We start from the raw sequence: 104,142 nt of genomic DNA, 5'->3' as shown, positions 1-104,142 counted from the left end.
CCTTGCGGGTAGCCCACAGGCTGGCCGCAAGGCGCTTTTTATCGCAGGGCCGTCCCAATAAAAGCCATGCCGTCTTCGCGGGCGGCGTCAGGCCATGCAGTGGGCGCTGCATGGGGCCCTCATAGATCTGGAAAGTCCCATCATGTTCGAACAACAATTCGTCAATGCCTTGTCGCTGGGCTGTGTGTATGCACTGTTCGCGCTGGGCTTCACGCTGATCTTCGGCGTGCTCGGGGTGATCAACCTGGCGCATGGCGCCGTCTTCATGATTGGCGCCTACGCGGCACTGTTCGTGGTTCAGCAATTCGGCCTGCCCTTGTGGGCGGCGCTGATGGTCGCGTTCTTTGTGGCCGGCTTCACCGGGGTCATCATCGATTACCTGGTCCTCAAGCCGCTGCGCAAGCGCAACGCACCCCACTTGATCCCCATGATCGCCACGATTGGCGTGGGCATCATCATGAATAACGGCGCCCAGAGCATCTTTGGCGCCAGCAACCTGCGCTTTCCGCACGGTACCGTGCCCGAGGAAGTGATCGAGGTCGCCGGCCTGCATCTGACCGTGATCGAGCTGGGCATCATCTTCCTGTCGTTCGCGTTGATGGCCGTGCTGATGTACGTGATGCGCCGCACGCAGTTCGGCCGCGCGCTGCGCGCCATCGCCGAATCGCCCAAGGCCGCGTGGCTGCTTGGCATCAACGTTGAAAAGCTGTTCGTCACGACCTCGTTCGCCGCCGCCGCCCTGGGTGGCGTGGCCGGCGTGCTGATCGGCCTGTATTCGAACGCGCTGTTCCCGCTGATGGGCCAGCCGATGCTGCACAAGGGCATCGCGGTCATCATCCTGGGCGGCATGGGCGACATACGCGGCGCCATGCTGGGCGGTCTGTTCCTGGGATTCGCCGAGGTGCTGTCGGTGGCCTACATCGGCTCCACCATGCGCGACGCGGTGGCTTTCGGCCTGCTGTTCCTGATCCTGCTGGTGCGCCCGCAAGGTCTGTTCGGCAAAGTGGTTCAACGCAAGGCTTAAAGAATGAGCGGATTCGAAAACTTCTGGGCCATTTACGGCAACCTGGTGCTTACGCTGGGCACCAACGCATTGCTGGCCCTCTCCATCTGGCTGACCCTGGCCTGCGGCATGCTGGCCATGGCCAACGCCGCCTTCATGGGCATCGGGGCGTACACCGCCGCGCTGCTCACCATGAACTACGACGCGCCGTTCTCGGTTGCGCTGGCCGGGGGCATGGCCGCGCCCGCGCTGGTGGCGGCGTTGATCGGTTTGCCAACCTTGCGCCTGTCCGGGGTCTACCTGGCCATGGCCACGCTGGGCTTTGGCGAAGTGGTGCGCGTCACCATCCTGAACACCGAATCCATCACCGGCGGCGCGCTGGGGCTGAACGGCATCCCGCAGCTGACGCAGTGGTGGCATGTGGTGCTGGCGGTCGTCATCGTGCTGTTCGTGCTGTGGCGCGTGCGCGCCTCCAAGATCGGACGCTCGTTCGACGCCATTCGTGGCGACGAAACGGCGGCCGGCTTGATGGGCATCGACGTGCGCGCCAACAAGATGCTGGCCTTCGTGGCCGGCGCGATGATCGCGGGTCTGGCTGGCGCCCTGAACGCGCACCTGACCTTCTTCATCGGTCCCAATGAATACGGTTTCGACCGTGGCGTTGAAATCCTGACCATGGCCATCCTGGGCGGCATCGGCGGTTTGGCCGGTCCCGTGCTGGGCAGCTTCATCATTACCGTGTTGCCCGAGCTGCTGCGCGGTTTTGCGGATCTGCGCCTGGTCGCCAACGGAGTGATTCTGGTGGTGATTGTGTTGTTCCTGCCGCAGGGCATCTGGGATCCGGCGCGCTTCAAGCGCTGGATGCGTCAAGGCCGGGGCGGCCAGGGGGGCAAGCGCCATGCTTGAGCTTTCTTCCGTCTCCAAGAGCTTCGGCGGCCTGCATGTGCTGCATGACGTCAACCTGTCGGTGCCCGAGGGTTCCATCTTCGGCTTGATCGGCCCGAACGGCGCCGGCAAGACCACGGTGTTCAACCTGATCACCGGCCTGTTGCCGCCCAGCGGCGGCACCATCACGTTCAACGGCCAAAGCGTCCTGTCCAAGAAGCCGCACAGCATCACGCGCATGGGCATCGCCCGCACGTTCCAGAACATTCGTCTCTTCAAAGAGATGACGTTGCTGGAAAACGTGGTGGTCGGCGCCTATCGGCACATGAACTACGGCTTTCCCAGCTTGCTGCTGGGCCTGCCGGGTTACCGCGAACACGAAAAACGTGCCCGCGAGCGCGCGCACGAATTGCTGACGTGGATGCGCCTGGATCACAAGGCAAACGATCTGGCCGACAACCTGTCCTACGGCGAACAGCGCCGCCTGGAGCTGGCGCGCGCGCTGGCCACCGAGCCCAAGCTGCTGCTGCTGGACGAGCCGGTCGCGGGCATGAATACCGGCGAACGCGCCGAGCTCATGCGCGAGATCCTGGCCATTCGGGATCGCGGCTACACCATCCTGATGATCGAACACGACATGCGCTTCGTCATGGGCCTGTGCGAACGCATCGCGGTGCTGAACTTTGGCAAGATCATCGCTTGCGGCGGCCCCGACGAAATCCGCAACAACGAGCAGGTCATCGAGGCCTATCTGGGCCGCGAAGACGACGAAGACACCGAACAAGTGGAGGCCGCCAAATGAGTCGCCGGGCTGCTCCCAAGATGAATACCGTAGCGCGTTGCGCGGAGGCTGCACAATGAGCGCAATGCTTGAAGTCCGCGGACTCGAAGTCAACTACGGCCACATCGAAGCCGTGCGCGGCATCGACCTGGACCTGAACGCCAACGAGATCACCGCCCTGGTCGGCGCCAACGGCGCCGGCAAGTCCACCACGCTGCTGGCGCTGTCGGGCCTGTTGCCCAAGGCGCGCGGCCGCGTCCTGTTCGAAGGCGAAGACATCACCAACCTGGCGCCGCACCAACTGGTGGCGCGCGGGATCGTGCAGGTGCCGGAAGGCCGCGCCATCCTGACCACCATGACGGTGCTGGAAAACCTGGAGTTGGGCGCGTATCGCCGTGGCCTGAAGAACGTGGCTTCCGACCTGGAATACGTGTTCAACCTGTTTCCGCGCCTGAAGGAACGGATCACGGGCATCGCCGGCAACCTGTCGGGTGGCGAACAACAGATGCTGGCGATTGGCCGGGCCCTGATGGCCAAGCCGCGCCTGCTGCTGCTGGACGAGCCGTCCATGGGCCTGGCGCCGATCGTCGTGCAGGAAATTTTCCGTTCCCTGCGCGCCATCAACGGCGATGGGCTGACCCTGTTCCTGGTGGAGCAGAACGTGCGTCAGGCGCTGAAGATCGCGCAAAGCGGGTATGTGCTGGAAAACGGCGCCATGGCGCTGACCGGCACGGGCCGCGAACTGCTGGGCCACCCGCGCGTGCTGGAAGCCTACCTGGGCGCCTGAGCGCGCCGGGCTCTGGCCGGCCCGGGCGCCGGCGATTTGTCCCCGGATTTTTCTGTGCGCTGGCTGCAACGTTGCTTGCGGCCAGCCGCCACCTGACTTCTTTTCGCTTGCCCAATCTTTGAGCAGCCGTGTTAGAATTTCAGGCTTTCCCTCATTTTGGCTATTGCACGGGCGGGTAATAACGCTTAGGCGGGACGTCGATAAAGGCAAAACCCCGAACCGAATCCTTGGGTTGCGGTTCATCAGGTTTTTGCCCAGTTGGGGAAAGAACACTGGCTAGACGTTCTAGTCAGCAAGAACTTTTTATTCTTAGGAACCATCATGAAGACCTTTGTGGCCAAGCCGCATGAAGTCCAACGTGACTGGTTTGTGATCGACGCCAAGGGCAAAGTCCTCGGTCGTGTGGCCAGCGAAGTCGCACGTCGTCTGCGTGGCAAGCACAAACCTGAATTCACGCCGCACGTTGATACTGGCGATTACATCGTCATCATCAACGCTTCCGATATCGTCGTTACCGGTACCAAGGCGAAGGACAAGAAGTACTTCCGCCACACCACGTACCCGGGCGGTATCCGCGAAACGAACTTCGAGAAAATGCAAGAGCGTTTTCCCGGTCGCGCCATTCAGAAGGCCGTCAAGGGCATGCTGCCCAAGGGTCCTCTGGGCTACGCCATGATCAAGAAGCTGAAGGTCTATGCTGGTGCCGAGCACCCGCACACCGCCCAGCAGCCCAAGACGCTGGATATCTAAGGAAACGCCATGATCGGTAACTGGAATTACGGAACCGGCCGTCGCAAAACTTCGGTGGCTCGCGTTTTCATCAAGAAGGGCACGGGTAAGATCGTTGTCAACGGCAAGCCCGTTGACGATTTCTTCGCCCGCGAAACTGGTCGCATGATCGTGCGCCAACCGCTGGAACTGACCGGCCACCTGGAATCGTTTGACATCAAAGTCAACGTCCACGGCGGCGGCGAAACCGGCCAGGCTGGCGCAGTCCGTCACGGCATCACGCGTGCCCTGATCGACTATGACGCGACCCTGAAGCCCGCACTGTCGCAAGCTGGCTTTGTGACCCGCGATGCCCGTGAAGTCGAACGTAAGAAGGTCGGCTTCCGCAAGGCACGTCGTCGCAAGCAGTTCAGCAAGCGTTAATGTTGCTGCAAAAAACCCGCTTCGGCGGGTTTTTTGTTTATGGGCATTGATGGCGGATGGGTGTCCGATTTGTCCCGCCCGCCTTCTGCAACGCGGAACTCCGCGCCGCCTTTTTCGGTCGGATGAGTCCAGATCGTTCCACGCGATGCTCGCGTCGGCGCAACCCTGTATTCTCCGGGCGATACAATCTGTTTTCGTCCTACGAAGAGTTCATACCTATCATGGCCCAAGCATCGAATACCCGTATCAAGGTTGGTATTGTCGGCGGCACCGGATACACCGGCGTCGAGCTGCTGCGCTTGCTGTCGCAGCATCCCAATGTGGAATTGACCGCCATCACGTCCCGCAAGGAAGACGGCTTGCCGGTCGCTGATATGTATCCGAACCTGCGCGGTCGCGTGAATCTGGCCTTCTCCGCACCGGAAAAGGCGTCGCTAACCGAATGCGACGTGGTGTTCTTCGCGACCCCGCACGGGGTGGCGATGGCGCAAGCGCAAGAGCTGCTGGCCGCCGGAACCCGCATCATCGATCTGGCGGCGGACTTCCGCCTGCAGGACATCCCGACGTTCGAACGTTGGTACAAAATCCCCCACACGTGCCCCGAAATTCTGGCTGAAGCCCAGTACGGCCTGGTTGAGCTGAACCGCGAAGCCATCGCCAAGGCGCGCGTGATCGGCAACCCCGGCTGCTACCCGACCACCGTGCTGCTGGGCCTGGCCCCGTTGCTGGAAGGCGGCAAGGCCCTGGTCGACACGCAATCCCTGATCGCCGACTGCAAGTCGGGCGTGTCGGGCGCCGGGCGCAAGGCCGAGGTTGGCTCGCTGTTCTCCGAAGCGTCCGATAACTTCAAGGCGTACGGCGTGTCGGGCCACCGTCACCACCCGGAAATTTCGTCGCAGCTCGAAAAGATCTCCGGCGGCAAGGTCGGTCTGACCTTCGTGCCGCATCTGGTGCCGATGATCCGTGGCATGTTCTCGACGTTGTACGCGCGCATCCTGCCCGAAGCGCGCGACACGGACTTCCAGGCCCTGTTCGAAGAGCGTTACGCCAACGAGCCTTTTGTTGACGTCATGCCCGCCGGCAGCCTGCCCGAGACCCGGTCGGTGCGCGCGTCCAACAACCTGCGCATCGCCCTTAGCCGCCCCGACAACGGTGACCTGCTGATCGTCATGGTCGTGCAGGACAACCTGGTCAAGGGCGCTGCCGGCCAGGCCGTGCAGAACATGAACCTGATGTTCGGGTTTACCGAATCCACGGGCCTGGATCAGGTGGCAATCCTGCCTTGAGGCTTTGCACGGGCCGGCGGCGCAAGTGGCCGGCCCTGCGCGCTTTATGCCCGTCGACGCCCCGTCCTCCCACTCGCCATCCCGCCCTGCAGGCGGGATGCTGCGCATCGTTGCCGGGCTGCTGATCGGCGTGCTGCTGGGAGGCACCGTCGGTTACGGCTATGCGCTGCGGCAGGCTCGTCCGCCGGACGCCTTGGTGATCAGTACACAACAGGCCGAGGCGCAGGCAGAGGCCATGCGCCAGCAAAACGCGCAGCTGCGCTACACGCAAAGCCAGCTGGATACGGCGGACGGCGAACTCGTCATTGAGCGGTCGGCCCGTCAAGAGCTTGAAACGCAGTTGCGCGTCGCCCAGGCCGAGGTCGGGCGGGTGCGCGACCAGTTGGCGTTCTACGAACAATTATTGCCTGCGGGCCCGGAAGGGTCGGTGGATATCCGGGGCGTGCAGATCGACCGTGAAGGCGGCGGCCTGCGCTACAAAGTGTTGTTGATGCGCAGCGGCCGCAATGGCGGCACGCCGTTTGCGGGCGCGTTGCGGTTTCAAGCCACGGGCGTGCTCAAGGGCGAAACCGTTACCGTCGACCTGGCGCCGATGCAGGTCAAGGCCGAGACCGGCCCGGTAACGACTACAGGCGAAACCACCACGGCCGCCTCGCTGGCGTTGCAGTTCGATCAGTACCAACGCAGCCAGGGCATCCTGGCCGTACCCGAGGGATTTGTCCCCGAAAGCGTGACCGTCAGCGTCCTGGAAGGCGAAACCGTCCGCGCGTCGCGAAGTGTCAAACTGGAACTTTGAGTCTAGTCAAGCCCTGCGCTATAGTGACACTATGCGAGCGCCGTTGCCGCTCACCGAAATATGGCCGACCCGGCCAGGAGTGAACCATGAATGCAGTAACCGAAACCGTCGATCTTCAGGCCGCCCCGCCTGTGCGCTTGGTCTTTACCGACTCGGCTGCCGCCAAAGTGAAGGATTTGCTGGCCGAAGAAGGCAACCCTGACCTGAAGCTGCGCGTCTTTGTCCAAGGTGGCGGCTGTTCGGGTTTCCAGTACGGCTTCACGTTTGACGAAGTCGTCAACGAAGACGACACCGTGCTGGACAAGGCCGGCGTCCAACTGCTGGTTGACCCGATGAGCTTCCAATACCTGGTCGGTGCCGAAATCGACTACAAGGAAGACCTGGAAGGCGCGCAATTCGTCATCCGCAATCCCAACGCCAGCACCACGTGCGGCTGCGGTTCCTCGTTCTCGGTGTAATAACCCTGGCAGGAAAGTAAAAGCCCTTCGGCACGCCGAAGGGCTTTTTGCATTGCAGTGATTGGGCGATCAGGCCGGATACAGCGCCCCCAGAATACGCGGCCCGCGTGCACCTGTCACGGCGGGATGCCCGGCCGGCCGCCGCTGCACGAACGCCTGCGCCAGCCACGCAAAGGCCAATGCCTCGACCTGTTGTGCCGGCACGCCCAGCGCGTCGGTTGGCTGTACGGGCCGTTGCAGGCAGTACGCCAGCTCTTGCATCAGGCCCGCGTTGCGCGCGCCTCCTCCGCATACGAAGACGTCCTGCGTGCCCGCCGCCGCGGCATCGATGGCGTTTGCCACGGTGCGGGCGGTCAGGCGTTGCAGCGTGGCCTGCACGTCCTGGGGCGCGGGCTTGGGGCCGTCAAAGGCCGCCAGACGATCATCAAGCCATTGCAGGTTGAACAGGTCGCGCCCGGTGGACTTGGGCGCGGGCAGCGCAAACCACGGTTCGCTGGCGATCAACTGTTCCAGCAGCGGCGCCACCACCTGGCCGGTGGCGGCCCAGCGGCCGTCTGCGTCGTACGGCTGGCCCAGGTGACGCTGGCACCAGGCGTCCAGAAACACGTTCGCGGGGCCGGTATCGAAGCCACGCACGGGCTGGCCCGGAACAAGCAGGGTGACGTTGGCGATACCGCCCAGGTTGAGGACGGCACGGCCATGCGGCGCGCCGAAGATCGCCGCGTGAAAGGGGGGTACCAACGGCGCGCCCTGGCCCCCGGCGGCCACATCGCGGCTGCGAAAATCCGCTACGACGTCGATCCCGGTCAGTTCAGCAAGCAGCGCGGGCGCATTCAATTGCACCGTATATCCGCTATCGGGTCGGTGCCTGACGGTCTGGCCGTGCGAGCCGATGGCGATCACGTCGGTGGCATCCGCTGCGGCGTCCTGAAGCAGGGCGGAAACCGCTTGCGCATACAAGCGGGCAAGCGCATTGGCGGCCAAGGCGGCGCGAGCCAGCTCATCGTTGCCGGAAACGTTCAGCGCCAAGAGCTCGCGCCGCAGGTTTTCCGGCATGGGCAGGCTGGCGCTGGCCAGCACCTGCGGGGCCTGGGACTCGCCCAGGCGCACCAGCACGCCGTCCACGCCGTCGACGCTTGTGCCGGACATCAAGCCGATATAAAGCCCCTGGTGTGCGGGCGATGCGGTTGAAGTGGAGTTCACGGGCGCCTCGATAAAAAGAAAAAGGCGGCCGGCAGAGTTTGCGCGGGCCGCCTTTCTGGACGTTTGCGGATCTGGCCGCCTAGCGGCTGGCCACGTTGGTCAACGCGTCGGGCAGCGTCTGCTGGAATTGCGTCAGCAGCTGGATCTGTTGCTTGTAGGGCGCCACGGCATTGTTGAATGCACGGACTTCCGCCGGTTCCAGGGCACGAGCAACGGGCAGGTCCACCGCCAGCGGGTCGATCGGCTGGTTGTCCACGCGGAACTCGTAGTGCAGGTGCGGGCCGGTGGCCCAGCCGGTAGAACCGACATAGCCCAGCAGTTGCCCCTGCGAGATCTTGGCGCCCTTGGTGATGCCCTCGGCGATGCGGCTCTGGTGCGCGTACAGCGTCGAATACTTGCCGTGGTGCTTCACGATGACGACGTTGCCGTAACCGTTCTGCCAGCCCGAGAACTCGACCGTGCCATCCGCCGTGGAGTGGATCGGCGTGCCCGAAGGCGCCGCGTAGTCCACGCCCTTGTGACCCGTCCACGTTTTGTGGATGGGATGCATGCGCATGCCGAAGGTCGAGCTGATACGGCTGAACTTCAACGCGGTGCGCAGGAACGCGCCACGCAGGCTGGTGCCGTCGAAGTCGTAGTACGAACCGGATTTTTCGTCAGGGCTGAACCAGACAGCGTTGTAGGTCTTGCCGCCGTTGATGAATTCCAGAGCCAGCACGCGGCCCGCGCCGGCATAGCGGCCGTCGTGCGAGCGGACTTCGTAGACCACACGGAACTGGTCGCCTTGGCGCAGGTCTCGCAGGAAGTCGATCTTGGCGCTGAGGATGTCGGCCATCTGCATGGTGACCGAGTCCGGAATGCCGGCGGAGTCGGTCGCGCCAAAGAGCGACGACTTGATCGTGCCCACGGCAACGCGCGTCTGGCGCTCGGTGCTTTCGGTGACTTCCTCGGCCTTGTAGGTGTCGCCGGCAGGGGCGACGTGCAGCATGCGCGTGACGACCTGGCCGTCGGTCTCGTTGCCCGGCGTATGGATGTAACGCAGCCAGATCAGGTTGCCCTGTTCGTCCGTGGCGGCTTGCACCGAGCGGCCCGGGTACAGCTTGTAGATGCTGCGGGCGCTGGGGTCATGCGTCAGGAACGTTTGCAGGCTGGGCGCGTCCAGCTCCAGGCGCTGCAACACCGCGGCCAGCGTGTCGCCGGAGCGAATGCGGGTTTCGCTGATGTACGGCGCGGCGCTGGGCGTGCTGACTTCGACCTGCTCGGCAGTCAGCGGCAGAACGCTCTGGATGATGCGGGACGGGGGGAGTTCGGAGCGGTCGGGTTGCTGCACCATGCCCAGGGCGGCGGCGCCGGCAAACAGACCAATAGCGGTGACGAGAACAGTGCGACGGAAAAGTCCCGAGCGATGCGGCTTGGGCTCAACGGGCGCAAACAGGGCAGCAACTTTGCGCTTGATGCTACTCGCCAGTTCGTGGAGGCCACGATTCATCGTGAAGATACCCTCTCAGGTGGCATGAGCTCGCAGGGTGCGTGACACGAACGGCCCCCGCGCGCCACGATATCCGGGGCAAGGGCTGGCGCGGGGCGCATCTTGTGAACAACGGGTGGTAGACCGAACCACAACTGCGTATATATGGCAGTTGCGTATGATTGGGCGGTATCCTAGCTGATTCGGCTAGAATTTTCGATAGTTTTCGTCACTTTTTACACCTTTTTGTCGGCTGAAGCCGCTTTGGTCCCCCTGCCATGTCTCCCTCTGAAGCCCCTATCACTCCTGAAGTCGAAGCTGATCTGCGTATAGCCAAGCGCGGTTGCGACGAACTGCTGGTTGAATCCGAATTCGCGCGCAAGCTGGCAAAAAGCCGCGCCACTGGTGTGCCGCTGCGCATCAAATTGGGGCTGGACCCCACCGCGCCCGACATCCATCTGGGCCACACGGTGGTGCTGAACAAGATGCGCCAGTTGCAGGACCTTGGCCACAACGTCATCTTCCTGATCGGCGATTTCACCTCGACCATCGGCGACCCCAGCGGCCGCAACAGCACCCGCCCGCCGCTCACGCGAGAGCAGATCGAGTCCAACGCCAAGACGTATTACGCGCAGGCCAGCCTGGTGCTGGACCCGGCGCGTACCGAGATCCGCTACAACTCCGAATGGTGCGATCCGCTGGGTGCTCGGGGCATGATCCAGCTGGCGTCCCGTTATACGGTTGCCCGCATGATGGAACGCGAGGATTTCACCAAGCGCTTCAAGGGTGGCATCCCGATTTCGGTGCACGAATTCCTGTATCCGCTGATGCAGGGCTATGACTCCGTGGCGCTGAAGTCCGATCTGGAGCTGGGGGGCACCGATCAGAAATTCAACTTGCTGGTCGGGCGCGAGCTGCAAAAGGAATATGGCCAGGAGCCCCAGTGCATTTTGACGATGCCGCTGCTGGTCGGTACCGACGGCGTCGAGAAAATGTCCAAGTCCAAGGGCAACTACATCGGCATTTCAGAGTCGCCCGATTCGATGTTCGGCAAGCTGATGTCCATTTCGGACACGCTGATGTGGCGCTACTTCGAACTGCTGTCGTTCCGCTCGCTGGAAGACATCGCCGCCCTCAAGCAAGAGACGGATGGCGGGCGCAACCCGCGTGATGCCAAAGTCATGCTGGCTCAGGAAATCATCACGCGCTTTCATTCGGCCAAGGCGGCGGACGACGCGCTGGCCTCGTTCGAGGCGCGCTTCCGTGACGGCGCCATCCCCGAAGACATGCCCGAAGTGAATATCGGCGGCGCGCCCGTCGGCATCCTGAAGCTGCTGCGCGAGGCCGGCCTGGTCGCGTCCGGTTCCGAGGCGCAGCGCAATGTCGAGCAGGGCGGGGTGCGCGTCAATGGCGATCGGGTGGAAGATAAATCGTTGCAATTGCCGGCGGGCACCTACGTGGTGCAAGTGGGCAAGCGCAAGTTCGCGCGTGTTAACTTGAACCCATGATTGCGAAGTTTTGATACGCTGAGGGTACGGACGAAGGCTGGTACGCCTTTGCGGCATTTCAAGGAGCACGACATGAAACTTTCGAGTTTGTCTTTTTCCGATCACGAGTCGATTCCCGAGCGTTATGCGTTCGGCAAAGTCGATGCGCAATCGCACGTCGCGCTGGCAGACAACCACAACCCGCAGTTTTCGTGGGACGACGTCCCGGCGGGAACGCAGTCGTTTGCGTTGATCTGCCATGATCCGGACGTGCCGTCGCAGCCCGATGACGTCAACCAGGAAGGCCGCGAAGTGCCCGCCGACCTGCCCCGCGTTGATTTCTTCCATTGGGTGCTGGTGGACCTGCCGGCGGATCTTCGCGAAATCGACGAAGGCGCGTTCTCCAATGGGATCACGCCGCGCGGAAAGGGCGGCCCGCTGGCGCCGATGGACGCCCGCCAGGGCATCAACTCGTATTCGTCCTGGTTCGCCAACGACCACGACATGAGCGGCGACTACTTCGGCTACGACGGCCCGTGCCCGCCCTGGAACGATTCCATCGTCCACCGCTACGTGTTCACGCTGTATGCGCTGGACGTCCAGAGCCTGAACCTGAACGGTTCATTCACCGGCGAAGACGCGCTGCGCGCCATGCAAAAGCACGTGCTGGCGCAGGCTTCGGTCACGGGCACCTACACGCTGAACCCGCGGCTGGCGCCTAAACAGATCGGCGCAACGTCAGCGACCTGACGCCGTTGCAAAAACCAAAAGGGCCGCCGTTGAGTGCGGCCCTTTTTTTATGCGGCGCCTTGCATGAATCTTCTTCAAGTCGGTATGAGCGCGATTTCCCGCCGTCAGCCTGTGCCGTGGTTTTCGCGCCCGTCGGCCGAAAATTGCCTGCCTTCGGCGCATTTTGGCGGCAATTGATTCTGGTTGACGCGGTAAACTACGCAAATTCTTCGGGTTTACCCACCCGACACTGCTTTCTCCTCTCTTACCGCCTCAGGAATCCCCCGTCATGTTTGACCGCAACCTTACCTTGTCCAAGGCTGACCCGGACGTTTGGGCCGCCATCCAGAAGGAAGACGTTCGCCAAGAGCAGCACATCGAGCTGATCGCTTCGGAGAACTACGCCAGCCCGGCCGTCATGGAAGCCCAAGGCACGCAGCTCACGAACAAGTACGCCGAAGGCTACCCGGGCAAGCGTTACTACGGCGGTTGCGAATACGTGGATGTGGTCGAGCAACTGGCTATCGACCGCCTGAAGCAGATTTTTGGCGCTGAAGCCGCCAACGTACAACCGAACTCGGGCTCGCAAGCGAACCAGGGCGTGTACATGGCCGTGCTCAAGCCGGGCGACACCGTGCTGGGCATGAGCCTGGCTGAAGGCGGCCACCTGACGCACGGCGCGTCGGTCAACGCTTCCGGCAAGCTGTACAACTTCATCTCGTACGGCCTGGACGAAAACGAAGTCCTGAACTACGCGCAAGTCGAGCAGCTGGCCAAGGAACACAAGCCCAAGCTGATCGTGGCCGGCGCGTCGGCATACGCCCTGCACATCGACTTCGAACGCATGGCCCGCATCGCCCGCGAAAACGGCGCGCTGTTCATGGTCGACATCGCCCACTACGCGGGTCTGGTCGCCGGCGGCGCCTATCCCAATCCGGTTCCCCATGCCGACTTCGTCACGTCGACCACGCACAAGTCGCTGCGCGGCCCGCGCGGCGGCGTCATCATGATGAAGGCCGAGCACGAGAAGATCGTCAATTCGGCCATCTTCCCCGGCATTCAAGGCGGCCCGCTGATGCACGTCATCGCCGGCAAGGCCGTGGCTTTCAAGGAAGCGCTGGAGCCCGGCTTCAAGGACTACGCGCAACAAGTGGTCAAGAACGCCAAGGTGCTGGCCGACACGCTGGTCAAGCGCGGATTGCGCATCGTGTCCGGCCGTACGGAAAGCCACGTCATGTTGGTTGACCTGCGCTCCAAGGGCATCACCGGCAAGGAAGCGGAAGCCGTGCTGGGCCAGGCCCACATCACGGTCAACAAGAACGCCATTCCGAACGACCCGGAAAAGCCCTTCGTGACCAGCGGCATCCGCCTGGGCACCCCGGCCATGACCACGCGCGGTTTCACTGAAGCCGACGCCGAACTCACCGCCAACCTGATCGCCGACGTGCTGGACAACCCGCGCGACGAAGCCAACATCGCCGCCGTGCGTGCCCGCGTCAACGAGTTGACCTCGCGCCTGCCCGTGTACGGCAAGCGTTAAGCCATACGCGGTAAACAGTCAGCCTGCGCGGTTCGCCGCGCGGGCGACGGATTAAGGGACGGCCCCGCAAGGCGCCGTCCCTTTGCTTTGCGCGGCACTGCGGTATCCTCGCGCCATTCAGCGAAAATATTAGGGACAAATTAATCCCTGTCGGCGCTTCCCATGGGCGCGTCGTTACAATATGCTCAAATTTTGCCATTCGTGCCTATAGGGAACACACATGCGGTGTCCATTTTGCGGCAATGCCGAAACGCAGGTCGTCGACAGCCGGGTGTCGGAAGAGGGCGACGCCATCCGTCGCCGCCGCCGTTGCCTGTCCTGTGACAAGCGATTCACCACCTACGAGCGGGTGGAACTTGCCATGCCTTCCATCGTGAAGCGCAATGGCAGCCGCAGCGACTACGATCCCGTCAAGCTGCGCGCCAGCCTGAGCCTGGCCCTGCGCAAGCGACCCGTCAGTACTGAAGACGTGGACGCCGCGGTCGCACGCATCGAAGAGCAATTGCTGGCCAGCGGGCTACGCGAAGTGCCGTCGGAACATATCGGCGAGCTGGTCATGAACGAGCTGCGCAAGCTGGATAAGGTGGCGTACGTTCGCTTTGCCTCGGTCTACAAAAGCTTCGAGGACATCGGCGAATTCGTCGAGGCCATCCGTGAAATGCAGGGGCCACTGCTGCCCGGCAAGTTGCGCAAGGAATAAGTCGACGTTCGCAGAGGCCGGCGTTGTCGGGCGGTGCCGATATGGCGGTGAAACAGCGGCGCTTCGGCGCCGCTATTGCATGGGCGCCGAACGCGCCAGGCTGGGGGATTGGGGCTGAAATTTGCGCCAAACGCGGCGCATGTGCTGGGCAGATCCGAACCCGGATTTTTCGGCCACGCGCTCCAGGTCCAGCCGGGTTTCACGCAGCAAGTCGCGCGCCAGCGCCACCCGGATCTGGTACAGGTAATCCATCGGTGTGCAGCCGGCATGCTCACGGAACAGCCGGGTAAGGTGCCGAGGGCTGGTGTACGCCTGGTCCGCCAACGATTGCGCGGACCATGGCGCGGCGGGATCGCGAATCACCGCGTCCTGCACGAGGTGCACGGTGGGGTGCATGTGGCTGCGGTGTTCCAGCCATGGCGACAGCGCGGTATCGGTGCCCGCGCGGCGCTGGTAGACGACCATCTCGCGCGCGACCTCGCTGGCCACGCGCGGCCCGCAGTGACGCGCGACCATATGCAGCGCCAGGTCGATGCCGGCGGTGATGCCCGCGCTGCTGACCAGGTTGCCGTCTTCGATGAAGATGCGGTTGTCATGCACGCGGGCGCTGGGATCAATACTGCTCAGTTGCGCCAGGCATGAGTGGTGGGTGGTGCAGTCGCGCTGGCGGGTCAGCCCCGCCGAGGCCGCAAACAGCGCGCCCGCGCACACCGTCATCAGCGTGAAGCCGTCGGCGGGATGGCGGACGGCCAGCCACTTGATGATGGCGTGCGCGTCGGGGTCCTCCAGACGGGTATGTTGGCCGACCACGCCCGAAATAATGACCATCGCATTGGCTGGCAGCGTCGCCGGCAGTGGCCGGATGCGGGCCAGATGCAAGCCCGTAATCCCACTTTCCACTTCCGGTGAGGGTCCGCAAAAGTGCTGTTCGAACGTACCCGGGCACAGCTTGTTGGCCACGCGGAACGCTTCCGCCGGCCCCGCCAGGTCCAAGAGAACAATGCCGCGCGGTAGAACGAAATACACCGGAATCATGGGTGCCCGGCCTCGTTTCAGCCCGCCAGCGCGTCCGCTGCCCGCGCAATGCGCGCGAAGCGGCCGTTCAGTACCAGTTCGGTATGGTCGCGAATCTCGGCCGGGCTGTAATGCTTGCCCGAAGGGCTTTGCATCGCGAAGGTCAGCGTGGCGTCCGTCGGAAACACCACTTTGAAACCCGCATCGCTGGCGTGGCGCGAGGTGGTTTCGCAGCATTGTTCAGTGCGGATGCCGCTGACGATGACGCCTTCCACCCCGTTTTCACGCAACCAATCGTGCAGCGTTGCGCCGTTGGCATCAACCGCAAACAGCGACGAATGCACGGTTTTGTGGAAAACGGCCGTGGGCGAAACGCGGAGCTCGGCAAGCGTTTTGACTTGTCCCGAAGCCAGCGAGAAGGGGTTGGAGGCGTCGTCCGACGGGCTTTTGTGAAACACCTGCAGCACCGGAATGTCTTTGGCGCGCGCCGAATCGATCAGGCCCTGGAGCTGCGTCACGAACGCGGGGTACTCGGTTTCGTCCCAAAACGGACGTTGCCGAAAAGACTCTTGGACGTCGATGACGATCAGTGCTTGTTTCATGGTCCGGCCTCCAGGCCTAGGGTTTTTGAGGGGGTAGCGGTATTCTGCGACGCCTTGCGGCGCCCGGCGAGCCATTCCCGGGCCCGTTATCGGCCCAAAACGGACATTCCTGTTGCGAGGTCCCTGCCAGCAGCTTACCCCTATCCGCGGCCTGCCGGAACGACCGCATGCGCGTCGCCGGACATACAATTCCGCCATGACACACCCAAGCGAATCCGACGATATTTCCTGGATGCGCCGCGCCCTGGCGCTGGCCGAAAGCGTGCTTTACACCACCGCGCCGAACCCGCGCGTAGGCTGCGTCATCGTGCGCGATGGGCAAGTGCTGGGAGAGGGCGCCACGCAGCCTCCTGGCGGCCCTCATGCCGAAATCGGCGCGTTGCGTGACGCCAAGGCGCGTGGCCACGACGTAACAGGCGCCACGATCTACGTCACGCTTGAGCCCTGCAGCCATTTCGGGCGCACACCGCCTTGTGTTGACGCCGTGCTGGCGGCCCGGCCGGCGCGCGTGGTCGTCGCCATCGGCGACCCCAACCCGCTGGTCAACGGGCAGGGGCTGGCGCGCTTGCGCACCGCCGGCATCCACGTGACGACGGGGGTGTGCGAGCAAGAAGCGCTTGCGCTGAATGCCGGTTTTATTTCGCGCATGAGCCGCGGCTTGCCCTGGGTTTGGATGAAGATGGCGGCGTCGCTGGATGGGCGCAGCGCGCTGCATAACGGAATGTCCCAATGGATTACCGGGCCGCAAGCCCGGGCGGATGGCCACCGGTGGCGCGCGCGCAGCTGCGTCGTGCTGACCGGGATGGGCACCGTGTTGAAAGACAATCCGCTGCTGAACGTGCGCGACGTCGACACACCGCGCCAGCCGCGCAAAGCCGTCGTTGATGGCCAATTTGCCATTCCCGAAGATGCCCGCCTGTTCGATGGGGGGCCAGTGATTCTGTTCACCGCGCGCGAAGATGCCGCCAAGGCCTCACGGCTGGCCGACAAGAACGCGCGCGTCATCCTCATGCCGGGGGCCGTGCCGGGTCGCGTGGACCTTGGCGGCATGATGCGCTGGTTCGCGCAAGCAGAGTTCAACGAAGTGCACGTCGAGGCCGGTGCCGGCCTGAGCGGCGCGTTGGTTGGCGCGGGCTGCGTCGACGAATTGCTGTTGTATCTGGCGCCTGTCTTGCTTGGCGATGCGGCGGGCATGGTCCGTTTGCCCATGCTTGAGCACTTGGATGCCGCGCACCGCTACGAATTTATCGATAGCGTCATGGTGGGCGCGGACCTGCGTTTGCGTGCTCGCGTGCAAGCCACTTGGCGCGAGCTGATGCAGCGCGTGGCGTTGCCGACGTCGGTTTGATGCGGTCTTGGTTTGAACATCGTCGCACGTTCAAGGCAAGGTGCTAGCACTCGTCACAGGCGGCTGCCAATCGCGTTTTTCGCGACGCATTGACGATGCTTTGCGTCGTGTTCGGCACGGCAATTGCGGCAAAGTTTGCGACTGTTTGCTCGCTCCTTTGCTTGCTGAAAACCCGCATTACGATTTTGATCATTACGCCAAATGAATTGCCACAAAACCGTCAATTGGCTTTAGCATAGACACATGACTTGGCGCTTCCTGCCTGCGGCCATCACCGCAAAGTGCTATGCGCCCACGTCACCACGGATTCCCGTGCCGCAGTATCGGCGCTGTTTCATAACCGACCGGCACGCTGCTGAATGAAGCGCAACGCGCTCTTCAGAACGTTCGCCGCCATCGCATGGCGGACGCATCGAGCTACTGCTCGAATCATAAGAATCCACCGGGATATCGCTCATCCCTTCAAATCATTGCCGTCCATTTCATGTGCGGTCGCACCACGCATGGCTGCCATAGCAATATGCTGAAGATGAGCGAGTTAACTTATTCACGTAAGTTGCATTCCCTGACGGAACTTGCGTCAGGCGCTTGCAGCCTAACTGGAAAGGGTCCGACCGTGCTTCATGGTTGATGTGTGGCGAAAGCAACATAACAACTGGCCGAAAACGCCAAACGCGAGATTGACTGGTAAAGCGTCGGCACTTAGGCACAATGGGGACACGTAGGCGTAGTGAATTTTTCGCGTGTTGTAGGAGGTTTCCGTGCAAAACATCGTCGAAGGCTTCAAGTCGCAGTATGCAAGAGAGCAGGAGTCAGAGCTTTCTCTTGAGGAGTATCTGAACCTCGCCAAACGTGATCCCATGGCGTATGCCAGCCCCGCTGAGCGCATGCTGGCGGCGATCGGCGAACCCGAAGTCGTGGATACGCGCAACGACCCACGTCTTTCCCGTTTGTTTTCCAACCGGACCATCCGGCGCTATCCGGCGTTTCAGGAGTTCTACGGCATGGAGGACGTGATCGGTCAGATCGTCGCGTTCTTCAAACACGCCGCGCAAGGGCTGGAAGAGCGCAAGCAAATCCTTTATCTGCTGGGCCCCGTCGGTGGCGGTAAGTCATCCATCGCCGAACGTCTGAAGGCCCTGATGGAAAGCTATCCCATCTATGCCCTGAAGGGTTCCCCCGTCAATGAATCGCCGCTGGGCTTGTTCCATCCGGAACGCTTTGGCGACACGCTTGAAAAGGAATACGGCATTCCGCGCCGGTACCTGACGGGCATCATGTCGCCGTGGGCGGTCAAGCGGCTGAAGGAGTTCGACGGCGACATCTCGCAATTCCGTGTCGTGCGCTTGAACCCGTCGGTGTTGCGTCAAGTGGCCATCGCCAAGACCGAACCGGGCGACGAAAACAACCAGGACATTTCCTCGCTGGTCGGCAAGGTCGACATCCGCAAGCTGGATCGACATTCGCAAGACGACCCGGACGCTTACAGCTACTCCGGCGGCTTGTGCCTGGCGAACCAGGGGCTGCTGGAATTCGTGGAAATGTTCAAGGCCCCGATCAAGATGCTGCACCCGCTGCTGACGGCCACGCAGGAAGGCAACTTCAAGGGCACCGAAGGCTTTTCCGCGATTCCGTTCAACGGCACGATCCTGGCGCACTCGAACGAATCGGAATGGCAGACCTTCCGCAACAACAAGCACAACGAAGCGTTCCTTGATCGTATCTATATCGTCAAGGTGCCGTACTGCTTGCAGGTGTCTGAAGAAGTCCGCATCTACGAAAAGCTGTTGCATCACAGCTCGTTGTCGGCCGCACCTTGCGCGCCGGGAACGCTGGATATGATGGCCCAGTTCTCCGTGCTGACGCGTCTGAAGGAACCTGAAAACTCCAGCATCTATTCCAAGTTGCGCGTCTATGACGGCGAAAGCCTGAAAGACGTGGACCCTAAGGCCAAGGCGCTCCAAGAGTACAAGGACTACGCGGGCACCGATGAAGGCATGAATGGGGTGTCGACGCGTTTCGCGTACAAGATCCTGTCCAGCGTCTTCAACTACGACCAGACCGAGGTAGCGGCCAACCCCGTGCATCTGATGTATGTGCTTGAGCAACGCATCGGGCGCGAAGACTATCCGGAAGAAATTCGTCGCCGCTATCTTGAATTCATCAAGGGGTTCCTGGCGCCGCGTTATGCGGAATTCATCGGCAAGGAAATCCAGACCGCCTATCTTGAGTCGTATTCGGAGTATGGCCAGAACATCTTTGACCGCTACGTCACGTTTGCCGACTGCTGGATTCAGGACGAAGAATTCCGTGATCCGGAAACGGGCGAAAGCTTCGATCGCAGCGCGTTGAACGACGAGCTGGAAAAGATCGAGAAGCCGGCAGGTATTGCGAACCCGAAGGACTTCCGCAACGAGATCGTGAACTTCGTGCTGCGGGCGCGCGCCAATAACAATGGCCGCAACCCGACCTGGACCAGCTATGAAAAGCTGCGCGAAGTGATCGAGAAGAAGATGTTCTCGAATACGGAAGATCTGCTGCCGGTGATTTCGTTCAACGCCAAGGCTTCGGCCGAGGACAAAACGAAACACCAGAGCTTTGTGGATCGCATGGTGGAAAAGGGCTACACGGAAAAGCAGGTCAGGCTGCTGTGCGAGTGGTACCTCCGAGTGAGGAAGTCTTCCTGAGCGAGGTGAATCATGAATTCACTGATCGATCGCCGTCTTAACGGGCGCAATAAAAGCGCCGTCAACCGCGAGCGTTTTTTGCGGCGCTACAAGGACCAGATCCGCAAGGCGGTTCACGGGATGATCCGTGACCGCTCCATTCAGGATATGGATCAAGGCGGAGAGATCAACCTGCCCGCCCGGGATATTTCCGAGCCGACTTTCCGGCACGGATCGGGCGGTGACCGCGAAATGGTCCACCCTGGCAATCGCGAGTTTGCCAAGGGTGACACCATCGACCGGCCGCAGGGAGGCCAAGGCGAGGGCGGATCCGAGCCGGGCGAAGGGGAATCGGTCGACCAATTCACCTTCAGCCTGTCACGGGCCGAGTTTCTGAATCTGTTCTTCGAGGACCTGGAACTGCCGCATCTGGCGCGCAACCAGTTGGGCGAAGTCAGCCAAAAGAAGTGGCAGCGCGCGGGCTACACCACGACCGGTTCGCCCAGCATGTTGAGCATCAGCCGTACGCTCAAGTCATCGCTGGCCCGTCGGGTTTCACTGAACGTAAAGGCCCGTGCCGACCTCGAAGACGCGGAAAAGGCCTTGGCCGATGCACGCGCGGCGGGTGCGCCCGCCGCGACGATCCGCACGCTGGAGCAGGACGTCGAAGATTGCCGCGAGCGCCTCGCCCGTGTGCCGTTCCTTGATGACCTTGACCTGCGCTACCGCAATCGCGTGTCCGTGGCCATCCCGATGGCGCGCGCGGTCATGTTCTGCCTGATGGACGTGTCCGGTTCCATGGACGAAGGCAAGAAGGACCTGGCCAAGCGCTTCTTCACGCTGCTGTATCTGTTCCTGTCGCGCAAGTACGAACACGTGGACCTGGTTTTCATCCGCCACACCGACAACGCCGAGGAAGTCGATGAGCAGACCTTCTTCTACGACCCCAAGAGCGGCGGCACCATTGTGTTGTCGGCATTGGAACTGATGCGCGAAATTCTGGAAAAGCGCTATCCGCCTTCGGCGTGGAACGTGTACGCGGCGCAAGCCAGTGACGGCGATTCGTTTGGCGCCGACGCCGGTAAAAGCGCGCGCTTCCTGGCGGAACACTTGCTGCCGTCGACACGGTATTTCGCCTATATCGAAATTCCCGACTCGCAAGAGGCTCGCAAGAGCAGCCTGTGGGCCGAGTATGAACAGAAGCTGGAGCCGCATTTCGTTATGCGGCGCATCTGCGATCGCGGCGAAATCTTTCCCGTGTTCCATGACCTGTTCAAGAAGGAAACCGCATGAATGCCATCGTGGGTGCTCTCGTGGAGCCGAAATCGGCCGGCGGGGCTCGGCCGATTTCCCAAGGTTCCGAATGGACGTTCGAACTGATCCAGTCCTATGACGACGCGATTTCCAAGGTCGCGGCCGAGTACGGCCTGGATACGTATCCGAACCAGATCGAGGTGATTACCTCGGAACAAATGCTGGACGCCTATGCGTCGGCCGGCCTGCCCATCGGCTATCCGCACTGGTCGTACGGCAAGGAATTCATCCGCAACGAGCAATACTATCGGCGCGGCATGCAGGGCCTGGCTTACGAAATCGTCATCAACTCCAACCCCTGCATCTCGTACCTCATGGAAGAAAACTCCATGACGATGCAGGCGCTGGTGATTGCGCACGCCTGCTACGGTCACAACTCGTTCTTCAAGGGCAATTACCTGTTCCGGCAATGGACCGACGCCGATGGCGTGCTGGACTATCTGGTGTTCGCGCGCAAGTATGTGATGTCGTGTGAAGACCGCTACGGCATTGACGCCGTCGAGGCGCTGCTGGATTCCTGCCACGCGCTGTCCCACCACGGGGTTGATCGCTACAAGCGTCCGGCGCCCATGTCGCTGAAGGAAGAGGCCGCGCGCCAAGCCGAGCGCAAGGAACATGCGCGGCTGCAATACAACGACCTGTGGCGCACCTTGCCTCGCTTGGAAACGGACAAGGACACGCGCACGGAAACGCCCGCGTTCCCCCCCGAGCCCGAAGAGAACTTGCTGTACTTCATTGAGAAGTACTCGCCCAAGCTGGCGCCGTGGCAGAAAGAGCTGGTGCGTATCGTGCGCAAGATCGCCCAGTACTTCTACCCGCAGACGCAGACCAAGGTCATGAACGAAGGGTGGGCCACGTTCTGGCACTACACGATCCTGAACCGCTTGCATGAAAAAGGACTGGTCAACGACGGCTTCATGATGGAGTTTCTGCAAAGCCATACCAACGTGGTCAGCCAGCGCGGCTTTGATGAGCGCGGTTATGGCGGCATCAACCCGTACGCGCTGGGCTTTGCCATGATGACGGACATCCGCCGCATCTGCGAAGCCCCTACCGACGAGGACCGCCGGTGGTTCCCTGACATCGCGGGCGGCGACTGGCAAAAAACGTTGGACTTCGCCATGCGCAACTTCAAGGACGAGTCCTTCATTTCGCAATACCTGTCGCCGCGCCTGATCCGGGAGTTCCGCTTCTTTGCCATCTCGGATCATCAAGCTAACCCGAAGCTGGAAGTGGCTGCCATCCACAACGACGAAGGCTATCGCGACATCCGCCGGCTGTTGGCCGCGCAGCACAATCGCGACAACCAGGTGCCCGATATCCAGGTGGTTCGCTTCAATCGCGATTCGGACCGTTCCTTGGTGCTGCGGCATTTGAAAAGCCGTGGCCGCCCCTTGGCCGGGGATGACGCCGAGCAGGTGATGAAGCATCTGGCGCGCTTGTGGGGCTTCAAGGTCCGCCTTGAAGAGACCGAGCCGGACGGCACCGTCAGCTCATACCGCGAACAGGAACCGCCCGCCGCGCACTAAGGGCCGGGACGCACCACGGCGAACCTGTGGTGCGTCCCCGCTTTTTCCCTGGCTTGCCTCGCTACTTCGAAACCTGCTAGAATCGCGGATTCGCAATTTTCGCAGCGTCTTTTTGGCTGCCGAAAAGTGTCGATTAGGACAGGTGGCCGAGCGGTTGAAGGCGCACGCCTGGAAAGCGTGTATACGTCAAAAGCGTATCGGGGGTTCGAATCCCCCTCTGTCCGCCAAGATTTGTACCGGTATTGCCGAGCAATGCCTTGAAACCCGCACCAGCCTTAGCTGTGCGGGTTTTTTCTTGCCCGGGTTTGCCCAGTAAGCACCACTAGAAGCAACCTCATAAATCGGGTACTTTCGCGGGTATCGCGGCCCCCAGAGGCCAAAACCCGAAAAAAGTACCCGTTTTTCATAGGGGAGATATGGCCACGCTCGCCAAGCTGACAGACACCGCAATCCGCGCCGCCAAGGGTCGGGAAAAGCCCTACAAGATGGCCGACGGCGGCGGCTTATATATCCTCGTCAAACCCGACGGTACGCGCTACCGCTGCAACTACCGGCACGCGGGCAAAGACCGGACGATGGCTCTGGGCGTGAATCGCAATGCGGATCAGTGTATCGGATGATCCTGAATAGCCGCCAGATTGGGGCCACGTGGTACTTCGCGCGCGAGGCGTTGCTTGATGCCATCGCCGCTGGGCGCAATCAGATCTTCGTGTCCGCGTCGAAAGCGCGGGCGCATGTATTAAAGCAGTACAACACCAGCGGCTTTGGGGCCGTGATGCCCGCCGCTCAGGTGTTCGCACGCAATGAAATTGAGCCGCTCCAGGCTAGGTTGTCCGAGTTAAACGAGTGGCTTGGTATGCCCGTCATGAGGTTCAGGCCCTACGTTGTTGGAGTCCAGACCGAGGGCGACACGGGCGACCGTTCGGCGCGCGTCTAAGGCGATCACCCCTTCCACCAAAAGCCCCGCAGATGCGGGGCTTTTTTTGTCTGTGCCGGGCGTTATTCGCGCTCGCCGCGTCTGGCCCCTGGCTTGATGGCCAGCGGCTCGTTTAGGCACGGTTCACCGGCGACATACCGCCGAAGCTCCGCAACACGGTCGATGATGTCCTGGCGGTGTCGCAGGCCGCCGGCGCTCTTCATGCCCGCGTCCAGGGCCACGATGACGCGCTGAAGGCGCCAGATTTCCCAGGCTAGGGCACAGGCCTCGGCGGTGGGGTTTCGCGCGTACAGCTCGCGTATGCGGGCCGCATGCAGGGGCGCGGGAGGGTTTCGGTCGAACGCGTCCATAGGGTGCCTCTTAACTACTGTATGAGCGTACAGTATGTCGGTCGTTGCGAGGTCTGGCGCGCAGTTCTCCTCCCGCCGCGCCTGCGCGCTAAATGTGCGAGAAAAGACTCAGCCGTGCGTCACCACCCTCAGGCGTCACCGTCGGCGCGCCTCTGCGGGCAGCTCGCGCGCCTCGGCAGGTGACGCAAACCGACGCACTACGGATGCATATCGACGGTTGCGCTTACGGTCCTACGATTGCGGGGCAAGTGCTTGCGGCTCTGGCGCCATTGGGACCGGCACCGCGGCTTCGGCTTTTGTCGTTTCCAGATCTAAAGTGGCGCCGAGTGCGTGTCCGAAGCACTCCAAAAACATGATGTCGTTCAATATTTGATCGGGACCCGTTGACTGACCAGGATTAAGGGCGTGCGCAATACCATTACGCCTTTCAAAGAAGCTCTCCATTTCGGTGAGCACTTGCCCATGAGCCTTTCCCGGTTCGACCTCGCCAAAGTGCTCCAGAATTTTCTGCTTATCGGCTAATTTTCGGCATACATCCGATAGTCCGCTCACACTAAAAAGACCATTCAGCTCGCTCGGGCGCATGTTGTTTTCGTTGTGAATTAACTCGCGATAGATGTCTTGGGTGAGGTCTCCCTTGCAGAATTCGTAAATGACGCTGAAACGGGCCTGCGCGGTTCCGAATACCTGTTCGCTCCCTGCCGCCGCTGCGGCAGCGTCTAGACGAATTTTGGCAAGCCCATCCATCGTACGCTTCCACGCAGTGGCAATAAGTTTGGCTGGTAATTTGCTAACGGAATTGACCTTTGTGACGACTGAACGAGCGTACTCGCGAGCCATTTCACGAATGAACTCTTCGAACGTGGCTGCCAATAAGAGCGTTGCTGAATTGGCGGCTGCAACTCTGGCTTTCGGCGCCTTATCCGGTTCGCTGAAGGCGTTGACGACCAATCTTATCGCTTCTAAATCGTCGGTAAACTCTTCGACGATAAGTTGAAATTCGGTCACCACGCGATCACCCTTTTATGAATATGTTAGTCATGAGTGCTATACGCTCTTTTACGGCCTTCGCAGTGTTCCCTTGGCCCGTAAGAATGGCTTGTTGCTCACTGGCGCCGAGCGCATCGCTGAGTCGGCGACGAACCTCTACCGCATCTGCCGTGATTTCGCTGCGACGATTCCACAAATTATTTATAGCGACCATCGATGAATCGTACATAGCTGCGGACACTCGTGTACGACCCTTGCCGTCTGCAGGCAACAGGAATGGCTTGCCCTCAAACAGTTCGTACAAGAACGAGAACCGCTCTTGAAATTCGCGTTTGAACGGTTCCACTTCTTCCGCAGAAATTTGGGCTTGCATCGCTCGATCCAACATTGCCTTCATCGATCCACGGATGTTGTCTTCTTCCTTGAGGGCGAAGTAGCGGAGAATCAGCTGGCAATCTCCCATCGTGGCAAATAGTTGGTTTTTTTGTCGGCTCTGGTTTTCGTAGTACTGGCCTGGGTCGCTTTCTGAGTAGCGCGGAATGTCAAAGACATCGGCGAACAGGTCGTATCGAGTCAGCTCAATGATGACTTGGTTAAAGTTGCCCGGGTTGAGCGCATTACGTATTTCCTGGGGATTCAGCTTTGTGCCCCCGGTGTTCAGTCGATCAAAAATGATGCGACGTATGTCCGTAAAGCTCAATTGGCCGGCACTTTTATCCGGCCCGCTTTCCAAAAGCAACACTATCGCTGAAAGGCTCGCGCGGTCTAATGCCCGTTTGATGCGCGGCGGACACTTGGAATAGCGAAGCCCGTTGAGCGGCTTGAGCACCGTTAGCGCGGTAAGCGCGAATTCGCCTGCCAGGAACTCCCGTACTGCGTTGAGGCGTTGTTGTCCATCCATAACCTCGTACCGCGCTGCTTCGCTTTCATACAGAAATACGGGGGGGACCGGAATGTTCAGCAACAGGGATTCAATAAGGCGCGATTTTTGAACGGGGGTCCAGCGCAGCCGGCGCTGATACTCGGGACGTAGATTCAGCACCTCTCCCCTGTCGATAAGATCGCGGAGTTGGGGCAGAAAAAAATTGTTTGTCTGATAGATGATTCGGAAGGCATTCTTTGCAAAGAACTCATCGGGTTCCACGTGCTCCTGCCCTTGCTCTGGCTGTACCGCATCGGACTCCTGATCCGCGTCTCCCATTACGACTTCTATCGACATTGTGAACTCCAAATTTTGGCTGCAGAAATTGTGTAGTAAAGGACGAGGAATGCCGGTTCCCGATCACTTGGTCTGTTGCGGGTTGTAGCACGGCGACCAATGTTCTGCGCTTGCGCCGTCGGTCAAACTCTGCGCAGATTTGGGGAGGGGCTGGGAAAACCTAACCTTCCTAACCTCACCTTAAAATAATGCCTAAGGCATTGATTTTATAAGGAAATATTGGTTAGGTTTAAGATCTAACCTGACCTAACCTAGAACCTAACTCCGCTGTAAGTTATTGATCTATTTAGATATCTGTTTTTTATAAAGTTAGGGTACAGAAACCTAACCGGGTTAGGCTTTGGTTAGAAAAAGGTTAGGTTTTGCGAATGCTCGGACACCCGCATGAATAAAGGCTCTCCGGCCATTTCGCTAGGTATGGTTACGAAGGTTAGGTTTTGCTCAGCCCCTCCCGGGATTTTTGGCAGCGCCATTTTTTGGCTGGTTTCGGGTTCGCGTGTCTCTTCTGAGCAAGTGTTGATGCCGCTGGTCTTGACCAGATCTGCATACGCTCCGGCAGGTCTTGGGCGTGGCCACATCGGAGCGCGGGCCGCCGGCGGCGCGCTGGCCAAGCACGGGTGCACCAGGTCGCGGGGGATTTGATGGCAATCCCCCGGCGATGGCTGGAAGACGTGGCATGGCATCGGATCCCGCAATGGGATTCACATCCGGCTTAGGGTATGTTTGAGGGTACTTTTCGTTTGTCGAACTGGCCAGATCTAGCAATTACGACGTGTTTGGCCAGTTGTCCGGGTGACCCTCTGTCCGCCAAGAATACTGATGGCAAGGCAATTGCCCTTCACGTTGTACCGATCCGATCGGTGCGCATGAAATACATAAGGCCCTCGCCTTCGATGAAGTCGGGGGCCTTTTTGTATTGCGGGCGGCTGTGCGGCTACAGGTAGCGCAACGTGAACGTCACCGAACCATCAAGCTGGATTTCCTTGGACGTCGGCAAAGCCGCGGTTCTGTTCAGCACAGGTGTCACGGCCAAACTGACGGACGCGGTTGTGATGGGCATGGCGGAGGCGTCTTTGCCGAACGAGTACTCGTCGGTCGGATTGACGTTGATGGTGTCCATGGCTGATTGAACCGGCCAGCTTGTGCTGCCGCTGGGACGGGAAAGAACCATGGACGTGCTCAGGAAGGGCGGGACGCCATCAACAACAGTGGCCTGGGGGCGCACCAGCAGCACGACGGCGCCGATCTTGACATCATCGATACGGCCCAGCCCCCAAGCATGGGGTGCGCCGTTCACCGGGTTTTGATAAGGCCAGGGCATGCCGGCGGCGCTGGCTTCCTGATGCGTGATAGCACTGTCCGGACGGTTTTCATGGACCGTGAACGCGACGCGCGTCGGGCCGCCACAAACGATTTCCAAGCGGGGGCGTTCTTCGGGCAGCAACGTGCCGTTGTGGTTCAGGCTTTGAAACTGCAACGTCCCGAAATCGATGGCACCCCCCCCGCCAAACCCCAGGTTGCAAGCTGGCGGAGTGAGTTGACCGGCGATGACCAGGTTCGCTTGGCCGGTCGCGGCATGCGTGCTGCTTGCAGCGGCCAGGGCCAAGCAGGCGAAAAGACGTGGCGCGGTTGTCATCCTGTCAGCAAACATGGTCACGATCGTGCGTATGCCACTGGAACGTATTCACAGGTAACGCAAAGTGAACGTGATCGACCCATCCAACGGAATTTCGTTCGCGGACGGCAAGGTCGCCGGTTGGGCAATCATGGGCGTGAGCCCCATTGTCAATTGCGCGTTCGTGATCGGTACGGCGGGGCCGCCAATCGGGCCGAACGAGTATTCGAGGTCAGGGCTGAGGTTCAGGGAGTAATGCGACGACGCCAACGACCAGCTACTGCTGCCCGTGGGGCGTGCAAGGACCTTCTGCGCACCGGCCGTGGTCAGCAGCACGCCATCGACCGTGGTGGTAGCGGGGGTGATCAGTCCGATCAAGGCGCCGGTCTTGATTTTTTGGCCGTCCGCAAAGCCCAGGCCCCAGGAATACTTGTTGCCGTTTTCGGGGTTTTGGTACGGCCAGTTCAGGTTGGGAGCTTCCTGGATCGTGATGCCCGAGCCTGCGCGGTTATCCAGCGCGACAACGCTGACGCGGGTGGGTCCGCCGCAGTTGATTTGCAGGGCGGTGTCTTTGCTGCCCAGGTTCGTGCCATTGTTGTCCAAGGCGTTGAACGCGATGACGTCAAAGTCCAGCGTTGCGTTGCCGCCGAAATGAGCATTGCATGCCGGCGGCATGAGCTTGCCCGTCACATTGAGGTCACTATTGCCCGCAGCATGCGATGCGGCAGCCAGCGTGGCAAAGGCCACGCCGACGAAGAATTGGTTTTTCATGATGAACGTTCCTGATGTGAACAAATGCCGTCCACGGAAGACAGCGAGCGAGCTGGCCCTGGCGTTATGCAATGGCAGCGGCGCTGTGCGGCCGTTGAAGGCCGCACAGCCGGACGCCGCGCTTGTTTTAAGGGCTTGTTCGATTGCGACAGGGCGCCACAGCGCGCCCTACGCAATGGGCTTACAGGTAGACCAGCGAGATCGTGGCGCTGCCATTCAGGTCAATGGCAGTGCTGGTCGGCAGAGCGGCAGCGCGGTTGATCGTCGGGGTGACGGTAAGCGAGCCGGTTACCGAAGCGACCGCAGCCGGCGTGGCGCCGGTGCCCGGCGAACCCAGGAAGAACGCATAGGTGTTATTGGGGCTGATGAATTGCCGCTGAATGGCCTCGGAGGACCACGTGCGCTTGTCCGCGCTGTAGAGGACGGTGGCCTTGGTGTCGTCGGCTTGGACGTCGCCTTCCTTGAAGCCGAACATGTAGCCGCCGATAGGAATCTGCGTGTCGTCGGCGCCGGCAACGGAGCCAAGGCCGAAGATGAACGGGTCGCCGATGGTGGAGCTGTTTGAGCCCCACGCATTGACGTTCAACGAGGCTTTCAGAACTTTGCTGCTGGCGCGGTTGTCTACAACGTGCAGGCCCACGCGCGTCTTGCCGTTGCAGGTGATGTTCAGGCCGATGGTCTTGGATTCCAGTTTGGTACCGTCGTGAGCGAGCGAGTTGAATGCGTGCTCACCGAAGTTCAGTATTCCCCCACCAGCCAGTTCAAGGTTGCACGAAGGCGGGGTGATGCGACCGATGATTGTCAGGTCCGCGGTGGGAGCAGCTTGAGCCGAGGCGGCGATCAAAAAGCTTGCGGCGAGAAGGCCACGCAGGGCGGGCAGAGGGCGTACCGAGTGATTCATGACTATCCAATTTCTGGTGGGACAAAGGAATCACTCTAGGAGACGGATGCCTTTTAGGATATAGGCATGAGCCTAATCTTCATTACAGTTGCGTAAACGGCTGCGTTACTATTTGTCCACGTTGGTTTTTCGCTCAACGAGAATCAGTGGAAAATCTGGGCTCTACCGGGGAATTCCATATTGTCAGCCTCCCATTTCTATCCGTTGCGCATCGCAATCCTGGATGATCATCCGGTAGTGCGGGCTGGCATGTCTGCCTACCTCTCGCAGAACCGGGACATTTTTGTCATCGGTGAGTTCGAGACCAGTCGCGACATGATTCGGGCGCTTGCGGCCCAGCCGGTCGACGTGCTTTTGATCGACTATTCGCTCGGCCCGGCCGAGGTCGACGGCATTTCGCTGATCAAGATGCTGCGCATCAAGTTTCCCGACGCGCGCATCTTGGTGTTTTCCGCGCTCTACGACCCCGCAACCGTTGCGTTGGCCTTGCGTTCCGGTGCGCACGGCTTTGTGGGCAAGGGCGGACGCGAAGAGGAAATCGTGCTGGCGCTGCGCAAGGTGGCGGCGGGCGGCATCTACTGCGATCCCCAGATGACGTATCTGCTGTCTGGCGCAAGCACCGAACAGATCGAGCCCTTGGCGGGCGCCACGCCTTCGGATGACACGAGCTTGTCCGCATCGACGAGCGGCCTGCTGGATGGCGCATCGTTGTCGGGTCGCGAACGTGAGGTGATTCGCTGCTTGCTCGCGGGCATGACCATTTCCGACATTGCGATCAAGTTTGGCCGCAGCCCCAAAACCATCAGTGCGCAAAAAGGCACGGCCTATCGAAAACTGGGCGTCACCACGGACAACGGCTTGTTCAAGCTGTGCGGGCTTTTGTAAGCCCAACGCTCACCGCCATGGACGGCGAACGGCCCCTGCTATCGATCCACCAATTCAAGCTGTAAGGTCGCCGACCATTCCGTCTGGTCCGCGACGCGTATGTCGGCATCGCTTACTTCCGGGTTCAACGCGATCTGGGCGGTAAGACTGCGTCCGGCGCGGCCGTTCTCCAGCATCACGATGTCTCCGGGCCGCAGGGCGATGCGGGGCTGAGCACCCTGGAGCGCGTCGGGGTTGATGACACGAGTTTCGTCGCCGTCAATCCGGACGTGGCTGAGCGTGACGTGCAAAGCACCGCTGCCTGCGAACTTGGCGGCGCCGAGATGTCCGGGGGCGGCATTCAGGCGCAGTGCGATGGGGCGCGCGGTAGGGCAGCTGACGGTCAGGGGCACCACACGCGGCTCAAGCCGGTAGCGCTGATTGCCATCCAGACTTAGCTGCCCAGCCGTGAAGCTGCCGTAGTCGACAACGGCTTGGCCGAATGACACCATGCAGCCCGCTGTCGGCGCTGCGGCTGCTGCGCGCGTCATGGACGGTGGGGGAGGCGCTTGCGCCGTGGCAGACGGGGTCCAGGCACCGGTCGCCAGCATCGTTGCCAGCGCCAGCGCGAGCCGACACGATCGAATGAGACGAGTGTGGGCGAGAGTCATGGGGTCCTTTTGCCATAGGCAAGGCTGCGGTCTTTTACGGGGTGCATGTCGCATTGGCACGTTCGTACAAGGCGTTCAGGTCCGGCGTATCGGCGATGTCGAATTCGAGCGTGCACGATGCCTCTTCCGATGGCGCCACGCTGAACGGCGTGGCGCCCGCCAGCATGTCGGGCAGGAATATCTGGCCGCCGCTGCCCACCAGCGTGACGAACACGCCGTTGGCATCCAGCACGGCTGCGCCCTTGGGTACCGGCGTGCCGTCAGCGTAGGCGGCGGTCACAAGCGCGCGGCGCACCTTGACTACCGTGAAGTCCACCGCCGACACCGACCCGCGCGCCGGATCCAGGCTGTAGCGTCCGTTGATCAAGTCCACATTGCGCGCGAGCGATGCCGTGGCGACCTGGATCTGCCCGTTACGGTAGGCCGACAGCGACGGGATGACGGCCCGGCCCCAGGGGTCGGTCCACACGTTGCCGGCCGGCGTGCTCAGGCGCACGCCCGACAGGCCGCCAACGGACGCGATGGCGAACGTGTCCTGCACGCGGTAGGGCGAAAAGCTCAAGCCATGTGCGTGGCCGACCAGCCCGCCGCGAACGCGCGCGGAATGGCTGTATCCGCCCTTGAAGCTGCTAGCCGCCAGGTTCAGTTGTGTATAGGCTGAATTGACACCGACCGAGCCGGAATAACTCGTCTGGCCGTGCGAGCCGGAACTGGCCGCCAGGGTATAGCTGCTTTGCTCGCTGATGGCGCCGCCGGTATTGACGCCGTAGCTCATGCCGTTGTCTTGCCGTTGCATCGACGCGCTGACGCTTTGCTTGCCCAAGGGCAAGCTCACATTCAGGTACATCAGGTCGCCCTGGTTGCGGTGGCTGGAACCCATGTCACGCTCGAATGACAGCGACACGTTGGCCCGACCGAAGCTCTTGCCCCAACTGAAAATGCCGCGCCGCGACAAATGGCCGCGCGTGCTTTGGGATTCGCTGACGTTCATGCTGAAGCCGCCCAGCTTGGATCCGCTCCAGCCCAATCCCGCGCTGATCTGCTGCTTGATGCGGTCTTCGCGAAGGTTCGGGTACCACTGTGTACCGTTCACCGGCCTGTTGGCGTAGTCCAGCACTTCGCTGTAGCCATCCGTGCGACGCAGCAGCGACAGGTTCGAGGACACGCCCGGTAGAACTTGCGCCGCGACGGAAATGATGTGCTGGGCGCCGCTGCGCCCCGTATGGGAATTTTGCGAAAAAGTGCTCTGTACGCCGGTCTGGATGTTGCCGGGCAGAGCCAGATCCGTGCGGGCGCCGACCGAGCGATAGTCCTGCGTCAACAACAAGCCGGCCGCGACGTTGGCGCGCCTGCCCAATGCGATGCCGTATTCCGCCGCCACGACCGGCCGGGAGTCGCCACCTGCCGAGTCCGGTTGCCGCAGCATGCCCAGGCCGCCGGTGAATCCGGTGGCTGCGCCAACGCGATCCACCTGCAACGCCGCCGCCGGCACGTAAAACACGCGCTCTTCGCCCGAGGCTTCGTGAACGACGACCTCAAGATCTTGCGTCAACGACCGGGGCAGTACATCGGTCATGGTGAACGGGCCGGGAGGCACGATGGCGGAGGCTAGTGAAATACCGTTCTGCCGAACTTCGACGCGCGCCTGCGTGTGGGCGATGCCGCTAATGGGGGGGCCTGCGCGATCGTTGCTTTGTAGTGCGGTTTCCGGAAACAGCTGCATGCCGTTGACGGGAACGCCGGCAAACAGCGAGCCGCGCAGATTGATTTGCCCCGCCTGAAAGGTGGTGTGCCACGTGGAAAACGTGCGTTGCGCGTAAGCATCTACGTGGTTCCACGTCGACTTCCCACCGCTATTGGAATAGCTGCTGTTGCTGCGCAGGATCCAGTCGTTCACGTTCAGGCCCAGTTCGGTATAAGCCTGCAGATAGTTCGACCTTCCGCCGATATGGCGTGTCTGGCTGGAAAGCACGTCGTAGTTCAGGATGGCTGCGCGGCCGCCGGATTGATAGATCGTGGCGGTGTGTGATCGATTTATTGCGCCCGGGGGCGCGACGATGTCCACGGTCATGCGCTCGGGCTGTAGCGCGATGGTCGTAGTGGGCCAGGCTTGAAGAAATGAGTCCGGACAGGCGTGAGAGTCGCCGCCTTGCGCTTCGGACACCTTCAGTTCGGCCAAGGTCAGCAATTCCGGCGTCAGGCAGAGCTTGCCGCCGGCATCGAATGTGGCCAAGGCACGCCCGACGCCGCGCCCGTTGACGCTCAGGTGCACGGTGTGCTGCCCCGGCAGGAATTGCGGTCCGTTCTTGAAGTGCGATGCGATGGCCGGATTCAAGCCGCGCGTTTTCAGGGTTTCAAGGTCGAACCCGCCCGTACCGGATTGCGCGATGGCAGCCCGGTGCAGGCACAGCAGGAGGCTTGCGGCGACGAAGGCGCCACCGCGAGCATTGCGTAAGCGGTTGCAGAACATGAAAACCATGAGTGAGCCTGGCGCGCAACGCCCGCCAGACCCCGGTCATTGAGTCTGGCGAGCAAGGCCAAGCGGGTTGATGCCCCGTGGGGGCACGATGCGGTCAGTTCTTGATAGGCGCGTCGAAGGACGAGACTTGATAGCCGTAGACGCTGGCGGGGTACAGGCGAACGCTTGACTGCGCTGCTTGCAGGGGCGCGTCCGTGCCGACCAGTTGTAGCGTTTCACCCGGCAAGATGTAGGTCTTGGGCAGGATCAGCGCCTGGTCGGACGGTTGCACATTGACGCGTTGGTCCATGCGCACGATGTAGGGGCTGGGGTTGTGCACCGTCAGCTTGCCGTCGTGAGCGGCCCACTGCAGCGAGCGCCACGGGGCGTTGTCGTTGGGGACTTTCTTGGGCAGCGCAATCAGCGGGAGATCCTGCCGGATGGTCAGGTGGAGCTTGTTGCCCTGTTCGCCGGTTTGCGGAATGCCTTCGAAAATGGCGCGCTTCATGCGCTGCGCGTCCAGCGGCTTGTCGTGGGTAAGCAGAAAGCGAACCAGCTGCGTTTTGCCAGGAGCCACCACGGCAGCGGGCGGCGAGACCATGACCCAGTTGTCCTGGTCTTCGGCAATGTGTTCGATCATGGAGATCAGCAGCACGGGCTCGTCGCCCGTGTTCTTGATGCCGATCGTGCCTTCGCCGGTTGCTTCGTGCACCAGCACGACCGAGGTTTCAGGCTGTATGCCCATGGCAAGGGCTTGGCTGGCGGGAAAAAGGACTGCAAAAAGGGTTGCCGCGACGATTCGCGGAAAGGAATTCTTGAACATGGGGATATCGCTAAGGCATCGGCCGGAAGGGCCTGGGAAGCATTGCAGTGTAGGAACCTGATTCCTGGCTTGATATAGGCGAGCGCCTATTTCCGGATGTTCAAGTGCAGTGGGCCGGAGCATTGTCGGTCCGGCCCACTTGCGCGCCGCGTGTGGCGGGCTGGCGTATCATCGGCCGCTTTGCGGCGTCACCCTTTTTGGCGTCACCCTTTCGGCGTCACGTTTTGCGGTTCTCGTAGGACGTTTCCAGGATGTCGTCCTCGGGCGTGATGACACCGGGTTCGCCCGGTTGCGCGACGGCGCGTCCGTCACGCGGCATGCCCGCCACGGTCTTGCTCTGGTCCGGCATCGGCAGCGTCTCCGTGCCTTTGCGCGGGTCCGTGGGCGGACGCGGGTCGACGTCTTTGGTGTTGGTGGCGGCGTTCGGGTCAGGGGCAGTTTTCAACATGGCTCATGCTCCGCTTGCGGGCGTCCCAAGATGGCGACGCGCCTGGTTTGCTGAGTTTTATCTTAGTCGCTGCGCGCGCCGACGCGGCCGTTGAGCCTGTCACGTTTGCAAGGGGCTGTTGCAGGAGCAGAACCTTATAATTTCCGGCGATCGGGCAGTCCGCCACTTTGTACCGCTGCTTCACCGCCACCTTTTCATTGCGCGCCTTTGCACCGCGCCGGCATTTCATCGCAGTCCTGCCGGCCCGGCCCTACACGCTTAACAACCTTCACCGCCGCCCTCCTTGACCGACTCCATCGAACGCTCCGTCCATACCGAACTTGTCGCCGTGCTTGTCGCCGTGACGCATGGCGAGCCGCGTGTGTTGACGACGGATGACGCCAGCGCCTTGCCGGCCGGCCCTTTCGAGCTGTCGCATCGGTCGTTGCAGGCGGGGCTGCGCGCGTGGGTGGAAACCCAGACCCACCACCCCCTGGGTTACGTCGAGCAGCTCTACACCTTTGCCGATGGCGACCGCTCCGACGAATCCGGCGCGCGCGTCATGTCGGTCAGCTATCTGGGGCTGACGCGTGAAGCCGGCGAAACCGGCGTGGCGCAGGTGGGCTGGCAAGACTGGTATCGCTACTTTCCGTGGGAAGACCGGCGCACCGGCACGCCCGCCCTGGTCGACGAGCTGATCGTGCCGCGCCTGGCGCAGTGGTGCGCCGCCAGTGACGACGACGCCGTGCGTACACGCCGCCAGCAGCGCGTGGCCATCACCTTCGGGCTGGACGGGGCCGCCTGGAACGAAGACATGGTGCTGCAGCGCTACGAATTGCTGTTCGAAGCCGGCTTGGTGCCCGAGGCCGCGCGGCGCGGCGACGGCGACTTTGCAGCCGCCATACCCGGCCAATCGATGCGCCACGATCACCGCCGCATTCTGGCGACGGGCATCGCCCGCTTGCGCGCCAAGATCAAATACCGCCCCGTGGTGTTTGAATTGATGCCGGCCGAGTTCACCTTGCTACAGCTGCAAATGGCCGTCGAGGCCCTGGCTGGGCGCGCCTTGCATAAACAGAATTTCCGTCGGCTGATCGAGCAACAGGCGCTGGTCGAAGAGACCGGCGACATGGCGACCGGCACGGCGGGCCGTCCCGCCAAGCTGTTTCGGTTCCGTCGCGACGTGCTGCTTGAACGCGCCATCGCCGGTAGCAAATTGCCCTTGTCTCGCGCGTTATGACGCTTGACAAGGGTTATGCTCGTCTCTAGCATAAGTGCTGCGCATTCACTGCGCGCCTTTTTTTTAACTCACAAATACTCAAAATGAGCATTAAAGCCGAAGCGCCCTTGACCGCCTCTCGCCTGGCGGTGCCTCCCCTGCCGGATGTCATGCTTGAGCCCCTGGTGCGCGCCGCCTTGCTGGAAGACCTGGGCCGTGCCGGCGACCTGACCACCGACGCCATCGTGCCGCACGACGCCGTTGCAGAAACGCGGCTGGTATCGCGGCAAGCCGGCGTGCTGGCCGGCCTGGATCTGGCGCGTCTGGCGTTTCGCGCCCTGGACCCGACCATCGAATTTCACGTCTCGCAGCGCGACGGCAGCGACCTGGCGCCAGGTACCGAAATCGCGCGCTTGCGCGGCAACGCCCGCGCCATGCTGACTGCCGAGCGCGTGGCGCTGAACTTCCTTTGCCACCTGAGCGGCGTGGCCAGCGCCACCGCCTCCATCGCGCGTGCCATTTCGGGCTACGGCGCACGCGTCACCTGCACCCGCAAGACCATGCCCGGCCTGCGCGCGGTGCAAAAGTACGCGGTGCGCGTGGGGGGCGGCAGCAATCACCGGTTCGGGCTGGACGACGCGGTGCTGATCAAGGACAACCACATCGCCCTGGCAGGCGGCGTGGCCACGGCGGTGCAGCGGGCGCGCGCGGGCGTGGGACACATGGTCAAGATCGAGCTTGAAGTCGACACGCTGGCGCAGTTGGAAGTTGCGTTGTCGCTGGGTGTGGACGTGGTGCTGCTGGACAACATGAGCCTGGATGATTTGCGGCGCGCCGTCGCCATGGCGCGTGGGCGTGCGATCACGGAAGCCTCGGGCCGCATCACGCCCGAGACCGCCGCTGCCGTAGCCGCCACGGGCGTGGACCAGATCGCCGTTGGTTGGTTGACCCACAGCGCCAAGGTGCTGGACATTGGCCTGGACGCCTGAGAGCCCGTCATGAAACGCCTGCTTCAAGCCAGCCTTGCGTTGTTGATCCTGCCGCTGGCGTCATGCGGCAACTCGCCGTCGGGCGAGGCGCCAATGGACGCGGCGTATCCCGCGCATCCGATCACCATCGTGGTTACCTTCCCGCCGGGCGGCGGCACGGACCTGCTGGCACGCCGCATCGGCGCCAGCCTGCAAACGCAGCTGGGCCAGGCCGTGGTGGTTGAAAACCGCCCAGGCGCCAGCGGCAACATCGGCGCGCGTCTCGTGGCGGAAGCGCCACCCGACGGCTACACGCTGCTGATGGTGAACAGTTCGTTCGCCATCAACCCGGGCGTGTATCGCAATCTGGGCTTTTCGCCCAAGCAGGATTTCGCCGCCGTGATCAATGTGGCGTTCGTGCCATCGGTGTTTGTGGTGCCGGCGGGCTCGCCGCTGCACACGCTGGATGATGCGCTGGCAGCGGCGTTGCCGGGCAAGCCGCTACCGTTTGCCTCGTGCGGCAACGGCACGCCGCAACACCTGGCGGGCGAAATGCTGGCGCGCGCCACGGGTGCTGTGTTGCAGCAGGTACCGTACAAGGGATGCGGTCCGGCGTTGACCGACGTGGCGGCGGGGCAGGTGGCGATGGGTGTCGTTACAGCGTCCAGCGCGGCGCCCTTGATTGCCGCTGGCAAGCTGCGCGCATTGGCGGTGACCTCTCCCAAGCGTTCACCGCTGATGCCGACGGTGCCGACGGTTGCCGAGCAGGGCGTTGCGGGCTACGCGCTGGATCAGTGGCATGGTCTCTTGGCCCCGGCGGCCACGCCACGTGCCGTCATCGAAAAGTTGAACGCAGCGGTGGCAAAAATCGTCAGCCAGCCTGATACCCAGGCTTCGCTGCGGGAACAGGGCTTCACGCCCGCCAGCAGCACGCCGCGCGAATTCCAGTCGATGATCCATGCGGATATCGACCGGTACACGGCGCTGACGGCATCAATCGGCTTGCGGGCGGACTGAGGGAAGGACTGAGCGGCGCCTTAAGCCCGCTCAGGCCACCGCGCTCTTGGCGTGCTGTTCCAGCTTTTCCTTCAAGCCGGGTTCCAGCTTGAGCTGCCGCGCCAGCTCGTCCAGATAGGCGCGTTCCATATAGCTTTCTTCATCGACGACAAGCAGGCTGGCCAGATACATTTCGGCGGCCATCTCGGGTGTTTTAGCTGACTGGGCCACAGCCGCGGGGTCCAGCGGCCGCGACAATTCCGTTTCCAGCCATTGGCGGTCTTGCGCGTCGGATGACAGCTTGGCCAGCTCCGTTTCCAGCAGGCCGCGCTCTTCGGGCCCGATGTGGCCGTCAGCCTTGGCAGCGCCGATCATGGCGGTCAAAACGGCGTTGCTGTGCTGCTCGGCCTCGGGCGCGGGCAGACGGTCCAGGGTTTGAGGCGGCGCGGCCTGGGCGCCACCGGCCTGGTTACGCTGCCAGTCGCCATAAGCGCGGTAGGCCAGCGCGCCCAGCGCCGCCATGCCGCCGTACATGGCGACCTTTCCGCCGATCTTGCGTGCCTTCTTGCTACCCATCAACAGTCCCAACGCGCCAGCGCCCAGCGCGCCGCCGCCCAGGCCGGTCAGGAACGAGCCCTTGCCGCCGGCGGCGCCGCCCGTCGCACCTTGCACGCGGTTGGTGGCATCAGCCAGCAGGCCTTGGCCCGATTGCAGCAGTTGATCAAGAAGTTGTCTGGCGCTCATGCGGCCCCCTTTTATGTCGATACAGTCGGTGCGTTCAGTTCGTGAACGCGGATAGGGATATCCGACCGCCGCATGGGCAATAAGTTCAGCTTGTTGTCAGCCGTCAAAATCTGTCGTCGGATGCTACAACGTCAGCTTCAGGCGACCACCACGGGCGCCTATCCCAAGAGACCCCAGCCATGAGCATCCGCGTCCATCAGAATGCGCCCGACATCCTGCAATTCACCGCCACGGCAGAAGGCCACGCCTTGCCGGTGGCGATGCCCAAGCCGCAAGGCGATGGACCTGATCCGCATGATTATTTCGACACCGCGCTGGGCGGTTGCAAGGCGTTGACGCTGATGGTCTACGCGCAGCGCAAGGGCTTGCCGTTGACGTCGGTGGATGTGGAAGTGGTGCGTGATGCCAGCGAAGAGCGCAAGGGCGTCTATCGCTTGACGGCTAAGCTGACGCTCAATGGCGAGCTGTCGGACGCCCACATCGATGAATTGCTGGCAGTGGCCGAAAAGTGCCCGATTCACAAGCTGATGACAGCGGTGGACGTGCAGGTGTCCACGCTGGTGGTGCGCGCGGCCTGATACGGCGTCCCGATACGGCGTCCTGATACTGCGGGCCGATACGGCGGCCGAGCGGCCATCTTGCCGCCCGCCCGCCGCAAGATCAGTCTTCCATGCCCGGAACGACGGTCGAGAAGCCGGCGTCCACGTGGGTGATCTCGCCCGTGACGCCCGCCGCCAGATCCGACAGCATGAATGCCGCCACGTTGCCCACGTCGTCGATGGTGACGTTGCGGCGCAGCGGCGCTTGCGCTTCCACGAACTTGAGGATGGCCGAGAAGTCCTTGATGCCACTGGCGGCCAGCGTCTTGATGGGGCCGGCCGAAATGCCGTTGGCGCGGATGCCGCGCGGGCCCAGCGCCGTGGCCAGGTAGCGCACGCTGGCTTCCAGCGACGCCTTGGCCAGGCCCATGGTGTTGTAGTTGGGGACCACGCGTTCGGCGCCCAGGTAAGTCAGGGTCAGCACCGAACCGTTGCGGCCTTCCATCAGGGGCAGGGCGGCCTTGGCCATGGCGGCGAAGCTGTAGGCCGAAATGTCATGGGCGATGCGAAAGCCCTCGCGCGACAGGCCGTCCAGGAAGTTGCCGGCGATGGCTTCGCGCGGGGCAAAGCCAATCGAGTGCACCAAGCCGTCCAGGCCGTCCCAGTGCTTGCCCAGTTCGGCGAAGGCGCCTTCGATCTCGCTGTCTTCGGCCACGTCGCAAGGCAGCACGATCTTGCTGCCGAATTCGGCGGCAAATTCAACGACGCGTTCCTTGAAGCGGTCGCCCACATAGGTGAACGCCAGCTCGGCGCCTTGCTGGTGACAGGCGCGCGCAATGCCGTAGGCGATGGATCGGTTTGATAGCACCCCGGTGACGAGAATGCGCTTGCCGGCGAGAAAGCCCATGATGGTTCCTTTGATTTTTTCCTGCTGAAAGACCGCCCATTTTAAGGAGTTTGGCGGCGTCGCGTACTTGTAAAAACGGCGCCGTTGCCGGGCGCCGTTTTTGGGGGCTGCGGGCTGGGATCAGCCGCGGGCGTTCGTGCCCGGCACGCGCAAGGCGGTACCGACCTTGAGCGCGCTGCCCTTCAGGTTGTTCAGCGCACGCAGGGCGTCCACCGATGTGCCGTACTGTTTGGCCAGCGAGAACAACGTGTCGCCCGGGCGGACCTTGTGCGTGCGCACATTGGGCCGGGCGCTGGCTACGCGGGCGGCGGGTGCCGGGGCGGCACGGCCACGCGGCGCGGCGGCCTTGGTGTCGGTGGGGGCCTGTTCCAGCGCGCCCACGGGGGCGGCCAGGGATGCCAGTTGCACGCCACCGGTGCCGGGCTCGCCGGGCACCAGCAGCGCCTGGCCCGAGGCCGACTTCTGGCGCGAGCCGATGTCGTTGGTTTCGCGCAGCTTGGCTTCTGTCACGCCGAAACGCTTGGCGATGGACGCGTAGGACTCACCACGGCGCGAATGGTAGATCTTCCAGGCGGACAGGTCGCCCTTGTAGTTCGTCAGGTTCGCGTTGAAGATTTCGACGCGGTCGGCCGGCAGCAACAGCGTGGGGCCGTGGTCGCCACGGATGACCGGGCGGTTGAACGACGGATTCAATGCCTTGAATTCGTCCAGCGGCATTTCGGCCAGCTTGGCGGCGATTTCAAGATCGATGTCGCTGTTCTTTTGCACCGTCACGAAGTAGGGCGTGTTGCCCACCGGGGGCAGCGCCACCGCGTAGCGTTGCGGGTCGGCAATGATGTTCTTGATGGCCTGCAACTTGGGCACGTAGTTGCGCGTTTCGTCGGGCATGTTCAGGGACAGGTAGTCCGTGTTCTGGCCGGCCGCTTCGTTCTTGGCCATGGCGCGTTGCACCGAGCCTTCGCCCCAGTTGTAGGACGCCAGGGCCAGATACCAGTCGCCCTGCATCTCGAACAGCTTTTCAAGATAGTCCAGCGCGGCGTTGGTCGACGCGATGGGGTCGCGGCGTTCGTCGCGCCACCAATCCTGCTTCAAGTTGAAGTGCGTGCCGGTGGCCGGCACGAACTGCCACAGGCCGGAAGCCTGCGCGCGGGACAGGGCAGTGGGGTTGTAGGCGCTTTCCACGAAGGGCAGCAGCGCCAGTTCGGTGGGCAGGCCGCGGCGGTTGATTTCGTCGACGATGAAGTACAGGTACTTGCCCGCGCGCTCGGCCATGCGCTGAACCGCCTCGGGGTGGGACGCGTAATAGTCGGTCCACTGCTGCGAGAGGTCGGTATTCAGGTTGGGAATGGCGAAACCGCGGCGGATGCGGTCCCAGGCGTCGCTGGGCGGGTTGGTCAGGTCAACCGTTCTGGACGTATCCCGGGCGATGTAACGCCCTTGGGAATTGGTGGTGAGGTTCTTGCTATCGGGGGCTTTCGTTCCTGCGCAACCGGCGAGGACTGCCAACATGAGCGGCAGAAGGAGTCGGGATAGATTCATCAGGCGGTCACTTGAAATCGTTCTTCCATTCACGCAGGGAGGCAAACACCTCTACCGGCGTAGGTTGATTGTTTCCGGCCCAGTTGGCTGCGGCACGGATCACGTCCACTTGCTGCGTACGCAAAAACGGGTTCGTCGCGCGTTCCTGACCGATTGTCGATGGAAGCGTGGGAAGACCTTCTGCTCGTAATTGCTGGGCTCGCTGATACCACTGATGCAGGGTGCGATTGGCGGGATCCACAGCCAATGCCCAGCGCAAGTTGGCTAGAGTGTACTCGTGCGCGCAAAAAACCTGTGTATCTGGCGGTAAAACGGAAAATTTTTCCAAGGAATCATGCATTTGCGCGGGAGTTCCCTCGAAAAGCCGGCCGCAACCGCCCGCAAACAGGGTGTCGCCACAGAACAGGACCGGTTCTATCCCGGCTGCCCGGCCCGTGTACGCGATGTGCCCGGCGGTGTGTCCCGGCACATCCAGCACCCTCAGATCCAGGTCCAGTTCGGGCAGCGTCACCCGGTCGCCCTCGGCCAGCGGAACATCGCAGCGCGGCAATGTTTCGCGGGCCGGACCGTATACGGTAAGGTCCGCCATGCGTGACAATTCAAGTACACCGCCCACATGGTCGCCATGATGGTGCGTGAGTAGAATGGCGCGCAGCCTCAAGCCTTCCTGCTCAAGCCATCGCAGCACCGGACCCGCTTCGCCCGGGTCCGCCACGGCGGCATTTTCGCCATGGACGATGGCCCAGATGTAGTTGTCGGTGAAGGCGGGTAGAGGCAAGACCGCGGCATGTTGCTCGCGGCCGCCTGCGGGGGCGGTCAAGGCTTGCATGAGATTCGAAGGAATAGAACGTGGCAGAAGAAACACCGCCGATTGTAGAACTGGCCGAATGGTTCCAGACGCCACCGGGGCAGTACGCCCTGGCCTGGGAACGGGCCCAGTTCGACGCGGCTGTCGCGGATGTGTTTGGCTATTATGCCTGGCAGGTCGGCCTGGCCGACATGAACCTGCTGCGCGCCAACCGCATGCCCTTCAAGGGCTATGTGGGCACCGAGACCCCGTCGCCCGAAAGCACCGCCGCCTGGCAGTCGCGCGTGGTGCTGGCCGAACCCGAGGCCTTGCCGTTCGAATCCCAAAGCGTCGATCTGCTGATCCTGCCGCATGCGTTTGAATGTACGCAGGACCCGCACAACGTGCTGCGCGAAGTGGAACGCGTGCTGGTGCCGGAAGGCCGGGTCGTCATTTCGGGCTTCAACCCCTGGAGCATGTGGGGCGCGCGCACGCGCATGCCCGGCATGGAGCCCTGGCTGCCGCAGCCGCCCTCGGCCCAGGTGTCGCTGGCGCGCTTGAAAGACTGGTTCAAGCTGTTGTCCCTGGAAGTCGACGACAGCCATTTCGGCTGCTATGCACCGGCTTGCCGCAGCGAAAAGTGGCTGCAACGCTGGGGCTTTCTGGAATCCGCGGGCGCACGCTGGTGGAGCCTGGGCGGCGCGGTGTATATGGTGTCGGCGGTGAAACGCGTGGCCGGCATGCGTATCATCGGCCCGGCCTGGAAAACCAAGCCCAAGCGGGCGCGCGCCGCCTCGGTGGTGGTCAACCGCCAGGCGGACGACGGCTTCGACCCTTTCTGAGAGCGGGCGGCGTCAGTTTCACATTGCACGAACAAGGATTTCAAAGCAGCACCATGCAGGACAACAAAGCGATCGATCAGAAAGTGGACATGTGGACGGACGGGGCCTGCAAGGGCAACCCCGGCCCGGGCGGTTGGGGCGTATTGCTGCGCGCCGGCGGCCACGAAAAGACCCTGCATGGCGGCGAGCTGCAAACCACCAATAACCGCATGGAGCTGATGGCGGTCATCGAGGGCCTGCGGGCGCTCAAGCGCACCTGCGTCGTCACCATCCACACGGACTCGCAGTACGTGATGAAGGGCATGACGGAATGGCTGGTGAACTGGAAGCGGCGCGGCTGGATGACGGCCGAGAAAAAGCCGGTCAAGAACGCCGAGCTCTGGCAGGCGCTGGATGAGCAGGTGCAGCGGCATCAGGTGTCGTGGCGCTGGGTGCGTGGCCACAACGGCGACGAAGGCAACGAACGCGCCGACCAGTTGGCCAATCTGGGCGTGGATCTGGCCCGCCGGGCCTGACCGCGTCCGCTGACGGCATCGGGATATACCCTGAAATCCGCCTTGTGAGGCGGATTTAGTCGTTTCATCCGGCGTCTGGATTGTTCCAGTATGTAAATTCGGGTGCTACAGTGCCTTCCCCCATTCCAGTTCCCGCGGCGCCGTCCAGGTGGGGAATACGGTGCGCGCCGCACCACCGCCACATACGCGCATGAAAAAAGCTGTACTGCTGGCCGCCGTCGCGGCCGGGTTGGCCGCGGGGGCCGCATTGGGCGTGTTCGTGCCGCGCTGGCTCGCGCCCGGCGCCTCGCCCACCGTCCAGGCGACCGCCAAGCCGGCCGCTGCGCCGGCCACGCCCGTTCGGGTCGAGGTCGCTTCCGTTAAAGAAATTCCGTTTGCCCGGGGCCTGTCCGCCGTGGGCAGCCTGCGTTCGGACGAGTCCGTCGTGCTGCGGCCCGAGGTGGTGGGCCGGATCCAGGCGATTGAATTCAAGGAAGGCCAGCCGGTGGCCCGGGGCCAGGTGCTGATCCGGCTGGATGATTCCGTGCCGCGCGCCGAGCTGGCGCAGGCCCGAGCCAACTTGACGCTGGCGCAAAGCCATTACCGGCGCGCCGTGGAATTGCAGGGCAAGGGCTTCGTCAGCCAACAGGCGCGCGACGAGTCCGCCAGCACGCTGAAGGTGCAGGAAGCCGCCGTGGCGCTGGCGCAGGCAAGGCTGGACAAGATGACGATATCGGCGCCGTTCGCCGGCATCGTCGGGCTGCGCAGCGTGTCCGTGGGCGACTACGTCAACCAGGGGCAGGACCTGGCGCCGCTGGAAGCCATCGACCCCTTGAAGGTGGACTTTCGCGTGCCCGAAATGTACTTGAGCAAAGTGGGCGTGGGCCAGCAACTGACGCTGCGCCTGGACGCGCTGCCCGGCCAGGAACGGCAAGGGCAGGTGTATGCCGTCAGCCCGCTGGTCGACGCGGGCGGCCGGTCCATCCTGCTGCGCGCCACCGTCGCCAACAAAGACGCCTTGCTGCGGCCGGGCATGTTCGCCCGCGTGCAGCTGCTGTTCAACCAGGACAAGGCGCTGGTCGCACCGGAAGCGGCGTTGTCGCCATCGGGCGAAACACAGTACGTTTACCGGGTCAAGGATGGCCGCGCCGAGAAGCGCGAAGTGACCATCGGCGAGCGCCGCGAAGGCCGGGTCGAAATCCTGACCGGCGTTGCGGTGGGCGATCAACTGGTGGTGGCGGGCATACAGCGCGTCACGGACGGCGGCGCGGTGAACGTCGTGGGCAGCGGCACGTGAGCCCGGCCACCTACTCTTTTTAGCGGTGACGCAATGCGTATCTCGGAAACCTGCATCAAGCGGCCGGTGTTTGCGTCGGTCCTGTCGCTGATCATCGTCCTGATCGGCCTGATCTCTTATTCGCGGCTGACGGTGCGCGAATATCCCAAGATCGACGAGCCGATCGTGTCGGTGGACACCACCTACAAGGGCGCCTCGCCCGAGGTGATCGAATCGCAGGTGACCAAGCCGCTGGAGGACCAGCTGGCGGGCATCGAAGGCGTGGACGTGATGACTTCGCGCAGCCGGTCCGAGCGCAGCCTGATCAACATCAAGTTCAACCTGTCGCGCAACCCGGATGCGGCGGCGGCCGAAGTGCGCGACAAGGTATCGCGCGCGCGCCGCTTCCTGCCCGATGAAATCGACGAGCCCATCATCGGCAAGGTCGAGGCCGATTCGCAGCCCATCATCTATATCGCGGTGGAATCGGGTTCGTACTCGGCGATCCAGACGTCCGACTACATCAACCGCTACATCAAGACGCGCCTGTCCGTGCTGCCCGGCGCGGCCGAGGTGCGTGTGTTTGGCGAACGCCTGCCGTCCATGCGCATCTATGTGGACCGTGACAAGCTCGCCGCCTACGGCCTGACCGTGCAAGAGGTGGAGGCCGCGCTGCGCAGCCAGAACGTCGAGATCCCGGCCGGCCGCATCGAGTCGCGCGCGCGTGAATTCTCGGTGGTGTCGTCCACCGACCTGCAAACGCCCGCGCAGTTCGAAGACGTGATCGTGGCCAACGTGAAGGGCTATCCGGTCCGGTTGCGCGACGTCTCCAAAGTCGAGATCGGCGCGGCCAGCGACCGGGTGCTGTCGCGCTTTAACGGCAAGCCGGCCATCAACATCGGCGTGACGCGGCAATCCACGGCCAACCCGCTGGAACTGTCCAAGGCGGCGCGCCACGAGGTCGAACGCCTGAACGAAACCTTGCCGGCGGGCATGAAGCTGACCATCGCGTACGACTCGTCGGTGTTCATCGAACGGTCCATCGATTCGGTTTTCCACACCATCGGCGAAGCCATCATCCTGGTGGTGCTGGTGATCTTCTTTTTCCTGCGCAATCTGCGCGCCAGCATCATTCCCATCGTCACCATCCCCGTGTCGCTGGTGGGCGCCTGCGCCCTGATGTATTTCTTCGGGTTTTCGATCAACACGCTGACCTTGCTGGCCATGGTGCTGGCCATCGGCCTGGTGGTGGACGACGCCATCGTGGTGCTGGAGAACATTTATCGGCACATCGAAGAAGGCATGCCGCGCAAGGAAGCGGCGTTGCGGGGCTCCAAGGAAATCGGCTTCGCGGTGGTGGCCATGACGATGACGCTGGTCACCGTGTACGCGCCGCTGGCCTTTGCCACGGGCCGTACGGGGCGCCTGTTCATTGAGTTCGCGCTGGCCCTGGCCGGTGCGGTGCTGGTGTCGGGCTTCGTGGCGCTGACGCTGACGCCGATGATGTGCTCGGTGCTGCTGCGCCATCAAAGCAGCCACAGCCGCTGGTACAACCTGATCGAAGGCTGGCTCAACGGCATGAGCAACGGCTACCGCCGCCTGTTGGGGGCGTCGTTGCGTCACCGCTGGCTGGTGGTGATGATCGGCGTGGCGGTGGCGTTGGGCAGCGGCGTGTTGTTCAAGGTGGTTAAAAGCGAATTGGCGCCCATCGAGGATCGCGGCGTGGTGTTCGGCATCGTAAGCTCGCCGGAAGGCGCCACGTTGAACTACACGCTGGACAGCATGCTGGGCATCGAAAAATTCTATTCAGAAATTTCGGAAGCCAGCGGCAGCCAGGTCACGGTGGGCTTTCCGACCGTGACGGACGGCACGGCAATCCTGCGCCTGAAACCTTGGGAAGAGCGCGACCGCAAGCAGCAGGCCATCACGCAGCAGTTGCAGCCGCAATTCGCCTCGCTGCCCGGCGTGCGGGCGTTTCCGACGAACCCCCCATCGCTGGGGCAGTCCGCGCGCTCGAAGCCGGTGGAATTCATCATCATGAGCCAGGCGTCGTACGCCGAGCTGGCCCGCCTGACCGATGTCTTCCTGACGGAACTGCGCAAGTATCCGGGCCTGTTGAACCTGGACACGGACCTGCGCCTGAACACGCCCGAACTGCGTGTGCGCGTTGACCGCGACAAGATGGCGGACGTGGGCGCCAATGTGGACACCGTGGGGCGCACGCTGGAAACGATGCTGGGCGGGCGTCAGGTCACGCGTTACAAGGATGAGGGCGAGCAGTACGACGTGATTGTGCAGGTCACCCCGCGCGACCGCGCCACGCCCACGGATATTTCCGGCATCTATGTGCGTGCCCGCGATGGCAGCATGGTGCAGCTGGACAATTTGCTGGGCGTGCACGAAGGCGTGTCGCCGCAATCGCTGAACCACTTCAACCGCTTGCGCGCCGTCAAGATCGACGCGGCGGTCGCGCCCGGCTATGCGCTGGGCGAGGTCCTGACGCACATGCATCAGGTGGCGCGAGACGTCCTGCCCAATACGACCATCACCGATCTGGACGGGCAATCGCGCGAATTCCGCGATTCGTCCGGCAGCATCTATCTGGTGTTCGGCATGGCGCTGGCCTTCATCTACCTGGTGCTGGCGGCGCAGTTCGAAAGCTGGCGTAACCCGTTCATCATCATGCTGTCGGTGCCGCTGTCGATGACGGGCGCGTTGCTGGCGCTGTGGCTGACGGGGGGCACGTTGTCCATCTACAGCCAGATCGGCCTGATCACGCTGGTGGGGCTCATTACCAAGCACGGCATCCTGATCGTGGAATTTACCAACCAGCTGCGCGACGAGGGCCGCGAACTGTTCGCCGCCGTGACCGAGGCCAGCGTGCTGCGCTTGCGCCCCATTTTGATGACGACTGGCGCGATGGTGCTGGGCACGGTGCCGCTGGCCCTGTCCACCGGCGCGGGGGCGGAATCCCGCCAGCAGATCGGCTGGGTGCTGGTGGGCGGCCTGTTGCTGGGTACACTACTGACCTTGTTCGTCGTGCCGGTGGCCTACACGCTGATTGCCACCGCACGCAAGAAACCCGGCCATGCCGGCAGCGCAGAGCACCCTCCGGCCCATCCGCCGGGCGGTCAGACGCCGCCGGCCTCGGCCAATGCAGCGTCGGAATAAGTCATGCGCCAGATCATCTTTGACACGGAAACCACCGGACTGGACCCTGCCCAGGGTCATCGCATCGTTGAAATCGGTTGTGTGGAAATGGTCAACCGGATGTCCACCGGCAACAACCTGCACATCTACCTGAACCCGGATCGCGACAGCGACCCCGAGGCCTTGGCCGTGCACGGACTGACGACGGAATTCCTGTCCGACAAGCCGCGCTTTGCCGACGTGGCGGACGAATTCGTCAAATTCATCCAGGGTGCGGAACTGATCGCGCACAACGCCGCGTTTGACGTGAAGTTCTTTAACGCCGAGCTGGCCAAGACGGGCCGCGGCCCGATCACCGATTACTGCGAGACGGTCACCGATTCCCTGCTGCACGCCCGGTCGCTGTTCCCCGGCAAGCGCAATTCGCTGGACGCCTTGTGCGACCGCTTCGGCATTTCCAACGCGCACCGTACGCTGCACGGCGCATTGCTTGACTCGCAGTTGCTGGCCGAAGTCTGGCTGGCCATGACGCGCGGTCAGGATGCGTTGCTGATCGACGTGGACGACAACGACGGCGCGGGCAGCGATGGGATCGTGCTGGCCAAATTCGATGCGTCGGGGCTGGTGGTCATCAAGGCTAGCGACGAAGAGCTGGCCGAACACGAGGCCTATCTGGCGGCGTTGGACAAGTCGGTGAACGGCGAATGCGTCTGGCGCAAGCTGGATGCGCCGGTGGCGGCATAAAGGCTATTGCCGACCCAGCTTGCGGCGTGCGAATTTCGACTTGCGCACGTTTTAAAAAACATGCTATTATTTCGCCTCTTTCAGGGTGGTTAGCTCAGTGGTAGAGCACTGCCTTCACACGGCAGGGGTCACAAGTTCGAAACTTGTACCACCCACCAAAGACCCTTGGAAGGCAACACGAAGGCTTGTAGATAGCGTTCAGTTGTTGCTGACCTGCCAGGCGTCTTTGGCATAAAGACTGAAAGAGAAAAAAGAAAAAAGAAAGCAAAACAGGCCAACCTTAATCGGTTGGCTTTTTTGTGCCCGTCTGCTTTGTGTGTGCAGGGGTGCGCGCCGGGGTTGGACGCAGGGGGGGGGCGCAGGGGGGCACGCCGGGTTTGTGGATCGTCTTTGCGGATCGCGTGTGGGGATCAAGGCTTGTTGATCTGGCGCAAGAATGCCTTTCAGCCTTGCGTGCCGATGCCTTAGCAGGCGCTTATGATGGCTTCACGGTGCCGCCTGCAAAAGAAATGCCTTTTGACGGCCTGCCGGATGCCCGAGCATAGGAGACGTCCATGCCGCCGAACACCAATACCATGTTGATCATCATCGTCACGGGCGTGGCGCTGATGCTGATCGGTTTCGGGATGCGCGATCGCAATATCGGGATGGGCTTGATGGGCCTGGGCTTGATCACCGCCATAGGCACCATCATTTACAAGGCCTACGTCACGTTTTATTAAGGCCTTTCCTGCTCAGGCCTTTACTGTTCAGGCGCTTTCTTGTTTAACCGTGCCAGCAAGGTATCCAGCTGGTTAGCGAACGCCTTGCGGTCGGCTTGGCTGAATGACGACGGGCCGCCCGTGTCGATCCCGCTTGCCCGCAATTCTTCCATCATGTCGCGCACCGCCAGCCGTTCCCGGATGGTTTCGGGCGAATAGCGTTCGCCTCGCGGGTTCAGCGCCATCGCCCCTTTGGCCAGCACGTCGGCGGCCAGCGGGATGTCAGCGGTGATGACTAGATCGCCCGGCTCGGCGCGTTCAACGATGTGCGCGTCCGCCACGTCAAAACCGCGCGGCACCTGCACCGCGCGGATCAGCGGCGAAGGCGGCGTGGACAGTGGCTGGTTGGCGACCAGGGTCACCGGCACCTGCCAGCGCTGCGCGGCGCGGAACAAGATGTCCTTGATGACCACGGGACACGCGTCCGCATCGACCCAGATGTGCATAAACGCTTATTCGCCCAGCGCTTTTTGCAGGATTTCGGCCACGATGTCGTTCGTGGACACGCCACGTTCGGCAGCCAGCGCGCGCAGCTTGTCGGCGTGCGCCTGCGACAGCTTCAACGGAAACGGCACCAGGCCGGCCGCCTGATCCAGCTTGCGCTGCTCGCGGCGGTCGGGCGCTTGAGAAGCGACGCCGAAGCGGTCGGGGGTGGCGGATGCCTTGAGCTGGCCGGCCAGCTTCAGGGCCTGGGTTTTTTGAAGATCAAATTTATTCATGGAAATTCCTGATTAGGAGCGCAATCATAAGCGCATCCGGATCAGCGCGGTTTGGCGAGTTCCAACGCGGCCAGGCCTTCTTCGGCCCCGTCGTGCAACGGGACGGTCAGGCCGCGTCGCGCATTGGCGATCGACACCTGCGCGCCCTGCGCCGAGCCGGCAGCCAGCAAGTCCTGGCCGGTCTGGTAGACGGCGCGGACCACCATCAAGGCTTCATCCCGAGTCAGGTTTGCCGTGGTCAGCATCAGTGCGGCGGTGCCCACCGTGGCAACCGGAGCGGCTTGGTTGGGATAGGTGTCCGCGGCAATCTCCAGGGGCATCAGGGCGCTGTCATTGCCGGTCAAGGACTTGATGGCGGCCGGGTCCAGCGGCAGCAGCTTCAAGCGCGCCTCGGTCAGCGCGTCGCGCAGTGGCGTGGCGGGCACGCCGATGACCTGTGCGGCGGCATCGACCGTCCCGGCGTTCAGCGCGGGCAAGGACGCCGCGAAAGGCGTGTCGATGACCGTGTAGTCGCGCCCCGGCTCCAGGCCATGGGCGGACAGCACCGCTTGCAACGTGGCGCGCACCGCCGAACCCTCGGGGCCCAGCGCAATCTTCTTGCCCTTCAAGTCGCGCACGCTGCGCAACGCCGGATCATCACGCACCACGATGTGGACAAGTTCGGGATACAAGCTGCCCAGCGCGCGCAGGCCGCTGAACGGCCCCTGGTCAGCGAATGGGCCGCGACCCTCGTAAGCCAGGCGCGCCGTGTCGGCCTGCGCCAGGCCAACCACGGCGTCGCCGCTACGCAGCAGGGCGATGTTCTCGGCGCCGCCACCGGTGATCAGCGGGGTGACGCGGATCTGCCGGGCGCGCGCCACGGCGCTCAGCGCGCGGGCAAACGCCACATATTCGCCACGGTCTGGCCCACCCGCCAGCGGATAGCCCTGTTGCAACCGCGCCAGCCGGCCGTTGATGCGCGCCACTGAGCGTTCCAGCTCTTGCTGCACCACGTTCTGCGCGGTGCTCGATGCGCTGTAGGCCACGGAATGGGTGATCTGGTCGAGCGAGTCCAGCAACTGCCGCGTAACGGGCGGGGGCGCGCCCGTATCCAGCGACGGCGCCTCGGCGGCTTTGAAACCGGCGGGCGTAATGAGCTTCCAGGCATCGCCTTCTTTACGGTAGATAGCGCTGGCGTGCGCGACGATGCGGTCCCCCGCCTGGTTGCCGCCGGACTTCACGCCGATGATGCTGCGCGGGCCCGCGCCCAGCAATGTCACCAGCGAGGCTGCGCCGGGCTGGTCCCAGGCACCCAGGGTCATATCCCGGCCCAAGGTCAATTCCACGTCGTAATACACCACGCGTCGGCTTTCACCGGCGGGGGCCGTGCTGTCGCTGGCTGAACCCCTGCGCTTGAGATCGGTGATCCGGAACAGGCCCTGGCCGTACGTGGTAGCCAGGGCGGTGTCGACGTCCGTGCGCAGCGCGTCGGCGTCGGGGGCCCGGCCGCAGGCGGCCAGCAGCAGGCAGAACGCGATCAGTACCAGGCGTTTGAACATGGTCACATCCCCCCTACGAAGGGCAAGGAGATCAGCGACGTCAGCACGATCACGTTCAGGATGTCGACCAGGAACGCGCCGGTGACCGGCACCACGATGAAGGCTTCCGGCGCGGGTCCGTGACGGCGCGTCAGGGCCTGCATGTTGGCGATGGCGGTGGCGGTGGCGCCCAGGCCAAAGCCGCAGAACGCCGCCGACATGATGGCCGCCTCGTAGTCGCGCTTGAGCAAACGGAACACCACCCAGGCAGCGTACAGCGCGCAGAACAGGGTTTGCACGACCAGCATCAAGGCCAGCGGGCCGGCCAGGCGGGCCACGCTGGACAGGTCCAGCGTCATCATCGTCATGCCCAGGAACAGCGACAAGGAAATCGTTCCGATGATTTCGGTGGCCCGGTCGTCCAGCTTCAGCCCCAGGCGCGCGCCGCCGTTGCGGATCAGCACACCGGTGGCCAGGCACCACAAGAAATTGGGCAGGCTCACGGGCGCGCCTTCGACCAGCATGGCCAGGTAGCCGCCGACGACCAGGCAGACGAAGGCGGCGGTCATCGACACAATGAACGAACCGGCGGTGGGCGGTTCGGCGGGTTCGGCAAGGTCGGGCGCGACCTGGCCGTCGCCGGCCTTGTGGTCCAGACTGCCTTGCAGTTTGTGCCGGCGCATGAGCCATTCCGCGACGGGGCCGCCGACCACGCCGCCCAGCACCAGGCCCAAGGTGGCGGATGTCATGGCCAACGCCATGACGTCCTGGATGTTGTTGAAGTCGGCAAAGCGGGTCGCATAGGCCGCGCCGGTTCCGTGCCCGCCCACCAGCGTGATCGTGCCGCCCAGCAGGCCCATCAGCGGGTGCATATCAAGCAGCCAGGCCATGCCCAGCCCGACGGCGTTTTGCAGAATCAAGAAGGGAATCAGCGCCAACAGGAACGCGATCAGCCGGGGGCCGCCCTTGGCCAGCAGTTTCAGATTGGCGGTCAGCCCGATAGAGCCGAAGAACAGCAGCAGCAGCGTGGGCCGGATGCTGGTTTCCAGCGAGACCGAGACGCCGCCCCAGTTCGCCAGCGCATACGCCAGGATCGCGAACAACAGGCCGCCAACAATAGGGTCGGGGATGCTGTATCGGCGCAGGATGCCGATACGGGTGGTAAGCACGCGGCCGATGACCAGCACCAGGCAGCAGGCAAGCAAAGATTGAACGGGCGAAAGGGAAATCATAAGAACCTTCGCGCCCCGGCAGGGCGCAGCAAGTCGGACTATCGGAACCGTTGCCGCCACATCGTTCGGGATTGCGGCCCTATATTACGACCGCGAATTGGCGATGTATAGGAAAGCGGCAACTCGCGGGGCCAGTCGTGCAAGGCCCTCGCAAATAAGGGGCTACAGCAAGGGGCTAAAGCGGGAAGTCGCGCGTCATGTAGCGGGCGTCGGGGCCGTAGCCCGCCAACTTGTCGGCCAGATCGCGCATGCCGTCCATGGTGGACACGGGCCGATAGCCGTGGCGCAGCCAATAGCCCACCGCGGACTGCAATGAAACCAGACTGGCGCGACGCAAGCCGCTTTGCATTGCGCGGGCAGCGCCTGTTTGCAGCAGGGACTGGGCCACGCCATGCCCTTGCGCGCGCGGAACCACGGCGCAGTCATGCAGGAACCAGTGTTTGGCCGGCGAAGGCAATGCCGTCAACGCCACGCCCAGCGCCGGGGGCAGCCCGGCATCCCAGGGATACGAAACCAGGTAACCCAGCAGGGTGCTGCTGTCAGGTGCGCACGCCACCCAGCAATGATCAGGCGCAAGCTGCAAGCGGTTTAAGAAGAACTCCGCGCTTTCAAGCAGGAAGTCGGGGTAGGCCAGGGTCTGGGCATCCAAGATGCCGTCCACGTCGCTGGCCAGCATAGGGCGGACTCGGTATTGCATGACTACCTGTAGGGACAAAACAGCCGCGCATTTTACCGATGCCGGAAAAAACGTCGGTTCAATGGGGTCAGGAAATAGGGGTCGGATAGAGACCGGTTGGTCGAAAACCCGGTGCGCGCGAAGTGACGGGAGAGGGAACTGCGGGGGCTTGCTGCCTCGGCGCCGTGTGGCGGGCATTTCATGAAAATTCGACGAGACGCTACGCATACTGCCGGTCATAGCATTCCCGTATTCCCAGTCCTTTCGTCTTATGCACATCCAATACCGGCCCGATCCGATTCCTTCGCAAGTGCTGGCCAAAACGTATCCTCTGGAAGCGCTTTGGTCCGGCAAGGCTGCCGTGGTGCCTTACGACGCCTGCGTGACGTGCGTCATCCCGTGCCTGAACGAAGCGGAAAACCTGCGCGTCTTGTTGCCGCTGTTGCGCAGCCGTTTGCAGGCGCTGTGCACGCGCTGGGAAATCATCGTGGCCGACGATGGCAGCACGGACGGCACGGAATCATTGATGGGCGAATGGACTCAGCACGAGGGTTTTCGCTACGTCCAGTTATCGCGTAATTTCGGCAAGGAAGCCGCGCTTAGCGCAGGGCTGGAAGCGGCCACCGGCGACGCGGTGATCTGCCTGGACGCCGACCTGCAACACCCGCCGGCGTTGATCGAACAGATGCTGGCACGCTGGGCGGCAGGCGCCGAAATGGTTTATGCCGTGCGCGAAACGCGTCAAGACGAATCGTGGTTGAAGCGATCCGGCGCACGGTGGTTCTACAAGCTGCTGAGCAGCGCGCGCGGCGTGGATGTGCCGGCGCACGCAGGCGACTTCCGCCTGATGGACCGTGGCGTGGTCGATGCGCTGAACGCATTGCCCGAGCGCACGCGCTTCATGAAGGGTTTGTACGCCTGGGTCGGTTTCAAGGGCGAAGCGTTGCCCTACACGCCGGACGAACGCATGCATGGCAACAGCCGCTTCAGCGGGCTGCGCCTGTTCCGTCTGGCCTTGGATGGGTTGACCGCCTTCACGACCTGGCCGCTTCGTTTGGTCAGCCTGGTTGGCGTGGCGTTCGCGTTGGTGGCGATGTCTTACGCCGCTTATCTGGTGGGCGATTATCTGCTGTCGGGCAATCCCGTGTCTGGCTGGACCACCATCGTCACTGCCGTGCTGTTCTTTGCCGGCGTGAATCTGATTTCGTTGGGTGTGGTGGGCGAATACGTTGCCCGCATCTTTGACGAAGTCAAAGGCCGGCCGCTGTACGTGGTGCGCCGCCGCCAAGGGCGGCCCGCCGACAGCGGCGCGCGGCCCCTCTGATTCTTGCGCCGCCGCGCAGCGCGCGGGCACCCGCCAATGCCTTGCATTGCATCGCAACCATTACGCGGTGGGCTTGCGAAACGCCCACAAGCGGCTTGCGATAAACGTGGCGAATGCCAGCCCGATCAAGATCAATGCCAGCAACACGTCGTAGCGGATGCTGGTGGTGTGCAGCAGCAGCGCGTAGGCCGATTCGTTGATGAAAAAGCCCGCCGCTGAAATGAAAAAGAAACGGCGGATCGCTATGGTCCAGGGTATTTGGGCATGTCTGAACGTAAGCCGATAGTGGCCGGCAAAAGATACGACGAAGGCGACCAGCCAGCCGATCAGGTTGGCGGCCAGCGGGGGCAGGGCGAAGGCTTCGACGCAGCCGACAGCCACCGCCCAATGGGTGGCGGCAGCCGCGCATCCGACGGCGACAAACAGGCTGATCTGACGAAGCAAGGCGCGCATGAGTGCCCAAGTGGAATGGAACTGCGAGGAAATGCAATGAGCAAACGAGTCATAGTCTGCGGCGACGATTTTGGCATGAATGCCGACATCGATGAAGGCATGATTGCGTTGGCCGACATGGGGCGCATCAGCGCTGTCAGCTGCTTGTCGCTTGGCCCGACGTTTGCCGCCAACGCTCGCCGGCTTGGCGCGCGCAACGTGGATATCGGCTTGCATGTGAACCTGTCCGAGTCGCTGGGCGCGGATGCCGAACCGATGCCGTCCTTGAGCAAGCTCATCATCAGCGCGTACACAGGGCGACTGGACGCGGCCTGGGTGCAAACGCAATTGAACCGCCAGTTCGACGCCTTTGAAGCCGCCCTGGGGCGCGCGCCCGACTATATCGACGGCCATCAACACGTGCACCAGCTGCCGGGCGTGCGCGATCAAGTGTTGGCGCAACTGAAGCGGCGCTTTGGCGAACAACGCCCGTGGCTGCGCCAGACGGCGCCGGGCATGCTTAGCGGCATCCCCATGAAGGAAGCGATCAAGGCGCGCATCATCGGCGCGTTGGGGGCGGCAGCGCTGGCGCGTCAGGCAAGCCGCGACGGCCTGCGCACCAATCGCCGGCTGCTGGGCGTGTATGGATTCGACGGCGGCAAGCGGCGCTATGCCGGCCTGCTGCAGAACTGGCTGTTCAATGCGCGCGATGGGGATCTGCTGATGTGCCATCCCGCGATGAATAGCCAAGAGGGCAGTGCCATGTCGCGACAACGGCGCGCTGAATTCGACGTGTTGGCCAGCCCCAAACTGGGTGATTGGATGAACGCCAACGGCGTGCGCATTTCACGTCTGCCCACGCACTGATCGCTACGCCGCGCGGGCATCATGCCGGCGTGTTGTCTGCCCGGGTCAGGCTTTCCAGCAACCATGCCCCCGCCGGCCCCAGCGCGCGGCGGGTAGACCACACGGCGTCGACGCGTATGTGGCGCGGCCAGCCGGGCACCGTCAGTTCCACCAAGTGGTCGCGGCCAAAACGCTGAATCATCCAGCGAGGCAGTTCGGTCCAGCCGAACCCCAGGCTGGCCATTTCCAGCAGCATCAGATAGCCGGGCGCGGACCACGTTGCGTGGGGCGGCGCCGTGTCCTTGTCGTCCAGTTCGTAAGTGCTGAGCCGCAATTCGCGGTGCGTCTTGAGCTCGTCGTTGCTGACGGCGGGACGGTCTGCTAGTGGGTGCCCGCGACCCACGCACAGCACGATTTCGGATCGTTCCGGCAGCGTCGCATGCGCCACGTCCGGGGGGTAGTCGTCTTGCGCCGCCATCAGGCCCAGGTGCGCGCGGCCTTGCTGCACCAACGCCACCACGTCTTCATACTCCGCAATCAGGCATTCGAAGCGCAGCGCGGGGTAGCGCTGGTCGATCTGGCTGAGCATGTTCTCAAAGGTTTTGGACTGGAACGTGTCCGACAGCACCACGGTCAGCCGGGGCTCAAGCCCGTCGGCCAACTGATTGGCGCTGCGGTTGAAGCGATCGTTCGCGGCCAGCACCTGCAAGGCCTGGCCCAGCAGTACCTGGCCTGCTTCGGTCAGGGCGGGTTGCCGCTGGCTGCGGTTGAACAGCGTGACGTTAAGGTCTACTTCCAGGTTGGCGATGGTTTCGCTGATGGTGGACTGGCTCTTGCCCAGTTTGCGGGCAGCGGCCGAGAACGAGCCTTCAGAGGCAACCTGGGCGAACGCGGCCAGGGATTCAAGAGAGTGGCGCATGGGTTATCGGGAATTCCGATGGATAGTATCTTTATCGTAACGGAAATGTCGTGGAAAATCGCTTCCATTCTGACAAACCGACCGCAGGCGGGTCATGCAAGCCACTCACACCCCTACCCAAAAAACGCAAGTCACCAAAACGCTCAAAGAGCGTTTTTTTCACGCCTTCTTGTTTGAAATCCTGGCCATCGGCCTGTGCGCGCCGGCCGCTGCGTGGGCCATGGGCAAATCCCTTTTCGAAATGGGCGTGCTCACCGCCGTCATCGCCTGGATCGCGCTGGTCTGGAACATGATCTACAACGCCGGCTTCGACCGCCTGCAAAACCGCCTGGGTTTCGTGCGCAACATGCGCATGCGCGTGGTGCACGCGTTTGGATTTGAGCTGGGCCTGATCCTGATCGTGATTCCGCTGGCGGCCTGGTGGCTGGACATCAGCCTTTGGGAAGCCTTTGTGCTGGATATCGCGTTGGTGCTGTTCTATCTGCCCTACGCATTTCTGTACAACTTGGCCTATGACCGGTCCCGTCCGCGCGTCTTGGCATGGCTGGGACGCGGCAAGGCGCAAGCCGCGCCGGCCGACGCTGCCGGTATCGCTCCGGCCGTGGCGCCGACGGGGGCTGCCGCCGTTACGCGTCAATCACCTTGCGCGTAAACATTTCCAGGTAGTCCATCAACGAATCGGCGCCCTTGATGGCGTCGGCTTCGTTGCCGGTGGCAATGCCTTGCGCCATCAGCATGTGGCGGCGCGCGCCTTCCGCGATGTCGCCCTCGTGCTGATAGGCGTACCAAAAGCGCCGGCACTGGATGATCAGCGGTTCGACCGCATTCACGGCAGACACATTACGGCAAGCCAGATGACAGACGTGGTCCAGCAATTGGTCCGCGTGCATGTAGTCGTCAAGGTTGCCGCCTTCCGAGGCGCGAATCATCTGCGCGGCGCATTCCACGATCTGGGTGCGCTGCGCGGGCGTGGCGCGGCGGGCGGCGCTGGCGGCGATCAATTGTTCCAGCGCGCGGCGCGTCTGGATCAGATCCATGTGGTCGGCCAGCTGGATCATCGATACGCGCAAGCCGCGCCGGGGCTCCTGGCGGATCAGGCCAGCCGCCACCATGCGCAGCAATGCTTCGCGCAGGGGCGTGCGCCCCAGGCCGGTTTTCTCGACAAGTTCCGCTTCCACGACCGCGCTGCCAGGCTGCAATTGCAAGGTGGCGATCATGCTTTCGATCTGGTCGTAGGCGACGTCCGCGGCGCGTCGTTTGGGTTCTGCTCCTGCCATCAATTATTGTTTTCCTTCGTTTTGCGCCACTGCGTGTACGCCAGCCATTCGCCGACGAACCCGCGTCGGAAGAACGACACGCACAACACGAAAATCAGCCCGATGACGATGGTGACAACATCGCCAAGGGTGGCAAGATAGTTCTGCAGGCTGACCACCAGCGTAGCGCCCACGACAGGGCCCCACACCGTGCCGATGCCGCCCAGCAGCGTCATCAGCAATACTTCGGTGGAGGTGGCCAGCGACACGTCGTTCAGGGCCACCAATTGCAGCACCAGCGCCTTCAGGGAGCCGGCCAGACCGGCAACCGACGCGGACAGCACGAAGGCCAGCAGCTTGCACCGATCCGTATCGTAACCTAGCGAAATGGCGCGCGGCGCGTTGTCCCGAATGGTCTTGAGCACCTGCCCGAAGGGCGAATGAATCACCCGGTAGACGAACAGAAAGCCCAGCACGAACACGCCCAGCGCGAAGTAATACATGTTGGTGTCTACGCTCAGGTCCACCAGCCCAAGGAACTTGCCGCGCGGAATGCCCTGCATGCCGTCCTCGCCGCGCGTCCAGCCGACCTGCACCGCCATGAAGTACGCCACCTGCGACAGCGCCAGCGTGATCATGGCGAAATAGATGCCGGTGCGGCGGATGGCCAGCCAGCCTATCGCATACCCGATGGCGGCCGCCATGGCCACGCCGCACACAATGGCAAGCTCGGGCGGCAGGCCGCGTGCGCCGAACAGGATCATCATTTCCCCCGCCGCGTAGCCGGCCCAGCCAAAAAACGCGGCGTGGCCGAAAGACACCAGGCCGGTAAACCCGGTCAGCAGGTTGAAGGCCAGCGCAAACAGCGCAAAGCACAACACCTTCATGACGAATACCGGGTACACGATCTGGGGGAAGAACGGCACCAGCAGCGCGGGCACCAGCAGCAAGGCCAGGATGCGAATGGAAAACGGAATGCGCGACACCTTATTTCTCCTTGCCGAACAAGCCCGCGGGGCGCATCAACAGCACGACGGCCATCACGATGAACACGACAACGGTGGACGCTTCGGGATAGAACACCTTGGTCAGCCCTTCCAGCAGCCCGAGCGCCAGGCCGGTGACGATGGCGCCCATGATGGAACCCAGCCCCCCGATCACCACCACGGCGAACACGATGTTCAGCAGGTTGGACCCCATCAACGGGTTGATCTGCATGACGGGCGCGGCCAGCACGCCCGCCACGCCGGCCAGCGCCACGCCGAAGCCGTACGTCAGCGTGATCATCACCGGAACATTGACGCCGAACGCCTGTAGCAGCTTCGGGTTTTCGGTGCCGGCGCGCAGCATGGCGCCAAGGCGGGTGCGCTCGAACAGGTACCAGGTCGCGATGCACAGCGTCAGCGACGCCACCACCACAAAACCTCGGTACGCCGGCAAGAACATGAAGCCCAGGTCGAAGCCGCCTTGCAGGATCTCGGGCGGCTCATAGCCCACCCCGGAAATGCCGTAGAAGTAACGGAAGCCCCCTTCCATCATCAGCGCGATACCGAAGGTCAGCAGCAGCCCATACAGATGGTCCAGGTGGTACAGCCGCTTGAGCAGCGTCTTTTCGATCAGGACGCCCACCGCGCCCACCACCAGGGGCGCCAGGATCAGCGCGGCCCAGAAGTTGACCTGCACGCCGGGGCCCAGCAATTGCGGCAGCTGCGTGAAGCCGATCCACGCCAGGAACGCCGCCATCATGAACTGCGCGCCGTGCGTGAAGTTGACGATGTTGAGCAGGCCGAAAATGATGGCCAGCCCCATGCTGAGAATGGCGTAGAAGCAGCCGTTGATCAGCCCGACCAGCAACTGGGCCAACAGGGCGGGGAGCGAGATGTCGAACATGGCGCGGGCTTAGGACTTGTTCAGCGGGCAGGCGGCCTGGGGCTTGGGGAACACGTCCTCGCCCTTGAGTACCGACTTCACGTTGTAGTAGTCCCAGGGGGCCTTGGACTGCGCGGGCGTTTTCACCTGCAAGAGCAGCATGTCGTGCACCAGTGCGCCGTCCGCGCGCAGATGGCCGTTGCGGATCACGGCGTCGTTGATGGTCATCTCGCGCAGCTTGGCCATCACGGCGGGCGCGTCGTCGGTGCCGGCGGCTTCGATCGCCTTCAGGTAAGACAGCGTGGCGGAATACACACCGGCCTGCGAGGCGGTCGGCATCTTCTTGGCTTTTTCGAAGAACTTCTTGGCCCATGCGCGCGAGGCGTCGTCATAGTCCCAGTAGAACGCTTCGGTCAGGTACATGCCCTGCGCCTTGGGCAGGCCCATGCTGTGCACGTCCGAGATATACGTCAGCAACGGCGCCACGATCTGCTTTTTGTTGATGCCGAATTCGTTCGCTTGCTTGACGGCGTTGACCGTGTCGTTGCCCGCGTTGGCCAGCGCGATCACGTCTGCCTTCGATGCCTGGGCTTTGAGCAGGAACGATGAAAAGTCGTTGCCGGGGAAGGGGTGGCGCGACACGCCCACGACCGTTCCGCCGTTTTCCTTGATGACTTCCGTTGCGTCCTTTTCCAGCGAATGGCCAAACGTGTAATCGGCCGTGATGAAGTACCAGGTCTTCTTGCCTTCTTGCACCAGCGCGCGCGCGGTGCCGGCGGCAAGCGCGTATGTGTTGGTGGTCCATTGCGCATTCAGCGGCGAACATTTTTCGCCCAGGATGGCGGTGGACAGGCCCGCCGAGGGCATCGTCACGCGGTTTTTCTGCTTGGCGATTTCCATCACGGCCAGCGCGGTGGATGCGGTGGGAAAGTCGGTGATCATGTCGACCTTGCCCTGGTCAAACCACTCGCGCGCCAAGTTGGCGGCGACGTCGGGCTTGTTCTGGTGGTCTGCCGCCACCACTTCCACCGGTTTGCCCAGCACCTTGTTGCCCATCTCTTCAGCGGCCAGACGTGCGGCGATCACCGAGCCATTACCGGCCAGGTCGGAATACACGCCGGACAGGTCGGTCAGCACACCCACCTTGACGACGTCGTCGCTGATCTTTGCCTGCGCGTGGGCGGCGCCGGCGACACCCAGGGTTAGCAACGCTGCTGCAATTCGGTTCAATTTCATCTGACTACGCGCCGTGTAGGAAGGGGCACTGCGGTCGGAAGGAATACGGAAAAACCAATACGGCAAAACTTCAAATGCCCAGCAAGGTGTTCAGCTTGTCCTGCGATTGCTGGACGTCGGCACGGTCGATCACGGCAACCACTTGGCCATGTTCGATGACGTAATGGCGGTCGGCCAGGTGCTGGGCGAAGCGGAAATTCTGTTCGACCAGCACGGTGGTGTAGCCGCGCTCTTTCAATTGCCGGATCACGCGGCCCAGCGACTGCACGATCACAGGCGCCAGTCCTTCGGTGATTTCGTCCAGCAACAGCAGGCGAGCACCGGAGCGCAGGATGCGCGCCATCGCCAGCATCTGCTGTTCGCCGCCTGACAGCCGCGTGCCGGGGCTTTGCGCACGCTCTTTCAGGTTGGGGAACATTGTGTAGATCTCTTCCACCGACATGCCGTCCGGCCCCACCGAGGGCAGCAGCATGAGGTTTTCCTCCGCGGTCAGTGACGCGTAGATGCCGCGCTCTTCAGGGCAATAACCGATGCCCCGGCGCGCGATCTTGTGAGTGGGCATGCCCACCGTTTCCTGGCCCTGCACCTTGATCGAGCCGCTGCGGCGGCCCACCAGGCCAAGGATGGCTTTTAGCGTCGAGCTGCGGCCCGCGCCGTTGCGGCCCAGCAGCGTCACGCATTCGCCGGGCTTCACGTCCAGGTCGATGCCATGCAGGATGTGCGATTCGCCATACCAGGCGTGCAGGTTGCGGATTTCAAGCAGGTTGCCGGACCCGCCGGCCGGGGCGTTATTCATCGTCGGCTCCCATGTAGGCCTCGCGCACCGCCGGGTTCATCGATACGGTGGCGTAGGGGCCTTCCGCCAGGATCTCGCCCCGTTGCAAGACGGTGATGGTGTCGGAGATGTCCGCCACCACTTTCATGTTGTGTTCGACCATCAGGATGGTGCGCCCCGCCGATACCTGCTTGATCAGGTGCTTGATGCGGTCCACGTCTTCGTGGCCCATGCCTTGCGTGGGTTCGTCCAGCAGCAGCAGCTCGGGTTCAAGCGCCAGCGTGGTGGCGATTTCCAGGGTGCGCTTGCGGCCATACGGCAAGTCGCCCGCGGGCACCTCCAGATGCGTGCGCAGGCCGACCTGGTCCAGCAGTTCCTCGACGCGGTGGTGCAGGCTTTCCAGCGTGCGTTCCGACCGCCAGAAGCAGTAGTCCACGCCCAGCTTGCGCTGCAAGGCAACGCGCACGTTCTCGCGCACCGACAGCTGCGGAAATACGGCCGATATCTGGAACGATCGGACGATGCCCCGGCGCGCCGTCTGGGCGGGGCGCTCTGCCGTGATGTCGACGCCGTCGTACAGGATTTCGCCGCGCGTGGGGATGTGGAACTTGGTCAGCAAGTTGAAAAACGTGGTCTTGCCCGCCCCATTCGGGCCGATCAGCGCATGGATGGCGCCGCGCCGCACGCTCAGGTCGACGTTATTGACTGCCACGAAGCCGCGGAATTCCTTGGTCAGGCCACGGGTCTGAAGGATGATGTCGCTTTGCATGGTGTCCGATGGGCGTGCGTGGAGGCGGCCCCGGAACACCGCGCCGCGCGGCCTTCCGGGGATGGTGCTGCGGGCGGGTGGGGTGGCTTACGTCGACTGGTAGGCTTTGGGGCGCTTGGCTATCGCGGCCTGGATGATGGCGGTGCAGCGCTCGCGTTCCGCGCCCACCAGGGGCAGGCGCGGCTTGCGCACATGCTCGTTGCCGACGCCGGCCAGCGTTTCGGCCAGCTTGATGTTCTGCACCAGCTTGGTGGAAACGTCCAGGTGCAACAGGGGCGTGAACCATTGGTACAGCGCCAACGCCTCTTGCCACTTGCCGGCTTTCATCAGGTCATACAGCGCCACGGTTTCGCGGGGGAAAGCGGTCACCAAACCGGCCAGCAGCCCGTCGGCGCCCAGCGCCAGCGCCTCGAACGACAGGTCGTCCACGCCGATGAACAGCTGATAGCGCGTGCCCAGCGCATTGCGCAGGTCAGTCAGGCGGCGGATGTCGTCGCTGCTTTCCTTGATGGCGACCAGCCAGGGGCAGTCGGCCAGCTCGACCATGTGCTCGGGCTTCAAATCCACGCGGTAAGCAACCGGGTTGTTGTAGATCATGCAGGGCTTTTGCGCGGCTTCGGCCATGGTGCGGATGCTTTGCATCGCCTCGCGCGCGTCGGCGACGTAGATCAGCGAAGGCATCAGCATGAAACCGTCCACGCCGAGTTCGACCGCCGCCTTGATAAATCGCACCGCTTCGCGGGTGCTGGTCTCGGACACGTTGGCGAGCACGGGAATGCGGCCCGCGCTGACTTCGACGGCGCAGCGCGTGACTTGGAGCTTTTCTTCCAGGGTAAGGGTGCTGGCTTCGCCCAGCGAGCCGCAGGTGACCAGGCCGTGAACCCCGTTGTCGATCAAGAAGCCGAAATGCTTGCGCATGGCTTCGAAATCCAGCGATTCGTCGGCGTGGAACTTACTGGTTACGGCAGGATATACGCCCTGCCAACGCACGTTACTCAACTGGCTTCTCCTGAAGATGCCGTCGCTTCAAGGGGGAGCGGCGAACAGGAGAAAGTCTAATATCCGTTAAATATATTTAGTAGATATTTTTATATGGGAGTTTCCCGATAGCGGGTTTTCCCGGCGCGCGTCAGCCCGATTTACGGGAGTAGGCGCGCGACGCGTCCTGCATGAAGGTTTTGACGGCCGCGTCGTATTGCGGGCCACTGCGGAAGGCGCCTGAGTGCGAAGCCCCTTCGATCTTGACCAGGCGCTTTAACTCGGGCGCCACGTTGCGCGCGGCGGCGAAGAGTTCGTCGCTCATGGTGTGCGGCACGACACGGTCGGCGGTGCCGTGCATGAACAGCATCGGCGTGTGCAACTGCGCCAGCTTCTGCACGGAATCGAAGGGCTGCGTGACCAGCAGCCCCGCGCCCGGGACCTTGCCCCAACGCAACGTGCCCAACATGGCGCCGATGCTGGTGAAGCTGGATTCCACGATCAGCCCCGCAAAGTCAGGTTGCTCGGGGCGCGCCGCCAGGTCGATGGCGATGGCGCCGCCCAGGCTATGGCCGTAGACGAAGCGGCGGGCGGGATCGGGTTGCAGACGGGCCAGTTCTTTCAAGCCGGCCATGGCGTCTTCCAGCGCGCTTTCTTCCGACGGCAGGCGGGGGGTGGACGCGCCAAAGCCGCGATAGTCGATGGCCAGCACGGAATAGCCCATGCGGGTCCAGCCATCGATGCGAAAGGCGCTGCCGTTCAGATTCCAGCGCGCGCCGTGCAGATACAGCACGGTAGGCGCGCCCGCGCTGGGGCTTTGCCAATACCAGGTGCGAATCTTGTCGCCGTTGGCCAGCGCCAGGTCGTAGACCTTGGTGCCGGCGGCGGGTTCGCGCCACCAGGTCTGGGGCTCGGATTGCGGTGAAAAGATCGTCTGGCGTTGCCAGGAATCCAGCTGCGAGCAGCCGACCACGCTGGCGGCGGCCAGCACGGCGGCAATGAACAATCGGCGGGGGGAAAAACGGGGCAGGGCGGGCATGGACGATATGACCCTGTCGGGCCGGCTGGGTTCCGCCGTCAGCATACTCCTGGACGTGTCGCGCCCGTCAATGAGAGGCTGCCCGAGGCTGCCGGCCGCCATCCCTGGCCGCGCCTGCTGTCGGGGCGGCCTCGGCTTAATGCATCAAATCCAGTGCCACCGGATACAGGGACGCCACCAGCAGCAGCGCCATGCCGACGTTGAACGCGCGTACGGCCCAGGGCTTGTGCAGCACGCGGCGCAGCGCCGTGCCGAAGGTCACCCACACGCCGATGCTGGGCAGGTTGACCACGCCGCACACCACGGTGGCGATGACCAGGTTGGCAAAGAATCCATTCTGAGGCGTGTAGGTGGCCACGACGCCCACCGCCATCACCCAGGCCTTGGGGTTGACCCATTGGAACGCGGCGGCTTGCAGGAACGTGAACGGTTTGCCGCGCGCTTCGCCATCTTCCATGTCGCCGGAATTGGCGATCTTCCAGGCCAGATACAGCAGGTAGGCCGCGCCGGCATATTTCAGCACCGTGTACAGCGCGGGTACCTGCTGGAACACTGACCCCAGGCCCACGCCCACCAGGAAGATCATCAAGGTGAACCCCAGGTTCACGCCCAGTAAATGCGGCAGGCTGCGGCGGAATCCAAAGTTCAGCCCCGACGAGGCCAGCATCACGTTGTTGGGCCCCGGCGTTATCGAGCTGACCAGCGCGAACAGCGCCAGCGGCCCCAACAGCGACGCGGAAGCCAGGGGCACGTCCGCCCAGTTGGTTGGGAACAGAGTCATTTTTTGGTCCTTACGATGGCGCGGCGTCCGCCGGCGATAACGGCGATCACGGTGGCGGCGAACACGAACGTCGACGCCTCCACGGATTCACCAAACAACAATGCGGCCGCCACGACAGTCAGGAACGGTTGCAACAACTGGACTTGTCCCACGCGGGCGATGCCGCCCACGGCCAAGCCGCGATACCACGCGAAGAACCCTAAAAACATAGATCCGAACGCCAGATACGCGCAAGCGGACACCACGGCCACGCTGGGCCAGTGGGCCTGCGCCGCCATCCAGCCCACGGGCGCCGCTACCACCGGCGCGCTGATCGCCAGCGCCCAGCAGATGGTGCGCGATCCGCCCAGCGTACGCGCCGCGCGGCCGCCTTCGGCATAACCCATGCCGCCCAGCACCACGGCAATCAGTAGCCACAGATAGCCGGTGGTCAACGTGCCGTTGCCCTGGCGCAGCGCATACACCGTGACCAGGGCCGCGCCGGCCGTGGCCCACGCCCAGAAGGCGGCCGACGGCCGCTCGCCACTGCGCAACGCGGCAAACGCGGCGGTCGACAGCGGCAGCAATCCATTGAACACCGCGCCCTGTGCGGACGGCACGGTCTGCATCGCCAGCGACGAGGCCAGCGGCCACCCCACCACTATGCCCAACGCCGCCAGGATGACGCCCGGCCATTCCTGCCGTGTCGGCCGTCGGCTACGCGTGATCCAGAGCAAGGCCACTGCCGGTACGGCCGCCACCAACGCGCGCCCCAGGCCCACCAGCAGCGGCGCCAGTTCCGCGACGGCCAGCCGCGTCATGGGCAGCGTCAACGAAAAGACCAGTACACCCAGGAACCCGTAGCCATAGCCTTCCCAGACAGGGGGTGGCGCGGCGGGCGCCGTCTGGGCCGAGGGGTAAAGCGCGGATCGGGACATGATGGTTGCCAAAAAATTCTGAAAGGAACGGAAGAGTGGTTGCGGGCCGTTCGTATTGCTGTCACTCTACGCATAGTTATCGGTACAGTACCGGTACACTTTTGCATATCACTTTAATCACTGGCCTGGTCCAAATCCCATGACAGTTGCTCCGCCTCCCCCTCCTGCCTCTTCCCTGCCCTGGATGCCCGTGCGTCAGGCCGACGCCTCGTTGGTCACGCAACTGGCCGATGGCCTGGCCCGCCGTATCGATGAACAGGGCCTGCGCCCCGGCACGCGCTTGCCTTCCATCCGCAAAATGGCCGAACAGTCGGGCGTCAGCCGCTTCACCGTGGTGGAAGCCTATGACCGCCTGGTCGCGCGCGGCCTGGTGCAGTCGCGACGCGGCGCGGGCTTCTTTGTGCGCGCACGCAGCGGCCCGCTGGCGGCGGTGGCCGCAGCGCCGGCCACGTCGCTGGCGCCGCCCGCGCGTATCGACATCGCCTGGTTATTGCGCAGCATGTTCCGCGAAACCAGTTCGCTGGGCATGCCGGGCGGGGCCGGTTTGCTGCCGGCTGACTGGCTGGACCCTGACATGGTGGCCGGTGCGGTGCGCGCGGTAGGTCGATCGGTGCGCGCGAATCTGGTCAGCTACGGGCACCCGCAAGGGTTCGCCCCGCTGCGCCAGCAGATCGCGGCGTCGCTGCAGAATGACGGCGTGCCCGCGCACCCCGAGCTGAATTTGCTGACCACGAACGGCGTCACCCACGGCCTGGACCTGATCGCCCGGCACTTCGTCAAACCGGGCGACACCGTATTGGTGGAAGACCCCGCGTGGTTCGTCATCTTTGGCCGCTTGGCGGCGTTTGGCGCGCGCCTGATCGGCGTGCCGCGCGGGCCGGACGGCCCCGACATCGCGCAGCTGGAACAGCTTGCTGCCGAGCACAAGCCCAAGCTGTTCATCATCAACAGCGCCGTGCACAACCCCACCGGCCACACGCTGTCGGCCGGTGTGGCCTACGACATCCTGCGCATCGCCGAACGGCACGATTTCGTCATCGTCGAAGACGACACCTACGGTGAGCTGCATCCCGGCGGCGCGATGAAGCTGGCGGTGCTGGACCGGTTGAACCGCGTCATCCTGGTCAGCGGCTATTCCAAGATGCTGGCGGCCAGCCTGCGCGTCGGCTATGTGGCCGCCAACCCCGACATCCTGCAAAAGCTGGCCGACCTGAAAATGCTGGCCGGCCTGACGTCGCCGGAACTGGGTGAACGCGTGATCCACCGGGTGCTGATGGAAGGGCAATACCGCCGCCACATCGAGCGCGTGCGCGCCCGCGTGGACGAGGCTCGCCAGCGCTGCCTGAAAACGCTCTTGAAACTGGGCCTGACGGTGCCGCACGAACCGAACGCGGGCATGTTCGTCTGGGCCGATTGCGGCCGCGATAGCGAGGTGCTGGCGCGTGAAGCGGCTGACCAGGGGATGCTGCTGGCGCCGGGCACGCTGTTTTCACCGTCCCAGGCGCCGTCCACGATGCTGCGCTTTTCCGTGTCCATCGCGGACGACCGCCGGATCTGGACCCAATTGGAAAAACTGTTCGCTCAAAACGGCTCCTACAATCAATAATAGGCAGCTATCTATCTGAAGGAACCGCCATGTCCGCACCCATCAAACCCCTGACCGACAATTTTGCCGTTGCGCCGCAGCTCGGCCCTGACGACATGGCCGATGTCGCAGCCGCCGGCTACAAAAGCGTCATCATCAACCGCCCCGATTTCGAAGGCGGCCCCGATCAGCCCACCGCCGCCGACGTCTCCAAGGCCGCCGAAGCGGCCGGCCTGAAGATCGAATATCAGCCCGTGGTCGGCAGCGCCATGACAGTGTCCGACGTGGTCCGATTCGCCGAATTGCTCAAGACGCTGCCCGGTCCCGTGCTGGCCTACTGCCGCACCGGTACGCGCTGCACCAACTTGTACGCCGCCGCGCAGCAGCTGGGCAGCTGAACCCAAGCTTGACGTGCATCAATGTCGCCGGGTTCCGTTGATGTGAACCAGGCGCCTTTTCCAGTAGCATAAAGATTCCTCTCAAACAGGAGCAGGCAAGATGTTCAAGAAGATCCTGATTCCCACCGACGGTTCGCCGCTGTCGGCCCAAGCCGCCAACGCGGGCATTTCGTTCGCCCGTTCGGTTGGCGCCGAAGTCGTCGCGCTGTACGTGACCCAGCCGTTCGCTGCCACCATCGGTTTCGACGGCATGGCCGCTGCGTACGCCATTACCGACGAAGACTACGAGAAGGCATCGGCCGAGCAAGCCGACAAGTACCTCAAGCAGATCACCGACCGCGCCGACACCGCCGGCGTCAAGTCCGAGGCGCGCGCCGTCTCCAACTTCAACGTTGCCGACGGCATCGTGCAAGCGGCGACCGACGCCGGTTGCGACCTGATCTTCATTGGCAGCCACGGCCGCAGCGGCCTGTCGCGCCTGCTGCTGGGCAGTGTCACGGCCAAGGTGCTGTCGCTGGCCACCACCGCCGTGCTGGTGTACCGCGTCAAGGAAGAAAAGAAGTAAGCGCGTTGCGGATAGCGCGCGCTTGTTTCTCGCCGCCGCGTCCTGCGCGGCGCACCGAAGCCCCTCTACTACCCGAGGGGCTTTTTTTGTGCGTGCAGGCAACGAAGGCGGGGCCGCGATGAGCAGGTGTCCCCGGACGAATCGTGAATCCTTATCGCGCGTAGTGGCAAAGCTTGAAAGTTGACGCGCCGCGCGTAATATTTACGCATCAGCGCGGGCGCGGTTACGCATTACCCCTACGAAACGCGGCATGGCGCCCGCCGCGGCAGCGCCCGGTCGGGCTTGCCGTACTGCCCAGTGGTTCCCTGCAAGGAAGAGGCCATGACCCGCAAGACGCGTATCGAGCTTTACCGCAATATCGGCATCAGCGCCCATATCGACGCGGGCAAAACGACGACCACCGAGCGCATCCTCTTCTATACCGGCATCACGCACAAAATCGGCGAAGTCCATGACGGCGCCGCCGTGATGGACTGGATGGAACAAGAGCAGGAACGCGGCATCACCATCACATCGGCTGCCACCACCGCCTTCTGGAAGGGCATGGCCGGCAATTATCCCGAACACCGCATCAACATCATCGACACGCCGGGCCACGTGGACTTCACCATCGAGGTGGAACGGTCCATGCGCGTGCTGGACGGCGCCGTCATGGTTTATGACGCAGTGGGCGGCGTGCAGCCGCAGTCGGAAACGGTCTGGCGTCAGGCCAACAAGTACAAGGTGCCGCGCCTGGCCTTCGTGAACAAGATGGATCGCGTGGGCGCGGATTTCCTGCGCGTGCAACGCCAGATCGCCGAACGCCTGAAAGGCGATGCGGTGCCGATCCAGCTGCCCGTGGGCGCCGAAGACCACTTCGAAGGCGTGATCGACCTGGTCAAGATGAAGGCCATCATCTGGGACGACGCCAGCCAGGGCGTGAAGTTCCAGTACGAAGACATCCCGCAAGCCATGCAGGCCGAGGCGCAGAAGTGGCACGACAAGATGGTCGAGAAGGCGGCCGAGGCCAATGAGACGCTGCTTGAAAAATATCTGTCCGGCGAGACCCTGACCGAAGAGGAAATCAAGCAGGGCCTGCGCGCGCGCACCATCGCCAACGAAATCGTGCCCATGCTCTGTGGCAGCGCCTTCAAGAACAAGGGCGTGCAGGCCATGCTGGACGCCGTGATCGACTACATGCCGTCGCCGGTGGATGTGCCCGCCATCAAGGGGCATGACGAGCGCGACCGTGAAATTGAACGCCATCCGGCTGATAACGAGCCGTTCTCGGCGCTGGCCTTCAAGATCATGACGGACCCGTTCGTCGGCCAACTGGTGTTCTTCCGCGTGTATTCGGGCGTGGTGAAGTCGGGCGACTCGGTCTACAACCCCATCAAGGGCAAGAAAGAACGGCTGGGCCGCATCCTGCAGATGCACGCCAACGAGCGGCGCGAAATCACCGAGGTGTACGCCGGCGACATCGCGGCGGCGGTGGGCATCAAGGACGTGACCACGGGCGACACGCTTAGCGATCCCGCCCACATCATCGTGCTGGAACGCATGGTCTTCCCTGAACCCGTGATTTCGCAGGCGGTGGAGCCCAAGACCAAGGCCGACCAGGAAAAGATGGGCATCGCCCTGAACCGGCTGGCGCAGGAGGATCCGTCGTTTCGCGTGCGCACCGACGAAGAATCTGGCCAGACCATCATTTCGGGCATGGGCGAACTGCACCTGGAAATTCTGGTTGATCGCATGAAACGCGAGTTCAACGTGGAAGCCACCGTGGGCAAGCCGCAGGTGGCTTACCGCGAAACCATCCGCAAGGCCTGCAACGAAGTCGAAGGCAAGTTCGTCAAGCAGTCGGGCGGGCGCGGCCAGTACGGCCACGTGGTGTTGAAGCTTGAACCGCAGGAACCCGGCAAGGGCTACGAGTTTGTCGACGCCATCAAGGGCGGCGTGGTGCCGCGCGAATTCATCCCGGCGGTCGACAAGGGCATCCGCGAATCGCTCAATGCCGGCGTTCTGGCGGGCTACCCCGTCGTGGACGTCAAGGCAACGCTGTTCTTCGGGTCGTACCACGACGTGGACTCGAACGAGAACGCGTTCAAGATGGCGGGCTCGATGGCGTTCAAGGAAGGCATGCGCCGTGCGGACCCGGTGCTGCTGGAACCCATGATGCAGGTCGAGGTGGAGACGCCCGAGGACTTCACCGGCAACGTGATGGGCGATCTGTCCTCGCGGCGCGGCATGGTGCAGGGCATGGAAGACATCGCGGGCGGGGGCGGCAAGGTGGTGCGCGCCGAGGTCCCGCTGGCCGAGATGTTTGGCTATTCCACGTCATTGCGTTCGCTGACGCAGGGGCGAGCCACCTACACGATGGAGTTCAAGCACTACGCCGAAGCACCGCGTCAGGTAGCGCAGGAGATCATCGCGGCCCAGGGCGCCGGCCGCTGACGCGGACGGGGCGACGCGCGCAGGGGCGTGGCGCGCGCCCGGGGCGTTGGTTTTGCGCCGGCCAAACCAGGCCGGCGCGAACGGCTGCCGCTTTCAGCCGCCGATGAATTCCTGAATGGCGCTGTTGAACACGCGCGGGTTGCCCAGGTTCATGCCATGGGACGAGCCCACCACCGTTACGCGGTGCGCGTGCGGCAGCCATTCGGACAAGGCGTCCAGGACAGCCGGATAGGGGGCGGGGCTTAACGCCCCACCGATCAGCAGCGTGGGCATCTTCAGGGTGCCGATCTGCTGTGGCGTCAGCGCTTCCGGCCTTTCGTCGGCCTGGCCAAACAGCGTGCCGACGTTGTCGCGCACCATCTCCTTGAACCACGGTACCATGCGCTGCCACGTGTTCGGCCCCGTTACCGTGTCCACGAACAGGGCCAGCCCTTCTTCGACGTCGCCTTGGCGGATCAGCGCCAATGCGCGTTGGCGAAAGCCGCCGCGCGCATCGTCGCCGCCGGGCAGGGGCAAGCCGGGGTCGGCCAGCGTCAGGCTGCGCACCGCGTCGGGCATGGCCAATGCCGCTTCCAGCGCGACGCGGCCGCCGCGCGAATGGCCCACCAGATGGGCGGGGCCGCCCGCCACGGTGTCGATAAATTCCAGCACGTCGGCGGCGTGTTGCTCAATCGAAAAGCCGTCGCCTTCACCGTCCCAGCTTTCCGGCCAATAGCGGCGCAGACATACCGCCAGCACGCGAAACGAGTTGCCCAGCGGTGCCATTTGCGACTTCCAGTAGCGGCAGTCGGACAGCGACCCGTGCACCAGCACCAGCGGCACGCCGCTGCCGTACTCGGTGTAGGACATGGCGTAGCCGCCGATCAAGGCGGTTTGCAGCGGAAGAACGGGTTCGGAACGCATGAGGGGCATAAACGGAAAAGCCAGGTCCGCATTCTAGCGTGGGCCGTGGCAAGGTCCCGCGCCAACGTCCGGCTACGCGCTGGAACGCCCGTGCACGCCCCGGGGGCGCCGCTGATAAACTCGTCATCGGCATTGAACAAGGCAGCGTCCGCAGCGCTGCCGCCCGTCTTTCATGGAGTCCGCACGATGTCCCCCGAATCGCTTGCCGCGTTGCCCGAATCCGCCCAGCGTGTTGCCCGCTTGTTATTGGAAATCGGCCATGACAAGCCGGTGGTGGTCCTGCCGCAATCCGGCAGGACGTCGGCCGAGGCGGCGCAGGGCCTGGGTTGCGAGGTGGCGCAGATTGCCAAGTCCATCATTTTCCGACGCGCGTCCGACAACGCGCCGGTGCTGGTCATCGCCAGCGGCGCTAATCGCGTGGACGAAGCGAAGGTGGCCGAACAGGTCGGCGCGTTGGCCAAGGCCGATGCCAAGTTCGTTCGCGACATGACGGGCTACGCCATTGGCGGCGTGTGCCCCATCGGGCATGCCGTCAAGCCGGTCATGCTGCTGGACGCGGATTTATTCAATTACGACAGCCTCTGGGCCGCCGCCGGCCACCCGCACGCCGTCTTCAACCTGACGCCCAAGCAGCTCGCCGACATGACGGGCGCGCCGGTGGTCGATGTGGCCCAACGCGCCTGAGCGCGCCTGAACGCGTCCACGGTGGGCTAACGGGGGCGTTCGTTAAGCCCGTCGATCAGCACCTGGCGTAGCCCGCGCGAACACGCTTCGACACGGCCTTGCACGCCATACACCGCCGCCAGGGATTCGGGCGTGATCACGTCGGCAGGCGCGCCTTGCGCGTGCAGTCGTCCGTGCTGGATCATCACCGCGCGATCTGCGTGCTGCAAAGCCACGTTCAGGTCGTGCAGCACGATAACGCTGATCAGCCCGTGTTCCTGGGTTTCTTGTTTGAGCAGCCGCATCACGTGAAACTGGTAATTCAGGTCCAGCGCGGACAGGGGCTCGTCCAGCAGCAGTACGCGCGGCTGGCGGATCAGCGCTTGCGCCAATCCCACCAGTTGCTTCTGCCCACCCGACAGCGCGTCCAGGTAATGCAGCGCAAGGTGGGCTATGCCCAGCCGCGCCAGCAGGCGGTCGATATCCGACAATTGCAGCGGCGGCGCCAGGGCATCGCGGCTGGCCCTGGCCGCCACCAGCACCGATTCAAACACCCGCAGGTGCACGGCGGCCGGCAGGCTTTGCGGCAGATACACCATGTGACGGGCGCGTTCGCCCACGCCCAGGCGGGTCATGTCCTGGCCATCCAGCATGACGCTGCCGCCGCGAGTGCGAACCAGCCCTGCCAATGCCTTGAGCAGGGTGGACTTGCCGCTGCCGTTCGGCCCGAGCAGGGCGGTGACTTCGCCCGCCACCAGCGACGGGATGGACAGCCCATGCAGGACGTCCTCGCGGCCGTAGCCCGCGGTCAGATCGTGTACGTCCAGGGCAGCGTGTCGCGTCATGGCAGTTGTCGGCGCAACACGACCGCCACGAAAAAAGGAATGCCGACCAGCGCCGTCACAATGCCAACCGGCACGACGACGCCTGGCATCAGGTTTTTGGAAACGACGGAAGCCAGCGACAGAATCAGCCCGCCCACCAGCGCGCTGCCGGGCAGGTAAAAGCGGTGATCTTCGCCGAACAGCCGGCGTGCGATGTGCGGCGCGACCAGGCCGATGAAACCAATGGTGCCCACGAATGCCACCGCCAGCGCAGAAAGCAGGCTGACACGCGCCAGCGCGGCAACCCGGACGCGGCGTACGTCCACGCCAAAGCTGGCCGCGCGATCTTCACCTAGCCGCAGCGCCGTCAGTTTCCACGACTGGCGCATTGCCAGGGGCATGGCCACGGCGATGGCCAGGGCCAGCACGCCGGCCGTTGTCCAGTTGGAGCGGGACAGGCTGCCCATGGTCCAGAAGACCAGGCTTTGCAGGGCCTCGGCGCTGGCCAGGAATTGCACCAGCGACACCAGGGCGTTGAACGAGAACACCATGGCGATGCCGAACAGCACCACCCCCGAGGTGTTCATGCCGCTCCAGCGCGCCACGACGTCCAGCAACAAAGCCGCAAACATCGCAAACAGAAAAGCGTTGCCGGCGATCAGCCAGGCGTCCGGAATGCCGGGCACGCCAAGCTGCAACACGATGGCCAGCGACGCGCCGAACGCGGCGGCAGACGAGACGCCCAGCGTGAAAGGGCTGGCCAGCGGGTTGTTCAAGATGGTCTGCATTTCGGCCCCGGCCAAACCCAGCGCCATGCCGACCAGCGCGGCCATCAGCGCGGAGGGCAGGCGTATGTCCCAGACAATGACGCGTACCGTCGCATCCGCCGACGCGGGCGTGGTCAGGGTCAGCCATAGCTCGCGCCATGGCAGGCCCGACGGGCCGATGGTGAAGTCAATCAGCAGCGCAATGAAAATCGCCGCCAGCAGCAGGGCGATAAGCCCCGCGCGGCGGCGCACGATGCGCCGATAGGCGCTGACCGCGCTTGCGGCGTTTGGCATTACTGCAGCAGTTGGAGGCGGCTCTTGGCCGTGCTGGCGGCTTGGGCGTTGGGGTAGTCGCGCACGATGCGTTGCAAGGTGGCCTTGGCGCCCGCGCGGTTGTTCAGTTCGATCTGACCGCCCGCGATGATGAGCAAGGCGTCAGGGGCGCGCGCGTTGTCGGGCGACTTCTGGACCATGGCGGTCAACTGTTCGATGGCGCCCTTGAAGTCTTTCATGCCGTAGCGGCTGCTTCCCAGGTAGAACTGCGCGCTGGGGGCCAGTTGGCTGTTCGGGTACAGGGCCGTGAAAGCGGCCAGCGATTCGGCGGCTTCTTTGTATTGGCCCTTGCGGAACAGGTCCATGGCGCCGTCATAGGCGGCTTGTTCCTGCGGATCGCCGGCGGCGGTGCCCGGCGGGTTGGTGCCGCTGGGGGCGCCCGGCTTGGCGCTGGGCTGCTGGCGCGACACCAATTCGAGCTGGTCGCGCAGCTGCGCGACTTCTTGCTGCAGGGATTGAATCTGATCAGCCAGTTGCAGCTTGGCGCGTTGGCTTTGCTCGTTCTGCTGCTGCACCTGCTGGCGCAAATCCAGGATGGCCTTGCGGGCCTCATCGTCGGAAAAAGCGTGGGCGGGCGCCGCCAATGCCGCAAGCACAAGGCCGGAGGCCACAATCAGAGGACGCAGGGACAGAACTTTATCGCGCATGAATATTCCCGGGTATAAAAACAAACGTCGGGACGGCCGGCTGACCGTCCCGACGCGTGGTAGGGCTCTTTGACTTAAGCGAAAAGCTTAACGCAGATAGTTGATATCGGCGCGGCGGTTTTCAGCAAAGTCGGCTTCCGACGTACCCGTCGACTTCGGCTTTTCTTTGCCGAAGCTGATGGTTTCGATCTGGTTGTCGCTGACGCCCAGCAGGGTCATCATGCGACGCACGGCGTCTGCACGACGCTGGCCCAGGGCCAGGTTGTACTCAGCACCGCCGCGTTCGTCGGTGTTGCCTTCGATCTTGACCTTCTGCTGCTGGTGCGAAGCCAGGTAGCGGGCGTGGGTTTCGACCAAGCCGCGGTACTGGTCCGACACGGTGTAGCTGTCGAAATCAAAGTACACCGAGCGCTGTTGCGCCAGGATGCTTTGGGGGTTAAAGGGATCAAGGATTTGGCCAGAGGCCGAAGATCCTTGGCCAGCGCCTCCGCCCTGACCCGCTTTATCGTCGAGAGGGACGGAGCTGCAAGCTGCCAGAGTGGCAGCCAGAGCGGCAATGGTCAGGCTTTTGGCAATGCGCGACTTCATGATAGTTCCTTTGCAAAGAGAGTCACACGTGTTATCGGGTAAATGGGCCCCAAGTCGGTTCACGTATTTCCCCGTTCAGTACCGAAAGCGTCTGCCGTACGCGGCCATCGCTCGAAACACCCGCAAGTACGCTACGTCCATTTTGGATGGCGGCGTAAAGGACTTGCATGCCATTCGGCGCGAAACTTGGCGACTGATCGTCACGACCATCAGTGATCAAGGATTCGGAGCCTGAGGACAGGTTCAACGACGCGATTCGAAACGCGCCGTCGCGTCTTGCAACGTACAGCAGCGTCGATCCATCGGGGGAAATTCGGGGTGATATGTTGTAACCACCATTAAACGTGAGGCGGCGAGCTTCGCCACCTGTCGAGCCGGTCTGATAGATTTGCGGCCCGCCGCTGCGGTCACTCGTAAAGATAATGGAAGCACCGTCTGGCGTAAAGGTCGGTTCAGTGTCAATCCCGGGAGAACGCGTAACTCGCGTGGGATTGGCGCCATCCGACGCTCCAACGATGTAAATTTGCGACAAACCATCGCGCGTCAGGGCCACGGCCAGCTTGGAGCCGTCAGGCGACCACGCGGGGGCGCTGTTGTTGCCCTTGAAGTTCGCAACCGGTACGCGGGCGCTGGTAGCCAGCGTGTGCACGTAAACAACGGGCTTGCCGGACTCGAAGCTCACGTAGGCCAGCTTGGCGCCGTCGGGCGACCACGAGGGCGAAATGATGGGCTCGCGCGAGCGCAGCGCAACTTGCGGGTTCTGCCCGTCGGCGTCGGCCACTTGCAGTTCGTAGGTGGCACCCTTCTTCAGCACGTAGGCGATGCGGGTCGAGAACACGCCGCGAACGCCGGTGATCTTTTCGTAGATGCGGTCAGCGATCTGGTGAGCGACGCGGCGCAGTTCCTGCTCCGTGCCCGAAAATGCCACGCCATCCAGCTGACCTTTCTTGACCGTATCGGCCAGGCGGTAGCGGACGTCGTAGCGGCCATCGGCGCCACGGGTGATGCTGCCATATGCCAGGAAGTCGGCGCCTTTGCCGCGCCAGTCGTCATGGGCGATAGGGGAATCAACATTCAAGCCGGAGCCCGCGGCGTTGATCAGGCGGAACTGGCCCGTGCGGGTCAGGTCGGCGCGAATCACTTCGGCCAGGGCGCGGCCGTGGGTGTCGTCAACGGCAAAGTCGGCGATCGCTACCGGATATTGCGTGGCGCCGGTGCCGGAAATATCGACACGCAGTTGCGCATGGGCGGGCTTGGCGGCCATCAGGCACAGCGCAAGCATCAGCAAACCGAGCCCATACGATCGCCAGAGAGCGAGGAGGGAACCTCGTCGGCTATAAGCGGGAGTCATATTCATCAATCTCCTGTCAATCATACATTTTGTGCACTACGTCAATGAACTTGTCGTAGCCGCCCGTGGAGGGCTTGGGGAAGGGGTTGCAGCGGCGGATACCGGTTTCGACCGCGCGGTCGAATGCCGCGTTGCCCGAAGAATCGGTCAGGGTCACGCCGTTAACCTTCCCGTCAGTGCCTAACTGTACCCGGTATTGTGCGGTCGGATTGGCCGAGCCGTTGCGCGGCGGGGGCTGGTAAGCCACGCCGGGAAGGATGCAGGCGCGGACCTTGGCGGCGTAGCCGTTGTCGCGTCCGCCGCCCGCCTGGTTGCGGTCTGCCGTGCCGCCGGGAATGCCGGCAGCGCCCAGCGCGTCGTTGCGGAATGCATCCTTGAGCGCCTTGTCGGCAGCTGCCTTCTTGGCGGCGGCGGCTTTCTCGGCAGCGGCCTTTTCGGCAGCGGCTTTGTCAGCGGCCGCCTTTTCGGCAGCAGCCTTGTCGGCAGCAGCCTTTTCAGCGGCAGCCTTCTTGGCGGCGTCTTCCTTGGCCTTTTTCTCGGCGGCAGCCTTGTCGGCAGCGGCCTTTTCAGCAGCTTTCTCGGCAGCAGCCTTGTCTGCCGCGGCCTTTTCAGCGGCCGCCTTCTCGGCAGCGGCCTTCTCAGCCGCCTGGCGTTCTTGCTCCAGGCGCTTCTTTTCTTTCAGTTCGGCCTGCTTGCGCTCTTCTTCAAGGCGCGCCTTTTCCTTGGCCTCAGCGGCCTGCTTTGCCTTTTCTTCCTGCTCGCGCTTTTTCTTGGCTTCCTGGATGGCGATCTCGGGATCGACTTCCTCGGTCTTGGGCTGAGCCGCGGGCTCGGGCTTCGGAGGAGGGGGAGGCGGGGGAGGGGGCGGCGGCTCGGGCGCCTTTTCGGGCTCGGGCTTGGGCTCGGGTTTAGGCTGCGGCTTGGGCTGTTCGGGTTGCGGCGTGGGCGGCGGGGCGACGGGCGAATTGCCGTCGGCCCAGAGCTGGACTTCGACGGGGCCGGGGGCCTCCGTGCGCCAGTTCACGCCAAAAATCAGGGCGACGAGCAGCAGCAAGTGCACCGCCACGGCCAGAATGAGCGCATTCCGGTTGTCGTTGTTGGGCGGGGTGGCCGGTGGGCCGCTGCGGTGTCGAATAATGGGTGGCGTCATGGGCGTTGCATGCCGGCAAAGCCGGCGGAAGGCGGCGCGTTAGCGTTTTTTCGCGGATGCGGGCTGGGACGTGCCTGCGGCGGACTGGTCCACCAGCAAGCCCAGGCGGGTGATGCCGTTGGTGCGTAGCTCGTCCATCACCTTGACGACCGTCTCATAGGGCACCTTGCCGTCGGCGGCGATCACCACCGGCGTTTCCGCGGTAATACGCGAACGCACCTGCGCCACGAGCTCGGGGCGGGCGATGTCTTGCATCGTCGCGCCGGGCTCGCGCATGCGCAGCGCGATCTTGCCGTCTTCAGAGATCTGCACTTCCAGCGGCTTGACCGGCACATCCGAGGCCGCGCCAACGGAAGGCAGCTGGATCAGCCCGGGCGTGATCAGCGGAGCGGTCACCATGAAGATGACCAGCAGCACCAGCATCACGTCGATGTACGGCACCACGTTGATGTCGGCCTTCATGCGGCGGCCGGACCTGCCGCGTGAGCTTACCGAGGGCATTAGCGCACCTGCCGTTGCAGAATGTTCAGGAATTCGTCGACGAAGCTATCGAAACGGATCGAGATGCGGTCGATGTCGTTCGTGAAGCGGTTGTAGGCGACCACGGCGGGAATGGCGGCAAACAGGCCGATGGCGGTAGCGATCAGCGCTTCGGCGATGCCGGGAGCCACCGAAGCCAGCGTGGCTTGCTGCATGTTCGACAGGCCGATGAAGGCGTGCATGATGCCCCAGACCGTACCCAGCAGGCCAATGTAAGGCGACACCGAACCGGCCGAGGCCAGGAAGTTCAGGTGCGATTCCAGCGCGTCCATTTCGCGCTGGTAGGCGGCGCGCATGGCGCGGCGCGGGCCGTCCAGCAATGCGGTGGCGTCGCCGGCCGAATTGCCGCGGCGCGCTTTCAGGAATTCGGTCATGCCGGCATCGAAGATGCGGGCCAGGGCGCCTTGTTCGTCGCGGCGCGACGCCACGGCCTGTTGCAGCATGGACAAGTCGCCGCCCGACCAGAAGTCGTCTTCAAAACGGCGGGTTTGGGTATGGGCCCGCTTGATGGCAAGGCGCTTGGCGAAAATGTACGTCCAGGACATGATCGAAATGCCCAACAGCATCAACATGATCAGCTGGACCGGCACGCTGGCGTGCGAAATCAGCGAAAGCAACGACATGTCGTTGGTGACTTGCATGGTTATTCCTGAATGAATTCCAGTTTTGCGCGAACGGCGGCTGGCAACTCTGCCGGCCGCATGTGAATGGCGTCGACACAGCAGACTTGGATGTTGCCTTCGGCAAGCAGTTCCCCGTCGCGTTCCGCGCGCTGCGCGAAGTGTATCGAAGCGCGGCCGAGTTTGGTGATTCGGCTGCGTATGGTAAGCAAATCGTCCAGTTTGGCCGGTTTCCGGTAGGACATGTCCAAGGAGCGGACAACGAATAAGCGTTGTTCGTCAACGGCCAGCCCGGACTGGTTGACTCCCAGGGCGCGTAGCCACTCCGTGCGGGCGCGCTCCAGGAATTTCAAGTAGTTGGCGTAGAAAACCACCCCGCCCGCATCCGTGTCTTCGTAATAGACACGGACTTGCAGCAGGGATTCGTTGGACTTCGGATCGGTCACGGTGCGGGTAGGCAATGAAGCGGGTCGGGACGCGGTAAAGTCCGTATCTACTATAGGGTTTAAAGGGTGTCGAGTTTCGTCAGCACCGCTTCAAGCGCGGACTCTACCGGAATCTTGGCAGCTTCGGTTTCCCGACGCGCTTGCAATTCCACCACACCATCGTTCAAGCCGCGTTCTCCAACTGTTACACGCAGCGGTGCGCCGATCAATTCCCACTCGGCGAACATGACGCCGGGGCGGGCATCGCGGTCATCAAGAATGACGTCCACGCCGCGCGCCAGCAGGGATTCATAGAGCTTCTGTGCGGTGTCACGCACCGTTTCACTTTTGCCCCAGCCCACCGGGCAGATAACGACTTCAAAAGGCGCGATCGCGCGGGGCCAGATGATGCCGCGCGCGTCATGGTTTTGCTCGATGGCAGCACCCACGATGCGGGTCACGCCGATGCCGTAGCAGCCCATTTCCAGCACCGCCGGCTTGCCGGTCTCGTCCAGGAACGTGGCCTTCAAGGCTTCGGAGTACTTCTTGCCCAGGTAGAAGACGTGGCCCACTTCGATGCCGCGCTGGATGGACAGCGTGCCCTTGCCGTCCGGCGACGGGTCGCCCGCGACGACGTTGCGCAGGTCGGCCACCAGTTCGGGCTCGGGCAGGTCGCGACCCCAGTTCACGCCCTGGATGTGGAAATCTTCTTTATTGGCGCCGCAGACGAAATCGGCCATGTTGGCGACCGTGCGGTCTGCGATCACGTGCACCGGCTTGGCCGTCTTGACGGGGCCAAGGTAGCCCGGCTTGCAGCCGAAGTACTCGACGATTTCGCTTTCCGTGGCAAAGCGGAAGCCCGCCAGGCCGGGTAGCTTGCCCGCCTTGATTTCGTTCAGTTCGTGGTCGCCGCGCAAGAGCAGCAGCCAGATGTCGACGCGGCCCTTGTCGCCGTCGGTGGCAAGCACGATCGATTTGATCGTCCTGTCCAGCGGCAGCCCCAACAGCTTGGCCACGTCTTCGCACTTGGCCGCGCCCGGCGTTGCCACGTCGGCCATGGCCTGCGTGGCCGCACCCCGGGTGGGATACAGCGACACGGCTTCGGCCAGTTCGATGTTGGCGGCGTAGTCGGTTTCGGCGTTGTAGACCAGCAGGTCTTCACCGGTGTCGGCAATGACCTGGAATTCGTGGCTGCGCGTGCCGCCGATGGAGCCGGTGTCGGCGGCCACGGCGCGGAATTGCAGGCCCAGGCGGCCGAAGATACGCATGTACGCGGCGTACATGGTGTCGTAGCTCTTGAGCGCCCCGGCTTCGTCGCGATCAAACGAATAGGCGTCCTTCATTGTGAATTCGCGGCCACGCATCAGCCCGAAGCGCGGACGGCGTTCGTCGCGGAACTTGGTCTGGATGTGATAGAAATTCAGCGGCAGCTGGCGATAGCTGTGAATTTCATTGCGCGCGATGTCGGTGATGACTTCCTCGGACGTAGGCTGCAGCACGAAATCGCGCTGGTGCCGATCCTTGATGCGCAGCAGCTCGGCGCCGTATTGCTCCCAGCGGCCCGATTCCTGCCAGAGTTCGGCGGGTTGCACCACCGGCATCAGCAGCTCGATGGCGCCCGACGCGTTCATTTCTTCCCGGACGATCGCCTCGACCTTGCGGATGATCTTCAGCCCGAGGGGCATGTAAGTGTAGATGCCGCCCGCGAGCTTGCGGATCATCCCGGCCCGGGTCATCAGCTGGTGGCTGGCGACTTCGGCTTCGGAAGGGGCTTCTTTGAGGGTGTTGATGTGGTAGTTGGATGCGCGCATGTTTAAAGGTGGCAGCAGATACGTATAATCGACTGTAATTGTATTGAATTCGGTGGGGGTGGCCCATGCTTGACCGCGAAGGCTACCGCCCCAATGTCGGCATCATTCTCGTCAACAGTCGAAACGAGGTCTTTTGGGGCAAGCGTATCAGGGAACATGCATGGCAGTTCCCCCAGGGCGGCATCAAATATGGCGAAAGCCCGGTGCAGGCCATGTATCGCGAACTCCATGAAGAGGTGGGCTTGAAGCCCGAGCATGTCCGTATTTTGGGGCGTACACGCGATTGGTTACGTTATAACGTGCCCGATCACTTCGTCCGGCGTGAGTGGCGTGGCCACTATAAAGGACAAAAACAGATTTGGTTCTTGTTGCGCCTGGTGGGACGTGACAGCGATGTGTGCTTGCGCGCGACGCAGCATCCGGAATTCGATGCCTGGCGCTGGAGCCAGTATTGGGTACCCCTGGACGCTGTTATCGAGTTCAAGCGCGACGTCTATACCCAGGCGTTGAACGAGTTGTCGGCGATCCTCTTTCGGCGTCATCACGAAACCCGCTATCTGCGCCAACGCGTGCACGGACAGCGGGCAGCAGAGAATTTGCCCGAAGGAACGGACGGTCATGCGCATATTGTTGGTTGAAGACGAACGGGACATGGCGTCCTGGTTGATGCGCGCGCTGGCCCAAAGCGGGTTTGTGCCGGACCACGCGGCAGATGCCCGCACCGCCGAAGCCTTCATGGCGGGCACGGAATATGACGCCATCGTCATGGACCTGCGCCTGCCCGACAAGCACGGTCTGGTCGTCCTGCGCGAAATGCGCAACCGCGACGACCGCACGCCGGTCTTGCTGCTTACCGCCCAAGGTGCGCTGCAAGACCGGGTGCGCGGGCTGAATCTTGGCGCGGACGATTTCCTGACCAAGCCCTTCGCCCTGGAAGAACTGGAAGCGCGGCTGACCGCCCTGGTGCGTCGCAGCCGCGGCCGCCAACATCCCCGCCTGCAATGCGGCTCGCTGTCCTACGACAGTGAAAGCCGCGCGTTCACATTGGACGGCTCCCTGCTGTTCCTGACCCCGCGCGAACATGCCGCCCTGGCGGCATTGCTGACCCGCAGTGGCTACCCCGTGGACAAATCCCAGCTATTCGGCAAGGTCTTCACGCACGATAGCGAAGCCAATCCGGACGCCATCGAGGTCGTGCTGCACCGGCTGCGCAAGAAACTGGCCGGCAGCGACGTCCGTATCGTCACCGTGCGCGGCTTGGGCTACATGCTGGAAAGCGTGGCCAGCGAGTCCACGGAAACCTAAGTGAGCCTGCGGATCCCCGGGTTGCCGCGTGTGGGCATCCGCGCGCTGCTTATCATCTTGCTGCTGCCCGGCGTGGTGGTGCTGTTGGTCATCGACAGCCTGAACGACTACCGCACGTTGTCCGAGATCACCAACGAAGCCTATGACAGCGCGCTGGTCGAGCCTGCGCGCGTGCTTGAAAGCAGCCTGGAATTCACCCAGGACGGCAATCTGCAAGTGGCCACGCCGCTGTACGCGCAAGTCATGCTGGAATCCCGGGCGGGCCTGCGCAAGTACTTCCGCATCGAACAGATGGACCCGCCCGTGCCCGATGGCTCGCCCGTGCCCACCGAGCAGGGCAAGACCCTGTTGGGCATGCCGGAAATGCCGCGGCCTCCAAGCTGGCCCCGCTCTAACGGGCAACCTATTTTTTACGATGGCGTCTACCGTAACGATCCGGTCCGGGTCGTGGCGGTGGTGCGTGACCTGTACTACCAGGGCCTGCATCGGCAAGTGATGGTGGTGGTGGCCGAAAGCACGGGCAAACGGATCGAAGCCGAGAACAACGCGCGTCGCCAGGAAATCTTGCGCGACGCCCGCATGCTGGCGCTGGTGGTGGTGCTGGTGTGGTGGGGCGTGTCATGGGCGCTCAAGCCCTTGCGGCGCCTGCGTGCCGACATCCGCAACCGGCGGCCCGATGACCTGACACCGCTGGACGCCTCTCGTGTACCCAGCGAAGTGGCGCCGCTGGTCGACGCCGTCAATCACCACATCGCCCGATACCGTCGTGTGCTGGACGAACAATCGCATTTTCTGGCCGATGCCTCGCATCAGCTGCGCACGCCGTTGGCCATCATGTTGACCCAGGCGCAATACGCGCTTCGTGAACGCGACCCCGCCCGCACGCGCGAAGGGCTGCGCGCCATCGTTGACCAGTTGGGCCGCACCCGACGCTTGACCGAGCAGCTGCTGTCGCTGGCGCATGCCAACCAGGCGGAACCCCTGCCGCGCCAACTGCTCGACATGAACGCGGTGTCACGCGAAGTGGTGCTGCAATACCTGCCCTTGGCGCACGAAAAGCAGCAGGACCTGGGCTGGGTGCAGGCGGGTTCCGAAGAAGGGCAGGAGACGTCCGCCCCAGTGTCGGGCAACGAAGCCGAGCTGCATGAAGCGCTGTCCAACCTGGTGCACAACGCCATCAACTACGCGCCCGCGGGCGCTCGCATCACGGTGTCGGTCAGCCGCCTGGAAAGCCGCGCCGAGGTCTCGGTGTCGGACAACGGGCCGGGCCTGGACCCGGTGCTGCGCAGCCGCGCCTTTGCGCGATTTGAGCGGGTCGGCACGGACAAGCCGGTGGCGTCATCGGGGTCCGGGCTGGGTCTGGCGATTGCGCGGGCCTATGCCCGCCGCAACGATGGCGACATCGAACTGCGGGACGGCGAGCGCAACGCTCAGGGCGGCGTCGGGCTGGCATCGGTGTTGTGGCTACCGTTGGCGCCGACGGTTTCGCAGTACCCGCGTCCGCTTGATATGGACTTGAAAGGCGAGCAATAAGCCCTACCGCCTGCCGCCTGCCTGCCCCACCCGCTGGCTACCGCCTTTCAAATTTTTTTCTTGTTTCCGCCTTTCCCGCGTTGCCGCTCCTCAGGGATAACCCCCGAATTCAGGAAGGCGACAGCGCACAGAAAGCGAATTAGCAGCTTCCCTCCGTAATCTGCGCTCCGGTTCGTTGTAAAGGGCCGGGCGAGGCTCGTGTCGAGCGGCGCATCAAGGGCCGGCACGGTCCTGCACCGGAAGGAGGAAGCAAGTGCAAAAAAATATCAACAGAAAGGACTACTACGGCGGCGCGCTGATGGTCCTGATCGGGTTGGGGGCGATATACGGCGGCACCGACTATCACATCGGTTCGCTGAGCCACATGGGACCCGGGTTTTTCCCCGCCGCATTGGGTGGCCTGCTGGCGTTGACCGGTGTGCTGATCGCGATATCCGCGCGCTCGGGCGATGCCACGCCGCCCGCGCCGGGCGACGGCCACGCACATGGTTTGCCGGACATGCGCGGCAGCGCCTGCATCCTGCTCGGGATCCTGGCGTTCCTGCTGCTGGGCCACTACGGCGGCCTGCTGCCCGCCACCTTCGCCATCGTGTTCATCTCGGCGTTGGGTGATCGCAAGAACACCATCAAGCAAGCAATTCTGTTGTCGATCGCCATGTCCGCGATCGCGGTCGTCGTTTTCTGGTGGGCGCTGCAATTGCAGCTGCCGCTGTTTCGTTGGGGTTGAAGCGCCATGATCTCTCAATCTTTGATGGACCTTTGGTACGGCTTCGGCGTTGCGTTCCAGTGGCACAACCTGATGTGGTCGTTCTTTGGCGTGCTGGTCGGAAACCTGATCGGCGTGTTGCCCGGCATGGGCGCCTTGTCGGCGATCTCGATCCTGTTGCCGTTGACCTACGTCATGCAGCCCGTGCCCGCCATTCTGATGCTGGCCGGTATCTTCTACGGATCGCAATATGGTGGCGCCATCGGCGCGATTCTGCTCAACCTGCCTTCGCACCCGCCGCACGCGGTCACCTGCCTTGACGGCTACCCCCTGACCAAACAAGGCAAGGGAGGGACCGCGCTGGGCATCACGATGATCTGTTCGTTCTTCGCGGCCTCGGTCGGCATCATCGTCATGATCTTCGCGTCGCCCTTGCTGGTGGAAGTGGCCTTCAAGTTCGGCCCGACCGAGATCTTCTCGATCATGCTGCTGGGCTTGCTGGCGGGTGCGACGATGTCGCGCGGCTCGCCGCTGAAGGGCGTGGCGATGACGCTGTTCGGCCTGATGTGCGGCGTGGTCGGCACGGATGTGAACACCGGTACCATCCGCTTCTCGTTCGGCCTGCTGGACTTGTCCGACGGCCTGGAACTGGTAGCGATCTCGATGGGCCTGTTCGGCGTGGCCGACTTCCTGATGAGCGTCAATCGCATGACCATCATCGGTAGCGGCGCCAAGCTGCGCATTCGCGACATGCGGCCGTCCAAGCAGGAATTGAAGACGGCTTTCTGGCCGATGGTTCGTGGTACGGCGGTGGGTACGCTGTTTGGCGCCATGCCGGGCACGGGTCCCACCATCACCACCTTCGTCGCCTATGCGCTGGAACGCAAGATCTCGAAGACGCCCGAAAAGTTCGGCACCGGCATGATCGCCGGCGTGGCGTCGCCGGAAGCGTCGTCGCACTCGAAGACGCAGGTCGACTTCATTCCCACGATGAGTTTGGGCATTCCCGGCGACGCGGTGATGGCGTTGATTCTGGGCGCCTTGCTGATCCAGGGCATCCAGCCGGGTCCGCAGCTGATCACCGAGCATCCGGATATTTTCTGGGGCCTGATCGCCAGCTTCTGGGTGGGTAACGTGCTGCTGATGGTGCTGAACGTGCCGCTGATCGGCGTGTGGGTCAAGTTGCTGCAAGTGCCGTACCGCTATCTGTTCCCGTCCGCGCTGTTCTTCATTGCAGTGGGCGTGTTCAGCACGCAAAACAGTCTCTTCCAGATTTGGGAAGTGCTGGCCTTCGGCGTGATCGGCGCGATTCTTATGACGCTGGAATTCTCGGTGGCGCCCATCCTGCTGGGCTTCGTGCTGGGCCCCATGGTGGAAGAGAATTTCCGCCGTGCCCTGCTGCTGTCGCGCGGGGATCTGATGGTGTTCGTGCAACGCCCGATCAGCGCGTGGTTCATCGCCGCCAGCGCCTTGCTGATCCTGCTGCAAGTGTGGGCGTTCGCGCGCCGTGGCAAGGGCAAGGACAAGACCAAACCGGAAGTGCCGCAAACGGTTTAAACGGCGCTTGCATTCGTACAACGACGGCCCGGCTTCATGCCGGGCCGTTTGATTTGTGTGACGCCATCCTGCATGCTTGCGGTTTCCGAAACGCCTTGCAGAGCCGCCAACATGCATATTCTTTTCGCTTGCCCCCACCACGATCCCGACGTTTGGGTGCCGCCTTTGGAAGCCGCGATGCCCGGGTGCCGCATCTCGGTGTGGAATCCCGATGGCCCGCCGTCAGGCGCCGAAGTGGCGCTGGTCTGGCGTCCTCCGGCCGAGCTTTTCAAGCACGAGACGGGCATCACGACGCTGTTCAATCTGGGGGCGGGCGTAGACGCCCTGTTGAAGATGCCCGAGATTCCCGAGCACGTGCGTATCGTGCGTCTGGAAGACGCCGGTATGTCGGTGCAGATGGCCGAATATGCGTTGTACGCGCTGCTGCGCGTGTCGCGTGATTTCCAGGCGTTTGACGAAGCGCAGGCCCGTCAGCATTGGGACACGCGTGAAGGCACCGCACAGTCGGATTGGCCGGTGGGCGTGTTGGGGCTGGGTCAGGTGGGCGCGCGTGTGGCGCAAACCCTGGCGGAGTTTGGCTACCCGGTGGCGGGCTGGTCACGGTCGCCGCGCGAGATTGCCGGCGTCGAATCGTTTGCCGGCGAAGCCGCGCTGCCGGCCTTCCTGGCCCGCACGCGCTTTCTGGTCAATGTGTTGCCACTGACGCCCGACACGCGCGGTATCCTCAACCGCGAGACGCTGTCGCAATTGCTGCCCGAGGCGCACCTGGTCAACGTCGGCCGTGGCGAGCATCTGGTTGAAGAGGATCTGGTGCAGATGCTTGAAGAAGGCGAGATCGCCGGCGCGACGCTTGACGTTTTTCACACCGAGCCGCTGCCCCGCGATCATCCTTTCTGGCGCGACCCGCGCGTGCACGTCACGCCGCACATCGCGGCCCGTACGTTGCGCGACGAAAGCATCGAGCAGATTGCGGGCAAGGTCGCTCAACTGATGCGCGGCGAAGCCATCACCGGCGTGGTCGAGCGCACGCGCGGCTACTGAGTCGCGGGCGTCACGGCTTTTTCCAGCCGCTGGTACATCGAAGGCAGGCGTTGCGACAGGAAATCCAACAGCGTCCGGACGGCGGGCATCATGCCCCGCCGCGATGGATAGATGCAATGGACGATGCCCTCCGGTGATTGCCATTGCGGCAGCACCGGCACCAACTGGCCACGGCGCAGCTGTTCTTGCGTGGCGATAGACGGCAAGAGTGCAATGCCACGCCCACGCACGGCTGCTTCGGTCAGCACAATGAAGTCGTTGCACGATAGCTGCGGCTTCAGCTCGATCTGCACTTCTTCGCCCTTGTCATTGCGCAGCGGCCATCGCACTTCGTTCTGCGGGTCGGAAAAGCTCAACGTGGTGTGCGAGGCCAGATCTTGTGGCGTGTCCGGGCTGCCCCGGCGCTGCAAGTAGCCGGGGCTGGCCACCAGCGTGCCGCGCGCCGTGCCCAGATGGCGCACGACCAGCTCGGCGTCGGTGTCCAGCTTGGTTCGGACTCGCAACGCCAGGTCCACGCCTTCTCGGATCAGGTCAACCCGCCGGTTCGTTACCAGCAACTGCACGGAAATTGCCGGCCACGCATCCAGGAATTCGGGCAACAGCGGCGCCAGCACGTCCTGCGCAATCGACACCGGGCAACTTACGATGACGGGGCCGGCCGGTTCCGCTTGCAGTTGGCGCATGGCGTCGTCGGCGGCGCGCGCGGACGCCGCCATTTCACGGCAGTAGTGCAGATACCGTTCCCCGGCGGAAGTCAGCCGCAGGCGTCGTGTCGTGCGTTGCAGCAGGCGTACGCCCAGGCTTTCCTCCAAATGCGAAATCCGCCTGGATAGGCGGGATTTGGGAATGTCCAGCGCGCGGGCGGCGGCGCTGAATCCGCCCTGCTCAACGACTTGGGAAAAGTAATAGAGGTCGTTTAGATCTTGCATGATTGTTCTATTCCTGGAACGAACAGTTCATCATATCCCCGTTTATGCGAATAATGAACCGGTCTACAGTGACGCCATGCATTCGGGATCTGCCACCGCCACCCGGCGCCCAGCCCCAGTCCGGATTTCCCTTTGAACCGGATGTGGCGCTGTCAGATTCCGACGCCCGCCCCTGGCGGGCCAACTGGAGAAATTCGCTATGAAGACCCTTGTTATCCTTTCCTCGATCCTCGGCAACCGTTCGCACAGCAAGGAATTGGCTGACCACCTGATCGCCCGCCTGAAGGCCGCCAACCCCGCCGCCAGCGTGAAAGTTCGCGACATCGGCGCACAACCGATTCCGTACTTTGACGGCAACACGGCCGGTGCGTTGTTCACGCCCGCCGATGCCCGCACCGTGGAACAGCAACGCATCGTTGAGTTGAGCGATTCGCTGGTCGCGGAACTGATGGAAGCCGACCGCATCGTGTTCGCCGTGCCCGTGTACAACTTCAATTTGCCGGCGCAGTTCAAGAGCTACCTGGACTACGTGGCCCGCGCTGGCGTCACGTTCCGTTATACGCCCGAAGGCGTGCCGGAAGGCCTCGTCAAGGGTAAGCAGGTGTTCGTGTTGACGGCCCGCGGCGGCAAGGCCGAGGGCACGCCGTCCGACACGATGACACCGTACCTGCGCCAGATGCTGGGTTTCCTGGGCATGGACGCCGTGACGTTCATCGCGGCCGAAGGCATGGCGATGGGCGAAGTGGCAGCCTTGGAAGGGGTGACCTTGGCCAAGCAGCGCATCGATGCACTGGTCCTGGATTCGGCACCGGCGGGCCTGGCAGCCTGATCGCGGGATGCAGGCAGTCACGGGTGTCGTGATGTTGTGATGCCATGATGTAGAAACAAAAGGCGAGCCAACCGGCTCGCCTTTTTTGTCGCCGCGTTCCGGCGACGTTACCCGCGCAACGCTCAGTCGCGCAGGCGCTTCACCAGGCTGGAAGTATCCCAACGACCCCCGCCCATTTTCTGGACGTCGCCATAAAACTGGTCCACCAATGCCGTCACCGGCACACGGGCGCCGTTGTTGCGGGCCTCGGCCAGCACCAACCCCAAGTCCTTGCGCATCCAGTCGACCGCGAATCCGAATTCGAATTTGTCGTCGACCATGGTGCCGCCCCGGTTCTCCATCTGCCAGCTTTGCGCGGCGCCCTTGCTGATCACGTCCAGCACCAGCTTCATATCCAGATCGGCAGCCTGGCCAAACGCCACGGCTTCGGACAAGCCCTGCACGATGCCCGCAATGCAGATCTGGTTGACCATCTTGGCCAATTGCCCAGAGCCCGGGGGGCCTACCAACGTGACCGCGCGGCCGAAGCTCTGCGCCACCGGCTTGATGGCGTCGAACACCGCGGCTTCGCCGCCGCACATGATGGTCAGAACGCCGTTGACGGCGCCGGCCTGCCCGCCCGAGACGGGCGCATCCACGAAGTTCAGGCCCAGATCCTTGGCCTGTGCGTAGAGCTCGCGGGCAACGTCGGCCGACGCGGTGGTGTGATCGACGAACACGGCGCCCGGCGCCATGCCCGCAAAAGCGCCGTCAGGCCCCAGGACCACACTGCGCAGATCGTCGTCATTGCCCACGCAGGCAAACACGATTTGTGCGCCGGCCACGGCTTCACGTGGCGTGGCTGCGTGGCCGCCGCCGAATTCAGCGGCCCAGGCTTGCGCCTTGGCGGGCGTGCGGTTGTACACCGTCACGGTGTGGCCCGCGCGGGCCAGGTGGCCGGCCATGGGCAGACCCATGACGCCCAGGCCGAGAAAAGCGACTTTCTGGGCTACGACCGCGTCGTAGCTCTTGGTACCGATCGTTGCCATGCAGGAAACTCCGCTCTATGTGAGTAAGGTCTGTCCGAGGACACTAACCTTAACGCAATCAAAAGCCGGCGGCGAGTCCATCGCGTCGGCTATCGCTGGCGCTGACATAGCCATCAACGGCAGGATCCCCCAGCCGCCAGATGAACTGACCGGATCCGAAGTCCATGTAAGGGTCGTCTACGCTTTCCAGCACGTGGCCACGCGCGCGCAGGCCTTGGGCCACCGCGGGCAACAGAGTGGCTTCGGCGTCGATGGTCAGCCCGTGGTTCCACTTCCAGCGCGGTGCGTCGCAGGCGGCTTGCGGCTGCTGGCCGTAGTCCAGCATGCGCACCAGCGTCTGCACCTGCCCCTGCGGCTGCATGTTGCCGCCCATGACGCCAAAGCTCATTACCGGCGCGCCGTCCCGCATCAGAAACGCCGGAATGATGGTGTGAAAAGGGCGCTTGCCGCCGGCCACCACATTCGGGTGCTCTGGGCGGGTGCTGAAGCAGTGCCCGCGATTTTGCAGGCTGACGCCGGTGCCCGGCACCACCACTCCCGAACCGAAGCCCATGTAGTTCGATTGAATGAAGCTGACCATCATGCCGCTCTTGTCGGCGGTGGTCAGGTACACCGTGCCGCCTTGCGGTGCATGGCCGGACAGGAAGTCCTGGGCCGCGTTTCGATTGATCAGGCGTGCGCGTTCAGCCAGGTAATCGGGCCGCAGCATTTGCTCGGGCGTCATGCGCATGTGGCGGGAGTCGGCGACATGGGCATAAACGTCGGCGAACGCCAGCTTCATGGCTTCGATCAGCAGATGCTGGGTGTCGGGATGATCGACAGGGCGCGCGGCCAGGTCGAAATTCTGCAAGATACCCAGCGCGATCAGGGCCGCGATGCCTTGGCCGTTGGGGGGAATCTGGTGCAGTGTATGGCCACGGTACGGCTGGCTGATGGGCGCTACCCATTCGGGCGAATAATCGCGCAGGTCCGCCAAGGTCAGCGCCGCGTCGTGCGCCTGCGCGTGTGCCACCAGCTTGTGCGCGGTTTCGCCTTCGTAGAAATCGCGCCCGCCTGTTGCGGCAATGCGCTTGAGGGTAGCGGCGGCGCCCGCCAACACGAAATGTTCGCCCACGTGGGGAACCCGGCCGCGCGGCAGGAAATGGTCGGCAAAGCCCGGTTGGGGCTGTAGCAGGTCAGCTTGCGCCGCCCATTTTTCATGCACGACGGGAGACACGGCGTAACCGCGTTCGGCGTATTCGATGGCGGGGCCCAACACCTCGGCAAACGGCAGCTTGCCCAACTTTTCATGCAAGGCGGCCCAGCCGGCCACGCATCCGGGCACGGTGACGCTGTCCCAGCCGCGCATGGGAATCGCCCCTTGATGCTTGCGCCGAAAATAATCCACATTCCAGGCGCTGGGGGCGGGGCCGGAGGCATTCAGGCCATGAAGCTTGGCGCCGTCCCAGATGACGGCGAAGCAGTCGGAACCCAGGCCGTTGCTGACCGGTTCGGTCAGGGTGAGGGTCGCGGCGGTGGCGATGGCCGCGTCAACGGCATTGCCGCCCTGGGCCAGGATGCGCAAGCCCGCCTGCGCCGCCAGTGGCTGCGACGTGGCGACGACGTTGCGGGCGAAAACGGGAATGCGGGTGGTGGGGTAGGGGTTGTTCCAGTCGAAATTCATGCCGAATCATCGCGTGGGGTAAACCCGTACTTTACCGTAGCGGCTTCCCGAACCCGGCGGGGCGTAGTCCTGCGTAGCCTTTGGCAGCTTTCGCCAGGTCAGCCCAATAAAAAAACCCCTGGGACAAGCCCAGGGGTTTGGATAGCGCCGACACCGCCGCGCAAGGCGGCGGGTTCGCGTCTTACTCTTCTTCGACGAAGGTCTCTTCGCGCTTCTTGCGGATGGCGGGCAGGGCCACCAGGATCACCAGGAAGGCAGCCACGGCCAGCAACGATGCCGACAGCGGACGCGTCACGAAGGTGCTGAAATCGCCACGCGACAGCAGCAATGCACGGCGGAAGTTCTCTTCCATCATGGGACCCAGAACCAGGCCCAGCAGCAGCGGTGCGCCTTCGCACTTGAGCTTCGACCACACGTAGCCGATGACACCGAAGATGGCCGTTGTGAAGATGTCGAACGAGTTGTAGTTCAACGAATACACACCGATCGTGCAGAACACCAGAATTGCCGGGAACAGGATGCGGTAGGGCACCTTCAGCAGCTTGACCCACAGGCCGATCAGCGGCAGGTTCAGCACCACCAGCATCAGGTTGCCGATCCACATCGAGGCGATCAGGCCCCAGAACAGCTCCGGGTGGCTCGTCATGACTTGCGGGCCGGGCTGGATGTTGTGAATCGTCATTGCGCCGACCATCAGCGCCATCACGGCATTACCCGGGATACCCAGCGTCAGCAGCGGGATGAACGAGGTTTGTGCCGCGGCGTTGTTCGCCGATTCCGGGCCCGCCAGGCCGGCCGGGTGGCCCTTGCCGAAGCGTTCCGGATTCTTCGAGATCTTCTTTTCCAGGGTGTAGGAAGCGAAGGACGACAGCACGGCGCCACCGCCAGGCAAGATACCCAGGGCCGAACCCAGGGCCGTTCCGCGCAGCACGGCGGGAGCGGCTTCCTTGAATTCCTGCTTGTTCGGGTACAGCGAGCCGATCTTGTCGGTGATGTCGACGCGGTTTTCCTTCTGCTCCAGGTTGGTCATGATTTCGGCAAAGCCGAACACACCCATGGCCACGATGGCGAAGTCGATACCGTCTTGCAGTTCGGGGATGCCGAAGTCGAAGCGGGCAACGCCCGAGTTGACGTCGGTGCCGACCATGCCCAACAGCAGGCCCAGGATGATCATCGAGATCGCCTTGGGCAGCGAGCCCGAAGCCAGCACCACGGCGCCGACCAGACCCAGGCACATCAGCGAGAAGTACTCGGCGGGGCCGAACTTGAAGGCCACTTCAGCCAGCGGAGGCGCGAACGCGGCCAACAGCAGCGTGGCCACACAACCGGCAAAGAACGAGCCCAGTGCAGCGATAGCCAAGGCGGCACCGGCACGGCCGTTACGGGCCATCTGGTGGCCGTCCAGCACGGTCACCACCGCGGACGTTTCCCCTGGCAGCGCCACAAGAATTGCCGTGGTCGAGCCGCCGTATTGCGCGCCGTAATAGATGCCTGCAAGCATGATCAGGCCGGCAATCGGGGGCAACACATACGTGATCGGAAGCAGCATCGCGATGGTCGGGACCGGGCCAATACCCGGCAACACGCCAATCAGCGTGCCCAGAATGCAGCCCAGCAGTGCATAGGCCAGGTTCTCGGGCGTGAACGCCACCGAGAAGCCCAACATCAGGTTGTCAAACAATTCCATGACCGGTTGCTCCTTAGTTCATGCCCAGAAAGGACGGCCACAGCGGGAAGATCAGCCCCAGCCCCTTGACGAATGCCAGATACGAGAACACCACCAGGAAGATCGCGTTGGCGACGGCGACCTTCAAGCTGAACTCATGGCTGGCCAGGCTGCTTACGACAACCAGGATGAATACCGAAAGGTAGATGCCCAGCGGCTTCAGGATGAAGCCGTACAAGACGACCGAACCCACGACGAGAAAAACGATGCGCCAGTCGAACTTGTCGATGTGCGTTTCGTGCGCTTTCTTGGAAAGCGAGCCAAGCAGCACGATGGCGCCCAGCAAAGCCAGAACAATGCCTAGCCAGAAAGGAAAGTACCCTGGGCCCATTCGGGCAGCAGTACCCATTTGGTAGCTGCTGGCCTGCCAGGCGAATCCCAGTCCAAGGGCGATGAACATCACCCCAGACCAGAAGTCCTGTCGATTGCGTAGCTGCATGATTGGTTGGCTCCTGTTTACAGCATGTAGATAAAAAAGTTTGTAGCCGGAGGGGACTCGCCGAAAGGCGAGTGACAGGCACAAAAAAGGCACTTCAGGGTGCCATTAGTTATTCTGAAAGCGACGGCGTGGTTTCTTGAAAGGGCGAATGGTAATGGACGCCTGCCACGCTGCAAACCCTGTAAGGTCCGTGAAAGGCTGGGGTTTTCCCTAGAATTCGGGTACTCCCGACCCCGAGATGTAACGGCGCGGGAAGATTGAGGGCTTTTTGAAAGCTAAGTGAAAGTTTATAGAAAGAAATGCGAAAGCCGGATCGGCCGGATGCGGGGATTTTGGAGGAGGGACTTTTCTTCTTGGGCCGGAATCGGTTAGCCTCGCGCCGCCGACATCACAACCGTAATTCCTACCGAATATTGCCGGGTTTCTCACCTTGCGTGAAGAGGCCCGGTCTACCTCAGGATGGTTTACGATAGCGCCCATGCTGCAAGATCTAGACCAACTCGCCGCCCGAATCGGGCAACTGGTGCAACGCACCCGCCAACTCCACGCAGAGCGTGATGCGTTGCGCCTACGCTTGAACGACTTCGAAGCTGAACAGCGTGTGCTGAAGCAGCGCGCCGCCGAGCGCGAGGCTGACATCGTCACGTTGAAAACCAAGCTTCAGGATCACGACGGCGCCGTCACCGCAATGCTCGAGCAAGCCCAGCAGGCGGAAGTTGCCCTGCGCGAGCAGCTTGCCCGCGAATCCGCCGAACGCCAAGCGCTTGAGTCGCGCTTTGCCGCCCGCGAATCCGAACTGCAAGGCACCTTGCAATCTCGCGACAACGAACTACAGCGCTTGCGCGTGGCCGCCGCTTCGGCCCGCGAGCGCATTGACGCCGTGCTGGCCCGCCTGCCGGGCGCACCGTCTGGAGAGCAACACTGATGGAACGCGTAGACGTAACCATATTAGGACGCGACTATTCACTGGCTTGCTCTGCTGAAGAGAAGCCCACGTTGATGGCCGCCGTGCGTCATGTCGACCAGTTGATGCTGCGCATCCAGGGAACCGGCAAGATTTCCAGCAACGAACGCATTGCCGTCATGGCCGCTTTGCAAGTCGCCGGCGAGCTGCTTGCGATGAAAGCGCCCGATGGTCCGCTAGGGGGTTTGGCGGTTGGCGACTTCAAGCGTAGAATTGAGGACATGAACGCAGTACTCGATGACGCCTTGTCGGGTCAGGAAAAACTGCTCTAACGTTCATAAAGCGGTATTCAAGAATTTTCAGTTTGTCCCTGCCGTGTCCGTGACTAGGCCATACATTCTCTGAACCTATGTCTTTTGGCATATTGGTTGCGGGAGTGCAGAGCTGGAGTGATTGTCTCTCGTAGACGAACCCGACGCTCTTCGGAACGCGACCACCTTGAACCTCAGGGTTCGAGATGCCGGCCTTGACGGCACAGGCGGGGCATCTATCCCAGCGGGCCTGCCAACAGCGCAGGTCCGCGTCGGGTGCCAAAAATCCCCCAAGTTCTTCCCCTCTGTCCTCTTTCCTAGGACCCGTCCATGTTCAAACACCCTGTTTTTTCGCTGACGAAACTCGGCGCAGCGTGCGCAGCCGTGGCCGCCATCGCCGCCGTGCAACCGGCATACGCACAAGCGCAAGGTGCCGTGGCGCCCGCAGCAGCGGAATCGTCCACGAATCGTTCTCCCGAAATGACGCTGCAAGCTGCAGCCTCATCCGAGGTCAAGCAGGACACCGTTCGCATTTCTTTGACTGCTGAAGTCGATGCCCCCGATCAGCCTGCGGCGGGCAAGAAGCTGACGGCCATCCTGGATGACGTCGTCAAGCGCGCGCGTGACACCAAGGGCGTTGACGTCCGCACGGGCGGTTTCAACGTGTGGCCGAACACGAACAGCAAGGGCAAGATCAGTTCTTGGCGAGGCCAGGGCGAAGTGGTGCTGGAGTCCAAGGACTTCGATGCGGCGGCCGCGTTGGCGTCCAAGCTATCGGATAAGACCGCCATCTCGAACATCGCGTTTTCGCTGTCGCGTGAAGCGCGCGAGGCCGAAGAACGCAAGCTGCTGAAAGAAGCGGCGCAGGCGTTCAAGGATCGTGCCCTGGCCGCGGCAAACGCGTTCGGCTTTTCTGGCTATCGCCTGTCCAAGCTCGAGCTTGGTGGTTCGGGTGGCCCGGTACCGATGCCGCGCATGCTGGGCGCGGCCGCCATGGCTAAAGACGCTTCCGGCGGCTTCAGCCCGGACGTCCCGCTGGAAGCGGGAGACGTCACGGTCAGCGTCGCTGTTAACGGGACGATCGTTTTGCAGTAAGGGTGAACATGATGGCGCCCAAGGCGACCATCGGCACGGACAGCCACTGTCCCATGCTTAAGCCCCCCGCGAGCAGGCCAAGAAAGTTGTCCGGCTCGCGGGTGAATTCCACCAGGAAGCGGAACGTTCCGTAGCCCATCAGGAACAGCCCGCTAACCTGCCCCAGCGGGCGCGGCTTGCTGGAAAACCACCACAGCAATGCAAACAGCACGATGCCTTCCAAGCCCAGCTCATACAATTGGGACGGATGGCGCGCCAGCCCGTCGCCGCTGTCCGGGAACACCATGGCCCACGGCACATCGGTCGGACGACCCCAAAGCTCGCCATTGATGAAGTTGCCCAGTCGGCCAAAACCCAGACCCAGCGGGATCAGCGGCGCGATGAAATCACTGATGGCGAAAAACGGCAGCTTCTTCTTGCGGGCGAACAGCAGCATGACGACGATCACGCCTATCAGCCCGCCGTGAAACGACATGCCTCCCTGCCATAGATAGGCGACTTCCAGCGGATGCGCCAAGTAGTACGCAGGCTTGTAGAACAGCACATAGCCAAGCCGGCCACCCAGCACCACGCCCAGCACGCTGTAAAAAATCAGGTCTTCAAGGTCGCGCATGTTCAGCGACGTGGTGTGGCCGCTTGTGATGCGCCGACGCCCAAGCACATACACCAGGGCGAAACCCGCCAGATACATCAGCCCGTACCAATGAATGGCCAGCGGCCCGATCTGCAGGGCTACGGGATCGAATTTTGGATATTGCAGCATGTTCTGCCCGACACAATAAAGTTGAATGATAATAACCGGCGAGCACTGAAGATTCGCATGCGTGCAAGCGAGCCAGCTCCCTGGGTGCGTTCGCCATGTCCGCGCCCCGACGGCCGACAGGAGAGACAGACCATGCCGAACAATGAACGTTCCCGCCACATCACCCATGGCGTCGCGCGCGCGCCCAACCGCGCCATGTACTACGCGCTTGGCTACAAGGAAGCCGACTTCGACAACCCCATGATCGGCGTGGCTAACGGCCATTCCACGATCACGCCGTGCAACAGCGGCCTGCAAAGGTTGGCGGACGCGGCCATCGATGCCATCCGCGCATCCAGCGCGAATCCCCAGGTGTTCGGCACGCCCACCATATCCGATGGCATGTCGATGGGTACCGAGGGCATGAAGTATTCACTGGTGTCGCGCGAGGTTATCGCTGACTGCATCGAGACCGCTGCGCAAGGCCAGTGGATGGATGGCGTGGTGGTCATCGGCGGCTGCGACAAGAACATGCCGGGCGGCATGATCGCCCTGGCGCGCACGAACGTGCCCGGCATCTACGTCTATGGCGGCACCATCAAGCCCGGCCATTACAAAGGCAACGACCTGACCATCGTGTCCGTGTTTGAGGCAGTGGGCGAATACACCATGGGGCGCATGCCCGAAGCCGACTTCAAGCAAATCGAAAAATGCGCGATACCTGGCTCGGGTTCCTGTGGCGGCATGTACACCGCCAACACCATGAGCTCGGCCTTCGAAGCCATGGGCATGAGCCTGCCGTATTCCAGCACGATGGCCAACGAGGACGACGAGAAAGTCGTGTCGGCCGCCGAGTCGGCGCGTGTCCTGGTCGATGCGGTGCGGCGCAATCTTCGACCGCGCGACATCATTACGCGCGAGTCCATTGAAAATGCCGTGTCCGTCATCATGGCCACTGGCGGCTCGACCAATGCCGTGCTGCACTTCCTGGCTATTGCTCATGCCGCCGAGGTGCCGTGGACCATCGACGACTTTGAACGGATCCGCAAGCGTGTTCCCGTTCTGTGCGACTTGAAGCCGTCGGGCAAATACGTCGCCACCGATCTGCATCGTGCGGGCGGCATTCCGCAGGTCATGAAGCTGCTGCTTAATGCCGGCCTCTTGCATGGCGACTGCATCACCATCACGGGCAAGACTATCGCAGAGACGCTGGCGGATGTACCCGATACGCCACGCGCGGATCAGGACGTCATCATGCCGCTGGACCGCGCGCTGTATCCGCAAGGGCATCTGGCGATTCTCAAGGGCAATTTGTCGCCGGAAGGCTGTGTGGCCAAGATCACGGGGCTGAAAAATCCCGTCATGACCGGCCCGGCACGCGTCTTCGATTCCGAGGATGACGCGATGACGGCCATCATGGCGCGGCAGATCAAGGATGGTGACGTCGTTGTCATCCGCTATGAAGGTCCCAAGGGTGGGCCGGGCATGCGCGAAATGTTGGCGCCTACGTCTGCGCTGGTGGGGCAGGGCCTGGGCGAAACGGTCGGGCTCATCACCGATGGCCGTTTTTCCGGCGGCACGTGGGGCATGGTGGTCGGCCACGTCGCGCCTGAAGCCTTCGTTGGCGGCCCGATCGCCCTGATCCAGGAAGGCGATTCGGTTACCATCGATGCCCACAAACTGCTGCTGCAGTTGAACATCAGCGACGAAGACCTGGCGGCTCGTCGCCAGGCCTGGGTCCAGCCCAAGCCGCGTTATACACGCGGTGTGCTTGCCAAATTCGGCAAGCTCGCCAGCACCGCGAGCCGTGGGGCAGTTACCGATGCATTTGAAGATTAGTCTGTGGGTGGCCGCCGCCTGCGTGTTGAGCGCGGGCGCGGTCCGGGCACAAACCACCGGCCTGGATTTGGCCAAAAGCAAGGCCTGTATGGCCTGCCATCAAGTAGAAGCCAAGCGCGTGGGGCCTCCGCTGAAGAGCGTGGCGGAACGTTATGCCGGGCAGGGCGACGCCATGGTGGATTACCTGGCCGGCAAGATTCGCGGTGGCGGTCGTGGCGCGTGGGGCGCGGTTCCCATGCCTGCCCAAACGCATGTCAGCCAGGAAGACGCCCGCCTGCTGGCCGAATGGATATTGTCGCTGGCGCCCGCCAAGCAGTAGTCTTAATCTTTACGTCCCGCGCACGATGCGCGGGGGCGCGGCCCACGAACGGGTCGCCTATAAGAGAGGAATCGTCATGGCAGAACAACCTTCCCCCGGCAACGAGGTCGCCGTCCTTGGCGGCGGCTGCTTCTGGTGCGTCGAAGCGGTCTTCGCCGATCTGCGTGGAGTCAAAAGCGTCTTGCCCGGCTACAGCGGCGGGCACGTCGACAACCCCAGCTATGAGCAAGTGTGCGGCAAAGAGACCGGGCATATCGAAGTGGCCCGAATCGAATTCGACCCGTCGGAGTTGTCGTTCAGCGATTTGCTGCGTGTGTTTTTCGCTACCCACGATCCCACCACGCCGGGGCGCCAGGGCAATGACATTGGCCCGCAGTACGAGTCGGCCATCTTCTGGCAGAACGAGTCGCAGCGCGAGCAGGCCGAGGCGGTCATCGCCGAGGTCGAGGCGCAGCAGGTGTATGACGCGCCCATTGTCACCAAGCTGTTGCCGCCGGCCCGGTTCTGGCAAGCCGAGGACTACCACAGCAATTACTTTGCTTTGCATCCCGAACAAGGCTATTGCCAATTCGTGATCGCGCCCAAGGTCGCGAAGTTCCGCAAGCAATTCCAGGATCGCCTGAAGCGCTGAGCCCATCTTCGCCGGTGCCCGCGCGTGTGCCGCGGGCAAAAAAAACCTCACCATTTGGTGAGGTTTCAAGGCCGGCGCCGCTGCATGAGCACCGCGCGCCGGCAGGGGAAGCGATTACTCGACGTTCTTCACAACGCCGCGGCGCATCTGGTCCAGCTCGATCGATTCGAACAAGGCCTTGAAATTGCCTTCGCCGAATCCGTCGTTGCCCTTGCGCTGAATGATCTCAAAGAAGATCGGCCCGATCTGGTTTTCCGTGAAGATCTGCAGCAGCAGGCCACCACCCGGCGCGCCGTCCAACAAGATGCGGTTTTTCTGCAAACGGGCAACGTCTTCGCCGTGGTTGGGCAGGCGGCGGTCCAGCAGCTCGTAGTACGTTTCCGGCGTATCCAGAAACACGACGCCCGACTCGCGCAGCGCCTCAATGGTGCTGTAGATGTCATCCGTGGCCATCGCGATATGCTGGATGCCTTCGCCGCGGTACAGGTCCAGATACTCCTGGATCTGTCCTTTCTCTTCCGTGCCTTCTTCGTTGATCGGAATGCGGATGTTGCCGCAAGGTGAAGTCATGGCCTTCGACTTCACGCCCGTCACCTTGCCTTCGATATCGAAGTAGCGCACTTCGCGGAAATTGAACAGCCGCTCGTAGAACTCCGACCACTCGGCCATGCGGCCCTTGTGCACGTTGTGCGTCAGGTGATCCACCAGCGTCAGGCCCGCGCCGCGATGGTTCAGGTCGGCCTGCGCATTGTCCGGGTCCACGGGCACGAAGTCCACGTCATAGATGCTGATGTCGCCAATACCGCCGTGGCCTTCCTTGCCGGTCCAGCGGTCAACCAGGTAAATCAGCGAATCGCCGATGCCCTTGATGGCGGGAATGTTCAATTCCATCGGACCACTGTGCGAGTCGAAGCCCCACGCACCCAGTTCCAAGGCGCGCTTGTATGCCGCATTGGCGTCTTGCACGCGAAAACCGATCGCACAGATCGACGGACCGTGCAGTCGCGCGAAGCGTTGTGCAAAGGAATCCGGCTCGGCGTTGATCAGGAAGTTGACGCCGCCCTGGCGATACAGCGTGACATCCTTGTGGCGGTGCTTGGCGATGGCTTTGAAGCCGAGCAGTTCGAACACCTTGCGCAACGCGGCGGGGTCCGGCGCGGCGTACTCAATGAACTCGAACCCGGCGGTGCCCATTGGGTTGTCCCACGGTTGGAATGCGCTGCTCATGTGTCTGCTCCCTTGCATCATTTTTCAGGACGACTTGTTCTTCAAGTCTAGAAGGAGATTGTAGGTAGGATCGACGGGCAGACAATTGCAAAGATGGCTTCGAAGCCCCGGTCTTCGGCAATAATATTGCTGCAATGAAAAACTTCGGGGCAATAAATGTCTGATATCGAGCTTGATAGGACAGATCTCAGGATCCTGGCCGAACTGCAGCGCGACGGTCGCTTAAGCAACCAGGAACTGGCTGACCGCGTTTCCTTATCCCCCAGCCCATGCTTGAGACGGGTCCGACGGCTGGAAGAAAAGGGCTTCATCAAAAAGTACGTCGCCCTGATCGATGCCGAGAAGGTCGGACTGGGGCTGTTGGCATACGTGAACATACGCTTGAACAAGCACAGCGGTTCCAGTCACGCACCAATGAGCGACTTCGCACGGGACGTACAGCTGTGGCCAGAGGTAGTCGAGTGCTATGCGATGTCTGGCGATATGGACTACCTTCTCCGGATACAGGTAGCCGACCTGGCGCATTTTTCACGGTTCGCAATGGACACGCTGATGCGCCACCCGGCAGTCATCGACATGCGTTCCTTCTTTGCGCTTCAGCAAATCAAGGAAACGACGGAGCTGCGTCTGTAGGCGCGTCTTTGATGTCTCTCTATATATAGACGCCTTCTATATAGAGGCTTCGTCTGTAGACATAGAGGGGCGCTCCCCGTGGGCCTGCACTAGGTGCCCTCCGTACGGTTCCGAAGATATGGCTCCGGACGGCCGCAAAGAGGGTGCGTCCCTTTAAAAGTTCATTTTTCTGCAAAACGGGTGTCAACTTGGCCGGAACGCCAAAAATTCCGTGCTATAGTCTCGCTCCTTCGCAGTTCAGACATTTTTGAACCGCGAAGCCAAGCAGTAGCAGTACGACGGGCTCCGGCCTGCCGCCAAGCAGCCAGCGATGGCAGTCAGGTGGGATTGCAAGGAAGGGTGCAAATCAGGCAAAAGCCAGTTGCACAATCTGCAAAAATCGTGCTATAGTCTTGGGCTTGGCTGGTGATGACGAGTAAGGGTTTACCCGGAACGAAATCGCAAGCCACCTGAGTAGTAACCGACCTCTGGTTTCCAGAGTCGCCCTAGCGAAAGCCGGTGGCGGGGTTGCAAGATAGGATGCAAATTAGGCAAGAGCCGGTTGCATAATCTGCAAAAGTCGTGTTATAGTTTCAGGCTTGGCAGTTGCCGAAAACTTAGGGTTTACCCGGATGGGTGGTTCTGATGTTTCGATAGCTGCTAAAGAGAGCAGACCTGAAGAGGTCGCAGGCAAGAAGGCGGTGGCGCGAAAGCGAACGAAGCTGACTTGACAAGCGATAAAAACTTCTTCATAATCTCGCCTCTCTGCTGCTGAAAACAGCAAGCGACGCAAGGCAAAAGCCGCGCAGCGCTGGCAGGATCAGCAGGTAGCAGTAAGCAGTTTGTAGTACCGAATTTGCAGTGCCGCTCTTTAACAATTAAACAACCGATAAGTGTGGGCGCTTGATGCGATGCACTGTGATTTAAGTCTGGGGTTAAACCTTGGCTTGTTTCACAAGCACAATGAAATCAAGTGCTCACTAGAAGTGAAGTACCTTAGACGTCAAGTTTAAGAACATACCTCACTTCCTTTGAGTAGCGACGTATGACCTGGTTCGGATTTATTCGGACCAAGAAT

Annotated in this window: 105 protein-coding genes, 2 tRNA genes, 1 other RNA gene and 1 pseudogene; 55 read left to right on the top strand and 54 right to left on the bottom strand. The window is 62.8% G+C overall.

What is annotated here, in order from left to right; translation table 11 throughout:
- The first annotated feature begins 142 nt into the window (after positions 1-142).
- From AC6LJY_RS16535 to erpA, 9 genes are all read left to right on the top strand, one after another.
- On the top strand, positions 143-1,024 hold the full coding sequence (locus AC6LJY_RS16535) for a branched-chain amino acid ABC transporter permease (RefSeq protein ID WP_498136366.1): 882 nt from the start codon (positions 143-145) through the stop codon (positions 1,022-1,024).
- A 3-nt stretch (positions 1,025-1,027) separates the two neighbouring features.
- Positions 1,028-1,909 (top strand): branched-chain amino acid ABC transporter permease, encoded by an 882-nt coding sequence (locus tag AC6LJY_RS16530; RefSeq protein ID WP_046806104.1) that lies wholly within the window; start codon positions 1,028-1,030, stop codon positions 1,907-1,909.
- Positions 1,902-2,690 (top strand): ABC transporter ATP-binding protein, encoded by a 789-nt coding sequence (locus AC6LJY_RS16525; protein ID WP_046806105.1) that lies wholly within the window; start codon positions 1,902-1,904, stop codon positions 2,688-2,690. The genes AC6LJY_RS16530 and AC6LJY_RS16525 overlap by 8 nt, the downstream gene beginning before the upstream one ends.
- 55 nt (positions 2,691-2,745) lie before the next feature.
- Complete coding sequence (locus AC6LJY_RS16520; protein ID WP_498136365.1) at positions 2,746-3,456, top strand: ABC transporter ATP-binding protein; 711 nt, start codon at positions 2,746-2,748, stop codon at positions 3,454-3,456.
- A 321-nt stretch (positions 3,457-3,777) separates the two neighbouring features.
- A complete protein-coding gene (rplM, locus tag AC6LJY_RS16515; RefSeq protein ID WP_006217309.1) occupies positions 3,778-4,206 on the top strand; it encodes a 50S ribosomal protein L13 in 429 nt (142 codons plus the stop codon).
- Between the two features lie 9 nt (positions 4,207-4,215).
- A complete protein-coding gene (rpsI, locus tag AC6LJY_RS16510; RefSeq protein WP_006217310.1) occupies positions 4,216-4,608 on the top strand; it encodes a 30S ribosomal protein S9 in 393 nt (130 codons plus the stop codon).
- 221 nt (positions 4,609-4,829) lie between these two features.
- Positions 4,830-5,894 carry an N-acetyl-gamma-glutamyl-phosphate reductase gene (gene argC, locus AC6LJY_RS16505; RefSeq protein WP_046806107.1) on the top strand — a complete coding sequence of 355 codons (1,065 nt, stop codon included), beginning with the start codon at positions 4,830-4,832 and terminating at the stop codon, positions 5,892-5,894.
- A gap of 46 nt (positions 5,895-5,940) precedes the next feature.
- On the top strand, positions 5,941-6,690 hold the full coding sequence (locus AC6LJY_RS16500; protein ID WP_413815431.1) for a DUF6776 family protein: 750 nt from the start codon (positions 5,941-5,943) through the stop codon (positions 6,688-6,690).
- An 86-nt stretch (positions 6,691-6,776) separates the two neighbouring features.
- Positions 6,777-7,148: an iron-sulfur cluster insertion protein ErpA gene (gene erpA, locus AC6LJY_RS16495; protein ID WP_498136364.1), complete on the top strand. Its 372-nt coding sequence runs from the start codon at positions 6,777-6,779 to the stop codon at positions 7,146-7,148.
- 69 nt (positions 7,149-7,217) lie between these two features.
- Here erpA and AC6LJY_RS16490 read toward each other — a convergent pair whose 3' ends face one another.
- Positions 7,218-8,351 carry an anhydro-N-acetylmuramic acid kinase gene (locus AC6LJY_RS16490; protein WP_498136363.1) on the bottom strand — a complete coding sequence of 378 codons (1,134 nt, stop codon included), beginning with the start codon at positions 8,349-8,351 and terminating at the stop codon, positions 7,218-7,220.
- Positions 8,352-8,430: 79 nt separating this feature from the next.
- Positions 8,431-9,840, bottom strand: coding sequence for a M23 family metallopeptidase (locus AC6LJY_RS16485; protein WP_046806109.1), 1,410 nt, complete (start codon positions 9,838-9,840; stop codon positions 8,431-8,433).
- 257 nt (positions 9,841-10,097) lie between these two features.
- On the opposite strand from AC6LJY_RS16485, the gene tyrS reads away from it, so the two are divergent.
- From tyrS to nrdR, 4 genes are all read left to right on the top strand, one after another.
- Positions 10,098-11,327, top strand: a complete 1,230-nt coding sequence (gene tyrS / locus AC6LJY_RS16480) for a tyrosine--tRNA ligase (protein WP_120153768.1) — start codon at positions 10,098-10,100, stop codon at positions 11,325-11,327.
- A gap of 72 nt (positions 11,328-11,399) precedes the next feature.
- Positions 11,400-12,056, top strand: a complete 657-nt coding sequence (locus tag AC6LJY_RS16475; protein ID WP_104145164.1) for a YbhB/YbcL family Raf kinase inhibitor-like protein — start codon at positions 11,400-11,402, stop codon at positions 12,054-12,056.
- Positions 12,057-12,324: 268 nt separating this feature from the next.
- The gene (gene glyA, locus AC6LJY_RS16470; protein WP_485802001.1) at positions 12,325-13,575 is read left to right on the top strand and encodes a serine hydroxymethyltransferase; all 1,251 of its coding nucleotides are present in this window, start codon (positions 12,325-12,327) and stop codon (positions 13,573-13,575) included.
- 220 nt (positions 13,576-13,795) lie between these two features.
- Positions 13,796-14,275, top strand: a complete 480-nt coding sequence (nrdR, locus tag AC6LJY_RS16465; protein ID WP_046806113.1) for a transcriptional regulator NrdR — start codon at positions 13,796-13,798, stop codon at positions 14,273-14,275.
- A gap of 72 nt (positions 14,276-14,347) precedes the next feature.
- On the opposite strand, the gene AC6LJY_RS16460 is transcribed toward nrdR, so the two are convergent.
- Together AC6LJY_RS16460 and AC6LJY_RS16455 are read right to left on the bottom strand one after the other, a co-directional pair.
- Positions 14,348-15,310: a GlxA family transcriptional regulator gene (locus tag AC6LJY_RS16460; protein WP_498136362.1), complete on the bottom strand. Its 963-nt coding sequence runs from the start codon at positions 15,308-15,310 to the stop codon at positions 14,348-14,350.
- A gap of 17 nt (positions 15,311-15,327) precedes the next feature.
- Complete coding sequence (locus AC6LJY_RS16455; protein ID WP_314360691.1) at positions 15,328-15,891, bottom strand: cysteine hydrolase family protein; 564 nt, start codon at positions 15,889-15,891, stop codon at positions 15,328-15,330.
- 232 nt (positions 15,892-16,123) lie between these two features.
- Here AC6LJY_RS16455 and ribD point away from each other — a divergent pair, with 232 nt between their 5' ends.
- The 7 genes and pseudogenes from ribD to AC6LJY_RS16420 all read left to right on the top strand — a co-directional run.
- The gene (gene ribD, locus AC6LJY_RS16450) at positions 16,124-17,239 is read left to right on the top strand and encodes a bifunctional diaminohydroxyphosphoribosylaminopyrimidine deaminase/5-amino-6-(5-phosphoribosylamino)uracil reductase RibD (RefSeq protein WP_498136368.1); all 1,116 of its coding nucleotides are present in this window, start codon (positions 16,124-16,126) and stop codon (positions 17,237-17,239) included.
- A gap of 770 nt (positions 17,240-18,009) precedes the next feature.
- Positions 18,010-19,926 (top strand): PrkA family serine protein kinase, encoded by a 1,917-nt coding sequence (locus AC6LJY_RS16445; protein WP_370512763.1) that lies wholly within the window; start codon positions 18,010-18,012, stop codon positions 19,924-19,926.
- 12 nt (positions 19,927-19,938) lie between these two features.
- Complete coding sequence (locus AC6LJY_RS16440; RefSeq protein ID WP_046806118.1) at positions 19,939-21,198, top strand: YeaH/YhbH family protein; 1,260 nt, start codon at positions 19,939-19,941, stop codon at positions 21,196-21,198.
- Positions 21,195-22,748 carry a SpoVR family protein gene (locus tag AC6LJY_RS16435; RefSeq protein WP_046806119.1) on the top strand — a complete coding sequence of 518 codons (1,554 nt, stop codon included), beginning with the start codon at positions 21,195-21,197 and terminating at the stop codon, positions 22,746-22,748. The genes AC6LJY_RS16440 and AC6LJY_RS16435 overlap by 4 nt, the downstream gene beginning before the upstream one ends.
- A gap of 136 nt (positions 22,749-22,884) precedes the next feature.
- Positions 22,885-22,975: transfer RNA gene (locus tag AC6LJY_RS16430), tRNA-Ser, on the top strand.
- A gap of 189 nt (positions 22,976-23,164) precedes the next feature.
- Complete coding sequence (locus tag AC6LJY_RS16425; RefSeq protein ID WP_104145160.1) at positions 23,165-23,368, top strand: Arm DNA-binding domain-containing protein; 204 nt, start codon at positions 23,165-23,167, stop codon at positions 23,366-23,368.
- Positions 23,362-23,499, top strand: a pseudogene (locus AC6LJY_RS16420) (terminase large subunit domain-containing protein); the annotation flags it as partial. The gene AC6LJY_RS16425 and the pseudogene AC6LJY_RS16420, both read left to right, overlap by 7 nt.
- Positions 23,500-23,747: 248 nt before the next feature.
- Here AC6LJY_RS16420 and AC6LJY_RS16415 read toward each other — a convergent pair.
- The 6 genes from AC6LJY_RS16415 to AC6LJY_RS16390 form a co-directional block, all read right to left on the bottom strand.
- Complete coding sequence (locus tag AC6LJY_RS16415) at positions 23,748-24,035, bottom strand: hypothetical protein (RefSeq protein ID WP_498136361.1); 288 nt, start codon at positions 24,033-24,035, stop codon at positions 23,748-23,750.
- A 231-nt stretch (positions 24,036-24,266) separates the two neighbouring features.
- Positions 24,267-25,046 (bottom strand): HEPN domain-containing protein, encoded by a 780-nt coding sequence (locus tag AC6LJY_RS16410; RefSeq protein ID WP_485802006.1) that lies wholly within the window; start codon positions 25,044-25,046, stop codon positions 24,267-24,269.
- A gap of 4 nt (positions 25,047-25,050) precedes the next feature.
- Positions 25,051-26,244 carry a GmrSD restriction endonuclease domain-containing protein gene (locus AC6LJY_RS16405; RefSeq protein ID WP_319307742.1) on the bottom strand — a complete coding sequence of 398 codons (1,194 nt, stop codon included), beginning with the start codon at positions 26,242-26,244 and terminating at the stop codon, positions 25,051-25,053.
- A 934-nt stretch (positions 26,245-27,178) separates the two neighbouring features.
- Positions 27,179-27,895, bottom strand: a complete 717-nt coding sequence (locus tag AC6LJY_RS16400; RefSeq protein WP_498136360.1) for a DUF1120 domain-containing protein — start codon at positions 27,893-27,895, stop codon at positions 27,179-27,181.
- Between the two features lie 33 nt (positions 27,896-27,928).
- A complete protein-coding gene (locus tag AC6LJY_RS16395) occupies positions 27,929-28,630 on the bottom strand; it encodes a DUF1120 domain-containing protein (RefSeq protein WP_498136359.1) in 702 nt (233 codons plus the stop codon).
- A 181-nt stretch (positions 28,631-28,811) separates the two neighbouring features.
- Positions 28,812-29,531 carry a DUF1120 domain-containing protein gene (locus AC6LJY_RS16390; protein WP_314360709.1) on the bottom strand — a complete coding sequence of 240 codons (720 nt, stop codon included), beginning with the start codon at positions 29,529-29,531 and terminating at the stop codon, positions 28,812-28,814.
- Positions 29,532-29,711: 180 nt separating this feature from the next.
- On the opposite strand from AC6LJY_RS16390, the gene AC6LJY_RS16385 reads away from it, so the two are divergent.
- Positions 29,712-30,416, top strand: coding sequence for a response regulator transcription factor (locus AC6LJY_RS16385; RefSeq protein ID WP_498136358.1), 705 nt, complete (start codon positions 29,712-29,714; stop codon positions 30,414-30,416).
- A gap of 38 nt (positions 30,417-30,454) precedes the next feature.
- On the opposite strand, the gene AC6LJY_RS16380 is transcribed toward AC6LJY_RS16385, so the two are convergent.
- The 4 genes from AC6LJY_RS16380 to AC6LJY_RS16365 all read right to left on the bottom strand — a co-directional run bounded on the left by AC6LJY_RS16380 (position 30,455) and on the right by AC6LJY_RS16365 (position 34,795).
- Positions 30,455-30,907 carry a DUF1120 domain-containing protein gene (locus AC6LJY_RS16380; protein ID WP_498136357.1) on the bottom strand — a complete coding sequence of 151 codons (453 nt, stop codon included), beginning with the start codon at positions 30,905-30,907 and terminating at the stop codon, positions 30,455-30,457.
- Positions 30,908-31,100: 193 nt separating this feature from the next.
- A complete protein-coding gene (locus AC6LJY_RS16375; protein WP_498136356.1) occupies positions 31,101-33,545 on the bottom strand; it encodes a fimbria/pilus outer membrane usher protein in 2,445 nt (814 codons plus the stop codon).
- Between the two features lie 94 nt (positions 33,546-33,639).
- The gene (locus AC6LJY_RS16370) at positions 33,640-34,347 is read right to left on the bottom strand and encodes a fimbria/pilus chaperone family protein (protein ID WP_498136355.1); all 708 of its coding nucleotides are present in this window, start codon (positions 34,345-34,347) and stop codon (positions 33,640-33,642) included.
- A 217-nt stretch (positions 34,348-34,564) separates the two neighbouring features.
- Positions 34,565-34,795 carry a hypothetical protein gene (locus AC6LJY_RS16365; protein ID WP_046806124.1) on the bottom strand — a complete coding sequence of 77 codons (231 nt, stop codon included), beginning with the start codon at positions 34,793-34,795 and terminating at the stop codon, positions 34,565-34,567.
- 283 nt (positions 34,796-35,078) lie between these two features.
- On the opposite strand from AC6LJY_RS16365, the gene AC6LJY_RS16360 reads away from it, so the two are divergent.
- The 3 genes from AC6LJY_RS16360 to AC6LJY_RS16350 all read left to right on the top strand — a co-directional run bounded on the left by AC6LJY_RS16360 (position 35,079) and on the right by AC6LJY_RS16350 (position 37,978).
- Complete coding sequence (locus tag AC6LJY_RS16360; protein WP_219991675.1) at positions 35,079-36,014, top strand: NUDIX hydrolase; 936 nt, start codon at positions 35,079-35,081, stop codon at positions 36,012-36,014.
- 83 nt (positions 36,015-36,097) lie between these two features.
- On the top strand, positions 36,098-36,982 hold the full coding sequence (gene nadC / locus AC6LJY_RS16355) for a carboxylating nicotinate-nucleotide diphosphorylase (protein WP_314360720.1): 885 nt from the start codon (positions 36,098-36,100) through the stop codon (positions 36,980-36,982).
- 9 nt (positions 36,983-36,991) lie between these two features.
- Positions 36,992-37,978 (top strand): tripartite tricarboxylate transporter substrate binding protein, encoded by a 987-nt coding sequence (locus AC6LJY_RS16350; protein ID WP_498136354.1) that lies wholly within the window; start codon positions 36,992-36,994, stop codon positions 37,976-37,978.
- A 30-nt stretch (positions 37,979-38,008) separates the two neighbouring features.
- Here the strand turns inward: AC6LJY_RS16350 and AC6LJY_RS16345 are convergent, their stop codons facing one another.
- Positions 38,009-38,701, bottom strand: a complete 693-nt coding sequence (locus AC6LJY_RS16345; protein ID WP_046806128.1) for a tellurite resistance TerB family protein — start codon at positions 38,699-38,701, stop codon at positions 38,009-38,011.
- Between the two features lie 179 nt (positions 38,702-38,880).
- On the opposite strand from AC6LJY_RS16345, the gene AC6LJY_RS16340 reads away from it, so the two are divergent.
- Positions 38,881-39,279, top strand: a complete 399-nt coding sequence (locus AC6LJY_RS16340) for an OsmC family protein (protein WP_046806129.1) — start codon at positions 38,881-38,883, stop codon at positions 39,277-39,279.
- An 82-nt stretch (positions 39,280-39,361) separates the two neighbouring features.
- Here the strand turns inward: AC6LJY_RS16340 and fabI are convergent, their stop codons facing one another.
- From fabI to gloB, 3 genes are all read right to left on the bottom strand, one after another.
- The gene (fabI, locus tag AC6LJY_RS16335; RefSeq protein WP_498136353.1) at positions 39,362-40,147 is read right to left on the bottom strand and encodes an enoyl-ACP reductase FabI; all 786 of its coding nucleotides are present in this window, start codon (positions 40,145-40,147) and stop codon (positions 39,362-39,364) included.
- 120 nt (positions 40,148-40,267) lie between these two features.
- Positions 40,268-41,686 carry a transglycosylase SLT domain-containing protein gene (locus AC6LJY_RS16330; RefSeq protein ID WP_319307734.1) on the bottom strand — a complete coding sequence of 473 codons (1,419 nt, stop codon included), beginning with the start codon at positions 41,684-41,686 and terminating at the stop codon, positions 40,268-40,270.
- Between the two features lie 7 nt (positions 41,687-41,693).
- Complete coding sequence (gloB, locus tag AC6LJY_RS16325; protein WP_498136352.1) at positions 41,694-42,515, bottom strand: hydroxyacylglutathione hydrolase; 822 nt, start codon at positions 42,513-42,515, stop codon at positions 41,694-41,696.
- Positions 42,516-42,535: 20 nt separating this feature from the next.
- Between gloB and AC6LJY_RS16320 the strand changes: the two genes are divergently transcribed.
- The 7 genes from AC6LJY_RS16320 (at position 42,536) to AC6LJY_RS16290 (ending at position 49,701) form a co-directional block, all read left to right on the top strand.
- The gene (locus AC6LJY_RS16320) at positions 42,536-43,315 is read left to right on the top strand and encodes a class I SAM-dependent methyltransferase (protein WP_498136351.1); all 780 of its coding nucleotides are present in this window, start codon (positions 42,536-42,538) and stop codon (positions 43,313-43,315) included.
- Between the two features lie 53 nt (positions 43,316-43,368).
- Entirely contained in the window at positions 43,369-43,830 is a 462-nt protein-coding gene (gene rnhA, locus AC6LJY_RS16315; protein WP_046806169.1) for a ribonuclease HI, read from the top strand.
- A gap of 190 nt (positions 43,831-44,020) precedes the next feature.
- Positions 44,021-45,106, top strand: coding sequence for an efflux RND transporter periplasmic adaptor subunit (locus AC6LJY_RS16310; RefSeq protein WP_498136350.1), 1,086 nt, complete (start codon positions 44,021-44,023; stop codon positions 45,104-45,106).
- 33 nt (positions 45,107-45,139) lie between these two features.
- Positions 45,140-48,256 carry an efflux RND transporter permease subunit gene (locus AC6LJY_RS16305; protein WP_046806135.1) on the top strand — a complete coding sequence of 1,039 codons (3,117 nt, stop codon included), beginning with the start codon at positions 45,140-45,142 and terminating at the stop codon, positions 48,254-48,256.
- A gap of 3 nt (positions 48,257-48,259) precedes the next feature.
- The gene (gene dnaQ / locus AC6LJY_RS16300; RefSeq protein WP_046806136.1) at positions 48,260-48,979 is read left to right on the top strand and encodes a DNA polymerase III subunit epsilon; all 720 of its coding nucleotides are present in this window, start codon (positions 48,260-48,262) and stop codon (positions 48,977-48,979) included.
- An 83-nt stretch (positions 48,980-49,062) separates the two neighbouring features.
- Positions 49,063-49,137, top strand: a tRNA-Val gene (locus AC6LJY_RS16295).
- A gap of 396 nt (positions 49,138-49,533) precedes the next feature.
- Complete coding sequence (locus tag AC6LJY_RS16290; RefSeq protein ID WP_046806137.1) at positions 49,534-49,701, top strand: hypothetical protein; 168 nt, start codon at positions 49,534-49,536, stop codon at positions 49,699-49,701.
- A 20-nt stretch (positions 49,702-49,721) separates the two neighbouring features.
- Here the strand turns inward: AC6LJY_RS16290 and AC6LJY_RS16285 are convergent, their stop codons facing one another.
- The 5 genes from AC6LJY_RS16285 to AC6LJY_RS16265 form a co-directional block, all read right to left on the bottom strand.
- Complete coding sequence (locus AC6LJY_RS16285) at positions 49,722-50,186, bottom strand: YaiI/YqxD family protein (RefSeq protein ID WP_104145145.1); 465 nt, start codon at positions 50,184-50,186, stop codon at positions 49,722-49,724.
- 6 nt (positions 50,187-50,192) lie between these two features.
- On the bottom strand, positions 50,193-50,459 hold the full coding sequence (locus AC6LJY_RS16280; protein WP_046806139.1) for a hypothetical protein: 267 nt from the start codon (positions 50,457-50,459) through the stop codon (positions 50,193-50,195).
- A gap of 41 nt (positions 50,460-50,500) precedes the next feature.
- Positions 50,501-52,003 (bottom strand): TAXI family TRAP transporter solute-binding subunit, encoded by a 1,503-nt coding sequence (locus AC6LJY_RS16275; RefSeq protein ID WP_314360742.1) that lies wholly within the window; start codon positions 52,001-52,003, stop codon positions 50,501-50,503.
- Complete coding sequence (gene gltS, locus AC6LJY_RS16270; protein ID WP_104145142.1) at positions 52,000-53,208, bottom strand: sodium/glutamate symporter; 1,209 nt, start codon at positions 53,206-53,208, stop codon at positions 52,000-52,002. The genes AC6LJY_RS16275 and gltS overlap by 4 nt, the downstream gene beginning before the upstream one ends.
- Before the next feature lie 175 nt (positions 53,209-53,383).
- A complete protein-coding gene (locus tag AC6LJY_RS16265; RefSeq protein WP_498136349.1) occupies positions 53,384-53,884 on the bottom strand; it encodes a GNAT family N-acetyltransferase in 501 nt (166 codons plus the stop codon).
- A gap of 271 nt (positions 53,885-54,155) precedes the next feature.
- Here AC6LJY_RS16265 and AC6LJY_RS16260 point away from each other — a divergent pair, with 271 nt between their 5' ends.
- Positions 54,156-55,208, top strand: a complete 1,053-nt coding sequence (locus tag AC6LJY_RS16260; RefSeq protein ID WP_046806143.1) for a glycosyltransferase family 2 protein — start codon at positions 54,156-54,158, stop codon at positions 55,206-55,208.
- A 60-nt stretch (positions 55,209-55,268) separates the two neighbouring features.
- Here AC6LJY_RS16260 and AC6LJY_RS16255 read toward each other — a convergent pair whose 3' ends face one another.
- Positions 55,269-55,661, bottom strand: coding sequence for a GtrA family protein (locus AC6LJY_RS16255; protein WP_082134564.1), 393 nt, complete (start codon positions 55,659-55,661; stop codon positions 55,269-55,271).
- Between the two features lie 36 nt (positions 55,662-55,697).
- Here AC6LJY_RS16255 and AC6LJY_RS16250 point away from each other — a divergent pair, with 36 nt between their 5' ends.
- Positions 55,698-56,507, top strand: a complete 810-nt coding sequence (locus AC6LJY_RS16250) for a ChbG/HpnK family deacetylase (RefSeq protein WP_052946068.1) — start codon at positions 55,698-55,700, stop codon at positions 56,505-56,507.
- Between the two features lie 19 nt (positions 56,508-56,526).
- Here AC6LJY_RS16250 and AC6LJY_RS16245 read toward each other — a convergent pair whose 3' ends face one another.
- Positions 56,527-57,405: a LysR family transcriptional regulator gene (locus AC6LJY_RS16245; protein WP_046806144.1), complete on the bottom strand. Its 879-nt coding sequence runs from the start codon at positions 57,403-57,405 to the stop codon at positions 56,527-56,529.
- 94 nt (positions 57,406-57,499) lie between these two features.
- Here AC6LJY_RS16245 and AC6LJY_RS16240 point away from each other — a divergent pair, with 94 nt between their 5' ends.
- On the top strand, positions 57,500-58,057 hold the full coding sequence (locus tag AC6LJY_RS16240; RefSeq protein ID WP_498136348.1) for a multidrug/biocide efflux PACE transporter: 558 nt from the start codon (positions 57,500-57,502) through the stop codon (positions 58,055-58,057).
- Here AC6LJY_RS16240 and AC6LJY_RS16235 read toward each other — a convergent pair.
- The 10 genes from AC6LJY_RS16235 to AC6LJY_RS16190 all read right to left on the bottom strand — a co-directional run bounded on the left by AC6LJY_RS16235 (position 58,032) and on the right by AC6LJY_RS16190 (position 67,025).
- Positions 58,032-58,682 carry a GntR family transcriptional regulator gene (locus AC6LJY_RS16235; protein ID WP_046806146.1) on the bottom strand — a complete coding sequence of 217 codons (651 nt, stop codon included), beginning with the start codon at positions 58,680-58,682 and terminating at the stop codon, positions 58,032-58,034. The genes AC6LJY_RS16240 and AC6LJY_RS16235 overlap by 26 nt on opposite strands.
- Complete coding sequence (locus AC6LJY_RS16230) at positions 58,682-59,647, bottom strand: branched-chain amino acid ABC transporter permease (protein WP_498136347.1); 966 nt, start codon at positions 59,645-59,647, stop codon at positions 58,682-58,684. Before AC6LJY_RS16230 ends, AC6LJY_RS16235 begins: the two co-directional genes overlap by 1 nt.
- 1 nt (position 59,648) lies before the next feature.
- Entirely contained in the window at positions 59,649-60,551 is a 903-nt protein-coding gene (locus AC6LJY_RS16225; RefSeq protein WP_104145139.1) for a branched-chain amino acid ABC transporter permease, read from the bottom strand.
- Positions 60,552-60,560: 9 nt separating this feature from the next.
- Complete coding sequence (locus tag AC6LJY_RS16220) at positions 60,561-61,766, bottom strand: ABC transporter substrate-binding protein (RefSeq protein WP_104145138.1); 1,206 nt, start codon at positions 61,764-61,766, stop codon at positions 60,561-60,563.
- A 70-nt stretch (positions 61,767-61,836) separates the two neighbouring features.
- Positions 61,837-62,562, bottom strand: a complete 726-nt coding sequence (locus tag AC6LJY_RS16215) for an ABC transporter ATP-binding protein (RefSeq protein WP_046806149.1) — start codon at positions 62,560-62,562, stop codon at positions 61,837-61,839.
- Positions 62,555-63,310, bottom strand: coding sequence for an ABC transporter ATP-binding protein (locus AC6LJY_RS16210; protein ID WP_046806150.1), 756 nt, complete (start codon positions 63,308-63,310; stop codon positions 62,555-62,557). Before AC6LJY_RS16210 ends, AC6LJY_RS16215 begins: the two co-directional genes overlap by 8 nt.
- A gap of 87 nt (positions 63,311-63,397) precedes the next feature.
- Positions 63,398-64,309 (bottom strand): dihydrodipicolinate synthase family protein, encoded by a 912-nt coding sequence (locus AC6LJY_RS16205; protein ID WP_046806151.1) that lies wholly within the window; start codon positions 64,307-64,309, stop codon positions 63,398-63,400.
- Positions 64,310-64,439: 130 nt separating this feature from the next.
- A complete protein-coding gene (locus AC6LJY_RS16200) occupies positions 64,440-65,327 on the bottom strand; it encodes an alpha/beta hydrolase (RefSeq protein WP_046806172.1) in 888 nt (295 codons plus the stop codon).
- A gap of 136 nt (positions 65,328-65,463) precedes the next feature.
- Positions 65,464-66,108, bottom strand: a complete 645-nt coding sequence (locus tag AC6LJY_RS16195) for a LysE family translocator (RefSeq protein ID WP_120153800.1) — start codon at positions 66,106-66,108, stop codon at positions 65,464-65,466.
- Positions 66,105-67,025: a DMT family transporter gene (locus tag AC6LJY_RS16190; protein WP_498136346.1), complete on the bottom strand. Its 921-nt coding sequence runs from the start codon at positions 67,023-67,025 to the stop codon at positions 66,105-66,107. The genes AC6LJY_RS16195 and AC6LJY_RS16190 overlap by 4 nt, the downstream gene beginning before the upstream one ends.
- A 139-nt stretch (positions 67,026-67,164) precedes the next feature.
- Between AC6LJY_RS16190 and AC6LJY_RS16185 the strand changes: the two genes are divergently transcribed.
- From AC6LJY_RS16185 to fusA, 4 genes are all read left to right on the top strand, one after another.
- On the top strand, positions 67,165-68,631 hold the full coding sequence (locus AC6LJY_RS16185; protein WP_046806154.1) for an aminotransferase-like domain-containing protein: 1,467 nt from the start codon (positions 67,165-67,167) through the stop codon (positions 68,629-68,631).
- Positions 68,632-68,660: 29 nt separating this feature from the next.
- Complete coding sequence (locus tag AC6LJY_RS16180) at positions 68,661-69,008, top strand: protein tyrosine phosphatase family protein (RefSeq protein ID WP_046806155.1); 348 nt, start codon at positions 68,661-68,663, stop codon at positions 69,006-69,008.
- Positions 69,009-69,108: 100 nt separating this feature from the next.
- Entirely contained in the window at positions 69,109-69,573 is a 465-nt protein-coding gene (locus AC6LJY_RS16175; protein ID WP_046806156.1) for a universal stress protein, read from the top strand.
- 321 nt (positions 69,574-69,894) lie between these two features.
- Positions 69,895-72,006, top strand: coding sequence for an elongation factor G (gene fusA / locus AC6LJY_RS16170; protein ID WP_046806157.1), 2,112 nt, complete (start codon positions 69,895-69,897; stop codon positions 72,004-72,006).
- 93 nt (positions 72,007-72,099) lie between these two features.
- Here fusA and AC6LJY_RS16165 read toward each other — a convergent pair whose 3' ends face one another.
- Positions 72,100-72,909 (bottom strand): alpha/beta fold hydrolase, encoded by an 810-nt coding sequence (locus AC6LJY_RS16165; protein WP_498136367.1) that lies wholly within the window; start codon positions 72,907-72,909, stop codon positions 72,100-72,102.
- Positions 72,910-73,095: 186 nt separating this feature from the next.
- Here AC6LJY_RS16165 and AC6LJY_RS16160 point away from each other — a divergent pair, with 186 nt between their 5' ends.
- Positions 73,096-73,593, top strand: coding sequence for a YbaK/EbsC family protein (locus tag AC6LJY_RS16160; RefSeq protein WP_046806159.1), 498 nt, complete (start codon positions 73,096-73,098; stop codon positions 73,591-73,593).
- A gap of 26 nt (positions 73,594-73,619) precedes the next feature.
- Here AC6LJY_RS16160 and AC6LJY_RS16155 read toward each other — a convergent pair whose 3' ends face one another.
- The 10 genes from AC6LJY_RS16155 to AC6LJY_RS16110 form a co-directional block, all read right to left on the bottom strand.
- Positions 73,620-74,417, bottom strand: a complete 798-nt coding sequence (locus AC6LJY_RS16155; RefSeq protein ID WP_498136345.1) for an ABC transporter ATP-binding protein — start codon at positions 74,415-74,417, stop codon at positions 73,620-73,622.
- Positions 74,414-75,457 (bottom strand): FecCD family ABC transporter permease, encoded by a 1,044-nt coding sequence (locus tag AC6LJY_RS16150; protein ID WP_046806161.1) that lies wholly within the window; start codon positions 75,455-75,457, stop codon positions 74,414-74,416. Before AC6LJY_RS16150 ends, AC6LJY_RS16155 begins: the two co-directional genes overlap by 4 nt.
- Positions 75,457-76,143 carry a tol-pal system protein YbgF gene (ybgF, locus tag AC6LJY_RS16145; protein WP_046806162.1) on the bottom strand — a complete coding sequence of 229 codons (687 nt, stop codon included), beginning with the start codon at positions 76,141-76,143 and terminating at the stop codon, positions 75,457-75,459. The genes AC6LJY_RS16150 and ybgF overlap by 1 nt, the downstream gene beginning before the upstream one ends.
- Before the next feature lie 87 nt (positions 76,144-76,230).
- Positions 76,231-76,731 carry a peptidoglycan-associated lipoprotein Pal gene (gene pal / locus AC6LJY_RS16140; RefSeq protein WP_006217420.1) on the bottom strand — a complete coding sequence of 167 codons (501 nt, stop codon included), beginning with the start codon at positions 76,729-76,731 and terminating at the stop codon, positions 76,231-76,233.
- Positions 76,732-76,762: 31 nt separating this feature from the next.
- Positions 76,763-78,082: a Tol-Pal system beta propeller repeat protein TolB gene (tolB, locus tag AC6LJY_RS16135; protein WP_104145209.1), complete on the bottom strand. Its 1,320-nt coding sequence runs from the start codon at positions 78,080-78,082 to the stop codon at positions 76,763-76,765.
- Between the two features lie 16 nt (positions 78,083-78,098).
- On the bottom strand, positions 78,099-79,232 hold the full coding sequence (gene tolA / locus AC6LJY_RS16130; RefSeq protein ID WP_104145133.1) for a cell envelope integrity protein TolA: 1,134 nt from the start codon (positions 79,230-79,232) through the stop codon (positions 78,099-78,101).
- Positions 79,233-79,271: 39 nt separating this feature from the next.
- Positions 79,272-79,733 carry an ExbD/TolR family protein gene (locus tag AC6LJY_RS16125; protein ID WP_039882755.1) on the bottom strand — a complete coding sequence of 154 codons (462 nt, stop codon included), beginning with the start codon at positions 79,731-79,733 and terminating at the stop codon, positions 79,272-79,274.
- Positions 79,733-80,413, bottom strand: coding sequence for a protein TolQ (gene tolQ, locus AC6LJY_RS16120; RefSeq protein ID WP_046807611.1), 681 nt, complete (start codon positions 80,411-80,413; stop codon positions 79,733-79,735). Before tolQ ends, AC6LJY_RS16125 begins: the two co-directional genes overlap by 1 nt.
- Positions 80,414-80,415: 2 nt before the next feature.
- Positions 80,416-80,838, bottom strand: a complete 423-nt coding sequence (ybgC, locus tag AC6LJY_RS16115; RefSeq protein WP_046807629.1) for a tol-pal system-associated acyl-CoA thioesterase — start codon at positions 80,836-80,838, stop codon at positions 80,416-80,418.
- Between the two features lie 59 nt (positions 80,839-80,897).
- Entirely contained in the window at positions 80,898-82,628 is a 1,731-nt protein-coding gene (locus tag AC6LJY_RS16110; RefSeq protein WP_498136344.1) for a proline--tRNA ligase, read from the bottom strand.
- Between the two features lie 65 nt (positions 82,629-82,693).
- Here AC6LJY_RS16110 and AC6LJY_RS16105 point away from each other — a divergent pair, with 65 nt between their 5' ends.
- The 6 genes from AC6LJY_RS16105 to AC6LJY_RS16080 all read left to right on the top strand — a co-directional run bounded on the left by AC6LJY_RS16105 (position 82,694) and on the right by AC6LJY_RS16080 (position 88,770).
- The gene (locus AC6LJY_RS16105; RefSeq protein ID WP_006217428.1) at positions 82,694-83,266 is read left to right on the top strand and encodes an RNA pyrophosphohydrolase; all 573 of its coding nucleotides are present in this window, start codon (positions 82,694-82,696) and stop codon (positions 83,264-83,266) included.
- Positions 83,247-83,933, top strand: a complete 687-nt coding sequence (locus AC6LJY_RS16100; RefSeq protein ID WP_046807613.1) for a response regulator — start codon at positions 83,247-83,249, stop codon at positions 83,931-83,933. Before AC6LJY_RS16105 ends, AC6LJY_RS16100 begins: the two co-directional genes overlap by 20 nt.
- 30 nt (positions 83,934-83,963) lie before the next feature.
- On the top strand, positions 83,964-85,466 hold the full coding sequence (locus AC6LJY_RS16095; protein WP_104145208.1) for a sensor histidine kinase: 1,503 nt from the start codon (positions 83,964-83,966) through the stop codon (positions 85,464-85,466).
- A gap of 298 nt (positions 85,467-85,764) precedes the next feature.
- Positions 85,765-86,193, top strand: a complete 429-nt coding sequence (locus AC6LJY_RS16090; protein ID WP_104145207.1) for a tripartite tricarboxylate transporter TctB family protein — start codon at positions 85,765-85,767, stop codon at positions 86,191-86,193.
- Between the two features lie 6 nt (positions 86,194-86,199).
- A complete protein-coding gene (locus AC6LJY_RS16085) occupies positions 86,200-87,729 on the top strand; it encodes a tripartite tricarboxylate transporter permease (protein ID WP_046807614.1) in 1,530 nt (509 codons plus the stop codon).
- Between the two features lie 111 nt (positions 87,730-87,840).
- Complete coding sequence (locus AC6LJY_RS16080) at positions 87,841-88,770, top strand: 2-hydroxyacid dehydrogenase (protein ID WP_046807615.1); 930 nt, start codon at positions 87,841-87,843, stop codon at positions 88,768-88,770.
- On the opposite strand, the gene AC6LJY_RS16075 is transcribed toward AC6LJY_RS16080, so the two are convergent.
- Positions 88,764-89,699: a LysR family transcriptional regulator gene (locus AC6LJY_RS16075; RefSeq protein WP_046807616.1), complete on the bottom strand. Its 936-nt coding sequence runs from the start codon at positions 89,697-89,699 to the stop codon at positions 88,764-88,766. The genes AC6LJY_RS16080 and AC6LJY_RS16075 overlap by 7 nt on opposite strands.
- A 199-nt stretch (positions 89,700-89,898) precedes the next feature.
- Here AC6LJY_RS16075 and AC6LJY_RS16070 point away from each other — a divergent pair, with 199 nt between their 5' ends.
- Positions 89,899-90,528: an FMN-dependent NADH-azoreductase gene (locus AC6LJY_RS16070; protein ID WP_046807617.1), complete on the top strand. Its 630-nt coding sequence runs from the start codon at positions 89,899-89,901 to the stop codon at positions 90,526-90,528.
- Positions 90,529-90,650: 122 nt separating this feature from the next.
- Here the strand turns inward: AC6LJY_RS16070 and AC6LJY_RS16065 are convergent, their stop codons facing one another.
- From AC6LJY_RS16065 to AC6LJY_RS16050, 4 genes are all read right to left on the bottom strand, one after another.
- Positions 90,651-91,556: an NAD(P)-dependent oxidoreductase gene (locus AC6LJY_RS16065; RefSeq protein WP_120153808.1), complete on the bottom strand. Its 906-nt coding sequence runs from the start codon at positions 91,554-91,556 to the stop codon at positions 90,651-90,653.
- Positions 91,557-91,614: 58 nt separating this feature from the next.
- Positions 91,615-93,219, bottom strand: coding sequence for a gamma-glutamyltransferase family protein (locus AC6LJY_RS16060; protein ID WP_498136343.1), 1,605 nt, complete (start codon positions 93,217-93,219; stop codon positions 91,615-91,617).
- A gap of 181 nt (positions 93,220-93,400) precedes the next feature.
- Entirely contained in the window at positions 93,401-94,906 is a 1,506-nt protein-coding gene (locus AC6LJY_RS16055) for a tripartite tricarboxylate transporter permease (protein WP_104145126.1), read from the bottom strand.
- A gap of 13 nt (positions 94,907-94,919) precedes the next feature.
- Positions 94,920-95,384: a tripartite tricarboxylate transporter TctB family protein gene (locus AC6LJY_RS16050; protein ID WP_314360825.1), complete on the bottom strand. Its 465-nt coding sequence runs from the start codon at positions 95,382-95,384 to the stop codon at positions 94,920-94,922.
- A gap of 478 nt (positions 95,385-95,862) precedes the next feature.
- Here AC6LJY_RS16050 and AC6LJY_RS16045 point away from each other — a divergent pair, with 478 nt between their 5' ends.
- From AC6LJY_RS16045 to AC6LJY_RS16030, 4 genes are all read left to right on the top strand, one after another.
- Positions 95,863-96,309 (top strand): hypothetical protein, encoded by a 447-nt coding sequence (locus AC6LJY_RS16045; RefSeq protein WP_046807622.1) that lies wholly within the window; start codon positions 95,863-95,865, stop codon positions 96,307-96,309.
- Positions 96,309-96,620: a cell division protein ZapA gene (locus AC6LJY_RS16040; RefSeq protein ID WP_006217444.1), complete on the top strand. Its 312-nt coding sequence runs from the start codon at positions 96,309-96,311 to the stop codon at positions 96,618-96,620. The genes AC6LJY_RS16045 and AC6LJY_RS16040 overlap by 1 nt, the downstream gene beginning before the upstream one ends.
- Positions 96,621-96,652: 32 nt before the next feature.
- A non-coding RNA gene (ssrS, locus tag AC6LJY_RS16035) (6S RNA) lies at positions 96,653-96,837 on the top strand.
- 92 nt (positions 96,838-96,929) lie between these two features.
- Positions 96,930-97,694, top strand: coding sequence for an SIMPL domain-containing protein (locus tag AC6LJY_RS16030; RefSeq protein WP_046807623.1), 765 nt, complete (start codon positions 96,930-96,932; stop codon positions 97,692-97,694).
- On the opposite strand, the gene lgt is transcribed toward AC6LJY_RS16030, so the two are convergent.
- Positions 97,669-98,457, bottom strand: a complete 789-nt coding sequence (gene lgt, locus AC6LJY_RS16025) for a prolipoprotein diacylglyceryl transferase (protein ID WP_046807624.1) — start codon at positions 98,455-98,457, stop codon at positions 97,669-97,671. The two genes, AC6LJY_RS16030 and lgt, sit on opposite strands and share 26 nt — an antisense overlap.
- Positions 98,458-98,589: 132 nt before the next feature.
- Here lgt and ilvD point away from each other — a divergent pair, with 132 nt between their 5' ends.
- From ilvD to msrA, 3 genes are all read left to right on the top strand, one after another.
- The gene (gene ilvD / locus AC6LJY_RS16020) at positions 98,590-100,275 is read left to right on the top strand and encodes a dihydroxy-acid dehydratase (protein ID WP_120153816.1); all 1,686 of its coding nucleotides are present in this window, start codon (positions 98,590-98,592) and stop codon (positions 100,273-100,275) included.
- The gene (locus AC6LJY_RS16015) at positions 100,259-100,594 is read left to right on the top strand and encodes a c-type cytochrome (RefSeq protein ID WP_498136342.1); all 336 of its coding nucleotides are present in this window, start codon (positions 100,259-100,261) and stop codon (positions 100,592-100,594) included. Before ilvD ends, AC6LJY_RS16015 begins: the two co-directional genes overlap by 17 nt.
- A 76-nt stretch (positions 100,595-100,670) precedes the next feature.
- On the top strand, positions 100,671-101,225 hold the full coding sequence (gene msrA / locus AC6LJY_RS16010) for a peptide-methionine (S)-S-oxide reductase MsrA (protein WP_046807627.1): 555 nt from the start codon (positions 100,671-100,673) through the stop codon (positions 101,223-101,225).
- Between the two features lie 114 nt (positions 101,226-101,339).
- Here msrA and hppD read toward each other — a convergent pair whose 3' ends face one another.
- A complete protein-coding gene (gene hppD, locus AC6LJY_RS16005; protein WP_046807628.1) occupies positions 101,340-102,452 on the bottom strand; it encodes a 4-hydroxyphenylpyruvate dioxygenase in 1,113 nt (370 codons plus the stop codon).
- A 156-nt stretch (positions 102,453-102,608) separates the two neighbouring features.
- Here hppD and AC6LJY_RS16000 point away from each other — a divergent pair, with 156 nt between their 5' ends.
- Positions 102,609-103,085, top strand: a complete 477-nt coding sequence (locus tag AC6LJY_RS16000) for an Lrp/AsnC family transcriptional regulator (RefSeq protein WP_006221896.1) — start codon at positions 102,609-102,611, stop codon at positions 103,083-103,085.
- Between the two features lie 526 nt (positions 103,086-103,611).
- Here AC6LJY_RS16000 and AC6LJY_RS15995 read toward each other — a convergent pair.
- Complete coding sequence (locus AC6LJY_RS15995; protein WP_332613525.1) at positions 103,612-103,857, bottom strand: hypothetical protein; 246 nt, start codon at positions 103,855-103,857, stop codon at positions 103,612-103,614.
- Positions 103,858-104,142 lie beyond the last annotated feature (285 nt).

It is taken from the genome of Achromobacter sp. RT286_PF, from assembly GCF_059760425.1.
Note: the sequence above shows the minus strand (reverse complement) of the source record. Positions and strands in the feature narration are given on the sequence as shown.

Bases quoted from the DNA above. Each gene is read 5' to 3' on its own strand.
- fusA (WP_046806157.1), top strand. From the start codon at position 69,895: ATGACCCGCAAGACGCGTATCGAGCTTTACCGCAATATCGGCATCAGC.
- ribD (WP_498136368.1), top strand. From the start codon at position 16,124: ATGCGCCGCGCCCTGGCGCTGGCCGAAAGCGTGCTTTACACCACCGCG.
- AC6LJY_RS16440 (WP_046806118.1), top strand. From the start codon at position 19,939: ATGAATTCACTGATCGATCGCCGTCTTAACGGGCGCAATAAAAGCGCC.
- AC6LJY_RS16250 (WP_052946068.1), top strand. From the start codon at position 55,698: ATGAGCAAACGAGTCATAGTCTGCGGCGACGATTTTGGCATGAATGCC.
- ybgF (WP_046806162.1), bottom strand. From the start codon at position 76,143: ATGCGCGATAAAGTTCTGTCCCTGCGTCCTCTGATTGTGGCCTCCGGC.
- AC6LJY_RS16245 (WP_046806144.1), bottom strand. From the start codon at position 57,405: ATGCGCCACTCTCTTGAATCCCTGGCCGCGTTCGCCCAGGTTGCCTCT.
- glyA (WP_485802001.1), top strand. From the start codon at position 12,325: ATGTTTGACCGCAACCTTACCTTGTCCAAGGCTGACCCGGACGTTTGG.
- erpA (WP_498136364.1), top strand. From the start codon at position 6,777: ATGAATGCAGTAACCGAAACCGTCGATCTTCAGGCCGCCCCGCCTGTG.
- AC6LJY_RS16485 (WP_046806109.1), bottom strand. From the start codon at position 9,840: ATGAATCGTGGCCTCCACGAACTGGCGAGTAGCATCAAGCGCAAAGTT.
- nrdR (WP_046806113.1), top strand. From the start codon at position 13,796: ATGCGGTGTCCATTTTGCGGCAATGCCGAAACGCAGGTCGTCGACAGC.
- AC6LJY_RS16110 (WP_498136344.1), bottom strand. From the start codon at position 82,628: ATGCGCGCATCCAACTACCACATCAACACCCTCAAAGAAGCCCCTTCC.
- AC6LJY_RS16185 (WP_046806154.1), top strand. From the start codon at position 67,165: ATGACAGTTGCTCCGCCTCCCCCTCCTGCCTCTTCCCTGCCCTGGATG.
- AC6LJY_RS16345 (WP_046806128.1), bottom strand. From the start codon at position 38,701: ATGAGCGCCAGACAACTTCTTGATCAACTGCTGCAATCGGGCCAAGGC.
- AC6LJY_RS16415 (WP_498136361.1), bottom strand. From the start codon at position 24,035: ATGGACGCGTTCGACCGAAACCCTCCCGCGCCCCTGCATGCGGCCCGC.
- AC6LJY_RS16235 (WP_046806146.1), bottom strand. From the start codon at position 58,682: ATGGCAGGAGCAGAACCCAAACGACGCGCCGCGGACGTCGCCTACGAC.
- AC6LJY_RS16040 (WP_006217444.1), top strand. From the start codon at position 96,309: ATGGAACGCGTAGACGTAACCATATTAGGACGCGACTATTCACTGGCT.
- AC6LJY_RS16155 (WP_498136345.1), bottom strand. From the start codon at position 74,417: ATGACGCGACACGCTGCCCTGGACGTACACGATCTGACCGCGGGCTAC.
- tolQ (WP_046807611.1), bottom strand. From the start codon at position 80,413: ATGCAAGTCACCAACGACATGTCGTTGCTTTCGCTGATTTCGCACGCC.
- AC6LJY_RS16435 (WP_046806119.1), top strand. From the start codon at position 21,195: ATGAATGCCATCGTGGGTGCTCTCGTGGAGCCGAAATCGGCCGGCGGG.
- AC6LJY_RS16070 (WP_046807617.1), top strand. From the start codon at position 89,899: ATGAAGACCCTTGTTATCCTTTCCTCGATCCTCGGCAACCGTTCGCAC.
- AC6LJY_RS16215 (WP_046806149.1), bottom strand. From the start codon at position 62,562: ATGAATAACGCCCCGGCCGGCGGGTCCGGCAACCTGCTTGAAATCCGC.
- AC6LJY_RS16535 (WP_498136366.1), top strand. From the start codon at position 143: ATGTTCGAACAACAATTCGTCAATGCCTTGTCGCTGGGCTGTGTGTAT.
- dnaQ (WP_046806136.1), top strand. From the start codon at position 48,260: ATGCGCCAGATCATCTTTGACACGGAAACCACCGGACTGGACCCTGCC.
- ilvD (WP_120153816.1), top strand. From the start codon at position 98,590: ATGCCGAACAATGAACGTTCCCGCCACATCACCCATGGCGTCGCGCGC.
- tolB (WP_104145209.1), bottom strand. From the start codon at position 78,082: ATGACTCCCGCTTATAGCCGACGAGGTTCCCTCCTCGCTCTCTGGCGA.
- rnhA (WP_046806169.1), top strand. From the start codon at position 43,369: ATGCAGGACAACAAAGCGATCGATCAGAAAGTGGACATGTGGACGGAC.
- AC6LJY_RS16340 (WP_046806129.1), top strand. From the start codon at position 38,881: ATGAGCATCCGCGTCCATCAGAATGCGCCCGACATCCTGCAATTCACC.
- AC6LJY_RS16225 (WP_104145139.1), bottom strand. From the start codon at position 60,551: ATGTTCGACATCTCGCTCCCCGCCCTGTTGGCCCAGTTGCTGGTCGGG.
- AC6LJY_RS16280 (WP_046806139.1), bottom strand. From the start codon at position 50,459: ATGAATAAATTTGATCTTCAAAAAACCCAGGCCCTGAAGCTGGCCGGC.
- AC6LJY_RS16060 (WP_498136343.1), bottom strand. From the start codon at position 93,219: ATGAATTTCGACTGGAACAACCCCTACCCCACCACCCGCATTCCCGTT.
- AC6LJY_RS16260 (WP_046806143.1), top strand. From the start codon at position 54,156: ATGCACATCCAATACCGGCCCGATCCGATTCCTTCGCAAGTGCTGGCC.
- AC6LJY_RS16080 (WP_046807615.1), top strand. From the start codon at position 87,841: ATGCATATTCTTTTCGCTTGCCCCCACCACGATCCCGACGTTTGGGTG.
- AC6LJY_RS16055 (WP_104145126.1), bottom strand. From the start codon at position 94,906: ATGGAATTGTTTGACAACCTGATGTTGGGCTTCTCGGTGGCGTTCACG.
- AC6LJY_RS16200 (WP_046806172.1), bottom strand. From the start codon at position 65,327: ATGCCCGCCCTGCCCCGTTTTTCCCCCCGCCGATTGTTCATTGCCGCC.
- AC6LJY_RS16455 (WP_314360691.1), bottom strand. From the start codon at position 15,891: ATGAAACAAGCACTGATCGTCATCGACGTCCAAGAGTCTTTTCGGCAA.
- rpsI (WP_006217310.1), top strand. From the start codon at position 4,216: ATGATCGGTAACTGGAATTACGGAACCGGCCGTCGCAAAACTTCGGTG.
- AC6LJY_RS16180 (WP_046806155.1), top strand. From the start codon at position 68,661: ATGTCCGCACCCATCAAACCCCTGACCGACAATTTTGCCGTTGCGCCG.
- gloB (WP_498136352.1), bottom strand. From the start codon at position 42,515: ATGCAAGCCTTGACCGCCCCCGCAGGCGGCCGCGAGCAACATGCCGCG.
- AC6LJY_RS16525 (WP_046806105.1), top strand. From the start codon at position 1,902: ATGCTTGAGCTTTCTTCCGTCTCCAAGAGCTTCGGCGGCCTGCATGTG.
- AC6LJY_RS16375 (WP_498136356.1), bottom strand. From the start codon at position 33,545: ATGGTTTTCATGTTCTGCAACCGCTTACGCAATGCTCGCGGTGGCGCC.
- nadC (WP_314360720.1), top strand. From the start codon at position 36,098: ATGAGCATTAAAGCCGAAGCGCCCTTGACCGCCTCTCGCCTGGCGGTG.
- tolA (WP_104145133.1), bottom strand. From the start codon at position 79,232: ATGACGCCACCCATTATTCGACACCGCAGCGGCCCACCGGCCACCCCG.
- AC6LJY_RS16365 (WP_046806124.1), bottom strand. From the start codon at position 34,795: ATGTTGAAAACTGCCCCTGACCCGAACGCCGCCACCAACACCAAAGAC.
- AC6LJY_RS16210 (WP_046806150.1), bottom strand. From the start codon at position 63,310: ATGCAAAGCGACATCATCCTTCAGACCCGTGGCCTGACCAAGGAATTC.
- AC6LJY_RS16015 (WP_498136342.1), top strand. From the start codon at position 100,259: ATGCATTTGAAGATTAGTCTGTGGGTGGCCGCCGCCTGCGTGTTGAGC.
- AC6LJY_RS16265 (WP_498136349.1), bottom strand. From the start codon at position 53,884: ATGCTGGCCAGCGACGTGGACGGCATCTTGGATGCCCAGACCCTGGCC.
- AC6LJY_RS16330 (WP_319307734.1), bottom strand. From the start codon at position 41,686: ATGAATCTATCCCGACTCCTTCTGCCGCTCATGTTGGCAGTCCTCGCC.
- AC6LJY_RS16460 (WP_498136362.1), bottom strand. From the start codon at position 15,310: ATGATTCCGGTGTATTTCGTTCTACCGCGCGGCATTGTTCTCTTGGAC.
- AC6LJY_RS16405 (WP_319307742.1), bottom strand. From the start codon at position 26,244: ATGTCGATAGAAGTCGTAATGGGAGACGCGGATCAGGAGTCCGATGCG.
- AC6LJY_RS16100 (WP_046807613.1), top strand. From the start codon at position 83,247: ATGCGCATATTGTTGGTTGAAGACGAACGGGACATGGCGTCCTGGTTG.
- AC6LJY_RS16400 (WP_498136360.1), bottom strand. From the start codon at position 27,895: ATGTTTGCTGACAGGATGACAACCGCGCCACGTCTTTTCGCCTGCTTG.
- AC6LJY_RS16125 (WP_039882755.1), bottom strand. From the start codon at position 79,733: ATGCCCTCGGTAAGCTCACGCGGCAGGTCCGGCCGCCGCATGAAGGCC.
- AC6LJY_RS16290 (WP_046806137.1), top strand. From the start codon at position 49,534: ATGCCGCCGAACACCAATACCATGTTGATCATCATCGTCACGGGCGTG.
- AC6LJY_RS16075 (WP_046807616.1), bottom strand. From the start codon at position 89,699: ATGCAAGATCTAAACGACCTCTATTACTTTTCCCAAGTCGTTGAGCAG.
- AC6LJY_RS16195 (WP_120153800.1), bottom strand. From the start codon at position 66,108: ATGACTCTGTTCCCAACCAACTGGGCGGACGTGCCCCTGGCTTCCGCG.
- hppD (WP_046807628.1), bottom strand. From the start codon at position 102,452: ATGAGCAGCGCATTCCAACCGTGGGACAACCCAATGGGCACCGCCGGG.
- AC6LJY_RS16045 (WP_046807622.1), top strand. From the start codon at position 95,863: ATGCTGCAAGATCTAGACCAACTCGCCGCCCGAATCGGGCAACTGGTG.
- AC6LJY_RS16090 (WP_104145207.1), top strand. From the start codon at position 85,765: ATGGTCCTGATCGGGTTGGGGGCGATATACGGCGGCACCGACTATCAC.
- AC6LJY_RS16050 (WP_314360825.1), bottom strand. From the start codon at position 95,384: ATGCAGCTACGCAATCGACAGGACTTCTGGTCTGGGGTGATGTTCATC.
- AC6LJY_RS16175 (WP_046806156.1), top strand. From the start codon at position 69,109: ATGTTCAAGAAGATCCTGATTCCCACCGACGGTTCGCCGCTGTCGGCC.
- AC6LJY_RS16370 (WP_498136355.1), bottom strand. From the start codon at position 34,347: ATGTTCAAGAATTCCTTTCCGCGAATCGTCGCGGCAACCCTTTTTGCA.
- AC6LJY_RS16380 (WP_498136357.1), bottom strand. From the start codon at position 30,907: ATGGTGTCATTCGGCCAAGCCGTTGTCGACTACGGCAGCTTCACGGCT.
- AC6LJY_RS16305 (WP_046806135.1), top strand. From the start codon at position 45,140: ATGCGTATCTCGGAAACCTGCATCAAGCGGCCGGTGTTTGCGTCGGTC.
- pal (WP_006217420.1), bottom strand. From the start codon at position 76,731: ATGAAGTCGCGCATTGCCAAAAGCCTGACCATTGCCGCTCTGGCTGCC.
- AC6LJY_RS16500 (WP_413815431.1), top strand. From the start codon at position 5,941: ATGCCCGTCGACGCCCCGTCCTCCCACTCGCCATCCCGCCCTGCAGGC.
- AC6LJY_RS16030 (WP_046807623.1), top strand. From the start codon at position 96,930: ATGTTCAAACACCCTGTTTTTTCGCTGACGAAACTCGGCGCAGCGTGC.
- AC6LJY_RS16475 (WP_104145164.1), top strand. From the start codon at position 11,400: ATGAAACTTTCGAGTTTGTCTTTTTCCGATCACGAGTCGATTCCCGAG.
- AC6LJY_RS16190 (WP_498136346.1), bottom strand. From the start codon at position 67,025: ATGTCCCGATCCGCGCTTTACCCCTCGGCCCAGACGGCGCCCGCCGCG.
- AC6LJY_RS16350 (WP_498136354.1), top strand. From the start codon at position 36,992: ATGAAACGCCTGCTTCAAGCCAGCCTTGCGTTGTTGATCCTGCCGCTG.
- msrA (WP_046807627.1), top strand. From the start codon at position 100,671: ATGGCAGAACAACCTTCCCCCGGCAACGAGGTCGCCGTCCTTGGCGGC.
- argC (WP_046806107.1), top strand. From the start codon at position 4,830: ATGGCCCAAGCATCGAATACCCGTATCAAGGTTGGTATTGTCGGCGGC.
- AC6LJY_RS16285 (WP_104145145.1), bottom strand. From the start codon at position 50,186: ATGCACATCTGGGTCGATGCGGACGCGTGTCCCGTGGTCATCAAGGAC.
- AC6LJY_RS16310 (WP_498136350.1), top strand. From the start codon at position 44,021: ATGAAAAAAGCTGTACTGCTGGCCGCCGTCGCGGCCGGGTTGGCCGCG.
- AC6LJY_RS16425 (WP_104145160.1), top strand. From the start codon at position 23,165: ATGGCCACGCTCGCCAAGCTGACAGACACCGCAATCCGCGCCGCCAAG.
- gltS (WP_104145142.1), bottom strand. From the start codon at position 53,208: ATGATTTCCCTTTCGCCCGTTCAATCTTTGCTTGCCTGCTGCCTGGTG.
- tyrS (WP_120153768.1), top strand. From the start codon at position 10,098: ATGTCTCCCTCTGAAGCCCCTATCACTCCTGAAGTCGAAGCTGATCTG.
- AC6LJY_RS16240 (WP_498136348.1), top strand. From the start codon at position 57,500: ATGCAAGCCACTCACACCCCTACCCAAAAAACGCAAGTCACCAAAACG.
- AC6LJY_RS16165 (WP_498136367.1), bottom strand. From the start codon at position 72,909: ATGCGTTCCGAACCCGTTCTTCCGCTGCAAACCGCCTTGATCGGCGGC.
- AC6LJY_RS16000 (WP_006221896.1), top strand. From the start codon at position 102,609: ATGTCTGATATCGAGCTTGATAGGACAGATCTCAGGATCCTGGCCGAA.
- AC6LJY_RS16220 (WP_104145138.1), bottom strand. From the start codon at position 61,766: ATGAAATTGAACCGAATTGCAGCAGCGTTGCTAACCCTGGGTGTCGCC.
- AC6LJY_RS16105 (WP_006217428.1), top strand. From the start codon at position 82,694: ATGCTTGACCGCGAAGGCTACCGCCCCAATGTCGGCATCATTCTCGTC.
- AC6LJY_RS16085 (WP_046807614.1), top strand. From the start codon at position 86,200: ATGATCTCTCAATCTTTGATGGACCTTTGGTACGGCTTCGGCGTTGCG.
- AC6LJY_RS16065 (WP_120153808.1), bottom strand. From the start codon at position 91,556: ATGGCAACGATCGGTACCAAGAGCTACGACGCGGTCGTAGCCCAGAAA.
- lgt (WP_046807624.1), bottom strand. From the start codon at position 98,457: ATGCTGCAATATCCAAAATTCGATCCCGTAGCCCTGCAGATCGGGCCG.
- rplM (WP_006217309.1), top strand. From the start codon at position 3,778: ATGAAGACCTTTGTGGCCAAGCCGCATGAAGTCCAACGTGACTGGTTT.
- AC6LJY_RS16530 (WP_046806104.1), top strand. From the start codon at position 1,028: ATGAGCGGATTCGAAAACTTCTGGGCCATTTACGGCAACCTGGTGCTT.
- fabI (WP_498136353.1), bottom strand. From the start codon at position 40,147: ATGGGCTTTCTCGCCGGCAAGCGCATTCTCGTCACCGGGGTGCTATCA.
- AC6LJY_RS16520 (WP_498136365.1), top strand. From the start codon at position 2,746: ATGAGCGCAATGCTTGAAGTCCGCGGACTCGAAGTCAACTACGGCCAC.
- AC6LJY_RS16390 (WP_314360709.1), bottom strand. From the start codon at position 29,531: ATGAATCACTCGGTACGCCCTCTGCCCGCCCTGCGTGGCCTTCTCGCC.
- AC6LJY_RS16150 (WP_046806161.1), bottom strand. From the start codon at position 75,457: ATGCCAAACGCCGCAAGCGCGGTCAGCGCCTATCGGCGCATCGTGCGC.
- AC6LJY_RS16395 (WP_498136359.1), bottom strand. From the start codon at position 28,630: ATGAAAAACCAATTCTTCGTCGGCGTGGCCTTTGCCACGCTGGCTGCC.
- AC6LJY_RS16255 (WP_082134564.1), bottom strand. From the start codon at position 55,661: ATGCGCGCCTTGCTTCGTCAGATCAGCCTGTTTGTCGCCGTCGGATGC.
- AC6LJY_RS16160 (WP_046806159.1), top strand. From the start codon at position 73,096: ATGTCCCCCGAATCGCTTGCCGCGTTGCCCGAATCCGCCCAGCGTGTT.